This is a genomic window from Pseudodesulfovibrio tunisiensis (assembly GCF_022809775.1).
Classification (GTDB): domain Bacteria; phylum Desulfobacterota; class Desulfovibrionia; order Desulfovibrionales; family Desulfovibrionaceae; genus Pseudodesulfovibrio; species Pseudodesulfovibrio tunisiensis.
The window spans coordinates 1,791,187-1,903,018 of the sequence record NZ_CP094380.1 but is presented as its reverse complement, the minus strand read 5'-3'; the positions used below and the strand labels follow the sequence as shown (position 1 = coordinate 1,903,018).

At 58.8% G+C, this 111,832-nt stretch carries 115 protein-coding genes, 4 tRNA genes and 1 pseudogene (2 of these 120 running past the window's edge); 53 read left to right on the top strand and 67 right to left on the bottom strand.

The window, feature by feature from the left end; translation table 11 throughout:
* From MPN23_RS09405 to MPN23_RS09350, 12 genes are all read right to left on the bottom strand, one after another.
* Positions 1 to 766, bottom strand: the 5' portion of a protein-coding gene (locus MPN23_RS09405; RefSeq protein WP_243543950.1) for a glycosyltransferase. 476 nt of this gene lie to the left of the window's left edge; 766 of the gene's 1,242 nt are visible here — the first part of the coding sequence; the start codon lies at positions 764 to 766; its stop codon lies beyond the left edge, outside the window.
* On the bottom strand, positions 763 to 1,512 hold the full coding sequence (locus tag MPN23_RS09400; RefSeq protein ID WP_243543949.1) for a DUF4214 domain-containing protein: 750 nt from the start codon (positions 1,510 to 1,512) through the stop codon (positions 763 to 765). The genes MPN23_RS09405 and MPN23_RS09400 overlap by 4 nt, the downstream gene beginning before the upstream one ends.
* Before the next feature lie 32 nt (positions 1,513 to 1,544).
* Positions 1,545 to 3,458: a hypothetical protein gene (locus MPN23_RS09395; RefSeq protein ID WP_243543948.1), complete on the bottom strand. Its 1,914-nt coding sequence runs from the start codon at positions 3,456 to 3,458 to the stop codon at positions 1,545 to 1,547.
* Positions 3,459 to 3,503: 45 nt separating this feature from the next.
* The gene (locus tag MPN23_RS09390) at positions 3,504 to 4,670 is read right to left on the bottom strand and encodes a class I SAM-dependent methyltransferase (RefSeq protein WP_243543947.1); all 1,167 of its coding nucleotides are present in this window, start codon (positions 4,668 to 4,670) and stop codon (positions 3,504 to 3,506) included.
* A 15-nt stretch (positions 4,671 to 4,685) separates the two neighbouring features.
* A complete protein-coding gene (locus MPN23_RS09385; protein WP_243543946.1) occupies positions 4,686 to 5,870 on the bottom strand; it encodes a radical SAM protein in 1,185 nt (394 codons plus the stop codon).
* Positions 5,867 to 6,259, bottom strand: a complete 393-nt coding sequence (locus MPN23_RS09380; protein WP_243543945.1) for a GtrA family protein — start codon at positions 6,257 to 6,259, stop codon at positions 5,867 to 5,869. Before MPN23_RS09380 ends, MPN23_RS09385 begins: the two co-directional genes overlap by 4 nt.
* Complete coding sequence (locus MPN23_RS09375) at positions 6,231 to 7,175, bottom strand: glycosyltransferase family 2 protein (protein WP_243543944.1); 945 nt, start codon at positions 7,173 to 7,175, stop codon at positions 6,231 to 6,233. Before MPN23_RS09375 ends, MPN23_RS09380 begins: the two co-directional genes overlap by 29 nt.
* Positions 7,154 to 8,035 carry a class I SAM-dependent methyltransferase gene (locus tag MPN23_RS09370; protein ID WP_243543943.1) on the bottom strand — a complete coding sequence of 294 codons (882 nt, stop codon included), beginning with the start codon at positions 8,033 to 8,035 and terminating at the stop codon, positions 7,154 to 7,156. The genes MPN23_RS09375 and MPN23_RS09370 overlap by 22 nt, the downstream gene beginning before the upstream one ends.
* Positions 8,032 to 9,762, bottom strand: a complete 1,731-nt coding sequence (locus MPN23_RS09365; RefSeq protein WP_243543942.1) for an SDR family NAD(P)-dependent oxidoreductase — start codon at positions 9,760 to 9,762, stop codon at positions 8,032 to 8,034. Before MPN23_RS09365 ends, MPN23_RS09370 begins: the two co-directional genes overlap by 4 nt.
* A 134-nt stretch (positions 9,763 to 9,896) precedes the next feature.
* Positions 9,897 to 10,814, bottom strand: coding sequence for a radical SAM/SPASM domain-containing protein (locus tag MPN23_RS09360; protein ID WP_279388663.1), 918 nt, complete (start codon positions 10,812 to 10,814; stop codon positions 9,897 to 9,899).
* A gap of 443 nt (positions 10,815 to 11,257) precedes the next feature.
* Complete coding sequence (locus tag MPN23_RS09355; protein ID WP_243543940.1) at positions 11,258 to 13,249, bottom strand: STT3 domain-containing protein; 1,992 nt, start codon at positions 13,247 to 13,249, stop codon at positions 11,258 to 11,260.
* Between the two features lie 66 nt (positions 13,250 to 13,315).
* A complete protein-coding gene (locus MPN23_RS09350) occupies positions 13,316 to 15,475 on the bottom strand; it encodes a hypothetical protein (protein ID WP_243543939.1) in 2,160 nt (719 codons plus the stop codon).
* 678 nt (positions 15,476 to 16,153) lie between these two features.
* Between MPN23_RS09350 and MPN23_RS09345 the strand changes: the two genes are divergently transcribed.
* Positions 16,154 to 17,395, top strand: coding sequence for a molybdopterin molybdotransferase MoeA (locus MPN23_RS09345; RefSeq protein ID WP_243543938.1), 1,242 nt, complete (start codon positions 16,154 to 16,156; stop codon positions 17,393 to 17,395).
* A gap of 10 nt (positions 17,396 to 17,405) precedes the next feature.
* Here the strand turns inward: MPN23_RS09345 and MPN23_RS09340 are convergent, their stop codons facing one another.
* The 4 genes and pseudogenes from MPN23_RS09340 to MPN23_RS17105 all read right to left on the bottom strand — a co-directional run.
* Positions 17,406 to 18,410 carry an NADase-type glycan-binding domain-containing protein gene (locus MPN23_RS09340; RefSeq protein ID WP_243543937.1) on the bottom strand — a complete coding sequence of 335 codons (1,005 nt, stop codon included), beginning with the start codon at positions 18,408 to 18,410 and terminating at the stop codon, positions 17,406 to 17,408.
* Between the two features lie 435 nt (positions 18,411 to 18,845).
* Complete coding sequence (gene ahcY / locus MPN23_RS09335; protein ID WP_243543936.1) at positions 18,846 to 20,276, bottom strand: adenosylhomocysteinase; 1,431 nt, start codon at positions 20,274 to 20,276, stop codon at positions 18,846 to 18,848.
* 123 nt (positions 20,277 to 20,399) lie between these two features.
* Entirely contained in the window at positions 20,400 to 20,552 is a 153-nt protein-coding gene (locus MPN23_RS17210) for a hypothetical protein (RefSeq protein WP_243547424.1), read from the bottom strand.
* Positions 20,548 to 21,312, bottom strand: a pseudogene (locus tag MPN23_RS17105) (ArsR/SmtB family transcription factor); the annotation flags it as partial. The gene MPN23_RS17210 and the pseudogene MPN23_RS17105, both read right to left, overlap by 5 nt.
* Positions 21,313 to 21,656: 344 nt before the next feature.
* Between MPN23_RS17105 and MPN23_RS09315 the strand changes: the two are divergent.
* From MPN23_RS09315 to MPN23_RS09285, 7 genes are all read left to right on the top strand, one after another.
* Positions 21,657 to 22,817, top strand: coding sequence for a hypothetical protein (locus MPN23_RS09315; protein ID WP_243543935.1), 1,161 nt, complete (start codon positions 21,657 to 21,659; stop codon positions 22,815 to 22,817).
* 60 nt (positions 22,818 to 22,877) lie between these two features.
* The gene (locus tag MPN23_RS09310; protein ID WP_279388662.1) at positions 22,878 to 23,366 is read left to right on the top strand and encodes a DciA family protein; all 489 of its coding nucleotides are present in this window, start codon (positions 22,878 to 22,880) and stop codon (positions 23,364 to 23,366) included.
* Positions 23,367 to 23,401: 35 nt separating this feature from the next.
* Positions 23,402 to 23,752: a hypothetical protein gene (locus tag MPN23_RS09305; protein WP_243543933.1), complete on the top strand. Its 351-nt coding sequence runs from the start codon at positions 23,402 to 23,404 to the stop codon at positions 23,750 to 23,752.
* 61 nt (positions 23,753 to 23,813) lie between these two features.
* Positions 23,814 to 23,888: transfer RNA gene (locus MPN23_RS09300), tRNA-Gln, on the top strand.
* A 7-nt stretch (positions 23,889 to 23,895) separates the two neighbouring features.
* Positions 23,896 to 23,973, top strand: a tRNA-Glu gene (locus MPN23_RS09295).
* A 54-nt stretch (positions 23,974 to 24,027) separates the two neighbouring features.
* Positions 24,028 to 24,103 (top strand) — tRNA-Glu (locus MPN23_RS09290).
* A gap of 335 nt (positions 24,104 to 24,438) precedes the next feature.
* A complete protein-coding gene (locus MPN23_RS09285; protein WP_341540067.1) occupies positions 24,439 to 25,563 on the top strand; it encodes a linear amide C-N hydrolase in 1,125 nt (374 codons plus the stop codon).
* Between the two features lie 81 nt (positions 25,564 to 25,644).
* Here MPN23_RS09285 and MPN23_RS09280 read toward each other — a convergent pair whose 3' ends face one another.
* Complete coding sequence (locus tag MPN23_RS09280) at positions 25,645 to 26,094, bottom strand: VOC family protein (protein ID WP_243543932.1); 450 nt, start codon at positions 26,092 to 26,094, stop codon at positions 25,645 to 25,647.
* A gap of 228 nt (positions 26,095 to 26,322) precedes the next feature.
* Here MPN23_RS09280 and MPN23_RS09275 point away from each other — a divergent pair, with 228 nt between their 5' ends.
* Together MPN23_RS09275 and MPN23_RS09270 are read left to right on the top strand one after the other, a co-directional pair.
* A complete protein-coding gene (locus tag MPN23_RS09275) occupies positions 26,323 to 27,495 on the top strand; it encodes an RHS repeat domain-containing protein (RefSeq protein WP_243543931.1) in 1,173 nt (390 codons plus the stop codon).
* A gap of 765 nt (positions 27,496 to 28,260) precedes the next feature.
* Complete coding sequence (locus MPN23_RS09270) at positions 28,261 to 28,569, top strand: hypothetical protein (protein WP_243543930.1); 309 nt, start codon at positions 28,261 to 28,263, stop codon at positions 28,567 to 28,569.
* A 180-nt stretch (positions 28,570 to 28,749) separates the two neighbouring features.
* Here the strand turns inward: MPN23_RS09270 and MPN23_RS09265 are convergent, their stop codons facing one another.
* From MPN23_RS09265 to MPN23_RS09225, 9 genes are read right to left on the bottom strand one after another with little or no spacing between them, the layout of a single operon-like run.
* Complete coding sequence (locus MPN23_RS09265) at positions 28,750 to 29,712, bottom strand: NAD-dependent epimerase/dehydratase family protein (RefSeq protein WP_243543929.1); 963 nt, start codon at positions 29,710 to 29,712, stop codon at positions 28,750 to 28,752.
* Positions 29,713 to 29,731: 19 nt separating this feature from the next.
* Positions 29,732 to 31,102: an exopolysaccharide Pel transporter PelG gene (gene pelG / locus MPN23_RS09260; protein ID WP_243543928.1), complete on the bottom strand. Its 1,371-nt coding sequence runs from the start codon at positions 31,100 to 31,102 to the stop codon at positions 29,732 to 29,734.
* Positions 31,103 to 31,106: 4 nt separating this feature from the next.
* Positions 31,107 to 32,606 (bottom strand): GT4 family glycosyltransferase PelF, encoded by a 1,500-nt coding sequence (pelF, locus tag MPN23_RS09255; RefSeq protein ID WP_243543927.1) that lies wholly within the window; start codon positions 32,604 to 32,606, stop codon positions 31,107 to 31,109.
* Positions 32,603 to 33,664, bottom strand: coding sequence for a tetratricopeptide repeat protein (locus tag MPN23_RS09250; protein ID WP_243543926.1), 1,062 nt, complete (start codon positions 33,662 to 33,664; stop codon positions 32,603 to 32,605). Before MPN23_RS09250 ends, pelF begins: the two co-directional genes overlap by 4 nt.
* Positions 33,645 to 35,051, bottom strand: coding sequence for a GAF domain-containing protein (locus MPN23_RS09245; protein WP_243543925.1), 1,407 nt, complete (start codon positions 35,049 to 35,051; stop codon positions 33,645 to 33,647). The genes MPN23_RS09250 and MPN23_RS09245 overlap by 20 nt, the downstream gene beginning before the upstream one ends.
* Before the next feature lie 13 nt (positions 35,052 to 35,064).
* Positions 35,065 to 36,546 (bottom strand): tetratricopeptide repeat protein, encoded by a 1,482-nt coding sequence (locus MPN23_RS09240; RefSeq protein WP_243543924.1) that lies wholly within the window; start codon positions 36,544 to 36,546, stop codon positions 35,065 to 35,067.
* A gap of 13 nt (positions 36,547 to 36,559) precedes the next feature.
* Positions 36,560 to 39,370 (bottom strand): tetratricopeptide repeat protein, encoded by a 2,811-nt coding sequence (locus MPN23_RS09235; RefSeq protein ID WP_243543923.1) that lies wholly within the window; start codon positions 39,368 to 39,370, stop codon positions 36,560 to 36,562.
* Positions 39,367 to 41,457 (bottom strand): polysaccharide deacetylase family protein, encoded by a 2,091-nt coding sequence (locus MPN23_RS09230; RefSeq protein ID WP_243543922.1) that lies wholly within the window; start codon positions 41,455 to 41,457, stop codon positions 39,367 to 39,369. The genes MPN23_RS09235 and MPN23_RS09230 overlap by 4 nt, the downstream gene beginning before the upstream one ends.
* 26 nt (positions 41,458 to 41,483) lie before the next feature.
* Positions 41,484 to 41,915 (bottom strand): CsgG/HfaB family protein, encoded by a 432-nt coding sequence (locus MPN23_RS09225; protein ID WP_243543921.1) that lies wholly within the window; start codon positions 41,913 to 41,915, stop codon positions 41,484 to 41,486.
* A gap of 280 nt (positions 41,916 to 42,195) precedes the next feature.
* On the opposite strand from MPN23_RS09225, the gene MPN23_RS09220 reads away from it, so the two are divergent.
* A complete protein-coding gene (locus tag MPN23_RS09220) occupies positions 42,196 to 43,116 on the top strand; it encodes an MJ1477/TM1410 family putative glycoside hydrolase (RefSeq protein WP_341540113.1) in 921 nt (306 codons plus the stop codon).
* A gap of 46 nt (positions 43,117 to 43,162) precedes the next feature.
* Here the strand turns inward: MPN23_RS09220 and MPN23_RS09215 are convergent, their stop codons facing one another.
* Complete coding sequence (locus tag MPN23_RS09215) at positions 43,163 to 44,011, bottom strand: amino acid kinase family protein (protein WP_243543920.1); 849 nt, start codon at positions 44,009 to 44,011, stop codon at positions 43,163 to 43,165.
* Positions 44,012 to 44,096: 85 nt separating this feature from the next.
* The gene (locus MPN23_RS09210; protein WP_243543919.1) at positions 44,097 to 45,290 is read right to left on the bottom strand and encodes a putative sulfate/molybdate transporter; all 1,194 of its coding nucleotides are present in this window, start codon (positions 45,288 to 45,290) and stop codon (positions 44,097 to 44,099) included.
* Positions 45,291 to 45,433: 143 nt separating this feature from the next.
* Here MPN23_RS09210 and MPN23_RS09205 point away from each other — a divergent pair, with 143 nt between their 5' ends.
* Complete coding sequence (locus MPN23_RS09205; RefSeq protein WP_243543918.1) at positions 45,434 to 46,525, top strand: TOBE domain-containing protein; 1,092 nt, start codon at positions 45,434 to 45,436, stop codon at positions 46,523 to 46,525.
* 119 nt (positions 46,526 to 46,644) lie between these two features.
* Positions 46,645 to 47,553: an acetylglutamate kinase gene (gene argB / locus MPN23_RS09200; RefSeq protein WP_243543917.1), complete on the top strand. Its 909-nt coding sequence runs from the start codon at positions 46,645 to 46,647 to the stop codon at positions 47,551 to 47,553.
* 466 nt (positions 47,554 to 48,019) lie between these two features.
* On the opposite strand, the gene MPN23_RS09195 is transcribed toward argB, so the two are convergent.
* Complete coding sequence (locus MPN23_RS09195; RefSeq protein WP_243543916.1) at positions 48,020 to 48,232, bottom strand: hypothetical protein; 213 nt, start codon at positions 48,230 to 48,232, stop codon at positions 48,020 to 48,022.
* 94 nt (positions 48,233 to 48,326) lie between these two features.
* Between MPN23_RS09195 and MPN23_RS09190 the strand changes: the two genes are divergently transcribed.
* A complete protein-coding gene (locus tag MPN23_RS09190) occupies positions 48,327 to 48,680 on the top strand; it encodes a helix-turn-helix transcriptional regulator (protein ID WP_243543915.1) in 354 nt (117 codons plus the stop codon).
* A gap of 317 nt (positions 48,681 to 48,997) precedes the next feature.
* Here MPN23_RS09190 and MPN23_RS09185 read toward each other — a convergent pair whose 3' ends face one another.
* The 7 genes from MPN23_RS09185 to MPN23_RS09155 all read right to left on the bottom strand — a co-directional run bounded on the left by MPN23_RS09185 (position 48,998) and on the right by MPN23_RS09155 (position 54,174).
* Positions 48,998 to 49,711 carry a hypothetical protein gene (locus MPN23_RS09185; protein WP_243543914.1) on the bottom strand — a complete coding sequence of 238 codons (714 nt, stop codon included), beginning with the start codon at positions 49,709 to 49,711 and terminating at the stop codon, positions 48,998 to 49,000.
* A gap of 165 nt (positions 49,712 to 49,876) precedes the next feature.
* On the bottom strand, positions 49,877 to 50,023 hold the full coding sequence (locus MPN23_RS09180) for a hypothetical protein (protein WP_243543913.1): 147 nt from the start codon (positions 50,021 to 50,023) through the stop codon (positions 49,877 to 49,879).
* A gap of 275 nt (positions 50,024 to 50,298) precedes the next feature.
* A complete protein-coding gene (locus MPN23_RS09175; RefSeq protein ID WP_243543912.1) occupies positions 50,299 to 51,240 on the bottom strand; it encodes a helix-turn-helix domain-containing protein in 942 nt (313 codons plus the stop codon).
* 19 nt (positions 51,241 to 51,259) lie between these two features.
* Complete coding sequence (locus MPN23_RS09170) at positions 51,260 to 52,216, bottom strand: tetratricopeptide repeat protein (protein ID WP_243543911.1); 957 nt, start codon at positions 52,214 to 52,216, stop codon at positions 51,260 to 51,262.
* 93 nt (positions 52,217 to 52,309) lie between these two features.
* On the bottom strand, positions 52,310 to 53,062 hold the full coding sequence (locus tag MPN23_RS09165; protein ID WP_243543910.1) for a hypothetical protein: 753 nt from the start codon (positions 53,060 to 53,062) through the stop codon (positions 52,310 to 52,312).
* Positions 53,046 to 53,627, bottom strand: a complete 582-nt coding sequence (locus MPN23_RS09160) for a glycogen-binding domain-containing protein (RefSeq protein ID WP_243543909.1) — start codon at positions 53,625 to 53,627, stop codon at positions 53,046 to 53,048. The genes MPN23_RS09165 and MPN23_RS09160 overlap by 17 nt, the downstream gene beginning before the upstream one ends.
* Positions 53,620 to 54,174, bottom strand: coding sequence for an RNA polymerase sigma factor (locus tag MPN23_RS09155; protein ID WP_243543908.1), 555 nt, complete (start codon positions 54,172 to 54,174; stop codon positions 53,620 to 53,622). The genes MPN23_RS09160 and MPN23_RS09155 overlap by 8 nt, the downstream gene beginning before the upstream one ends.
* 155 nt (positions 54,175 to 54,329) lie before the next feature.
* Between MPN23_RS09155 and MPN23_RS09150 the strand changes: the two genes are divergently transcribed.
* The 5 genes from MPN23_RS09150 to MPN23_RS09135 all read left to right on the top strand — a co-directional run bounded on the left by MPN23_RS09150 (position 54,330) and on the right by MPN23_RS09135 (position 57,079).
* Positions 54,330 to 54,848, top strand: a complete 519-nt coding sequence (locus MPN23_RS09150; protein WP_243543907.1) for a nitroreductase family protein — start codon at positions 54,330 to 54,332, stop codon at positions 54,846 to 54,848.
* Positions 54,848 to 55,468, top strand: coding sequence for an MBL fold metallo-hydrolase (locus MPN23_RS09145; protein WP_243543906.1), 621 nt, complete (start codon positions 54,848 to 54,850; stop codon positions 55,466 to 55,468). The genes MPN23_RS09150 and MPN23_RS09145 overlap by 1 nt, the downstream gene beginning before the upstream one ends.
* A 130-nt stretch (positions 55,469 to 55,598) precedes the next feature.
* Complete coding sequence (locus MPN23_RS17035; RefSeq protein WP_279388661.1) at positions 55,599 to 55,730, top strand: hypothetical protein; 132 nt, start codon at positions 55,599 to 55,601, stop codon at positions 55,728 to 55,730.
* Positions 55,723 to 56,328, top strand: coding sequence for a flavodoxin family protein (locus MPN23_RS09140; RefSeq protein WP_243543905.1), 606 nt, complete (start codon positions 55,723 to 55,725; stop codon positions 56,326 to 56,328). Before MPN23_RS17035 ends, MPN23_RS09140 begins: the two co-directional genes overlap by 8 nt.
* A 1-nt stretch (position 56,329) precedes the next feature.
* Positions 56,330 to 57,079 carry a ComF family protein gene (locus MPN23_RS09135; RefSeq protein ID WP_243543904.1) on the top strand — a complete coding sequence of 250 codons (750 nt, stop codon included), beginning with the start codon at positions 56,330 to 56,332 and terminating at the stop codon, positions 57,077 to 57,079.
* On the opposite strand, the gene MPN23_RS09130 is transcribed toward MPN23_RS09135, so the two are convergent.
* A complete protein-coding gene (locus MPN23_RS09130; RefSeq protein ID WP_243543903.1) occupies positions 57,045 to 57,476 on the bottom strand; it encodes a hypothetical protein in 432 nt (143 codons plus the stop codon). The genes MPN23_RS09135 and MPN23_RS09130 overlap by 35 nt on opposite strands.
* A gap of 245 nt (positions 57,477 to 57,721) precedes the next feature.
* Between MPN23_RS09130 and rplU the strand changes: the two genes are divergently transcribed.
* From rplU to MPN23_RS09095, 7 genes are all read left to right on the top strand, one after another.
* Positions 57,722 to 58,033, top strand: a complete 312-nt coding sequence (rplU, locus tag MPN23_RS09125; protein WP_243543902.1) for a 50S ribosomal protein L21 — start codon at positions 57,722 to 57,724, stop codon at positions 58,031 to 58,033.
* Positions 58,034 to 58,053: 20 nt separating this feature from the next.
* Positions 58,054 to 58,323 (top strand): 50S ribosomal protein L27, encoded by a 270-nt coding sequence (gene rpmA, locus MPN23_RS09120; RefSeq protein ID WP_243543901.1) that lies wholly within the window; start codon positions 58,054 to 58,056, stop codon positions 58,321 to 58,323.
* 118 nt (positions 58,324 to 58,441) lie between these two features.
* Complete coding sequence (gene obgE / locus MPN23_RS09115; RefSeq protein ID WP_243543900.1) at positions 58,442 to 59,551, top strand: GTPase ObgE; 1,110 nt, start codon at positions 58,442 to 58,444, stop codon at positions 59,549 to 59,551.
* Positions 59,552 to 59,600: 49 nt separating this feature from the next.
* On the top strand, positions 59,601 to 60,761 hold the full coding sequence (proB, locus tag MPN23_RS09110) for a glutamate 5-kinase (RefSeq protein WP_243543899.1): 1,161 nt from the start codon (positions 59,601 to 59,603) through the stop codon (positions 60,759 to 60,761).
* Positions 60,762 to 60,885: 124 nt separating this feature from the next.
* Positions 60,886 to 61,467 (top strand): phosphodiesterase, encoded by a 582-nt coding sequence (yfcE, locus tag MPN23_RS09105; RefSeq protein WP_243543898.1) that lies wholly within the window; start codon positions 60,886 to 60,888, stop codon positions 61,465 to 61,467.
* 46 nt (positions 61,468 to 61,513) lie between these two features.
* The gene (locus tag MPN23_RS09100) at positions 61,514 to 62,674 is read left to right on the top strand and encodes an MFS transporter (RefSeq protein ID WP_243543897.1); all 1,161 of its coding nucleotides are present in this window, start codon (positions 61,514 to 61,516) and stop codon (positions 62,672 to 62,674) included.
* Between the two features lie 81 nt (positions 62,675 to 62,755).
* Positions 62,756 to 63,772 (top strand): HD-GYP domain-containing protein, encoded by a 1,017-nt coding sequence (locus MPN23_RS09095; protein ID WP_243543896.1) that lies wholly within the window; start codon positions 62,756 to 62,758, stop codon positions 63,770 to 63,772.
* Between the two features lie 10 nt (positions 63,773 to 63,782).
* On the opposite strand, the gene MPN23_RS09090 is transcribed toward MPN23_RS09095, so the two are convergent.
* The 6 genes from MPN23_RS09090 to MPN23_RS09065 all read right to left on the bottom strand — a co-directional run bounded on the left by MPN23_RS09090 (position 63,783) and on the right by MPN23_RS09065 (position 68,884).
* Positions 63,783 to 64,625 (bottom strand): transporter substrate-binding domain-containing protein, encoded by an 843-nt coding sequence (locus MPN23_RS09090; protein ID WP_243543895.1) that lies wholly within the window; start codon positions 64,623 to 64,625, stop codon positions 63,783 to 63,785.
* 61 nt (positions 64,626 to 64,686) lie between these two features.
* Positions 64,687 to 65,124 carry a GNAT family N-acetyltransferase gene (locus tag MPN23_RS09085; protein WP_243543894.1) on the bottom strand — a complete coding sequence of 146 codons (438 nt, stop codon included), beginning with the start codon at positions 65,122 to 65,124 and terminating at the stop codon, positions 64,687 to 64,689.
* Positions 65,106 to 65,876: an acyl-[acyl-carrier-protein] thioesterase gene (locus MPN23_RS09080; protein WP_243543893.1), complete on the bottom strand. Its 771-nt coding sequence runs from the start codon at positions 65,874 to 65,876 to the stop codon at positions 65,106 to 65,108. Before MPN23_RS09080 ends, MPN23_RS09085 begins: the two co-directional genes overlap by 19 nt.
* A gap of 43 nt (positions 65,877 to 65,919) precedes the next feature.
* Entirely contained in the window at positions 65,920 to 66,702 is a 783-nt protein-coding gene (locus tag MPN23_RS09075; protein WP_243543892.1) for a substrate-binding periplasmic protein, read from the bottom strand.
* Positions 66,703 to 66,794: 92 nt separating this feature from the next.
* Positions 66,795 to 67,388, bottom strand: a complete 594-nt coding sequence (locus tag MPN23_RS09070) for a MarC family protein (protein ID WP_243543891.1) — start codon at positions 67,386 to 67,388, stop codon at positions 66,795 to 66,797.
* A gap of 350 nt (positions 67,389 to 67,738) precedes the next feature.
* A complete protein-coding gene (locus MPN23_RS09065) occupies positions 67,739 to 68,884 on the bottom strand; it encodes an amino acid permease (protein WP_243543890.1) in 1,146 nt (381 codons plus the stop codon).
* A 331-nt stretch (positions 68,885 to 69,215) separates the two neighbouring features.
* Here MPN23_RS09065 and MPN23_RS09060 point away from each other — a divergent pair, with 331 nt between their 5' ends.
* Positions 69,216 to 69,617 carry a VOC family protein gene (locus tag MPN23_RS09060; protein ID WP_243543889.1) on the top strand — a complete coding sequence of 134 codons (402 nt, stop codon included), beginning with the start codon at positions 69,216 to 69,218 and terminating at the stop codon, positions 69,615 to 69,617.
* A 99-nt stretch (positions 69,618 to 69,716) separates the two neighbouring features.
* On the opposite strand, the gene caiE is transcribed toward MPN23_RS09060, so the two are convergent.
* Both caiE and purT read right to left on the bottom strand, forming a co-directional pair.
* Positions 69,717 to 70,313, bottom strand: a complete 597-nt coding sequence (caiE, locus tag MPN23_RS09055) for a carnitine operon protein CaiE (RefSeq protein WP_243543888.1) — start codon at positions 70,311 to 70,313, stop codon at positions 69,717 to 69,719.
* A gap of 200 nt (positions 70,314 to 70,513) precedes the next feature.
* Entirely contained in the window at positions 70,514 to 71,695 is a 1,182-nt protein-coding gene (gene purT / locus MPN23_RS09050) for a formate-dependent phosphoribosylglycinamide formyltransferase (protein ID WP_243543887.1), read from the bottom strand.
* On the opposite strand from purT, the gene MPN23_RS09045 reads away from it, so the two are divergent.
* From MPN23_RS09045 to MPN23_RS09030, 4 genes are all read left to right on the top strand, one after another.
* Complete coding sequence (locus MPN23_RS09045) at positions 71,673 to 71,903, top strand: hypothetical protein (RefSeq protein WP_243547423.1); 231 nt, start codon at positions 71,673 to 71,675, stop codon at positions 71,901 to 71,903. The genes purT and MPN23_RS09045 overlap by 23 nt on opposite strands.
* A gap of 545 nt (positions 71,904 to 72,448) precedes the next feature.
* Entirely contained in the window at positions 72,449 to 72,805 is a 357-nt protein-coding gene (locus tag MPN23_RS09040; protein ID WP_243543886.1) for a hypothetical protein, read from the top strand.
* 376 nt (positions 72,806 to 73,181) lie between these two features.
* Positions 73,182 to 73,424 carry a CopG family ribbon-helix-helix protein gene (locus MPN23_RS09035; RefSeq protein ID WP_243543885.1) on the top strand — a complete coding sequence of 81 codons (243 nt, stop codon included), beginning with the start codon at positions 73,182 to 73,184 and terminating at the stop codon, positions 73,422 to 73,424.
* A complete protein-coding gene (locus MPN23_RS09030; protein ID WP_243543884.1) occupies positions 73,411 to 73,716 on the top strand; it encodes a type II toxin-antitoxin system RelE/ParE family toxin in 306 nt (101 codons plus the stop codon). Before MPN23_RS09035 ends, MPN23_RS09030 begins: the two co-directional genes overlap by 14 nt.
* Positions 73,717 to 74,109: 393 nt before the next feature.
* Here MPN23_RS09030 and MPN23_RS09025 read toward each other — a convergent pair.
* Positions 74,110 to 74,185 (bottom strand) — tRNA-Ala (locus tag MPN23_RS09025).
* A gap of 161 nt (positions 74,186 to 74,346) precedes the next feature.
* On the opposite strand from MPN23_RS09025, the gene MPN23_RS09020 reads away from it, so the two are divergent.
* The 9 genes from MPN23_RS09020 (at position 74,347) to lplA (ending at position 82,469) form a co-directional block, all read left to right on the top strand.
* Complete coding sequence (locus MPN23_RS09020; protein ID WP_243543883.1) at positions 74,347 to 75,345, top strand: ABC transporter permease; 999 nt, start codon at positions 74,347 to 74,349, stop codon at positions 75,343 to 75,345.
* Positions 75,342 to 76,184 (top strand): ABC transporter permease, encoded by an 843-nt coding sequence (locus tag MPN23_RS09015; RefSeq protein ID WP_243543882.1) that lies wholly within the window; start codon positions 75,342 to 75,344, stop codon positions 76,182 to 76,184. The genes MPN23_RS09020 and MPN23_RS09015 overlap by 4 nt, the downstream gene beginning before the upstream one ends.
* Positions 76,181 to 76,663 (top strand): GNAT family N-acetyltransferase, encoded by a 483-nt coding sequence (locus MPN23_RS09010; protein WP_243543881.1) that lies wholly within the window; start codon positions 76,181 to 76,183, stop codon positions 76,661 to 76,663. The genes MPN23_RS09015 and MPN23_RS09010 overlap by 4 nt, the downstream gene beginning before the upstream one ends.
* A 5-nt stretch (positions 76,664 to 76,668) precedes the next feature.
* Positions 76,669 to 77,718, top strand: coding sequence for an alginate lyase family protein (locus MPN23_RS09005; RefSeq protein WP_243543880.1), 1,050 nt, complete (start codon positions 76,669 to 76,671; stop codon positions 77,716 to 77,718).
* A 24-nt stretch (positions 77,719 to 77,742) separates the two neighbouring features.
* The gene (locus MPN23_RS09000; RefSeq protein ID WP_243543879.1) at positions 77,743 to 79,359 is read left to right on the top strand and encodes a DNA repair protein RecN; all 1,617 of its coding nucleotides are present in this window, start codon (positions 77,743 to 77,745) and stop codon (positions 79,357 to 79,359) included.
* Between the two features lie 40 nt (positions 79,360 to 79,399).
* Complete coding sequence (locus MPN23_RS08995; RefSeq protein ID WP_243543878.1) at positions 79,400 to 80,293, top strand: helix-turn-helix domain-containing protein; 894 nt, start codon at positions 79,400 to 79,402, stop codon at positions 80,291 to 80,293.
* A 63-nt stretch (positions 80,294 to 80,356) separates the two neighbouring features.
* Entirely contained in the window at positions 80,357 to 81,034 is a 678-nt protein-coding gene (locus MPN23_RS08990) for a 4Fe-4S binding protein (protein WP_243543877.1), read from the top strand.
* Between the two features lie 151 nt (positions 81,035 to 81,185).
* Complete coding sequence (locus tag MPN23_RS08985; RefSeq protein WP_243543876.1) at positions 81,186 to 81,344, top strand: hypothetical protein; 159 nt, start codon at positions 81,186 to 81,188, stop codon at positions 81,342 to 81,344.
* A 147-nt stretch (positions 81,345 to 81,491) separates the two neighbouring features.
* Complete coding sequence (gene lplA, locus MPN23_RS08980; protein ID WP_243543875.1) at positions 81,492 to 82,469, top strand: lipoate--protein ligase; 978 nt, start codon at positions 81,492 to 81,494, stop codon at positions 82,467 to 82,469.
* Positions 82,470 to 82,558: 89 nt separating this feature from the next.
* On the opposite strand, the gene MPN23_RS08975 is transcribed toward lplA, so the two are convergent.
* From MPN23_RS08975 to modA (MPN23_RS08950), 6 genes are read right to left on the bottom strand one after another with little or no spacing between them, the layout of a single operon-like run.
* Entirely contained in the window at positions 82,559 to 83,305 is a 747-nt protein-coding gene (locus MPN23_RS08975) for a Rossmann-like domain-containing protein (protein ID WP_243543874.1), read from the bottom strand.
* A gap of 19 nt (positions 83,306 to 83,324) precedes the next feature.
* Complete coding sequence (locus MPN23_RS08970; protein ID WP_243543873.1) at positions 83,325 to 83,993, bottom strand: molybdate ABC transporter permease subunit; 669 nt, start codon at positions 83,991 to 83,993, stop codon at positions 83,325 to 83,327.
* Between the two features lie 4 nt (positions 83,994 to 83,997).
* Entirely contained in the window at positions 83,998 to 84,726 is a 729-nt protein-coding gene (modA, locus tag MPN23_RS08965; protein ID WP_243543872.1) for a molybdate ABC transporter substrate-binding protein, read from the bottom strand.
* A complete protein-coding gene (locus MPN23_RS08960) occupies positions 84,723 to 85,418 on the bottom strand; it encodes an ATP-binding cassette domain-containing protein (RefSeq protein WP_243543871.1) in 696 nt (231 codons plus the stop codon). Before MPN23_RS08960 ends, modA (MPN23_RS08965) begins: the two co-directional genes overlap by 4 nt.
* Complete coding sequence (modB, locus tag MPN23_RS08955) at positions 85,415 to 86,071, bottom strand: molybdate ABC transporter permease subunit (protein ID WP_243543870.1); 657 nt, start codon at positions 86,069 to 86,071, stop codon at positions 85,415 to 85,417. The genes MPN23_RS08960 and modB overlap by 4 nt, the downstream gene beginning before the upstream one ends.
* A 3-nt stretch (positions 86,072 to 86,074) precedes the next feature.
* Complete coding sequence (gene modA / locus MPN23_RS08950) at positions 86,075 to 86,809, bottom strand: molybdate ABC transporter substrate-binding protein (protein WP_243543869.1); 735 nt, start codon at positions 86,807 to 86,809, stop codon at positions 86,075 to 86,077.
* Between the two features lie 136 nt (positions 86,810 to 86,945).
* On the opposite strand from modA (MPN23_RS08950), the gene MPN23_RS08945 reads away from it, so the two are divergent.
* Entirely contained in the window at positions 86,946 to 87,998 is a 1,053-nt protein-coding gene (locus MPN23_RS08945; protein WP_243543868.1) for a TOBE domain-containing protein, read from the top strand.
* A 1,017-nt stretch (positions 87,999 to 89,015) separates the two neighbouring features.
* Here the strand turns inward: MPN23_RS08945 and MPN23_RS08940 are convergent.
* Positions 89,016 to 90,341, bottom strand: coding sequence for a Na+/H+ antiporter NhaC family protein (locus MPN23_RS08940; RefSeq protein WP_243543867.1), 1,326 nt, complete (start codon positions 90,339 to 90,341; stop codon positions 89,016 to 89,018).
* A gap of 285 nt (positions 90,342 to 90,626) precedes the next feature.
* Between MPN23_RS08940 and MPN23_RS08935 the strand changes: the two genes are divergently transcribed.
* The 4 genes from MPN23_RS08935 (at position 90,627) to MPN23_RS08920 (ending at position 93,744) form a co-directional block, all read left to right on the top strand.
* Positions 90,627 to 91,073, top strand: coding sequence for a hypothetical protein (locus MPN23_RS08935; RefSeq protein ID WP_243543866.1), 447 nt, complete (start codon positions 90,627 to 90,629; stop codon positions 91,071 to 91,073).
* Between the two features lie 48 nt (positions 91,074 to 91,121).
* Entirely contained in the window at positions 91,122 to 91,832 is a 711-nt protein-coding gene (locus MPN23_RS08930; protein WP_243543865.1) for a peptide arginase family protein, read from the top strand.
* Between the two features lie 113 nt (positions 91,833 to 91,945).
* Positions 91,946 to 92,725 (top strand): substrate-binding periplasmic protein, encoded by a 780-nt coding sequence (locus tag MPN23_RS08925; RefSeq protein ID WP_243543864.1) that lies wholly within the window; start codon positions 91,946 to 91,948, stop codon positions 92,723 to 92,725.
* A gap of 101 nt (positions 92,726 to 92,826) precedes the next feature.
* Positions 92,827 to 93,744, top strand: a complete 918-nt coding sequence (locus MPN23_RS08920; protein ID WP_243543863.1) for a YceI family protein — start codon at positions 92,827 to 92,829, stop codon at positions 93,742 to 93,744.
* Positions 93,745 to 93,814: 70 nt separating this feature from the next.
* Here the strand turns inward: MPN23_RS08920 and pgm are convergent, their stop codons facing one another.
* The 5 genes from pgm to MPN23_RS08895 all read right to left on the bottom strand — a co-directional run bounded on the left by pgm (position 93,815) and on the right by MPN23_RS08895 (position 98,443).
* On the bottom strand, positions 93,815 to 95,467 hold the full coding sequence (gene pgm / locus MPN23_RS08915) for a phosphoglucomutase (alpha-D-glucose-1,6-bisphosphate-dependent) (protein WP_243543862.1): 1,653 nt from the start codon (positions 95,465 to 95,467) through the stop codon (positions 93,815 to 93,817).
* 44 nt (positions 95,468 to 95,511) lie between these two features.
* Complete coding sequence (locus MPN23_RS08910) at positions 95,512 to 96,015, bottom strand: Crp/Fnr family transcriptional regulator (protein ID WP_243543861.1); 504 nt, start codon at positions 96,013 to 96,015, stop codon at positions 95,512 to 95,514.
* 19 nt (positions 96,016 to 96,034) lie between these two features.
* Positions 96,035 to 96,538, bottom strand: coding sequence for a cyclic nucleotide-binding domain-containing protein (locus tag MPN23_RS08905; RefSeq protein ID WP_243543860.1), 504 nt, complete (start codon positions 96,536 to 96,538; stop codon positions 96,035 to 96,037).
* A 93-nt stretch (positions 96,539 to 96,631) separates the two neighbouring features.
* Entirely contained in the window at positions 96,632 to 97,162 is a 531-nt protein-coding gene (locus tag MPN23_RS08900; protein ID WP_243543859.1) for a Crp/Fnr family transcriptional regulator, read from the bottom strand.
* 30 nt (positions 97,163 to 97,192) lie between these two features.
* Complete coding sequence (locus MPN23_RS08895; RefSeq protein WP_243547341.1) at positions 97,193 to 98,443, bottom strand: M48 family metallopeptidase; 1,251 nt, start codon at positions 98,441 to 98,443, stop codon at positions 97,193 to 97,195.
* A gap of 32 nt (positions 98,444 to 98,475) precedes the next feature.
* On the opposite strand from MPN23_RS08895, the gene MPN23_RS08890 reads away from it, so the two are divergent.
* Together MPN23_RS08890 and MPN23_RS08885 are read left to right on the top strand one after the other, a co-directional pair.
* Positions 98,476 to 99,240: a Mut7-C ubiquitin/RNAse domain-containing protein gene (locus tag MPN23_RS08890; protein WP_243547340.1), complete on the top strand. Its 765-nt coding sequence runs from the start codon at positions 98,476 to 98,478 to the stop codon at positions 99,238 to 99,240.
* 95 nt (positions 99,241 to 99,335) lie between these two features.
* On the top strand, positions 99,336 to 100,196 hold the full coding sequence (locus MPN23_RS08885) for a tetratricopeptide repeat protein (RefSeq protein WP_243547339.1): 861 nt from the start codon (positions 99,336 to 99,338) through the stop codon (positions 100,194 to 100,196).
* An 8-nt stretch (positions 100,197 to 100,204) separates the two neighbouring features.
* Here MPN23_RS08885 and MPN23_RS08880 read toward each other — a convergent pair whose 3' ends face one another.
* Complete coding sequence (locus MPN23_RS08880) at positions 100,205 to 100,390, bottom strand: hypothetical protein (protein ID WP_243547338.1); 186 nt, start codon at positions 100,388 to 100,390, stop codon at positions 100,205 to 100,207.
* 128 nt (positions 100,391 to 100,518) lie between these two features.
* On the opposite strand from MPN23_RS08880, the gene MPN23_RS08875 reads away from it, so the two are divergent.
* Positions 100,519 to 101,442 carry a LysR family transcriptional regulator gene (locus tag MPN23_RS08875; protein ID WP_243547337.1) on the top strand — a complete coding sequence of 308 codons (924 nt, stop codon included), beginning with the start codon at positions 100,519 to 100,521 and terminating at the stop codon, positions 101,440 to 101,442.
* 613 nt (positions 101,443 to 102,055) lie between these two features.
* Here the strand turns inward: MPN23_RS08875 and MPN23_RS08870 are convergent.
* Entirely contained in the window at positions 102,056 to 102,385 is a 330-nt protein-coding gene (locus MPN23_RS08870) for a hypothetical protein (RefSeq protein ID WP_243547336.1), read from the bottom strand.
* A gap of 126 nt (positions 102,386 to 102,511) precedes the next feature.
* Between MPN23_RS08870 and MPN23_RS08865 the strand changes: the two genes are divergently transcribed.
* Entirely contained in the window at positions 102,512 to 102,964 is a 453-nt protein-coding gene (locus tag MPN23_RS08865; protein WP_243547335.1) for an ATP-binding protein, read from the top strand.
* Here the strand turns inward: MPN23_RS08865 and MPN23_RS08860 are convergent.
* The 3 genes from MPN23_RS08860 to MPN23_RS17030 are packed head-to-tail and all read right to left on the bottom strand — an operon-like array spanning position 102,961 to position 105,396.
* Positions 102,961 to 103,695, bottom strand: a complete 735-nt coding sequence (locus MPN23_RS08860) for a dienelactone hydrolase family protein (RefSeq protein ID WP_243547334.1) — start codon at positions 103,693 to 103,695, stop codon at positions 102,961 to 102,963. The two genes, MPN23_RS08865 and MPN23_RS08860, sit on opposite strands and share 4 nt — an antisense overlap.
* Complete coding sequence (locus MPN23_RS08855; protein WP_243547333.1) at positions 103,692 to 105,224, bottom strand: sialidase family protein; 1,533 nt, start codon at positions 105,222 to 105,224, stop codon at positions 103,692 to 103,694. Before MPN23_RS08855 ends, MPN23_RS08860 begins: the two co-directional genes overlap by 4 nt.
* 49 nt (positions 105,225 to 105,273) lie before the next feature.
* Positions 105,274 to 105,396: a hypothetical protein gene (locus MPN23_RS17030; protein ID WP_279388708.1), complete on the bottom strand. Its 123-nt coding sequence runs from the start codon at positions 105,394 to 105,396 to the stop codon at positions 105,274 to 105,276.
* Positions 105,397 to 105,665: 269 nt separating this feature from the next.
* Here MPN23_RS17030 and MPN23_RS08850 point away from each other — a divergent pair, with 269 nt between their 5' ends.
* The 3 genes from MPN23_RS08850 to groL all read left to right on the top strand — a co-directional run bounded on the left by MPN23_RS08850 (position 105,666) and on the right by groL (position 108,296).
* On the top strand, positions 105,666 to 106,100 hold the full coding sequence (locus tag MPN23_RS08850) for a bacteriohemerythrin (RefSeq protein ID WP_243547332.1): 435 nt from the start codon (positions 105,666 to 105,668) through the stop codon (positions 106,098 to 106,100).
* 209 nt (positions 106,101 to 106,309) lie between these two features.
* Entirely contained in the window at positions 106,310 to 106,597 is a 288-nt protein-coding gene (gene groES, locus MPN23_RS08845; protein ID WP_243547331.1) for a co-chaperone GroES, read from the top strand.
* A gap of 49 nt (positions 106,598 to 106,646) precedes the next feature.
* On the top strand, positions 106,647 to 108,296 hold the full coding sequence (gene groL / locus MPN23_RS08840; RefSeq protein WP_243547371.1) for a chaperonin GroEL: 1,650 nt from the start codon (positions 106,647 to 106,649) through the stop codon (positions 108,294 to 108,296).
* Between the two features lie 91 nt (positions 108,297 to 108,387).
* Here the strand turns inward: groL and MPN23_RS08835 are convergent, their stop codons facing one another.
* The 4 genes from MPN23_RS08835 to MPN23_RS08820 form a co-directional block, all read right to left on the bottom strand.
* A complete protein-coding gene (locus MPN23_RS08835; protein WP_243547330.1) occupies positions 108,388 to 108,765 on the bottom strand; it encodes a PH domain-containing protein in 378 nt (125 codons plus the stop codon).
* Between the two features lie 36 nt (positions 108,766 to 108,801).
* A complete protein-coding gene (nhaA, locus tag MPN23_RS08830; RefSeq protein ID WP_243547329.1) occupies positions 108,802 to 110,148 on the bottom strand; it encodes a Na+/H+ antiporter NhaA in 1,347 nt (448 codons plus the stop codon).
* A 68-nt stretch (positions 110,149 to 110,216) separates the two neighbouring features.
* On the bottom strand, positions 110,217 to 110,882 hold the full coding sequence (locus MPN23_RS08825) for a TIGR04282 family arsenosugar biosynthesis glycosyltransferase (protein WP_243547328.1): 666 nt from the start codon (positions 110,880 to 110,882) through the stop codon (positions 110,217 to 110,219).
* Complete coding sequence (locus tag MPN23_RS08820; RefSeq protein WP_243547327.1) at positions 110,879 to 111,622, bottom strand: TIGR04283 family arsenosugar biosynthesis glycosyltransferase; 744 nt, start codon at positions 111,620 to 111,622, stop codon at positions 110,879 to 110,881. The genes MPN23_RS08825 and MPN23_RS08820 overlap by 4 nt, the downstream gene beginning before the upstream one ends.
* A gap of 49 nt (positions 111,623 to 111,671) precedes the next feature.
* Between MPN23_RS08820 and MPN23_RS08815 the strand changes: the two genes are divergently transcribed.
* Positions 111,672 to 111,832, top strand: the beginning of a protein-coding gene (locus MPN23_RS08815) for a pyridoxamine 5'-phosphate oxidase family protein (RefSeq protein WP_243547326.1). It continues 286 nt past the right edge of the window; only the first 161 of its 447 coding nucleotides appear in the window; its start codon is at positions 111,672 to 111,674; its stop codon lies off the right edge, out of view.

Here is a 111,832-nt window from a genome sequence, read left to right as displayed (position 1 = left end):
AATCGATTTCGACTCCGCCGACGATGTGCAGCTTGAAATTGTCGAATTGCGGTGCAAGGCCTTTGACTGCCTGCAGGACAACATCAACAAGCTTGTTTCTGGTTATGAAGCCGAACACGCCGACATTGATGTCCTGCGTTGGATGCGTGGAGGAGGCGTTTTCCGTACAGGCGGAGACACTTTTTTCCGTCTGGTTGATGAGTGATACCTTTTTTATGGGGATATCGGGAAATGTGCGGGATATGCGGCGTTCAACAAACGAGGAGGTAATCAGGCAGCCAAGACTGTGCTGCAGGTATGGCTCGAACATGGGGCAATCTATGACGATGTCGGTATCCCATACCCCGATTCCCTTTGTGAGCAGTGCGCGGACCATTTGTCCCGGCTCATCGCCATACCATTTTGAAAATTCGTCGATGTATCGATTGATCTGCCCGGAGCCGTGCGTTTCTCCTGCATAGAGGTGGTGCAGAACCATGTCATGAATGTGGACGACACAGTCTATTTCCTTGAGTATGTCGATGTATCCGTCATGGTATGGGTTGTTGCCGAGATGCATGAGTACGAGGTCATATGTCTGGTGTTCATCCCGAATGAGATCGATGGGCTTGATGACAACGCCCGGCAGCGACTTCGGGGTTTCATTTGCCGTATAGACGGCAATTCTGCATGGAGTGTTGCGTATCAGTGCGTCCGCCGTAGCGTATGCACAGTCGGCAATTCCGGATTTGTCTCCGGGCCACGGGGTTATCATTGCGATATTCATATTTTCTTGGTCCCGTATTGCGCATCGAAAAGGGTGAGGAAGGAATTCAGCTCAATGGAAAGCTTCTGCTTTTGCTGTTCCAGAGCCTGGAGGCGGGACCCGAGAAAGTCGATGTCACTGCTCAGGGTTTCCCGCAGGGCTTGCGTTTCCCTTTTGCTGGACTGGCGAATGATTGCATCCTCGTTTGCGGCAAATTCTCCGAATTCCTTGAAGCACCGTTGCACGGATTCCTCGATTCGTTCAACTCGGTTTTCGAATGAGGCGGCAAGCATTGAAGCTCTTCGTTCAAGAGTCCGAAAAAAGAGAAGACGAACAACGAGCTCGGCAAACCAGCCAATGACGGGAATCCTGAAAAGACAGGCAAGGGCAAACTGAATGGACAGAAAGGGACAATAGACTTTGGTTCGGCGACCTTCCGGAGAGTAGCGCAACCTTCCAAGTATTTCGATGCGGCTGAGGCGTCCTTCAGTGAGAGCCGCCAGATAGTGATGTTCACCTTGTGGGTCGACAGCCCTTTTGAGCAGGTATCTGTAAGCCGAATGTATGAATTCCCGGTTGGAAAGTTTGTAGAAGTCGGGCACGCGACAGACCTTCGGCATCTCCTCCTGTGCAGGGGGCACCATGAAGCATGGCGGTTCGTTCGCGGGTCTGGTCTGCGTCCCTTGGGATCGTGTCTGCCGAGCTGCGAGCGATTGGTGAAGAAGCTGCAATATTTCTTCTTCATGGAGATCCAGATATTTTTGCATCGCTTTCCTCCCCTTGGTTGGCTCATGCCGCATTAGTCAAGCTTTGATTGGGTCCATCTTGCGAAATCCAGTTCCATGTCGGCATTGGCGTGGAAACTGTACCATCGGGGAGAAGACGTCGGCTTGATCGACACGACGGGCTTCCCGAAGTCCTTCCGTGGCGAATGCGGTTTCATCTCCAGATAGTGGACCGGACGCAAGGGAATATTACCGTAAATCATACCTTTTCGACCTACGGGAATCCACTCCTGACCGGATTTTATAAACTTGCTAACGCGTGAAATCATGAGCATGCCGCCTTCCGCTGCATTCGAACCGAAGTGCTGGATCAGCAGCAGCGGTTTTTTGAGATTCAGTTTTTTCCCATTCCAATCCAGCGACTTTTCTTGAATCAATTCATCAATGCTCATGTAGAAAGGAAGATTCGAGTCGGTCATGGCCTTGAACATCAGATACGTTCTGTCCCGCCTGCGTTGGGTGATGAACCCGCGTTGCATGATGCCTGTTGCGTTGTTGAAAATATTTTGCGGGCTGCTCTTGAACGCATCACGAAGAAGAATCCATGGAGCATTTGATGTGACGTTCATTTTGTGAACGCCGATCGCCAACAGGTTGACCGAAAATATGGAAATGAATGCAATTGGAAAAATGATCAGAAATGAAAATGCAATGAAAGTCCTTTTTTTGAACAAGCGTGAAATCCTGCTTCTGGTTTCTGCAACTGCATAGGTGATGAACGCAAGGAGAAAAAGCGACAGGTAAAATGTCGGAAGGTAGTAGCTCGATCTCGACAACCAGTTCTGATACCGCTCCGTGATGGCCAATGGGGCAATGAAAGCGAGACTGACGATAAAGTACATCAGGAAGGCAACAATCAGATTGCGAATGCAGGGCCTGGGCAAGTCGTCTGTTCCCCCGGCATGAAATGGATGACTGCCGGGCGAAGCGAGCAGTTTGTGGGCTGACCAGAGGAATGTCATGGCAACACCGGAAACAATGATGGCACCTATGGTCTCCGTGCAGAATATTCCGTTGGGAAATATGTAGTTGATGCCGCCGTACAAAGGGGGATTGACCGGCAATGAGCCGGAGAAAAATCTGCCAATGGTGGCCGCCAGAGCGTCTGGAGCGAGGGAAAGCTTGGTGACCTTGGCCATTCGTCCCCATCCGACGCTGATTCCATAACCGACATACAGGGCAAGGTAGATCAGCAGTGGGGGAAGTTTGAACGCAAGAGCCTGTGCAAGGCGTTTCGTTGTGAATCGAATGTTCAGGCTTTTGAACAACAGGGTGGTCAGGAAGAAGGAGATGGCAGCATAGCCGACGAGATAGACCTCATAGGACAGGCTGCCCAGAAACAGGCATGCTGCTCCGGATGTCAGGCAGGCAACCTGTTTTGATCGCGAGATGGATTTTCCCTGGAAGAATGCCGTGTAGAATCTGTAGTACAGAATTTCACCAATGACGAAAAGCAGAAAGGAAATCTTGTAGTAGACAGCCCAGTGATAGTACATGTGCCACCCGCTGTATATCGGGGCTGCAAACAGGGCCATCGGGATGAACAGCAGCAGGAAATCCTTTTTTCGTGTGTACGTATGGAGAAGAAAACCAAGAGCAACCGGCATTGCAATGTGCAGCATTCCGAGAATGGCGGCTCTGAGCCATGGCGGGCTCATCAGTTTGTCGATGATATTGAGATAGGTGGTGTACTGGTAGTAGAATCGCCCGGTTCTTTCTGCGAAATTGCCTTGCGACAGGTACAGGGCCTTGGATGTCAGGGGAGTGGATTCCGCTGTCATCCAATAGGCAAAATCGTCGCCGCTGGCAAAGTATATGCCGTAGTTCAGATAGGCGTGGTACAGGAAAGCCGCGATCAGGCATGCGATCCAGATGGCGAAGGCTTGCGTCTTGTGAATTGGTACGTGGGCTTCCTCTTTTGCTTTCATATCGAGGCTTTCCTGTTCCCGTATTCGAATTTCATGCAGAGTTGATCATTTTTCAGCGACAATGACGACATTCCAGCAGAGCAGTCGCAACGGTGGAAGTATGGTCAGTAGTATTCTGTCGAAAAATTCGAGCGGTTTGTACATGGGGGCCCATTTGTCACTTTCGTCGATGACGGATTTCCAATACCGCTCCTTGTTCGGGTCGCGACGTTGCAGGAGAGCCATGGCAACAAAAATGGCCAGCGTGGTCAGCCAGAAGTAACGGGTTTCGACATTGCGGAAATGTTCCCTGAACAGTCGAATGTCGTTCCATGTCAGGGGGTGCTCGTCCACCGTGCGTACTTCCATGGCTTTTTTCCGATACACATTGATCGCCGGATTGTACGCAAGCGGGTCCCAGGTCACGACTTTTCCGCCGGGTTTCAAATGGGGAAGGAAGCGTTTTATTGTTGCTTCGATGTCGACATGGTGAAGCAGGTTGCCAGCGTAGATGACGTCGAACAGGGCATCCGCAGGCAAGCGCAAATCCTCTGCCGCGGAAACATGCGGCGTTACCGAAACGCCATTTGCCTGCGCCAGTCGGCAGGTCGCATCAAGCATTCCGGGGGAGAGATCCGAAGAGGTTACCTGTGCCCCTCGGATGGCAAAGTAGACACTGGCTTCGCCAAGGCCGCATCCGACATCAAGGAGTTTTTTCCCCTTGAGATTGCCGAGACGTTTCGTGATGTAGCGCATTTCGGGGGCGGTGCAGGCTTCGTTCGTCCGAAAGACATCAATTTCCTCGACGTTCGTGCTTCCTGCCCATTCGTCATGGAATTCCCGTTCCCTGGCAAATTTGTCGGAATCTTCACACATGCCGCCCGTCTTGAAGCCCGCAGCTTCCGCAACCTCGGAAACAAGTTTGCCGAAAAGTTCGGCATTCCCCTTCCTGATGGGGTCTTCGCCGGATTGCATGCCCGACTTCCTTTGCTTTTCGGCTTGCCGGTCCGTGTCTCCGCGCAGATAGAATACGGCATCCTCGATTCCTGATTGAATCTTGCCGCCGTTTCCAACTGTCCACGCTATGGACACCTGCCCCTCTTCGCAGGTGAAATCAAGGGAACGCAGGAAGTCGTCCCATTCAATCCCTGCATCGTTGGTCGGGGGGTGAATCCTTTGGGCGGAGATCAGAAAACGGTACTTGTAACTCTTGAGTTTCTTGTCTTGAATCATTGGCGACCTCGATTGTTACCCGTCATTTCTTCGACTTTGGGGACGTTCCCGCCTTTCACTGCGAATGCTTTCAGCCAGTTCCAGGAGTTCCTCGTAGCTCAGGGGCCAGTTCTTGTCCGGAGGGGAGGTGATGAAGGTCTTTACCCTTTGAATCTTCGCAGCGAGAAAGCGCATGGAAACAGTCATTTCCGGATAGCTTCCATACATGCAGCCACTACAGGCCGAGGTGATGCGCGCCACTTCCTCGCGGAATTGCCGTTGTTTGTACTGCGAAGGGAATTCGGGAGCATATGCGGGGTAGCTCTTCTCCATACGGTGGTCGCAGCAGGGAGCGAATTCTCCATTGGGCAGCAATGCAAAATACAGATTTGGGGAGTCGCAGACGTCGTGATTGTGGCTGCGCCAGGTCGTCTTTTCGTTTCTGACGAATCGTTTGATGTCATCAAGATACTGGTCGCTGTCGTAGAGAAGGTATCCCTCTGTACGCATGCGGCGAACGCGCTCGATGATTGCGTCTACGGTTGCATATTCGGTTTCGCGAAATTGCAGCGTTTGATCGAAGGACCGGAAACCGCGGGGAGCTGCATTGTCCGAGACATGGACGGGAACCAGAGAAGTGAACCAGGAGGCTGCGGTACCGAAACGAATGACATCCTCGATGTCCGCCATGTTTTGAGGTTGCAGTACGCATCCGAGCGATGCGAAACTTCCCTCCCTGGGGAGATGGCGCATGAAAATGGCCATGGCGCGCAACGCGCGATTCCAGGAATTCTCCACCTTGCCATTGATGATTGCCTGTCGGTCTGGATGGAGTGAGTCGAGAGAGATGGAAATGTCCTTGCCGCCGGCTTCGATCGCTCTGACGATCTGTTCCTCGCTGGCAAAGCCGTTTGTTTGCATTCGGACGTGGATGCCTCGGGATTCGAAGGCGTGAATTATCTGTGGCAGGTCTTTTCGTACAAAGGGTTCACCACCTGTCAGCAGAACTATGGCAACTTTCATTTCGGCAAAGTTGTCTGCAATGCGTTCAATTTCATCTATGGTGCACTCTCTGACATCGGAGTTGGCAAAAATGATGTTGCATTGTTCGCATTCGAGATTGCAGCGCGAAGTGACATAGAATTGTATGTACACCGGGGCATTCTTGAATATTGCAGCTTTGGCCAGTGTTATTCGAGACAAGCTTGAAAACATACTCATTTGCTCCTGAAGAGAGTGGCCCGAGTCAGGTAGTTCAATACGAACGTGGTTCCATTTGCCAGTATCTTGGCCAGATACGCATCGATCCCCATCAGCTCGGCAAAAAGATAGAGCAGCAGCAATCCCACAAGAAGCATGAATCCGTTGCTGATCAGGGTCAGGCCGATATCCTGCATCAACTTGAACCGGACATCAGGGAAGACGAAACGCCTGATCAACCAGACATTTATCATTGCTCCGGCAGTAAAACCAATGACATTCGCCACATAGATGGAGAGTCCACCCCATACGAGGCCCGAGTAGATGCTGAAGTCGACACAGAATCCTATGATGACGACTATGGTATATCTGATTGGTGCGTTAAAAATTGACCTTTTCCGCAACAACATAGAGGGGACGTCCTTTCACCTCTTCAAAGATTCTGGCAATGTATTCGCCGACCACCCCGATCAGGATGATCTGCATTCCGCTGAACATGATGATGGTCAACAGGATCACGGTCAGACCTGCAACGGGAATGTCCGTGAACAGTTTGAGGCCAAGCATGTACAGGCCGAGCAGCAGTCCTGAGAAGAGCACGAGAAAACCGAGTCTGGAAGCCACGGCAAGTGGCTTGCGGGAAAAGGACAGGATGCCGTTTGTTGCGAATGCCAGCATTTTCCTGAGCGGATACTTGCTCGTTCCGGCAAAGCGTTCCTCGCGGTCGTATTCCAGCGGAGCTGTGGGGAATCCCACCCAGGGAACCATGCCGCGCACGAAACGGTGGCGTTCGCGCAATTCGCTCAATGCGTTGACCGCGCGCCGCGACATCAGTCTGAAATCTCCGGTATCCGTGGGGATGGGGATTTCGCACATGTAACTCAGGATACGGTAGAAGGCCGTTGCCGTGAGCTTCTTGAACATGGTTTCCCCTGCCCGGGTACGTCGTTTGCCGTAAACAACATCATACCCGGCAAGAGCCAGGGAATACATGTCCCGAATCAGTTCGGGCGGGTCCTGAAGGTCCGCGTCTATGACCGCGACATAATCCCCCTGCGCCGCGTCTATGCCTGCGGTGATGGCGATCTGATGGCCGAAGTTGCGGCTGAAGGAAATGATCTTGATGCATTGTTCCCGGGTTGCTGCGTCCCGCAGCAGGCGAAGGGAACTGTCATTGGACCCATCGTCTATGAAAATGAGTTCGATGTTGGCCTCGTTGTCGAATGAGCCGCGCAACGCAAGCAGACGTTTGATGGTTTCCTGAATCGATTCTTCCTCGTTGAAAACAGGAACAACAATGCTGATCAGGTGGTGTGTTGGTAGCATGCCGTTATGACTCCTTGCTTTTGTGGTTTGAGTAAATCAAATGCCGTAAGGAGGGTTCCTATGCACAATGCAACGGGGAGGAAGAGGAGGTTGGCAGCGTCCAGAAAGAGGTTTCGACTTCCTTGCTTGCGTTTGAGTTGATAGTAGAGGTAGTTGTGTGAATTCGTTAAAACATTGAGGATGCTCTGTATGTGCCCGAAATGGTTGTATTGAGAGGATGATATGTTGCCGGTGCGCTGAAATCCGGCATTTCCCATGATCAGATCAAGAGAGGTGTTGGTGAATTGATGCAGGTGGTTTGGCATGTCGTAATACGCATACGATGTCCCATACCACTGGTACTGATTTGAATCCGCATTGGGAACGGAGATGATGAAGTGCCCATCCTGTTTCAATTTGGATGCCACATTCTCAATGACGGAAAGCAGTTCCCTTTCCGGGATGTGTTCCAGAGAATGCCACGCGGTTACCACGGAAAGATTGGGTGGAAGCTCTTTTGCATTTTCCACGACATTCAGGCCCAGCGTTTTTCGTGAAAATTCGAGCGCTTCCGGGGTGACTTCGACTCCCCAACCTTCTTCGATGATGTCCTTGTTCTGGAAGAGAAAGCGTCCCGTGGCTGACCCGATGTCCGCAAGCGTGATCTCATGTCCTTTTGCCACCTGCTTGAGAACGGATCTTTTGAACCGATCCAGACCGGTGCGTTTGTTCGTGTCCTCATAGGTAACTGGATCGTTCACGATGAAGCCCTGTTGCTGGCCGTCCGACAGGACTTCATGTCCGCAGGATGAACAGCGCAGATAGTGAGGGGTGCGCCCGGTTGCCATGGCTGCCCCGCAAATGAAACAGCTTTGGTTCATCGCATTTTCCCCATCAGACGCATCCAGAGTCGCACTGAAATTTCACGCGGCAACAGGCGCGCCAGCAATGCCATTGCCTTTGATCTGACAGATACGATGGCGGTCAGGCCTTGTCCTTTCAATGCGTTCATGGTCTGTCGGACAACTTCTTCCGGCAGCATCAGTTTTTCGCCTTCCAATTCCTTGACCCCGGCGGATTTCTGAAAATTGGTTTTCATGCCGCCCGGGCAGATGGTGAGCATGTGAACCCCGGAACGGCGCAATTCTGCCCCCCAGGCTTCGCCCAGAGAGAGCAGGGCGCTATTGGAGGAGGCATAGGCTGCCATGTACGGGAGCGGTTGAAATGCCGAAGACGAACTGACAAAGACGATTCTGCCGAAGTGCCGTCTTGTCATCCGTTTTGCGCAGGCCTTGCCCATGGCAACTCTGCTCAGCAGGTTTATTTCAAATATCTTTTTCTGAATTCCGAGGTCCAGTTGCTGCACGGTGCCTCTCGCCCCTATCCCGGCGCAGGCATAGAGTTCGGTTATGGCATCATGCTGCAAGGTGTCATCGAGGAAATGCTCCAGTTCCTTTTCGTTCGTGAGATCCAGCGTGCAAGTCCGGCAGTGGGGAAAGGCCGCAGTCACTTCCGCAAGTCCGGCAGGGTCTCTGTCGACCAGCAGTATCGATTGTCTGAGCGGAGCGAGTTTCTCGGCAAAGGCTCTGCCGAGGCCGGAGGCCGCGCCGGTCACGACGGTCAGCCCGCCGGGGTCGAGAAATGGGTCTTTCCGCAGCCTTTCCCGTTCAACCACGCCCTGAAGGGCTTCCCAGGCGGTTTTTTGCGGAGCCCAGCCCGTTGCGCGAAGTCGGTCGTCCGACGCAGTCAAGGCCGGAAGGAACAGGGCCTTGAGTTGAAAGGGAAGGCGTTTGACAAGGGGACCGAACACGGTCGTGGCCCATTGCAGCCCGATGGATGCGCTTTTGGGATTCACCCGCTTCAGGTACTCGCCTATTTTCATGTCCTCCCCGGCACAGAAGCAGGTCTGGCCGAGAGTGTCTTCTTCAATGGCAGAGTGGATGATGGCATCCACCAGATCGTCGACATGGATGACCGACATGGCGCCGGGCCAGCAGAAACGGGCGAAGAATGACTTGCGTAGAGCCATGCCCGCAAACACGGAAAAATGACTGTCGGCGCGCATGTCGCTGCCGACAACCATGGTTGGGCGGATGATCGTGTACGGGATGCCGGATTCCTTGACCATGGATTCGCAGCGGAGCTTTGACCGTCCGTAGTCGGAGGTGGGGCAGGCAGGCGATTCCTCCTGGAGAGGGGCTGAACAGTCGTCGGTCGCGCAACGGTCGATTGCGCCAATGGTGGAGAGGAAGACAAGGTGTCGTGTCTTCCGGGAAAGCGCCTTGAGAAGCGTTCGCGTTGTTTCAACGTTGTCCCGTTCGTACTGGGGACCATTGCCGAACATGGCGTTTGCCGCACAATGGATCACGTGGCTGGCATCGCCCAGCGCTTTCGACAAATCCTTCGGATCCTGAAAGTCGACAACGCAGATGTCGGCGCCTGAGCTGCGCAGATCTTCATCGTCACGCCGGACGATCGCCTTGGGTTTCACGCCAAGTTCGATCAGTCGGTTGCAGAGATGGCGGCCGACAAATCCCGAGGCTCCGGTAACGGCAATTTCTCCCGTGCCGATGATGTTGGGCAGATCAACTGCAAATTCCATTTTCATGAGCCTCTCTTTCAGGATGACGACGTTTCAGTTGTTCAGTCTCGAATGTGCAGGCTTCCTGCGTACGGGCAAAATTCTTTCAGTGGTGGAAGACAACGTCATTGTGCTGGTATCAATGCGGCCCCCTTTTCTCCCTATGACGCCTCGGGGCGAAAAAGACATTTTCGACACAAGGGATTGGTTATTTCCCTTTGAAGAAATTCCTGCCGCAATGCCTGCATGGCCTTGCCGTTCCAAACACCCATCACGCCTTCTTCAAGTATGTTTCCCAGGGGATATTTTCCGTCGTAATCAAAACAGCAGGGAACCGCTTCGCCATCCACAAGTATGGAAAGCTGAGCCCAAGGCTCCACACAGCCGCCCTTGTTGTTCGCCAACCTGGTCGCACTCGTGGACGCCTCCTCGTCAATCAGGGCATTCACCCCATCGTCAAGCCCCGCCCAATTGACGAAAATCTTTTTTCTGAATCGATCTATCAGGGGATGATTCGACCAATACCTTTCAATGGATCGGATGCTGTCCCGATTCCTTTCAAAATCGATCATGGACAGTTCCAGTCGTTCGATGGCCCCGGATGAAGCGCGTTTTTCCAGAAAGCGTTCAAGCCGTCGCACGGAACGATCATAGGCATTGTTCACGCCACGGATTCGGGCGAACGAGGCATCGTCATGCCCGTCCAGAGAGAAGAAAAGGGTGTGCAACCCGCTGTCGAGAAGTCTGTCGGCGACCGTGTCGGTCAGGAGCAGGGGGTTGCAGGATATGGCGACCTTGAATCCTCTGTCTGCCGCGTAGCGAATCATTTCATCGAAAAGAGGATGGACCAGTGATTCTCCCATTCCATGCAGGCGCAGCAGTTTCTTCCCCATCAGTTTCGCACCGTCATGCAGAGAATGGAATTCATCAATGAGTTTCGTGTATACATCCCATTTCATGTCTTCCGCAGGTCTTGTCATGGACTTTTCGCGCGGGCACATGATGCATGAGAATGGACACTTGTTCGTCAATTCGATGTTGTAAGGCCATGGCGGCTTTTTCACAGTCTCTTTACGCATGAAGTCGATTCCATTTGCACATAATCATGATTTGGAGGCTGAACGCGAGTTGAACGTTTCTATGTGGAGCATGATCACCATGTCATGGGAGCTGTATCATGATAAATGATAATCTTGTCTTGTAGCCTCTTTTTTGCTGTTGCACCGGTTCATATCCGTTTCATGCAGACAACCTCATTCTCCGGACTGCGTGAGTGCGAAGCATGCGGGATGACGTGTATATTTAATGACAAAACTTTGTTATCATTGATCTTTTCAACAAAAAGTACGGCAAAAGGTTCAATACCTATTCATATTAAGCACACTATCATTTTTTTTACAACTCGAAAGAAAAGAGAAACGGCTCCTGTTCTGTTTCATGTGCATGCGTTTCCTGTGAATGATCCGGAAGAAGGTGCCCGCTGCAAGGGATGGTGACATGGAGGCTGCTTCACGGCGAAAAGCTATTCCACCCGCCATACTCCCCCCACATAGGGATGATAGGCGATGGGCGTGAATCCGGGGACGCTGTCCGGCGAGATGAAAAGCAGCCGGAAAGCCAGCACGTTGAAATATTTTTGCGGAATCATGAACACGAAGGGAACGCCTTGCATGAGTATGGCGGCGGGTCCCTGCTGATGGCTCGGGTCGTGACTCAACGTTGTGGGCGTGATGAAGTAGAGCCGCGAATACCGGACGGTTTTTTCCGGCAATTGGATGGTGCCCGTGTCCCTGTTGATCAACGCCCTCTGGTAGGCGAACGTGGTGGTTTCGTAGCTGGTCGGATTTTTCGGCGTCCATTTGCCCATGGGCAGCCATGTGCCGTGGTAGAGCATGCTGTTCAGCGCCACCAGATAGGCTGTGCTTTCAGGAAAAAGGTAGGATTTCCAGTCCACGTTCCGAGGTGCGTTGAATTCGTGGATGAAGTCGTCCAGCCGGTAGGGTTGCCGGAGTGCACTGATCAGGAATTCCACGGCCCGGTTTCTGTCCTTGAGCAGGTGAGTGACATTGGAGATTCCGTTCGGGTGGCGAGTGAAGAACTTTATCCAGTTTCTGGCCAATTCCGGACTGCTTGCCGCATACGGGACCGCAGCGATGAAGGCGCGTTCATTGGTTTGCGATCCTCCATCGATGAAGGTCTTTCTGTTGGCAAAATGCTGAAGGAAATATCCCGGCCCCCACCAGTTCCATGTTTGCGCCTCTTCCGGGCTCCTTCGCTTGTAGGCCTCTGCCAGTCCGGCGGTCCATGCATCATTTGTGTTGTTGATTTCATATTGGACAAGGGGAATTGCAATCTGGATCAGAAGCAGTCCACCCAGAATCGTCGTGAGGATTTTTGCATCTTCCTTTTCCACGTACGCTTGCGGAAGAGTTCGAATCAGAAGCCAAGCCCCACCCAACCCGACTGCCGGAGCGCAGAACATGAGAAATCGACTTCCTCCAGCAAACGAGACCAGAAAAAAGAACAGTCCGGGGAGGAGGTAGTATCGACTTGCCCGGGAATGTCGCCATGCATGAATGCCGCCACCGATTGCCGCGACAAAAAGAAGCATGCTTCCGGAAGTCTCCTTGATTGCATCGAAAAAAGACAATGTGCCGAGTTCGCTGACGCTTTTCCCTGCGGCCAGAAAGGTGTGCTGGCTTGAGCCGAGGATCAGTTTGATGTGTTGGATGAAGTGGATGAGCCCGGTGTCGATGGGATTTGGAAGGACATGGGGGAAGCTGAGGGCTGTAGCGCCAAGACCTGTACCGATAGCTGCAGCCAGCCAGAAGGCGCGATGCCGCAGCCAGCCCTTTTCCAGAGCAAGACCGGTGAAGACGAAGCATGCATTCAGCAGGGCAAAGGGCAATCCGGCCTGTGGCCACCATGCAATGAGAAGTACGTTCGTGACAATCCAGAGTGCGAGGCATGCGCCGCGTTGCGCTTTGCTGCCCCGAAGCATGAGATAGCCCCACACAAGGCCACTCCAGAACAACACCTGATTCAGACCGTCCGTGTCGAAATTGCCGGGGTATGTTCGGTAGAACCACATGGGCGAGGCTGCGGCAAAGCAGAATGTCAGCAGGCCGAGTCTCCACGAGCCCAAGATTATGCCCATGCCGAGGCAGACGAACACCATGAGGGCTGCCAGTATTGGTGGGAGGTAGAAGGCCGTGGATTCCAAAGGGATGTTAGACCATTGGGACAAATGCCCGGCCAAGGACGAGATCAAGGGAAGCTGGGCGCTAGCCGCATAGGGGCGTAGAAAATCGTCCGGGGAAAATATGCCGGAAACATAGGCTTGGGCATGGCGAAGGAAGAGATAGCCATCCGGCGTGGTGAGCAGGGGCTGCCCCTGCCAATGCGCTTCCGGGGTGGCAAGGTAGGCCGAAGTCGAGGGCCAGTACAGGAAGCATTGATAGCAGAGGGCGAGGGCGAGGACGAGACAGAAGAATCGGATTTCCTTGCGTGCCATGGCAACCCTTTCAAGACAGAGGGGGCACCGGCGGTGCCCCCTCCTGGTTGGATGTTGGTTGCGAGGTTACGGAGCCGTCGAAGTCAGGGTCACACCACCGCTGGATTCAACGCTGAAGCCGTTGGTGGAATCGCTGTACTTGAGGGTGATGGTATCCTGGTTGCTCTTGCCCGTACCATAGTTCGGGGTGAAGTACTTGCTGGCCATGTCCACGGTAATGGTGGGCTGCGAGTACGTGGCAACCGAGTTGGTCGACGCATCGTAGTTGGCATACATGGTGCCGCCCGTGCTGTTGCCGAAACCATAATCTCCGCTGGAAGGCATCGGGCCGGCGATCAGGTACCAGGTGCCCGACAGGGACGTGGGGCCGGTCGTGGTCTCATTGGCAACGTCGGACCAGGTCAGCACGCGACCGGTGAAATCGGCCTGGGACGCGAAGGCAATCTCGTCGCTGCCGTTCACGGCCAGGGACACGCTGGAAGTCGCGCCGCCGCCGTTGTTGAAGCGGACGGTGTCGATCTTTGCAGGCCAACCCGTGGTGCCGGAGCGCACGAAGTAGACCGCGTCGCCGGTTGTACGTTCAATGGAATCGTCGTCCTTGTCGATCAGCCGCGCTGTGAAGTTGTACGCACCGAACGGTTTGGCCGCCGTGGTGACCAGGGTAACGGTTGTCGGCACGGTCGCAGTGAAGGTACCGCTGCCCGCGTCGACCAGAGTCGCCTGATCATAGTTGTCCCAGTTGGTGCTACCGACCACGAACTTGAAGCCGTCCGGGGCCAGGAAGCTCATCTTGTACTTGCCGTTGGCCTGGGTGGCGGTCTTGCTGCCCAGAATGGCGACGGTCGCCTGATAGTCGTTGGTGGCGATGCTGCCGGTGGAGCCGGAGGACAGGCTTGTCCCGGTTCCGGATGCATCGGTCAGCTGCTTGATTACGGCGGAGCCCGACCAGGTCAGCGAGGAGGCGGCCACGGTGGTGGAGGCGTCCACGATGTTGATGGTCAGGGTGCGCGCCACGGTTGCACCGGTGGATACGCCGGAAGCCGTCACCTTGATGGTCACGGTTTGGGCTGTAGTGCTGGCATCGACTACATATTTGAACACCATGGCGTTCGAAATACCGTCGTCGAGGGCTGCATTGGCCGCATTGAACGTGGAACCTGCACTGACGGAAGTCCCGTCCTGCAGAGTCAACGTGCCCACGGAAGGCGCGGTCGTCAGGGTAAACTGCGAGTGTGCAGTGGTGTCCCATCCGGTCGGGGAGGTCGAGGTCAGACCGACCTTGATGTAGGTTGTGGAGCCGGCGTTGCCGTCAACCGTGAACGAGCTGGACGTATCCGCGCCCAGAGTCGCGGCGGAACGGGTCGCGCCCGGGTCCGATGTCGTTGTGTTTACCACGAATTTGTCCGGGAACACCGTGGTGGTATCCACGGTCGGAATCGTCATGCTGGCGGTTGTGGTTCCCAGGGCATCTGCTGCAATCTGATTGATGACGGCGCTGTTGTTGGAAATATAGGTGGCGAGGGAGGTGGTGCCGTCATAGCCGGATTCGGCCTGGGCGATGGTGGAGAAGGAGGATCCCGTTGCCAGTTGGGTTGCCGTGGATTGCAATTTGGTCAGCAGATTGTCCATGGTGCCGGAGTTGGTTTCCGCGTCGGAGATACCCAGAACGAAGAGCAGCGCCTGCTGGGCCACTTCATTCTGCTGGGTCGCTGCCGTGCTGGCAAGGAAGTTGCCGAGCGGATCAACGGAAGTGTATCCGAGCAGGTTCTGCACGATGGCGCGAACCTGGGTCTGAGCATCTGCCAGGGTGATGCCCTGATCATACAGGGCGGCGACCATGGTGCTTGCGGGAGTGAGATATACCTGACTTGTGGAGGATTCGAGAATGCCGCGAAGTTCGCCGGTGAAGGCTGCACCATTGCCGCTGTTCAGGGTACCGCCGGTGGCTTTGAGAACCGCCGGGTAATCGGATGCGGAAAGGGAGCTCAGGCCGGTGAAGGTGATGGCTCCGGTGGTTCCTGTGGTTCCGATTGCCGAGGTCCACGAGCCGTCAGCAAGACGGGCATAGACGCTGGCTCCGGAAACCGGGGACTTGCCCACACCTCCTCCAGCTGTGGAAGAAGAAGAGCCGCCGCCACCGCCGCCGCAACCTGCAATGATCAGGCTGAGCCCAAGGAGTGCGGCGAGCACGATCGGGATTAGTGTTGGATGCTTCAGTTTAGTCATGAATCCTCCTCAGTTTTGCATGACCTGCCAGTTGAGAATCAGCGGGGTGCTGATTTCCGGTTAAAAAAAAGCGGATCACCTAGTCCATAGTAGCCTGTATTGATTTTTAGGCGCCAGGTGTCAATAACGTTATGCGTTTTGAGGGTGTTTTTCGCATTATAATCTATTATATACTTTAATAACAAGCGATTACGATGTTCAATTTCAACAATGACTGTGGAAACAGGATGTTGAAAAAGTAGATAGGTCGTATGTTTCAATTTGTACGAATGATTGTGATAATCATTATTTCTTTTAAATCGGAAGGTTGTGGTATTCTGCTGACAAATGAAAGATAACACATATGATTCAGCGTAATAGGAACGCAGGTGTGCGTTTTTTAGTGAATGGAAAAATGGATCAAATGGAATAAACCGGCAGTATTTTAGACCTTGAAAAGGGGGGAATTGGGAAAAACGCTGAGCGCCATGAACGATCTTTTTGTATGAAGATATTATAATCACATCATACTAACGCGTTGTCTTGTGAATAAAGGTTGTTTTCTGTTGAAAACATGTTGAGTTCCTGCCGGAAGGGCGGGGGCCGTATTTGGGGGGGGGGCGGAGTCTCCAGCGGTGCCGTTTCGCACCTAGTTCCTTTCCCTTGCCCGGAGTTGCGGGGTCATGTAGCTTTCGCCCCATGTCGCATGGCTTTTTCACCATCATCAGTCGTCAGGAGTTCGAGCAGCGGCTTGCCGCGTTCCCTTTGCTTTCCGTGGAAACCGTTCCCTTGGCGCAGGCTGCCGGGCGAGTGCTCGGAGTGGACCTGATTGCCGCTCATGACTGGCCTCTCGAGGATCGCTCCTGCATGGACGGGATTGCCGTGAATGCGCGCGACGTGTTCGGGGCGACCGAAGGCAATCCGGGCTATCTGGAATGCGTGGGCGCGCTTTCCATCGATCAGCAGCCCGAAGTCCCCCTGAATCCGGGCGAATGCGTCAGGATCACCACGGGCGGGCTCCTGCCGCCGGGCGCGGATGGTGTGGTCATGGTGGAACATACCGGAGAGATGGACGGGACAACCATCGAGATTCGCAAGAGTGTGGCACCGGGGGAGAACGTGATGCGCCGAGGTGAAGACGCGGTTGACGGTGCTCCTGTCCTGAAGTCGGGAGCCATGCTTCGGCCTCAGGAAATCGGGCTTGCCGCTGCCTTGGGATTCGCTTTTCTGGACGTGGGAGCGCGGCCTCGGGTCGGCATTCTGTCCACGGGCGACGAGCTCATTCCTCTGGAACAGACCCCGCGGCCCGGACAGGTGCGGGATGTGAACTCCCATACCCTTGCCGCGCTTGCCGTCGGGGCTGGTGCGCTGCCGAAACCCTACGGCATCATTCGTGACGAGCTGGAAAGTCTGCGGTCCGCATTGGCGAAGGCGCTTTCGGAAAATGACGTGGTTCTGCTTTCGGGCGGCAGTTCCATTGGTGTGCGCGACCTGACGGTGCAGGCCATCGAGTCCCTGCCCGAGTCCGAAATTCTGGCGCACGGCGTGGCGCTTTCACCGGGCAAACCCACCATACTCGGGCGTGTAAAGGGCAAGCCCGTGATCGGACTGCCCGGGCAGGTTACGTCCGCGCTCGTGGTGATGCACGTGCTGGTTCTTCCTCTGCTGCGACATTTGCAGGGAGATGTGCGCGCCTTTGATTCGTCGCTGCGGCCAACCGTTTCCGCACGTCTGGCCCGGAACGTCGCCTCCAAGCCCGGGCGTGAGGATTACATTCGCATCCGTCTGGAAAAACAAACGGACGGTTCCCTGCTTGCGCACCCCGTGCTGGGCAAGTCCGGCCTGTTGCGGACCATGATTCAGGCGCACGGTCTGGCCGTGATTCCGGCAGAAGCCGAAGGACTGTATCGGGACGCGACGGTGTCTGTCTGGCTGCTTTGATCCGAACTGCCTACGGAAGCGAAGTTTCCTGTGCTTTTTCCGGGGCCTCGAATTTCAGGACCAGCCATCTGTCGTCCTGCCTTTTCACTTCGATGTCCCGTTCTTCCTGCACGGTCCATTCCTTGCCGTCGATGGTCAGGTAATACGGGCCGGATGCCCGGATTTTCAGGACTTCTCCCTGATCCTCGACCAGATCGAATCTGAGTTCGCCGGTGTCGACGTCGGCTGCCCGCAGTTTGTCGTACAGGCCGCGCTGTCTCTGTATTTCCTGAAAATAGAAGAAATTGAGCAGGTACTTGTCGTAGACTTGCGGGGCAAACAACTGGTCCAGATCATCGTTCAGCGTGGCCCGCAAGGCATAGAAGCGGTCGAGCAGGCCGATCACGTCCGCAGGCAGTGACGGCTCCGATGCGGTCTGTTGCGGTTCAACCGATTTCGTGGCGTCCGGCATTTCGGTTGGCGGCGCAATTACCGTTTTTATTGGCGCGGCATTGCTGTTGGCAGCCACATACAGCTTCAGTTCCGAAACCGCGACCTTGATTTTGCCCAGAATGACCTCGTCAGGGTAGACTTCCGTGATTTCGATGCGCAGCTTCTCCACTGGTTCGGCTCGGCACGTGATGCGTTGTTCCCCGGGTTTGTCCCACAGCACGAACGGGTGCGTGGTGCCGTCCGGGTACCTGATGCGTCCGGCCTTGATGCGCCGGAATTCCTCGAATCTGCCTGGCCCCTCATGGCCGTTGAAAATGCCGATTTCCGCCACGCGTACCGGGGCCGGAAAAATCAGCTCGATCCATTTGCCCGGGCCTACGCCAAGTCCGCCCCCGGCCCATGCCGTGGATGTGTCGTTGTCCATGAGTTTGTCCGCGGAATACGTGTTCAGCAGGTCCACCTTGTAGTCGGAGACCTTGATGGTCACGTCCAGTGCGGACGCGGGCAATGCCCACGACAGGATCAGGATGATTGCCAGAAATGCGGCCGGAATGTCGCGGACAGAGGCGTTGCATGTGTTCATGTGGTGTTCCATAGCAGACGCGTGATCGGTTGGCCCGTGTTTTGTGGGGCCTTTGGCGACCCCTCCGGGGAGGGCCGGGCGCTGCCCTGCACCCGCCAAGGAGCAAGGCCCCTTGGATTCCCATCTGTGACGAAACATGAACCCCGGGCCGGTGAATGCTCTGCCGAGGCATTCTCCGGCCCGGGGTTCATGTTTCGTCACGGGGTGTGCTTGTTTTCAAAAAGGCAAGTGGATGCGTTTGTGCGTCAACTGCGCCGCCATATGGTATCGGCAAGTTCCCTGCATCCTTTCAGGCGGCGCAGAACCAAAATGCTTTGAAGAGCCACGAGAAACTTTCACGAAAGTTTCTCGTGCCGCCGGAGGCATATGCATAATATAATGGAAAAGGCCCTGTCCCGGTTGGGGCAGGGCCTTTTGATGTGCGGTGAGTGCGGCCTAGTAGCGGTAGTGATCGGCCTTGAACGGGCCTTTCACGTCCACGCCGATGTAGTCGGCCTGTTCTTTGGTCAGGGTGTCGATTTTGACGCCGAGGCGTTCGAGGTGCAGTCGGGCGACCTCTTCGTCCAGCTTCTTGGGCAGGATCATGACCTTGGGCTCGTAGTCGTTCTTGGCGAGATCGAGCTGGGCGAGCACCTGATTGGTGAAGGAGTTGGACATCACGAAGCTGGGGTGGCCGGTGGCGCAGCCCAGATTCACGAGACGGCCTTCAGCCAGCACGATGATGGAACGGCCGGATTCCAGGGTCCACTTGTCCACCTGCGGCTTGACTTCCTTGCGGATGCACTTGGGATTGTTGTCCAGATAGGACATTTCGATTTCGGAATCGAAGTGGCCGATGTTGCAGACAATGGCCTCGTTCTTCATGACTTCCATGTGCTGACCGGTGATGACGTGATAGTTGCCGGTGCAGGTGACGAAGATGTCGCCGCGCGGGCAGGCGTCTTCCATGGTGGTGACCTCATAGCCTTCCATGGCGGCCTGAAGCGCGCAGATGGGGTCGATTTCGGTCACGATCACGCGGGCGCCGAGGCCGCGCATGGACTGGGCGCAGCCCTTGCCCACATCGCCGTAGCCGATGACCACCACGACCTTGCCCGCGACCATGACGTCGGTGGCGCGCTTGATGCCGTCGGCCAGGGACTCGCGGCAGCCGTAGAGGTTGTCGAACTTGGACTTGGTCACCGAGTCGTTGACGTTGATGGCCGCGAAGAGCAGTTCGCCGGAGCGCTGCATCTCGTAGAGGCGATGCACGCCGGTGGTGGTTTCCTCGGAAACGCCGCGGATGGACTTGGCGATCCCGGTCCACTTGGAGGGATTGGCCTTCACGCTGGCGGCAAGGCGGTGCATGATGATCTGGAACTCGGGCACGTCGAAGGTCTTGTCGGCAAGGGACGGGTCCTTTTCCACCTTCACGCCCTGATGCACGAGCAGGGTGGCGTCGCCGCCATCGTCAACGATCATGTGCGGGCCGGAGCCGTCGGGCCAGGTCAGGGCCTGTTCCGTGCACCACCAGTAGTCTTCCAGGGTCTCGCCCTTCCAGGCAAACACCTTGGCCATGCCGGATTCGGCAATGGCGGCCGCGGCGTGATCCTGAGTGGAAAAAATGTTGCAGGACGCCCAGCGGATGTCCGCGCCCAGTTCGTACAGGCACTTGATCAGCATGGCGGTCTGGATGGTCATGTGCAGGGAACCGGTGATGCGCATGCCCTTGAGCGGCTTTTCCTCGCCGTACTTCTCGATCAGGGCCATGAGGCCGGGCATTTCGCGTTCGGAAAGCTGCATCTCCATGTGGCCCCATTCGGCCAGAGAGATGTCCGCGACCTTGTATTCCAGGCCCGGATCAACGGGTTTGACTTCTTTGGACATGACTTCCTCCATTTTTTGGGAGTTTGATTTCGGTCGTTGTCAGACTGTCCCGAAACCGCAATCTGCTATGCTGCTTTCTGCCGTTCCTGAACCGTCCGTGTCTTTCATCCTTTCAACGGGCTGCTATTCCTTCTCGGCTTCATACAGGACGATGTTCATGTCCATGCTCACCGGAAATTCCGTGATTCTGCCGGGTTTGAACCCGGACTGTTCGAGCCAGTTGAGCATCTTGGCCTTGGAAATGCCAAGTCGCCTGTCTCCGTATTCGCTACGCATGATTTCGTTGTCGTGCCGATCGAACTCCGCGATGAGCAATTGGCCGTCGCTGCGCAGCACGCGGGCCACCTCGCGGATGGCCTCCATGGGCGTGGCCAGATGGTGCAGGACCAGAGACATGACCACGCAGTCCGCTTCCTCGTCGCGGAGCGGAGAGATGGCTGAGTTCGCCGATGCGCAGGCTGACGCCCGTGTCGCGGGAAAACCGTTCCTCGGCCAGTTCCAGCATTCTGGACGAGTTGTCCACGCCGATGACCGTGGTGGCGCTGCCGGACAGGGCTTCGAGCAGATCGCCGGGCCCGCAGCCCAGATCCACCGCACATTCGCAGTCCTTCATGCGCGCCCGGATTTCCCGGGTCAGGTCCAGCTCTCCCATGACCTCGCGGGAGAGTCGTTCCCATTCCGGCGCAATGGCATCGAAGAACTGGCGCGTCTCCACGGTCCGTTCCCGGATGATCTTCGCCGCCAGATTCAGGTCCTGCACGAAAATGTCCTCGTCCAGAAACAGTCCGGTCACGCCGTCCAGAAAGTCGCGGCCTGGTCCGCTTTCGCTGGCCCGGTAGAACGCCCATAATCCCTCGCGCCGGAACACCACGAGGCCGGAGTCGGACAGTATCTTGAGATGTCTGGATATTCTGGACTGACCCATATCCATTATCTGCACGATTTCCCCGACATTCAGTTCGTGGAGCAGCAGGAGATTGACGAGCCTGGCTCGGGTTTCATCTGCCAAGGCTTTGCAATATTTTATTATTTCCATGAATCCGCCTCTATATCAATTTATCTTGATATACTGGATGGCCCATGACTAGCCCAAACCGGCTTGTCTCGTCAAGTCCGGTTGAATGATAATCCGATATTCTCCGACTCGCGGGGTGGACAATGCGTCTTCCCCGCGTTGTCTCCGGTCTGGTCGGCTGCTGTCCGAAAGGCCTGTCGCCAATTGGTGAACTTCGTTTGCGGGATGATTTTCCGAATGGGTGATATGCATCATAACAACATGAAATGTAATGGGAAAAAAAATGCATTCCCCTTCATTTTTTTCTTGCCCACCTGTTTGGGCAGGCGTACTTTTCTTTTGCCGGGACCGTTCAGGGCGTACGCTTGAAGCCCTACCTGAGAGGTACGAGGCACGGCAGTCCCGGCTTTATTTTTTTCCCGCCCTTGTTGACTCCATTTTCCCTTGTCTGCGATTTTCCGAAACAGGTGAATGCGTCAGTCTGTATGTATTTGCTTGTCAAGGAGGTCGTCATGAGCAACGGGAAGTACGACTACATCACCACCCCGTTCCCCGAGCGGCTGAGTTTTGCCGGGGTTTCCTACATCGTTGTCTGGGGGGTACTTGGTCTTGTCCTGCTTGCGTTGCGGATGACCCTCTTCTGGACTTCGGGCGAAAGCACGTCCTCACTCCCATATAATGTTGTCCTGCCATTGCTGCCTTCCGTGCAGGCATTGCTGATTGTCTGGTATTCCAAGAAGCTTGAGCAGTACGTCCCGGTGTTTTGCGAGTTGATTCTGGATTCCGAGACCTGTGTCCTTGCCTGGTGTAAAAAGCGAATTCGCGGAATCTTTTCCGATTCGGGCATGGTGGCATGGGGGATGATGCTTTCTGCTGTCGTTGGGCTGCTGCTGTATTTTTCGGAAAGTCGGTTGATGCCCTCCGGCGCTTCGAGCCGGTTTCTTTATTATGCGCTGACCTTGGCGGCCTCGTTCATGGGAGGGGCTACGTTGCGCTGTCTGTTCATGACCTGTCGCATGGTTTGGGAGTTGGGTCGGTTCGGAAATCTGAGATTGGACCTGTTTCCTCACCCCTTTGTCGGGATCAAGGCTGTCGGGCGTTTGCTGGCGCAAATTTCGTTGGTGAACGGGGCTGTTTTCACCATGGTGGCGGCAAGCGTATGCATGGTGGACAGAAGCGCGTGCACTGTGGTCAGTCTGTCCGTGTTCCTGATCTTTTCCCTGACATTCTTTTTTCTTCCGCAATATACCTTGCACATAATGATGCAGAAGGCGAAATATGCTCAAGTTCAAGCTTGGGCGGAAAAGGTCGAGAATGCCATCAGCCGTTTTGAAGATGACAAATCCCAAAAGGTCGGCGAACTTCAGTCTCTTCTGGAAATTCACCGATCCCTTGCTTCCGTGGGGGAGTGGCCGTTCGACATGGCGCATATCAAGTATCTTGTGGGAGCCGTGGTTTTCCCTCTCGTGGGTCTTCTGCTGACCCTGTGGGAATTGGGCTGGGGCAAGAGGGAAGGTCCCTTCTAGGGCGGCCTTTCGTTCATGAATTTCTTGTCCCGCGGAATGATGTAATATACAGGGAGGCTCATGGCGCGATACAGACGTTCCTTTGATCGACCCGGAAGGGTGGGGCGGCCCGTCAGGGTTGGCCGAGCCGTGTCCGGTTTTCTTGCCCGAAAGGATACTTCCGGAGGCATGCGGCTTGTGCGGCTGTGGCGCGCCTGGGACGAGATCATGGGGGAAATGGCCGCCATGGCCCGACCTCTCGGGCATCGGGGCAGGAAGCTCATTCTTGCTGCGGAGGACCCCATGGTCATGCAGGAAGCACAGTTTCTTGGCCCCATGATCCTGCACCGGATCAATGAATTTTTGGGGCAGGAAGTCTTTGACAAAGTGGTATTCGAGCTGCTAAACGGCAGAATTCCTTTGGACGAGCAAAAATCGCCGAAGCCGGTGACTGGCTCTCCAAAACCACAAAAGCCTAAAAATTTGGGCAAGATAAGCGACAAGCTGGACCCCGACTCGCCAGTGGGAAAATGCTACAGGGCGTACCAGCGGGTCTTCAGTGATGAATAATTTTTTGCCTGAGAGTGCTGTAAGGAGAAAAAACCATGAGTGAAGAAGTTAAGGAAATTTCCTTTGACGAGCTCGGTCTGACCAAGCCCCTCGACAAGATGACCGCCAAAGAGCTTCGCGCCCTGTGCGTGGCCAAGCTGCCCATGATCACCGGCGCCTCTTCCAAGTCCAAGGAAGAGCTGGTCGCCGCCATCAAGGAACTGTTCGGCATCGAGGAAGAGGGTTCGGTTTCCATGTACAAGGATCAGATCTTCGCCATCAAGCGCCAGATTCGTGAGCTGCGCGCCAAGAAGGGCGAGGCTGAGGACCGTGCTTCCCGGGATCGCGTGCGCCGTCAGATCAACAAGCTGAAGAAGCGCACTCGCCGTCTCGCCAACGCCGTGTAAAAAAAGTTGAAAAAAGAGGTTGACTTTCGGACCGAGGTCCAATAAATCTTCCTCTCGCTGCTGGGCTGTCGTTCAATTGGCAGGACGACGGGTTCTGGCTCCGTTAATCAAGGTTCGAGTCCTTGCAGCCCAGCCAACCAAATGTCCCCATCGTCTAGCCTGGTCCAGGACGACGGCCTTTCACGCCGTTAACAGGGGTTCAAATCCCCTTGGGGACGCCAGGTTGATTTCTCAGAGGCAGCCAGCCAGACCGGCTGCCTTTTTTTTACATACGGGTCCCCATCGTCTAGTGGTCCAGGACTCCGGCCTCTCACGCCGGCAACAGGGGTTCAAACCCCCTTGGGGACGCCACGGAAATCAAAACGGGCTGCATCGCAGGATGCAGCCCGTTTTTTTTGTTTGCTACCCCCCCCCCTTTGAATTTTCCCATCGCCCGACAGGGCTCAACTCGCTCCTCCGATGTCTCTGTGACGATTCCGAGAAAATATTTTCAATGTCCTTTCGTCCGGCTTGGATCGCAAGCAGCTGAAGGTGGGATTGGGAATTCGAACAATCCTCCATGCCGTTTCCTTTTTGGCACACTCCTTGGGCAATCCGTCTTCCGGTTTGTGTTGTAACGAATTTTCATATCGTATATCGCTTATTTTGACTCCGAATATTCTGAGTCGAACGCAATAATATGGAGGATGTTCATGAACACTATGAAGCTTTGGGCGGCCGTTTGCCTTGTGCTGACATGGGCCGCTGTCCTGATGCCGGTCAACGCATCGGCATGCACGAGCATTGTGCTGAAGGCTGAAGACGGGGCGGAGGTGTATGGCAGAACCATGGAGTGGGGGACATTCGACCTGAAATCCCGTCTGGTCATTGTTCCGCGCGGATGCGAGTTCACCGGGCATACCCCGGATGGGAAGCCCGGACTGCGGTGGAAGGCAAAGTATGGTGTCGTCGGATTGGACGCGCTTGAAAAGGATTTCCTTTCCGACGGAATGAACGAGAAAGGTCTGGTGCTTGGCGAGTTGTACCTGCCGGGTTTTGCCGAGTTTCAAGCCTATGACCCGGCTCGGGCTGACGTTTCCATGGGGGCTCTGGATTTGCCCAATTATGTGCTGACCATGTTCGCCTCGGTCGATGAAGTGCGTGAAGGGCTTGAGAAAATTCGGGTTGTGCCCATTCCCGAGCCTGCACTCGGCGGACCGCCTCCGGTACATTTCACCATCGTCGACAAGAGCGGAAAGGCCATCGTCGTCCAGTATCTTGAAGGTGAGTTGACTGTTTTCGACAACCATTTGCGGGTGTTGACCAATTCACCATCCTTCGACTGGCATATGACCAATCTTCGCAATTACATCAATCTGTCCGCAGTGGCCTTGCCCACCAAAAAGATCGAGGACCTTGATTTCTCTCCTGTCGGCGGAGGAAGCGGTTTGCTGGGAATTCCGGGTGACTATACCCCCCCTTCCCGATTCGTTCGGGCTGTGGCCTATTCGCAGACCGCGAGAAAAACGAAGGATGGCGACGAGACCGTGTATGAGGTCTTCCGCGTTCTCGACAATTTCAACCTGCCGGTGGGGTCTGCCGAAGGTGCGAATGCCGACCCGAATCTGCTGAAGGGGATGCGGAGTGCGACCTTGTGGACAACGGCGGCGGACACGAGAAATCTCAAACTCTACTATCATACGCAGCATAACCGCAAAGTGCGCATGGTCGATCTGAAGAAGGTCGATTTTGCGCCAACCGGAAAGGGATTTCAGCGCTTTCCGTTGGATCGGGAAAAGGCTCAGGATATTGAGGACGTCACTCCCCGCTAGTATTCGGGAAGCTACGTAGACCGAGCGGGCTGCATCAAGAGATGCAGCCCGCTTTTTGTCTTTTAATCTGCGTGACAGCCTCTACTTGTCCTCCCAACTTTGCAGTTCCACGATGTTTCCTTCGGGGTCGGCGAGATATTGGACTGTGAGGACGCGACCGTCCGGGTATTTCTGCGAGATGAGCTCGCCCACGGGGGAGCCGCCGTGGGCCATGAAGGTTGCGGCGGTCTTGCTGACGTCTTCCACCAGAAAGGCGATGTGCCCGAAGCCGGGATTGTTCGTGGCGACGGGTGGTCGTTCCGGGCTTTGGTTGTACTGGAATATCTCCAGAGTCGGGCCGCTGTCGCCCCAGCCCGGCAGGCGCAGGTGCATGCCGACTATGTGCGTGCCCTTCAAGCCGGTTACGGCGTCGATCCATTCTCCTTGGAGATTGCGTTCCGGCGAGGCCGGGGTGCAGCCCAGAGCTTCCTGATAGAAATCTGCCAGCCGCTTCCAATCTCTGGCCACGATGTTTGTGTGAACGAATTTCATGGGGGCCTCCTGACGCGATCCCGTTGAACTTGTGGCAAATGGGGTGTCATCCTTTCGAATCCGACATCCTTGCAACTGGTTTCCGTTTTTCATTCCTTCCTTTTCCAGTCCGCGTCAATCCTCCTTGCTGTTTTCCTTTGATCCCTGTTTCGCCCGCTGGCCGTCCGGAGCGAAATCCCGGGGTATGGTGGTTCGAATTCATTTCCATGACCATTCAAGGAGGAAAGCATGAACCCCTACAGTTGCGAAACGTGTTCGGACCGGACGGGCAGAATTGTCGGGAAGCGGGAAACCGTTGCCGGAAATTCTGTCGAATGGGCATATGATTACGACAAGGCCGGGCGACTGACCAAGGCCCGTCTGGATGGCAAGGTCGTCTGCCAGTGCTGGTATGACCGCGAGGGGCGCCGGGCGCGCGATCATTTCCCTCTGACAGTGGGGCCGAACATGCGGGATTACGCCTACACGCCGGACAATCGGCTGACTCGGGCTGGCAACAACAGCTACACGCATGACCGTTCGGGATTCCGCGCCATCTGGAATTCCGGCGGGCGATTTGCGCTTTATATCTATGCCCCGGACTATCGGCTTCTCAAGGTGGAGTTGCCGAACGACAGGATTGTGCTGGAGTTTGATCATGACGCGCAGGGACGGCGGAGTTGCAAGCGTCGCAACGGCGTTGTGGTCGAGTCCTGTTCATGGCTTGATTTTCTGCGTCTGGCCGGATTCCATGACGGTGAATTCGGCTATCGTTTTCTTTATGATGAAGGCGAACGCACGCCGCATGCCATGCAGCGTGAGGACGGGGCCGAGTTTCATCTCCATTATGATCAGGTCGGCAGTCTGCGGGTTGTTGCCAATGTTGACGGCAGGGTGATACAGGAAATCCTGTACGACCCGTTTGGAGGAATAATCAAGGATACCAACACGTCATTGCGTATCCCCATCGGCTTCGCCGGTGGGCTCCACGATCGGGAGCTTGGCTTTGTCCGCTTCGGCTGGCGCGACTACGATACCTTCACGGGCCGCTGGACCGCGCCCGATCCCATTGGAAACGCGGGTGGCGACCCGGACTGGTACGGGTATTGTCTGGATGACCCGGTAAACGGCGTGGACCCGAGCGGGTTGTTTGATGCGGAGCATGACAATGAAGACCGCATTGGTTCGTTGAAAAATATCTTGAAGGGCGGAGCTGTGGGGGCGGCGAGCGGAGGACTGTTGGGGGCAGGCATTGGCAGTGTAGTACCCGGAGCCGGAACGCTTGTCGGCGGAACTGTTGGTACCGTTACGGGCTTTGGGAAAGGCTTGGTCGATGGTGTGCTGGCTGAAGGTATCGACAAATCAAGTCTGTCGCCTTCACAAAAGGATGTTTTACATATGCTGAATTCTCTGGTGCCATAGGAAAGAGTTGAAAATGATATTAGTGGAACAGAGAGGGTGTTGTGCTTAAGACAAACAGGCAAAGAGGAATTGCTTTGGGAATAGTTGCCATTTTTTCTCTATGTTATGATATATTGGAAAGGCATACAGTAGAGAGCTTTGTTTTTTCAACTGTTTCTTCGACTCTTCCTGCTGCAATAGGAGCTTTGTGGTTGTTCTTCAGGAAGAAGCCTGTGGAGAAAATGAGTGAGCAGTAATGTTCTTGAATTAATGTCTTTGGATTTGTTTGTGAACCGCGCGATATTTGTTGGGAAACATGAGCAGCGTTTGATAAGGGCCTGGCACCCATGACTCGGGCGGGAGTTGCTGGCGCCGCTGCCAGAAGTGGCTATGACTGCTACAAAGAAGATTTCGGGAAATAATGTGAGAGTAAAAGCGTGTGAAATTTTCATGGCCGTTATTATGTCGGCTCATGGAATAGGTATGATTGTGCCCCGAGATTTTAGTTACAGTGGGCAACCTTTGAATGGGTAGCTTACATATATGCAGCTATTGGTTTGTCAATTGTGCATTTTGCATGGTCTATTCGGCGTACAAAGAAGCATGATGAAAAAATAGACGAATGAAAAGGATCTGGATGAGCCGTTGGATTCAGCTCATCTCGCCAGTTTTTTCAAACATCCGTGTCGTCACGCACCAATAAAAGTAAAAATGCAAGCTTATAGCCATTTTTAATGGTAGCAATATTTTTTACTATAGTAATGGATTGGGAGCTGGGAAATATATATGGATAAAAAAATAACAAACGGGTACAATACTATCCTTTTTGGTGTGTTTTTTCTTTTTCAATCTGCTAAATCACTGCTGGAATACAAAGATGAGAGTGGCATTGTCATAGACAAAATGTTCGAGTCTGAATTTGCGATGAGTATGATGGCTATTATCATATTGTTTGTTGTGTCATCAGCAATAGGCGTATGGATAATAAAATCCTTTTGGGAGCGTCTTATTTCTCGAATTTTTCATGTTCGGAATTTGAACACCTGTGAAGCCATCAGCATTTTGCTTGTTATGCTGATACTTTCAGTGAATTAGATGAAAGTATGATGCTTTTTGCATGATGTTGGTGAAAGGGACTCTCAATGTTACAGATCGTCCGAAAATATGCTGTGCACATTTTTTTCGTATCCGTAGTCATGACGATTTCAAGGATCGTCTTTTGGAAATCTTTTTCCCGGTGTTGTGGCTGGCCCTTTCCCTGTTTTCTGCCGGATTCTATTTTTCCTCCGCTTCCCTTTGCAGTTCCGCCATGGTCTGCCTGAGGCCGTGGTTGATTTCCACCTGCGGGGCATAGCCGTGGGCGCGGAGGCGGGATATGTCCGCAAGGGAGCGGTGGATGTCGCCTGGGCGGGGCAGGGTGAAGTCGATGGGCGCGGTTGATCCGGCAATGGCGCGAGCCTGCATGGCAATGCCCACGATGGATGTCTCCTCGCCGCGCGCCACGTTGTAGATGCCGGAAAGCTGTCCCTCGCCCGTGATGCCTGCGGCGAGCAGATAGGCGTTCACCACATCGGACACATAGACGAAATCCCGGGTCTGGGTGCCGTCTCCGTAGATGAGAATCGGCTGGTGCGCGATGCTCCGGTTCATGAAGATGGAAACCACGCCCGAATAGGGACTGGACGGGTCCTGCCGCGGACCGAAGATGTTGAAGCAGCGCAGGGACGCGCCGAACCCGCCCTCGGCAATGTGGCGCGAGGACAGGAATTTTGCCCTGCCGTAGGGGCTGAGCTGGCGGGTTTCGTCCGTGGCGTGCTCCTCCTTCAGGGGCAGGGCCGTGGCATCGCCGTATTCCGCTGCCGAACCTGCAAAAACGAATTTCCCGAAATCGAGTTCCCGCGCCTGATCGTGCAGGGTGCGCGTGGCCTCCCAGTTCACGGTCATGGTTTCCTGCTCGTGCTCCATGGAATAGGGCACGCTCACGATGGCGGCCAGATGGTACACTTGGGAAAGGTTGGGATGCTCGTCCCTGAGCCGGGGCAGAAGATCGGGTTCGGTGATCGAGCATTCATGGAAATGAAAGTCGGGGTTGCCCGCGAAGCTTGCCATGTTGCGGCGGCGACCGGAAAAGAAGTTGTCCACGCCCACAACGACGTGCCCCAGCGCCAGCAGTCTTTCCGCAAGGTGACTACCCACGAATCCCGCGCATCCCGTAACAAGGCATGTTCTTTCGGGCATGTGCGCCCTCCCGATGCCGTCAGGCTATGGGTTGTTCCGCAAACGTGATGAATTCGAGATCGTCCACGGTTTTTTGGAGCATGTAGAAGGCGGTGATCAGGGCCATGAGGCAGGAGTAGCAGTAGCCGTATCCGTAGTACTGGAAGCCCCAGAGCGTGGAAATCCAGCTGAGAATGCCATTGCCGAGGAGAAAGACCGCAGTGACCACGAGCACCTTGCGCCGCTGGTCGAAGTAGAAGAGCACGATCACGGCCATGGACAGGAGCACCTGAAGAAATGCGCCGATCAGGCCGACGCGGAGCAGGGGAACCTGCATGGGCATGAGCTGGGCCAGGTCCACCAGCGCCGGGGCGAACACCAGGCAGAGCAGGGTGATGGCGCCCTGAATGATGAAGACCTCGCGCATGCTTTCCCGCAGCATTTCGATCATGCCTTTCTTTTCCATGAGTATCAGTTTCAGGGATTTGTGGGCCATGATTTTTGCGTAGTAGTCCCGGTAATGCTCGTAGAATTTGGTTTCGATCTTCATCAGGAATATGGCCATGGTGGGCACGATGCTCAGATAGGCGAAAAAGATCGGCCCCTCGTAGAAATCGTGGGTGCGGAACCATGGAAAGATCACGCGGGAGTCCGGAGCGAACCAGAACACCATCTTGTCGATCCAGATGGCGAGGTTGAATCCGAATCCGATGGCGGCAAGGTCCCAGTATTTGGCCATGTACCGGACCAGCTGCATGTCGATCACGTTTTCCGGCGGAAATTCCGAAAGGAGCCGGGCGAGTATCCAGAAGAAGATCACGCATTGGCCCAGCGTGTAGCCGATGAGGTAGCCGGTCAGGCCGAAGGGCGGATACAGGACCATGGCTCCGGCAATGCTGCATGCCGTGCCTGTGGCGAATGCATACACGATGTGCAGGTAATCCTTGACTGCGGACAGGGCGATCATGGCCAGCCAGATGGAGCAGATGACCAGAAACAGCAGCACGGCGCAGAGCTTGTAGAATGGCCCGACCTCGAATCGCCAGTAGATGGCGATGCCGATGGGAATCGCGGTCAGATAGACCATGAGCAGGGATGTGGAGAACGCGCTCAGGGTGGCGCGTTCCCTGCCCTCGTATATGCGGTCCGCCAGATAGCGCGTGAGCACGAGCTGAATCACGCCGACAAGGATCAGGGAAAAGCAGTAGTTGTAGATGATGGTGGATCGGAACACCTCGTGGCGCAGCACGGTGAAGCCCGGTCCTCGGAACAGGCCGAGAATGGACAGGCAGATCACGCTCATGAGCCACGGCCCGGACGAGACCATGGCCGCATACAGATAGGCGGTCAGTTCGCTCAGGTAGGAGTCCCTGTCCAGAATCTTTCGCAGCTCGAAACCTATGCCTGCCATGCCGTCACTCCATGTCCGGAAGGTCTTTGCAGGTGCGGTATATGTCCCGATAGCGGTCGTTCAGGTCGGATTCCCGGTAGAACTGCCTGACCCGTTTCATGCCCGCCTCGGACATGGCCCGCCATGTTTCCGGGGATTCCAGAATGGCGGAGATCGCCTCTGCCGTGGCAATGGGGTCCGCGACCTTGGTCACCAGACCGGACGGGCCCAGGGCTGCATCCTCTTCGATGCGTCCGGCCAGCAGTTCGCTGCACGCGCCCACGTCCGAGCACACGCACGGCACGCCAACGCAATTGGCCTCCAGCACCACGAGAGGCTGGGCTTCGGAAATGGACGTGAGCACGATCAGGTCCAGATTCGGCAGATAGTCGCGGATGTTGACCCTGCCCGTGTATTCCACGATGCGCTCCAGTCCCAGAGTCTGGGTCAGGTCGCGGCATTCCTCGTAATATTCCTCGTCCTCGTCCGTGGGACCCATGATGTACGCCTTGAGGTCCGGGCGTTTCAGGGAAACGATCTTCACGGCGCGGAGAAAGGTCTTCACGTCCTTGATGGGCACGACTCTGCCGATGAATCCGATGGCCCCGCCGCTGGGTTCGGGTGGAGTGCGGTCCGGGTTCATGGCGTTTCTGAAATAGTCGAGGTTGATGCCGTTGGGGATGATTTCGATCTTGGCCGGGTCCGCGCCTTCGGCGATTTCGAGCAGCCTGTTGCCCTCGTACAGGGTGATGATCCGCGAGGCATAGTCATAGGTGAGCTTGCCCAGACTTTCGAATATCTTGATCCAGAACTTCTGGAAGGTGCCGAGGTCGCGCTCCACCCGGATGCGCTGCTGGTCCCGGCTTTGTATCCATTCGGCCTGCGAGATCTCGATCTTGCGTTCCTTGACGTAGATGCCGTGCTCCGTGAGCAGCATGGGGCGTCTGCTGATGATGGAGGCTATGGAGCCGAGCAGCCCGGCATATCCCGTGGAAATGCAGTGGTAGACTCTGGCCTTGGGCAGGCCGCTCTGGAGCATGCGGAAAATGGGCAGATGCGTGAAGCGGTAGGTCCAGAAGTAGTCCAGAAACGAGTCCTGATTGTTGTTCGGGCCGTAGAGTTCCAGCAGAAAATCCCACGATCGGCGGCCGTGGAGCAGGTCTTCCAGCCGGATGGTGCCGCCCCGGAACAGCTTGATCATGTCGTGAATGATGGAAGGATCGCCGGATTTCATGCCGTAGTGGAATTTTCTGATGCGTTCGATTTCGCCTGGCTTCATGTCCCGGAACAGATGCGGTCTGCTTTGCACCGGGTCATGGACGTATACGACCTTGAAGTCGCGGAAGTTTTCCGGGAGTTCGTACTTGATTTCGCTTTTTTCCCTGGAACTGGCCAGAATGCATATTGCGGTGAAGTCGATGTCCGGCAGGCTGCGAATCAGATTGTGCACCCAGACCGAAACACCGCCGGACACGAAAGGATAGCTTCCCTCAAGAAGCAGACATACGTCGTGGACTCGGCTCATGATGCCTCCCCGGAAGAGGCCCAGAATGCATATGCCGTCCGAGCTGCCGGATTCTCCGATGGTTGCGGATCGGTTTCGCGCATGGATTGGACAAGGTGCCTGAGCTCCAGCATGTCGCCCTGCTCGAACTTGATGCGGCAGAGGCCGAGATAGGCTTCCATCATGCCTTTGCCCAGATTGAGCATGTTTGCGTAAAAGCCTTCGGCCACGAGAGGTTCTCCCCGTTCGTAGGCAAGGTCGGCCAGCATCAGGGTGAGTTCGATATCATCGGGTTTCGAGAACAGCACCCGTGTGCCTATTTCATAGGCCTGCGCCCAGTAGTGTTCGCGCATGGTCTGTTCGGGCAGGCCGGAATCGGCATAGTCGCGATAGGCCATGGCCAGAATGCGCAGGTCCTCGGGCTTTTCCGAGGCGGCCTTGCGTTCCGCCTCCTGAAGTGCGTCGATGCGCTTTTCCTCCAGCCGGGCAAGGGCCGTGTGGGCATAGAAGCGGACTTCCGGGGCGGGATCGGTCAGGCTGTTCTTGAGCATGCCCACGGCCTCGGCGGTTCCCATGCGTCGGAGCAGGTTGATGGCTCCGCGCTTCAGGTTCATGTCCTCCCCGGACATGATGTCGATGATGGGCTGGATGCTGATCTCCTCGCGCAGAATCTGCGCCGAGTCCTGTGTCTCGATGCGTTCCAGCAGGGTGTCGCCCCGGTATTCATGGCCTTCCATGTGCGTTGCCAATCCCTTGGATTCCAGCAGGATGTGTGCGCCCATGACCGAGAGCACCGAGCCGACGAGTCCGGCGAGAGGCAGGAAGAGCGTGAGTATCCCGCAGAGCTTCGGCAGGTAGTGGCCCAAACCGGCCAGCCCGCGCGGGCGTTTGCGGAAGATGAGAAAGGACGCCGCGGCGCAGATGTGCAGGAGCGCGGCTGCGGGCCATTTCACTGTCGGTACGAACAGGTCCGACCCCGCCACGTACAGGGCGAGGGATTCGAACAGCGCGGCCAATGCGGCCATGATCAGGAACCTGGCCGCTGCGCGTCTGCGGACTCTAGTTCTCAAATCGGACATAGCTGGTCTTGCGCGTTGCGTCTTCGTAGAGTTCCCCGGGCTTTTCCATGCCCGTGCGATAGGCGCTGAGTCCGGCGCGCAGGGAGCGGAGCGCCCCCATCCTGCCACTGGCCGGAAGCGCCTGAAATGCTCTGTTCAGGTTGCGCACCACCACTCGCGCGCCTTCCATGCTCGTGGTGGGCAGAAGCAGCACGAACGAACCGGGACGGTTGTTCAGGAACAGCAGATCGATGTTGCGTATGCTGCTCTTGAGCACCACGCTCATTTCCGCCAGCACGCTTTGCAGGTCGTCGGCTTCCAGCTCTTCGAGCCCCGGAAGGTCCAGAATGATCAGTGACAGGTCCAGATCGTACCGTCTGGCCCGGTTGAACTCCTCGTCCAGCCTTCGGTTCAGGTATTCGAAGCGGTAGGCGTCGATGACCTCGTCCGCGATGAGCTTGTCCCGGGTTTCATTGTAGAGCAGGGCGTTTTCCAGACTTGCGCCGCACCAGTCCGCGATCAGGGCGGTCATCTGGATGGCTGTGGGCGAAAATTTCACGAACGGCATCTTTTCCACCACCACCACGCCCATTACATGCTTGTCGTCCGCCGTGGTGATGGGGGCGGCGATCAGGGTGGAATCGGGGGCTCCCTGGTCCAGCAGTTCCATGTTCAGGGATTGGGGCTTGCCCGTGGTCACGGCCTTGACGATCATGCTTTCGGCCTGATCCAGCGGGATGGTCTCGGGTACGATCCGATCCGGGGCAACCTGTGCGCCCCGGAGCACGAGCGTGTTGTCCTCCCTGATGAAGATGGTGCTCTCGTCCGCATGCACGTAATCCTGAAGCAGATCCAGAATGGCGGAATAGATTCCCTCGGCATTGAGCGTGCGCAGGGACTGGGTGGCCTCGTACAGTGTGGCCAGCGTGTGCTCCTGCGACACGATGCGGGTGTCCACCTCTTCCTTGGCCTTGCTCAGGGCTTCGTATTGTTCGCGCTGGCGGTCGCAGGTGGAACGCAGTTCGTCCCGTTCCGTCCTGAGTTCGTTGAGTTCGGAAATCTGAAGCTGGCGGATTTCGCCGAGAATGGCCCCCACCGAGATCAGGAGCAGAGGCTTGCCCCATACGTCGAACGAGGTCGCCTCGACAATGGAGACGTCCGGAATGGAGATGATCTTGAAGCCGAAATACGCGAGACCGGAGATCAGTCCGGCCATGAGCCCGCCCGTGAAGCCGTAGCGCACGGCAATGGGGACGACCACGAGCCAGTAGGGATGCGGGGCCACGTCGATGAACCCGGGATTGGCCCGATAGAACAGCATGTTGACCACGGTGATGATGCCGAGGCCCAGAAGCGCTTCCACGAGAAAGATTCTTCTGGCGTCCGAACGCCCCCCCCTGTGCAGCATGGCGGCTCCCTTGTCAGAACACGATACTGATCGATGAATTCAGGGTTCGGGAAATGCCGCCTCCGGCATCTCCGCTGTCCGAGGTGTATTCGTACCCGGACCTCCATTCCACCCTATCATGGAGTTTGACAATTAATCCACCGGACCAGAAAAAAGTTACCTGAGGTTTGAACTGGTCCTTGCGCGCTCCGCCGGAGAGCGTGTAGCCGAGAAAGGGGGTGAGGGAGTGTTCGTGAAAGGCCGAGAGCGTATGAACTGCCTCGGATTTCAGGAAATCCACAGGCGTGTTCGCGTCGTTTTCATAGTCGAAATTGGTGCGCAGAAACGAGTATGTGAGGTAGAGGCCGGGCTGATCGGAAATCTTTTTGGTCAGGGCGAACTCCACGCCCTTTCGTCTTCCGTAGTCCGTGCCGTCATCTATGCCGTAGTCCTGGACATAGGCATCGAGGCCCATTCCCCAGGAGTCGTTGAAAAAGCCTTCGTACCGGAATCGGGCGCGATTGAAGGTCATGTGCCGGGCCGCGCCCTCCACGGAATCGTAATAGGGCTTGCTCCGTTCGTACATGATCACGGTCTGGCCGCCAAAGGACGGGCGGTAGCCCAGCCCGGCCTCCTGAGCAAAGCCGTGCGAGCCGTCGTCGTGAACCCCCAGCCCGAGAATCACGTCCCAGTCCTGATTCACGGTGCGGGTGACGCGTGCCCAGCGGTCCCAAACCGTGCGGTCAACGCGTTCGGCTCCGTCATCCGCCTTGCGGTGAATCTGGCCCATGGTGACGCCCAGTTCCAGACGCGTGGGCGCATCCGGGTGCATGGAAAATTTCACGGGCCAGAGCCGGTACCAGCCTGTTGTCTGGTCCACGTGGGACACGCCCATGTCAAGGCGTGGCCTGTGTTCCAGCAGCAGGGTGCGGAGCGCTTCGGATGCGTCCGCATTGTCCGGGTCCAGTTCCAGTGCGTGGGAAAAGTCGTTGATGGCCCGGGACCAGTCGCCCGCATCCTGTCGCGTGAATGCGGAATCCACCAGTGCCGCGCCGGATTCCGAGCGGATTTGCAACAGGGAGTCGTAGAATCGGACGCTTTCCTCGTACTGCCCGGCCCTGGCGCGCAACGTCCCCATGAGCCGCAGTCCGTCCGGCGAGGCTGGATCACCCCTGAGCCAGTGGCCGAGCGTGGTCAAGGCCTTTTCGTAATCCCCGCGGTCGATGAGCAGCTCCACATACAGGGAGAGGATGTCCGCGTCGCCGGGGCGGTCCTTGAGGATGTGTTCATACAGGGCAATGGCCTTGTCGAGGTCCCCGGTCTGCGTCAGGATTCTTGCCCGGGCCACGCGCGGATCATCGCCTTCCACTACAAAGGGATATGTCTGAGGCGGCTGATTATTTCCGATTGCAAGAGGATACGGATTCTCCTCGTCCGTGGCCGCCCGTGCCGGGCCGCTGAAGACGAGCATCTGTCCGAGCAGGAGAATGAGAAAAATCGGAAACAGTCTTCGCATAGATGGTTGTCGATTATGGTTTTCGAAACTGTGTAGCCCGCTTTTGCTCGGCAAGCAACCGTTCGGCTGTTTTTGACTGGCGCAGGGCAAGGGACGGTTTGCCTATCCTGCCGTAGAGTTCGGCCAGCCGAAGGTGGGCATCGGCATCCCCCGGGTATTTCTTCAGATAGCTGCGGAAGGCTCGTTCCGCTCGATGTTCCTGTCCGTAATCCGCGTAGGCAATGGCCATTCCCTTCATGGCCCGGATGTCGCCGGGAACCAGCCTGAGCGCGCGGTCGAACATGTCCGCCGCGATTTCCGCCATGCCCAGATACAGGGACTCCGATCCGGCCAGAATCAGGAATTCCGCGTTGTTTGCCTGTGCCCGCGCCAGTTGGCGGAACAGTCTGCGGGCCTTGCGCCCCTTGCCAGTCAGGGCCATGGCCCGTGCCAGTACCAGTGCGCCGCGCGGCTGCGAGTCGGTTGCGTCCGCATACTCGGCCAGCAGGTTCAGCGCGCGTTCGGGCTGGCCTGCATTCACATGGGCTTCGGCAAGGAAAATCCGTTCCTCTTCGGTGAGTTGGCGTTTTCGAGCCAGTGTTTCATAATATTCGATGGCCTTGGCAAAGTCGCCGCCTGCTGCCTGGGCTTCGAGCATGGCAAGGGCTGCGTCTTCGTCCGCAGGGCGAATGCCTGCGGCCCGGCGGAAATAGCGCAGGGCCTCGGGAGGTAGTCCCGCGCCCAGAAAGGCCCGGCCCGTGCGCATGGCCAGATCGAAATTTCGGGGGCTGGCGTCGGATTGGGGGGCAAGCAGGCTTGCGGCCACGTCCGGGCGGTCCGTGTATTCGGCCAGCCTGATTTTCGCGTCCCGATATTTCGAGGAGTCCGGATGGTCCTCGAAAAGCTGGCTGAACAGGTGGTACGCCTCTTCGTTCAGGCCTGCGCTCTCGGCGTACACGGCCCATTTTTCCAGGAGCGCGCGATTGTGGCGGATGTTTTTGGCAAACACGCGCATCAGGTCGGCCAGCTTGACCTTGTCTCCTTCGGACGCGTGAATTTCCGCGGCATAGAATGCCAGTTCCCGATCCTCGGGGCGCAGCTCGCGCGCCAGAAAGACCGCGTCGCGAAACAGGGAGGCCTTTCCGGAAAACGAGGCCACCTCGATCATGCGCATGATGCGGGCCTTGTCCCTGCCGGTCAGTTCCACGGCCCGACGGAACAGGGGGTATGCCTGTGCCGGAGGCCGGGTCCACAGGCTGACTTCACCGGCCAGTTCCGTGAGTTGCAGGCTGTCCGGGAACAGGCGGCGCACCGTGGCCACGGCCTGCGTGACAGGTTCGGCTTTGCCCGTGTAGCCTGCGTATTCGAGCATGCGTCGGGCATCGTCCGGCGCCTTGGTCTTGAGCACGATCTTTCGAATCAGGCCGTACGCCTTGTCCGGTCGGTCTGCCGCATTGTAGCTGTCTGCGGCCGCACGCACGATTGCCGGATCGTCGGGCCGATAGCGCAGGGCCAGCGTCAGGGCGTCCAGCACCAGAGCCGGATCGTCCGTTGCCCCGGCCGCGTCGATGAGCAGGGACAGATCGTCCGGGCGGCCGTCGCGTTTCACGGCCACTTCGCGCAACAGCGGATACGCGTCCCCGGCCTGCTCCAGCGCCAGATATATTTCCCCGCGCGTGCGCAGCATGGCCGGGTCGGTGATGTCGAACCGTTCGGATTGTTCGGCCGCGGCTTCCAGTGCTTCCCGGCTGCCCGAGAACAGGGCCGCGTTCAGAAAGGCGTGCAGATACTGCGCTGCATCGGCCATGGTGTTCATGAAGGTGCGGAGCACGGCCACGGCGCGTTCGAACATGCCGCCTTCCATGTACACGCTGATCAGGTCGCGCCGGATCTGGCTGTTCCCGGGATCGCGTTCGGAAAGGTCTTCAAGAGCGCCTGCCGCAACCTCGTAGTTGCCGGCGTCGCGTCCGACCTGAGCCAGAGTCTGTATGACCTCCAGATTGTCGGGCTGTTCCGCGCGGATTTCGGTCAGCAGGGGCAGGGCGTCGGCGTATCGTCCGTTCCAGCGCAGGACCGAGGCGAGGGCCAGCCGTGCGGTGGCTCCGCCCCGGGCCGTATCCAGACGGGTGGCAAATGCCCGGCCCATGTCCAGATTGTCCGTGGCCATGTACAGCTCTCCGGCCCAGATCGCGAACTGTTCCACGTCCGGCCCCGAAGGTTCTTGGGTTTCCAGCCTGTATCGTTCGTCGAGGATGAAGAGCCGCTGCATGAGAAAGTCCTGATAGGGAGTGGATTCGTCATCCAGCTCCAGAGCCGCGAGTCGATTCAGGTCCGGGGCAAGGGCCCTGATGAATCGGGGAGCGCCCTCTGTCTTTTCCTCGGCCGTCATCCCGATGAGCCGGGCAATGGCGCGGTATTCCTTTTCCCGTTCCCCGAAGTAGCGGTAGAACCCGACGAGCTTGCGGTAGATTTCGGCAGTGGGTCTTACCTCGGCAATGCGTTCGTACACGTTTGCCGCCTGCATGGGCTGGACGTTCCATTCCCGGTATTGCGCCAGTGTGCGGAGTGCGTTCAGGTTGTGCGGTTTCTGCCGCAGGGCCTTTTCCAGCGCGGTGATGGCCTGATCCGGCCTGCCGAGCATGAAATTGATTTTCGCGGCCTGAAGCAGCAGGGCGTAGTTGTCCGGATCATCGTGCAGCACCTCTTCCATGACCGAGGCTGCGGTGGTGATGTCTCCGCTGTCGAGATAGAGCTGGATCAGGTCGCGCCGGAACGGAAAGGCGAGCAGGGAGGCCGTGATCACGGCGGCCACGAAGCAGAGCACCTGCCAATGGCGGACGTTCATTGCCGCACCAGTTCAAGCGTGCGCGTGGTGACTTCGGGAATGCGCAGCTCGCCGTTTTCGTGCGGAACGAGCTTGAGCATCCGTTTGCCCGTGTCCACATGGAACATGGTTCCGGGCTTCAGACCGCCCAGCACGATTTCTCCTGTGCCCCAGCCCGAGTAGTCCACCTGAATCACGCTGCCCGTGCTGCGGATTTCCGAAATCCGGCCTGTGGCGCGCTTGAGGTGCGGCGTGTCGTTGATCGTGTCCGGTCCACCGAGCGCGATCACGGCCCTTTCGGTTCCGGGCTTGAGATGCACGAACAGACCTTCGGGCTGTCTGTCGAATCCCAGCACATTGCGGCAGTGCGATAGGTCAGGCACCTTGTCGGTCCGGTCGAAGCGCACGGTCAGGCAGTCGCCGTAGTCCGAGACGATCCACGCTCCGTTTCGGGCGCGTGCGCATTTCGCCTTGATGAATCCCTGAACCATGCGGATGTAGTCCGAGGTGAACATCCAGGCCACGGGCTGTTTCAGGGCCCAGTCGTACACGTCCTTCAGTGCCTGCAGGGAGGCGATCTTTTCCGCGCTGTAGAAATGGTAGTAGATGTCGATGGGCGAAATGCGGCGCGGAAAGCCGGTGCGGGCCATGGTCGTGGTTATGGAGCGGAATCCGAAGAACGGCCCGGTCCAGAGGTCGGTCAGGATGTTTTCGTTGGCCTGTCCCGTGAATATCTGATGGCGACCGTCCATGTTGCGATAGAGCGGGGCCACGTTGAAAAGGGAGTTTCGTTCCGCGTCCATGACCGTGTCTCCGCCGTTCATGTTCAGGAGCCCGGCCTTGTCGCTGATGGCGATCTGCTGTGCCGTGGGGCGGCAGTCCCCGGTCCAGAGAGTGATCCGGCAGGGCTTGCCCGGGGGGCAGAGTTCCCGGGTGATGTATGCGGCTGATTCCACGATCTCCCTTTCCGCGTTCAGGGAGTAGTCGTCGGTCGTGAATGCGTTGAGTTCGTATCCCTTGACTTTTTCCGTACGCAATTCCGGCCGCCAGTAGAACGGATGCGTCCATGAATGGGATGCGGGCTCGATGTTGGGCAGGGAAAAGATGTCCCTGGCCAGTGCTGCCAGTTCGTCGGTTCCCGCATTTTCCGGATTGACCTCGGCCACGATCACGGAGGCCGTGATGGGCACGTCGTATCGGGTCAGTATTTGGTCCCGGATGACTTCGGCGCAGTTCTTGTGCTTGTCCACCTCGGTCCAGCCTGCGAATCCGTCTGCGTCGATATGGGAAAAGGCCGCGCGCAGGCCGTTCAGCGTGGCGGGGGTCGGAGCGGGATGACCTTGCAGGCCGAGGCCCTTGCGCAGCAACGTGAACGGATCGAGATACCATTGCCGCTTGAACGTGACCGGGTCCTGCCAGTGGATGTATCCGCTCAGGGCGAATGCGCCGTGGTTCGTGACCGCGATTACGGAACTGGAGGAATCCGCCACCTTGTCGCGGCTGACCGAAACCCATGCCTCGGCCTCGCCTGCGGGGCGGATGTTGATGTGCATGGGCGGGAATTCCGGCAGCTTGCGTTCGAATTCCGCCAGTTCTTGGTTCACCTTGTCGTATCGCAGCGAAAACGAGGCCGTGGTCTGCCCCGGCGCGTAATCCAAGCCGAGAGCCGCGAACACCTGTTTCGGCAGCTTCGGGTCCACGTCCTGTCCGCCGGCCTCGATGGTCCCGAGGTAGCCCAGCACGATCAGGCGGACACCGTTTTTCATGTGTTTGAGCAGCCAGCGCAGATATTCGTCGGCATTGGTTATTTCGTCGGCCACGAAGACCGAGATCACGCCCCGGTATTGCTGCATGGCTTCATCCCCGGGCAGGGGCTGTCTGGCAAGGTCCAGATAATCCGTGGTGCAGCCGAGATGGTTGGCTGGCATTTGCAGGCCGAGGCGGAACAGGTTGGTTTCCGCGTCCACGCCCTGCGAGCTGTCATACACGGCAAGCACGGCGCGTTTGACCGGGACGAGTCCGTCCCCGGCATGGACGCAAGGAAGAAACGTCAGAAGCGTCGTGATGGCGATCACGCCCAATGCAGCGGCAATTCGGCCCTGTTGCATGCCTTTTCCCTCAAGCTGTTGCCGGGTCAGGGTACGCGCGTGGCAACAAGGTCTGCGACCATGTCACGGCACGCTTCCTGACATATCTGATTCAGGGAGATGCGGTACCAGCCCGAGGAACGCGACGAACTGGCCGCCCACAGGATTTCCCCGGTATCCACGTCCAGCATGCGCAGATTCATTCCGGCGGCCGGGTTCTGGTCGATGCCGCGCATGTAGCGGTATTCCGACACGGACCCGAATATGACCAGTCCCGCGCCGAGGTCCTTGCCGATGCGCCGGGCCACGGCCGAGGTCATGACGAAATCCAGATCGGTCTCGTCATCCAGAATTCGTTCGATGATGGCGGTGCGTTCCAGAATGGTGAATTTCCCCGTGGCGTACAATTCCGTGGTCAGAATGTCGCCTACGGCGCGGCCGGCCTGCGGGTGCGCGGTCAGGTTGACCAGCGGCAGCACGGCAAGCTTCTTCCCGAAATGACCTGTTGCCGAAGGGTTGTTGCATGCGACTGGCGGTACGAACCGCCGCAGGCCGCAAGCAGCCATGCAAGGCACAGACAGAGCAGGGCGAGTCGTTTCATCATGTCTCCCATGTCCCGAACCGGGATGTGTACTTGTGGCCTGCGGATGACTTTTTTCCCCGAAGGCCGTAGGTTGCAACAAGAGGATTCTCGGTATTCAATCACATATGAAGTGGAAAAATACAATACGCAAAGGGGGGCGGGCATGATTTTCGAGCATCGGGAGAGCCTGTTTCTGGCCTTTCTGCTGGGGGGGAGTCCTGCTTCTGGCCGCGAGTTCGGCGAGTGCTGCGGACAATGCCGGAAAAGCCTCGCCCCGTCAGAGGCTGGCTTCGGCGCGAACGTGGGGCTATTGGCTTCAGGCTCCGGATCTGAATGCGCTTGGGCGGGCCGGGCTTGATCTCGTGGTGGTGGACTATTCCCGGACCGGCAGGGACGAGGATCGGTTCACGCGTGAGGAGATCGCCGGGTTGCGGGATGCGGGCACGCTGGTGCTGGCCTACTTTTCCGTGGGCGAGGCCGAAACCTATCGTTTCTACTGGGAAGAGGAGTGGGCCGATGATCCGCCCGGGTTTATGGGACCGGAAAACCCGGACTGGCCCGGGAACTTCAAGGTCCGGTACTGGAAACGGTCGTGGTGGACCGTGCTCAAGGCGTATCTGGACCGCATTGCCGAGGCCGGGTTCGATGGCGTGTATCTGGATATCGTGGACGCGTACTGGTTCTGGGGCTCGCAGGACGACTCCCTGACCATGCGCGCGGACGACATGGTTCGGCTGATCGGGCGCGTGGCCAAATACGGGCGCAAGGCCGCGGGCCGGGATTTTCTGGTGGTCATGCAGAACGGACTGGGCATCGTGGAGCACGCCTCCGAATCCCGGCAGCGCGATCTGCTGGCGAGCATCGACGGGGTGGGCGTGGAAAGCCTGTTCTTCAACACCACGGCAGAGGATGCGGCCTATCGCATTCGGCTGCTTGCCCGTTATGCGGAGCATGGCAGCAAGCTCATGAACGTGGAATACGTGCCTGCCGCAGACATGGAGCGGTATTGCGTGGACGCGCGGGGAACCGGGCTGCCCATGCTGCTGTACCGGGCCGATCCGGATCGGATGCTGGACGAACTGGTTCCGCAGAAATGAAAAAGCGGCCCGGCGCATGGTGTGCCGGGCCGCATGACTCGTTGGACTATTTGTAGATGATGGTGCCCACATGCTCGCCGTTCAGGGCGGCGGAGATGTGTTCGGGATGGCGGAGGGCGTCGATTATCTGGAATTCCTTCAGGCATTTCGCGTTCTTCAGGAACGTGAGCACCGGGCGTTCCACGATCAGGTCATCCAGGTCCATGGCAATGAGTTCGTCCACGTGGATGCGGTCGAAATACTTCAGCGCATCGATGTCTTTCGCCTTTTTGGGGTCGTTTTCGTACAGCCCCTTTTCATCCTTCAGGTAGATCAGGGATTTCGCGCCGATGTTTTCGGCCAGCAGAAATGCGCCCGAGTCGGTGCGGTGCGGCGGGATGGACCCGAGTTCCGCGGGATGCTCGAAGAATCCGTAGGGCGGGATGCCGTAGGTGATGGGCAGGTAACCGAGCTGGCAGTACATGGTGAGCTGTTCCAGATGGTCGCCGTGGCCGATCTTCACGCCCCCGTGCTTGGCCAGCAGCACGGAGAGCATTTCCGCGTTCTGCCACGACACCTTGTCCCCGAGTTTGGACAGCACGCCCGTGGGCATGCCGAGGTCCACGCCGATGTTGTAGACGTGGCGGGCGCGGGTGCCACCGCCGGTCATCAGGATGAGCTTGTGCTCGTCCTTGGCCCTGATCAGCTCGTCCAGAATGGGCAGCAGGGCCTTGGCGCCCCGGTCCATGATGGACTGCCCGCCGATCTTGAGCACGTTCACGTCCGGCTGCATGCGGAAATACTCGTCCGCCTCGGTCTTGCGAAGCAGGTCCTTGCCCACCAGGGATTCGCCCATGAGCGGAGTATCGATGTGCAGCCTGCCTTTTTCTTCCTGTTCCTTGATGAGCTTGCCCATATTGTTTTCCTCTGAGAGTTGAAGTGACGTTTTCAGGGACCTTCATTCGACAATAGATCATTTGGTCGAGGAAGGTGCAACCACGTTATACGGTGAAACGGTCCGACCTGAGCAGGTAGTGCAGGCAGATGCCCACGGCGAATCCCCAGGCCAGATTGGCGGCCAGAGCAATGCCCAGCATGACTGCCACCACGAACATGTCCTGTCGCTCCTCCATGTCCCGGACGGTCATGGCGAGTTCGGCTCCGGCAAAGATGAGGAGCACGCCGAGCGCGCCCAGCGGGATCAGGTGCAGCACGGCCACGGCCCCGGTTCCGAGGAGCAGGGCCAGAACCACGAACATGGTTCCCACGATCAGGTTCGAGCCGTTGGTGCGCGCGCCGAAACGATAGTGCGCGGCCAGTCCCCCTGCGCCGTGGCACAGGGGCATGCCCCCGATCAGCGCGGCCAGCACGTTGGCCAGCCCCATGCTCACGCACAATGCGCGGTCCGTGACCCGCGATGCCTGCTCGCCGAAGTATTCATGGCTCAGGTCGCGGTTGGCGATGACCGCATTGCCCAGCGTCATGGGCACCTGCGGCAGGACAAGCACGAGCAGGGCCAGAGAAAAATCCGGACCTTCGGGCAGGCCAAAGGGCAGGATGTCGGGCAGATGCAGGCCCGGGGAAACCTTGGCCAGTTCCTGCCATGCTCCCAGTGCCCCGCCGACCAGTGCGCCTACGCCCACCACCACGATGCCTGCCGGAAATCGCCTGTTGTCCAGCAGAAACAGGGTGGCTACGCCGAAGATCGCGCCCATGATCAGGCTCATGGGAATCGGGCCGAGGTGCTGCATGGCCAGAAAGGGTTCAACGGCCTGTCGGCTCAGCTGGAACGCATGGGTGCCCATGACCAGCGACACGCCCTTGGCCAGCAGAAGTACACCCGTGGTGAGCTGCACGCCGCGGATCACGCTTTTGGGCGTGAGCCGGGAAACGCGGTCCACCAGTCCCGTCAGACCGAGAATCAGCAGGGTCGCGGCCAGAAGAATGCCCGAGGCCGTGATGCTCTGCGGACTCAGGGTCTGGGCAATGGCATAGGCCGAGACGACCTTCATGGGCTGTACGGCCACGGGAACGCGGAAATACATGCCCGCGGCAATGTAGTAGAGCCCCACGGAGAGAAACAGTCCGGTAGGGGACAGGCCGTTCATCATGATCATGGCAAAGGCGAGAGGCAACAGGGTTCCGAGGTCTCCCACGGCTCCGGCCCATTCCATGCGGTTGAATCGTGCTGTCATGTCGGCTTCCAGTGTTTTTTTGAGGACTGTTTGACAGAAGTTCATTTTACTGACACGCTTTTTCAGAAAAACATGTTAGTAAAACTATCCCAACTGGTGTGGAATTGTCAATCGGTTCCTCGGTTGGAAATACAGGATACCACATGAAAGGTTTGCTGCAAAAGCTTCTGGAGCAGGCGGAGCGTGATGCCGAGGTCCGGGGAGTCGCCCTGTCCCGGGCGTTTTCCGTACCGGATGACGTGCCGTATCTGAATACGCTGCAACTGGCCGCTCTGGAAAAGGAGTTCCGCGACTGGGCGGAAAAGGCGGGCCGCCGCGATTTTCGTGCGTCGAGGAGGCGCATGCTGCTGCTGTTTCTGCTGCTTCGGCATACCGGAATGCGGTTGGGCGAAGCCGTGGCTCTGAACGACCGTGGCGACGTGGACGCGGAAGAAAAGCTGGTGCGTGTTCAGTCGGAGAAAAAGGGCGTTCGGGAAATTCCGGTGCCGCGTTCCCTGATCCGTGAACTGGAGCAGGCCGGAGCCGATTCGGATCTGAAGCCGTTCGCCGGACATCTGTTTGCGCTGGAGCCCGCACATGTGCGCAAGACCTGCTATGCCATGGCCAAGGCCGCCGGATTCGACAGAACGCTGGGCGCGCCTGGAATCCTGCGGCGGTCACGGGCCATCGAGATGCTGCGCGAGGGCATGCCCCTGCCTGTGGCCCATCGCCTTCTCGGCATGGCCGACGCGGGATTGCCGTCCCGGGTCATGGAGCTTTCCCCTTCGGACGTGACCCGGTCCGCGCAGTATTACCTTGACCGCGAAAACCGCAAGAAGACCAGCGCGCGCAACCGGTTCTACGGACGCATTGCCCGCATCAACCGGGGCGACATCCAGTCCGAGGTCGTTCTGGAGGCCTTGGGCGGCCATGTGCTGTCCTCGGTCATCACCAATGTCAGTCTGGACGGGCTGGCCCTGTCCGAAGGCGGTTATGCCACTGCCGAGGTCAAGGCGCCGTGGGTCGTGGTCATGCGTGCGGACAGCCGCCCGGATTCGGGCGCGGCCAACACCTTTGCCGGGCGCGTGACATCCGTGAACCGGGGCGCGGTGTCCACGGAAGTGGAGGTTGCGCTGGACGACGAAAGTTCGGTCTGTTCCGTGATCACCGAGGAGAGTCGCAAGCGGCTGGACCTGTCGCCGGGCGACTCGGCATGGGTGCTGTTCAGCGCGTTTTCCGTGATCCTCACGCCCTAGATGCGATTGTTGCGGAATTGTCGCATCTCCTTTGCTCCGGCGCGATCCGCAGCGGTTGACACGCGGTTCCGCTTCGGCAACAATCCCGGCCAACAATCGGACATCCGCCGAGGAGAATCATGAAGAAAGAGCCCATCAACCAGCGCGACATGAAGCGGTATCAGCATCAGGCCAAGTCCATCATCGAGACCCTGCCTTACATCTCCGAATTCTACGGGGAGACCGTGGTGGTCAAGTACGGCGGCAACGCCATGATCGACGAGGAGCTCAAGCGCGCGTTTGCCTTGAATATCATCCTGCTGAAGTACATCGGCATCAATCCCGTGGTCGTGCACGGCGGCGGACCGCAGATCGGCCAGATGCTTGAAGCCCTGCACATTCCCACCGTGTTTCGTCAGGGCTATCGCGTTACGGACGAGGCTGCCATGGACGTTGTGGAAATGGTGCTCGCAGGCAAGGTCAACAAGCAGATCGTGAATCTCATCAATCTGCACGGCGGCAAGGCCGTGGGCCTGTCCGGCAAGGACGGCCTGCTCCTTCGCGCCGAGCCCAAGGAACTTGCCATTGAAAAGGAGGACGCCGCGCCCGAGATCATCGATCTGGGCAAGGTGGGCGAGGTTGCCGAGGTCAATGTCGGCGTGATCCGTTCCCTCGAACGCGAAGGATTCATTCCGGTCATTGCGCCCGTGGGTGTGGACGAGCACGGCAATACCTACAACATCAATGCGGATTCCGTTGCCGGAGCCGTGGCTGCCGCGCTCAAGGCCAAGCGCTTGCATCTGCTCACGGATGTGGCCGGACTGCTCGACCGGAACGGCGAGCTCATCACGTCCATGACCCGCACCGAGGCGTTTCAGGCCATTGAAAATGGCACTGCCACCGGCGGCATGATTCCCAAGCTCAAGTGCTGCCTCGAAGCCCTGCCGCACGTGGAAAAGGCGCACATCATCGATGGGCGCGTGGAGAACTGCGTGCTGCTGGAATTGTTCACCCAATCAGGGATAGGCACCGAAATCGTCGAAGACTAGCAGGCGGTCTCAGGACGGCAATCTGCTGCGTTGCTGCGAAAAGGACAGACTCTCGCGTATGGGAATACGCGTCGATCCTGCCCTTTTCTTGCGCCTTGCATCTCATCATCCTGAGCCCGCCTGCTTCGGGTTTCGGCGATCTGCGGCGTGGCCTCCGGCGGCCCCTCCGGGGAGGGCAGGGCCAGCCCTGCACCTGCGAGGAGCGAGGCCCCTCGACCCCATCTGTGAACGGGAATGGCAAACCGCCCGGTGAATGTTCTGTCGAGACATTCTCCGGGCGGTTTGCCATTCCCGTTCACGGGGTGATTGTTTATTCGAAAGGGCAGCTCAACGCGTTTCCGCGCTCAACTACGCCGCCATGCGATTTTTTCAAATTTCTGCGATCTTGCAGGCGGCGTAGAACCAGAAAGCTTTGGAGAGTCCAGAGAACCTTTCTCGAAAGGTTCTCTGGTCGCCGAAGGCATTCCTACTCTTCCTTGCCGCCGCCCTGGCCCTTGCCGTCGGCGGGCAGGTACACGATTTCCGCGCCGGTTGCCTCGGCAATGGCGATGAGCTCCACCCGGCGGGCGTGTTTGGTGTAAATCTTGAGATCGTCCCCGGAAACTCCAACGATGCGGAATCTCGGGCGCTTTTCTCCCTTTTCCACCTTGCGGCGTTCACGTACGAAAATCTTGGTCATGGCTCCCTCCTGTGGTCTTGTGACTTTTGGGATATTGATCTATAGTCAACATATATCCTCAAAGAACATATAGTCAAGAAGGATCGTGCTGGAAATGTCGAAAAAAACCGGAGGCGGCAAGCCTCAACGTTACATGCAGCCATCGCTGCTCATGGTGCTTCGGGATGGTCCGTCCTACGGATATGAATTGATTCAGCGCATTGCGGAGTTCGGATTTCTGCGCGGGGATGCGCCCCCGGGCATGGTGTATCGGCATCTGCGGCAGATGGACGAGGACGGGCTGGTGCGGTCCGAATGGGATGCCGAGGGCGACGGCCCGGCCAAGCGCGTGTATTCGGTTACGGCCGAAGGGCTGGAAGTGCTCGACGCGTGGATTCATCACATGGAACGCCAGCGCGACGCTCTGGACAATTTCATCCGGTTGTATCGCGAGAAAAAGGAGGAATGAGGCCTTCGGCGACCCCTCCGGGGAGGGCAGGGCCAGCCCTGCACCCGCGAGGAGCAAGGCCCCTCGACCCCATCTGTAAGTGGGAATGACAAACAGCCCGGTGAATGCTCTGGCGAGACATTCTCCGGGCTGTTTGTCATTCCCACTTACGGGGTAATTTCTTCATTCGACAGGACAAGTACCCGCGTTTCCGCATCGCCCTACGCCGCCATACGAGCCTTTCAAGTTTCTGCAACCTCACAGGCGGCGTAGAACCAGAAAGCTTTGGAGAGTCCAGAGAACCTTTCTCGAAAGGTTCTCTGGCCGCCGGAGGCTTCCTACTTCTTCCGTTTGCCGTGAGCGGTTTCCCATATGCCGGGTTCACGCAGTCGGACCTGAAGGGTGGGGGTTCCTGCCCAGAGTGACGGGCGAATCCAGTAGGCATCGGCAATGGCATCCTGCGGCAGGGGCACGAGCGGGTCGCGATCCACGCACACCACGCGAATGCCCGCGTTTTCCACATCGCCCACGGTCAGGGGGGCGCGCAGGGAGCGCAGGGCGCCGTATTCGATGAACCGGCCGCACCAGCCGAAATGTGTCAGGCCCACGGCTGCGGCCGCGCCGATGATGCCGTCGTTGGTGCCGCCGAGTCCGTGCAGTTCCATGCTGCGTGTCGCGTCCATGGCATCCTGCTGGGTCTGGCGGCGGCCCGTGGTCTGCTTGGCGAAATCCACGAGTTCCGGGGTGACCGCGTGTTCCGGCACAACGCACAGACCGGGATCGCTGCCCGGCGCGCATTCGCGCAGCAGATGCTCCGTGGCGAGCTGTACGAGCCGGGAAATGTCCATGCCGTCATCGGTTTCGACAAGAGCGCAGGCCGAGCTGTTGTTGGACGTGAACGGGATGTCGTCCATGCGCGGGAGCTGGTGCCGCACCACGCCGCGCACATGGCAGGTTTCGGGCAGGGACGCGGTGAATTCGCGCACCAGCCGTCCGGTGCCTTTGGGTGCGTCAAGGTCGTCGGTATCGTCGAACCCCAGATATATGAGCATGCTTGTGCCTCCGCATTGAAATGAGGCGGCATAATTTCATCCGAATTCGGTCTTGGCAACCGAAAAAGGCTTGCTGAGAAAACGGCACCCGCACGGGAATCGGCGGGCGGTTTCAGGTGTGCTGAAAAGGTGTGAAAACGCAGTTGGTTGAGAGTCGGGATGCGATCAGGCGAGAACGAGCCGGTAGACAAGGCGTTCGTAGCAGAAGGTCAGGGAGCGGGCTGTTTTGTGGGCAATGCCCATGCCGCGCAAACGGCAGTACACGTGCAACGGGTTGAAATGATGTTGCAGGCGTGAACGTATGGTTGTCATGGCGGCACCCTCCCTGGTTCTTGCCTGTCTTATCGGCGCGAACCGGGTCGGGCGTTAGGGGGCGTGGCTGATTTCGAGGAGCGTAAAATCGCAGCGGCCCCGGCCGGAATCCTCCAGCCACGGCCGCCTGCCCCGGGGGCGTCTGCGGGACGCCTTTTTGCCTTTCCTGTAATCAGAATAAGGCCGATTGCAGAGCCGGGCAAGGGGATGAAAAAGGCAGGCCCGGCATGTTGCCGGACCTGCTGGATATTTTTCGGAAGAAGAGGAGAGGGCGGTTACTTCTTGCCGCCGCCGTTGCCTCCGCCCTTGCCGTTTCCGCCACCCTTGCCCTTGCCGCCGGCAGAGTTGCCTCCGCCCTTGCCGCTGTTGCCGGAATTGCCCCGGCCGCCGCTGGCGGAACTGTCCTTGGAGGACTTGGAACCCTTGGCTCCGCCCTTGGCCTTGGAGGAGGCACGGCTCAGGCCCACGGCCTTGCTGCCCTTGCCTCCGGAGACTCCGGGAGTCTTGGCAATGCCGGTCTTCATGTCCCTGTTGGTCCGGCCCGGATTGGCCCTGGTGCCCACGGAAGCCTTTTCCCGGCCAACGCCTCTGGACTTGGTCGCGGCCTGTGCCCGGGTGCGGTGTCCCAGACCGATGGTGCTGGGATGCACGCCCAGTTCATGGGCGATTTCTCCCCACCCCATGCCTTCATCGCGCATGGAGGCGATGCCGGCCACGTCCACGGACGCCGCGTTGGCCACGGCCTGATCCGCAGCGGTCTGCGCCTCGGCAAGGGCTTCCTGCGCTGTTGCCAGATCCTGTTCCGCCGCTGTCAGATCCGTGTCGGTCTCGGCTGCGTCAACCGCTGCCTGCGCTGCATCCACGGCTGCCTGTGCCTCGGAAACCGCTGATTCGGCGGCATCCACGGCTTCGGCGTTTTCCGCAGCCGCGGCTTCGGCGGCAGCCTCGGCCAGCGCTTCGGCCTTGGCCGCCTGTGTCGGGTTGGAAAATTCCGGTCCGGTCTGCTCGCCGGTGTCGGCGGCATCTCCGGTTTCGCCCGTATCCGTTGTGTCACCGGTTGTTCCGTCGGTGGCAGTGTCTCCGGTCGTTGCCGTATCGCCTGCGGTGGTGTCCGTGGCGGTGTCGTCGGTCTGGGCAAAGGCTGCGGGACAGGTCAGTATCATGACCAGTCCGAGCAGGGCCAGCCAGCCGAATATCTTTCTGAGTCTCGTATTCATGTCAGTACCTCCAGCCGGGTCAGCGTGTTGCGGTGATGAATTGCACCGACTCGTTCAGTGGGAGGGCTCTGCCTCCGGTCCTGACGATTTCGGCGCTGTCGAACCAGCTCAAAGGCAGCCTTTCGGGATCGAATTCCGGATGTCCGGACAGCATGTAGCTTCTGACGCTGCGGGCGCGTTGCTCCGCCAGTGTCCGATTGCCCTGCACATAGGCCACGACATGTATCCGCAGTGACGGATTGTTTGTCATCATGGCAGCGAGCACGTGCAGCGATTCCTTGCTGTCCGGGAGCAGGCGGGCCGTCCCGGGTTTGAACGCCATTGCCCGCAGGGTGACGTTGCGTTTGCCGATGATGAAATTGCGGTAGGTGAAATCCCCGAGCAGATTGAGCCGTTCCGTTGCCGCGAGAGCAAGGCTCCCGTCCGGGTAGGCTTCCAGGAATGTCTTCCATGCCGCGCGTTCCATCTTGGTTTTTTCGAGCTGCCCCAGCGCTGCGGCGCGGTTGTACAGGGCCTCGGGATTGTGTTTGTCGAGCTTGATGACCGTGTCGTATTGCACAAGGGCCTTTGCCCACTGTCCCTGATCCAGATAGCCGTGTCCCAGATACAGGTTTGCGGGGATGTGGTCCGGGTCGATGCGCAGGGTCTCCAGATAGGCGGCCCGTTCCGCGTCGAAGTCCAGCAGCGCCCAGTGGGCCACTCCGGTCCAGAACCGATAGTCCGCATTGTCCGGGGCCAGCCGCTGGGCCTGTTCCAGATAGGGCAGCGCCTGTTTCGCCTCCTTGAGCGCAAGGTGGAATCGGCCGATGTAGTAGGCGGATTCCGCGTCGTCGGGGTGCTCGCGCAGGTTCTGCTCCAGCACCTCGATGCCTTTGGCGTATTTTTCCTGTTCCAGATAGTAGGGACCGACCATTTTGGCGCACGCGGACAGAGTCAGCGCCAGTGCCAACAGTGTCGGCAGCATGAACTTGTTCACTCGGGACTCCCGGGGTTTGCATCGCGATTCAAGATGTCCTTGCAAGGATATACTCTCCCACAAGGTGCAGGGTCACAAAAAAAGGCGAAGTTGTCAGTGAGAATCTTCCCGGCCGGAAAGGCTGCGATCGGTAAATCCGAGGCGGGCCATGGCCTCGCGTACAGGCTCGCGGTTGGCGAGTGCGGCTGTGGCGGCCTCGGCTATTTCCGGGTCGGAAATGCCTCTGGCGCGCGCGGCCAGAACCACGCGCACGAAAAAGCGCCAGTCCGGGGAAAGGGCGTCGGCCTTGAATCCGGCCCTGAGCATGGACAGGGTCAGGCCGAAGTCGAAATTCGCCTGCCCCAGCAGGGCGACCATTTCCGCGCCCGTGCGGAATGGTTCGACAGGGTTGCCGCCGAACGTGGCGGCATAGGTCTGAAAGTCCTGCGAGGGAACGCCGGAACTCACCCCCTCGCCCATGATTTCCAGACATTCCGAATCCACGCTCCCGGTGCCTTTGCGCAACAGGTCCGCGGCGGTGCGGTAGTTGGCCAGCCGTTGGCGAAGCGCCTCTGCCAGCACGTCGAGCGGCACGCGTTTGGCCAGCCCCTCGGCGAGCTTGCCGTCGAAATGGCGCATGGGCAGGGAAGCCTCGCATGCCTCGTCCAGCACGTTCAGGATGGTGCGTTTCATGAGCGCGTCATCCCCGGCAACCCTGTCCAGACGTTGCAGGGTTTCCGGGGAAATGGCGCACTGTCTGGCCCCGCTGTCGGCATGGGCCGGAAGCGGGGTGGTCAGAGGTGCCAGCGCAAAAGCCGCAATGAGCAGGGCGGCGAAAAATCGTGCGAAACTACAATGTCTGTCCATTGGTCGGATTGACGAAAAGTACGGAATTGCGGTTGCCGAACCCGTCGTTTCGGGTCAGGGCCGCTCCGGGGTCGGGCATGACCCGGTCCCCGTTCACCAGAAACACGTATTCATGGTCGCCGGGCGGAAGCTGGGCGCGGAGCACCCATGCCTTGCCCGAGGCATCGTACAGCATTTCATACCCGTCCGCATTCCAGTCGTTGAACGAGCCGATCACGGCCACGGAACGCACTTCGGGTGCGGATTGCCTGAGCACGAACGTGACCGGAAGCGTGGCCGCATGCATGCTCGGAGCGGTGTGCGGGGTGGAGCGCATGCCGAACCAGCCGCCCACGAGCAGGGCGGCCACGGTGCAGACCAGCACAGGCGCAAGCCGGGCCGGGGTCACGGTGATCCGGATGGGCCGTGAAAGCCACATGCGGAAGCGCGCCCATGCGGAAGCCGGCCTGGGTTCAAGTTCGGTCATGACCCGCGCCGTGAAATCCGGCGGCGGTTCCTTTTCCGGCAGGTGGCGGATCGCCTCCCGCAGTCTTCTGTCCAACAACGTCTGCATTTCGTCAGTCATCGGACGCCTCCGTGAATTGTTTTCTGAGCATGTCCAGCCCCCGGCTCACCCGCATTTTCGCGCCGCTGACGCTGATGTCCAGAGCCTGGGCGATTTCCCGCATGGAGAATTCCTCGCGGAATCGCATGACCAGCGCTTCGCGATAGGCCAGGGGCAGTTTGGTCATGGCGTCGAACATCCTGCGTCCGTCCAGACGACTTTGCAGGGTGTCCTGCTGGGACGCGGCTCCGGCCTCGGCAAGGCGGTTCGCATCCTCCACATAGACGTGGGGATCGCGGCCCTGTCGCCGGAGCCAGTCCCGGCATACGTTCAGGGAAATCGCATACAGCCACGGGAAGAACCGCTTTCCGTTGCGGAAGGTCCCGAGCTTTTCGTATGCGCGGAGGAAAGCCTCCTGGGCGAGGTCGGCTGCATGTCCCTCGTTGCCCACGGTGCGGAGCATGAGATTGTACACCGGGCGCTCGTATTTGCGCACCAGCATCTCGAATGCCCGGGGATTCCCCCGGAGCACGTCTCGTATGGCTTCCGCTTCCCGGCTTTCTTCCATAGGATTTCCCAAGTCCCGCACTTGGCGGGCACGGCTCATCTGCATGTACCATATACGCCCCGGACCGCAAAAGGGTCACGAATGAATCGGCAGACCTTGCCCCCGGGCCCGGGCTGGGCTAGAAACGGGATCATATTCCAACCCGGAGACACGACATGCAAGGCACTGATTCCGTTCTCCAGGCCATTCTGGAGCGCAGGAGCATTCGCAAGTATACGGACGCCCCGGTTTCCCGTGAGAATCTGCTCACGATTCTGGATGCCGGGCGCTGGGCCCCGAGCGGGCTGAACAACCAGCCGTGGCGCTTTCTGGTCATTCTGCCGGATGATCCCCGGCGCGAAAGGCTGGAGGCGTGCACCAGATACGCGCACATCGTGCGTACTGCGGGCGCGCTCATCGCCGTGCTGCTGGAACGTTCCGCCATGTACAGCCCCATGAAGGATCATCAGGGGGCCGGGGCCTGCGTGCAGAACATGCTGCTGGCCGCCCATGCCCTCGGGCTGGGCGCAGTCTGGCTCGGCCAGATCATCAATGATCAGGACGCGGCCCTGTCCGCGCTTTCCCTTTCCCCCGACGAATACGAGCTACAGGCCGTGATCGCGCTTGGTCACCCCGCAACTGCGGGCGCATCCTCGCGCAAGAATCTGGCCGAACTGCTTCTGGAGGAATTCTGATGGAGATATCCCTGTTCCCACTGGGACCGCTGGAGACCAACTGCTATGTGCTGGCCAACGGAACCGAGGCCGTTGTGGTGGACCCGGGCGGAGACCCGGCCCCGGTGCTGGCGCATGTGGAGAAACATGGCCTGACCGTGACGCACATTCTGAACACGCATCTGCACTTCGATCATACCTACGGCAACAAGGCTCTGGCCGAGGCCACGGGCGCGCCGATCCTTGCCTCGGGCGAGGATGCGTATCTGCTGGAGGACGGTCTGGGCCGAGGCGGCGTCATGGGGCTTCCCACGGTGCCGGAGTATGCGTTTCAGGCCATCGAGCCGGGCGAATTCACCTTTGCCGGTGCCGGATGCACGGTTTTTGCCACGCCGGGACATTCCGCAGGCAGCCTGACCTTTCATTTTCCCGAGGCCGGGGTTGCGTTCGTGGGCGATCTGATCTTCTACCGTTCCATCGGACGGACGGATTTTGCAGGCGGTGATCTGGACAGGCTCAAGGAGTCCGTGCGCAGGCATATCTTCACCCTGCCGCCCGAAACCGTGCTGTATTCCGGGCATGGCCCCGAGACCACGGCCGGCGACGAGATGAATCACAATCCCTTTTTTACCGGATTCTAGGAGTGCTGGCATGGCGGACCCCATTCTGGTCGACGTGCGCGACAAATGTTGAGGCATCAGTCTGGAGGTAGGTTGGTACCTCCGTCTTGGCCGGACCGACGAGGTTCAGGCTCTGGTGCAGCCTTCGGGCGTGGACCAGATACGTCACGCCCTGGACATGTACCCCGAGTGGGACATGGCATCCGAGGAACTGGACGGATATGTGCGCGTGCGTCTGACCCGGCGCGAGCCCGTGTATTCCCGGGAGGATTCCGATGCCTGAAGCCGTGATCTACGCGGGCAGCCACAGAAAGGGCGGCAACAGCGACATGGCTGCCGAACTGGTTGCCGAGGGCGTGCGCAGCGCAGGCGGCAGCGCGCGGATTCTGCATGTCCGCGCGTACGAGGTGCTTCCCTGCAAGGCCTGCGGATTCTGCGACAAAGCCGTGGGCCGGGAGCTGGATTCGCGATGCGTTCTGGCTGCCGAGGATCAGGCCGCGGAACTCTTCGAACCGCTGTTTCATGCGGCCACCGTGTTTTTTGTGTCGCCCATCTATTTCTATCATCTGCCTTCACGGTTCAAGACGTGGATCGACCGTTCCCAGCAGTTCTGGGGCGCGCGCATGAACAGGGAACCGTGGATTGCTGACCTGCCTGCGCGCAAGGCGCATACCGTGCTTGTGGCTGGGCGTCCCGTGGGGGAACGGCTGTTCGAGGGCTCGCAACTGACCCTCAAGTACTTTGCCCGGAATTTCAATCTCGTTCAGGGCGAGCATGTCGAGGTGCGGGGCATGGACGCGCCCGGCGACCTTTCCGCAGATGCGCAATGGAGTCGCATTGTTCGCGACATGGGTGCCTGCGCATGGCGCGAGGCCGTGTGACGTGCGTCGGACATGGCGCGCCGTGGCCCGCTGTCTGGGGCTGGATCAGACCCGGTGCCTTTCGTGCGGCGCACTCGTGCCTGCCGGAACCATGCTGTGCCCGCATTGCGCCCGGGAGCTGGCGCCCCGGATCGGGGGCTTCTGCCCGGTGTGCGGGACCATGTGGGGGGATGGAAATGCACCCGCTGCACCGTGTCTGGATTGCCGCTTGAATCCACCCCCGTGGGACGCGCTCGCCTTTTACGGCCGTCATGCCGGGCGGCTCCGGGAACTCATCCTCGGATACAAGTTTCGTCAGGGACTGAATCGGGAACATCTGCTTGTGAAGCTGGCGACCCGGGCGGCGCGGACACTGCCCGTGCCGGACGCGCTGGTGCCGGTCCCCCTGCACCGCAGGCGGCTGGTCTGGCGCGGGTACAACCAGAGTCTCGTACTGGCGCACGGCGTGGGCAGGGCCTTGGCGCGGCCCGTGGATTCGGGGTGTCTGGAGCGCGTGCGGCATACTCCGCCGCAGACATCATTGGACGCTGCCGGGCGGGCCGTGAACATCAAGGGCGCGTTTCGAGCCGATCCGGAACTGGTGCAGGACAGAAATCTGATGCTGGTGGACGACGTGTACACCACCGGAGCCACGCTGCGGGAGTGCGCACGGACCTTGAAGCGGGTCGGAGCCGCGTCCGTGACCGTGCTGGTCCTGTCCCGGGCCGGGGAAGGGGCTACTGCCGTTCCCGGAAATGGATGTCCCAGTTGAAGGAGAGACCGTCGAACCCGCCATCCGCCGTGAACACGTGATGAAAGCGGAGTGGTCCGGCTGCGGAAGTGCCCAGCAGGGGAATGGAAAAGCTCTGGGCCACTGTGGTGTCGCGGACTAGGTCCACGTCCAGCACCGCAATGTCGATTACCGCGTTCTGCGGCGGATTCCGCGGTTCGGCCGTGCCCTGAAGCACGAATTGCCCGGTTTCGGCATCCCTGACCAGCGAATATTGCAGCCGCATGTCCGGGTAGTACAGGGTGCGGGCGCAGGAAGGCGGCTCGCATCGGACAATGGCCGCTTCGTTTTTGTGGGCGTGCTTCGGCGCACAGCCGAAAAACGGTGCGCAGAAGAAAACAATTGTCGCGATGGCGAAAAAACGGGAAAGTCGATGCATGAAACCTCCAAAATTGCGAAAAGGTATCAGAACCCGATATTTTTGACAACAGACCTGTTTTGTTGGATATACCCGAAAACAAAATCGGGATTCCGGTTCGGTTTCCTGATTTTGCTTGCCACCGGACCGGGAATGCGGTAGTTCCATCCGGCTTGGAAAAATTTTTCACAAACACGTCCCGGGGGCTTGACTTGTCGGGGCGTCAACAGCTAATAAGCCCCCTCTTACGAATTGGAGGTTCTACTATGTTTGCAATCGTCGAGACCGGCGGAAAGCAGTACCGCGTTGAAGAAGGTCTTGAATTTAATGTTGAGTTGCTCAAGGCCGAAGCCGGCGAAAATCTGAGCATCGATAAGGTTCTTCTCGTGGACAACGACGGCGACACCAAGGTCGGCGCTCCCTACGTGGAAGGCGCTGCCGTGGAATGCGAAGTCCTCGGCCACATCCGCGGACCCAAGGTCATCGTTTTTCACAAGCTCCCCAAGAAGGATGCTCGCAAGACCCAGGGCCACCGCCACGATTACACTCAACTGAAAGTCAAATCCATCAAGGCCTAGTTGCCTGAAGGGAGGATATCATGGCTCATAAGAAAGCTGGTGGTAGTTCCAGGAACGGCCGCGACTCGCAAGGTCAGCGGCGTGGCGTAAAGCGTTTCGGCGGTCAGGAAGTGGCTGCTGGCAACATCCTCGTGCGTCAGCTCGGCACCAAGGTGCATCCGGGCGAGAACGTCGGCATGGGCAAGGATTACACCCTGTTCGCCCTGATCGACGGTCAGGTCAAGTACGAGAAGTACACCCGCAAGCGGACTGTCAAGACCCGCGTGCACGTGCTTCCGACCGAGGCCTAGTCCCGCGAAGACGAGATTTCGACCCGGGCAGGAGACGCTGCAAAGCGCCTCCTGCCCGTTTTTTGTATTGCATGATCACGACGGACCCGAGTGCGGTCCGCATGATTCGGAGGACAGGATGCGGTTTGTTGACGAGGCGACCATCACCGTTGCGTCCGGCAAGGGCGGGAACGGCTGTGCCAGTCTCCGGCGCGAGGCCAACCGTCCCAAGATGGGACCGGACGGCGGCGACGGCGGCAAGGGCGGCGACGTCATTTTCCGGGCTTCATCCCGGCTTCTCACCCTGTACGACTTTCGTCTGAAGCGCGTGTACAAGGCTCGCAGCGGCGAGCAGGGCATGGGACGGGACAAGTACGGCCGGGCTGCCGAGCCTCTGTATGTGGACCTGCCCGTGGGCACTCTGGTGTACGAAGTCTCGGAAGACGAGAACGGCAAGGTCACGGAACAGCTGATTGCCGATCTGACCGAGGACGGCAAGGACGTCGTGATCTGCGAGGGCGGAAGCGGCGGCCGGGGCAATATCCATTTCAAGTCCTCGATCAATCGGGCTCCCCGCTATGCCGAACCCGGCAAGCCCGGTCAGGAAAAGCGCATCCGTCTGGAACTCAAGATTCTGGCCGACGTGGGCCTGCTGGGTCTGCCCAATGCGGGCAAATCCACTTTTATTTCAACGGTTTCCGCTGCCCGGCCCAAAATCGCAGCCTATCCCTTCACCACGCTGGTCCCGAATCTGGGCGTGGTGGAAGGCGAGAATTTCAAGCGTATGGTCATTGCGGACATTCCCGGTCTCGTGGAAGGCGCGAGTCAGGGCATCGGCCTTGGCCACACCTTTCTCAAGCACGTGGAACGCACCCGGTTTCTGGTTCACATCCTGTCCTGCGAAGACCTGAACATGGATGACCCCATGGACGGGTATTCCATTCTGGATCAGGAGCTGGCCGAGTACAGCCCGGTGCTGGCCGAGCGCACCCAGATTCTCGTGATCAACAAGATCGATCTGCTCGACGCGGAACAGCTTGCGGCCCTGCGGGAACGCGTGGCCGAATCCGGCAGGCAGGTGTATCTCATGTCTGCACTCACGGGCGAGGGCGTGCAGCTTCTGCTGGACGAGATGTGGTACAGGCTCCGGGAAATGAACCGGGCCGAGGCTGCCGACGGCGAAGCCGATGCGGATCTTGACGCCGCGCCCGAGGCCGAGTCGGATTCCCAAGGGGAAATCGCGGAATAGCCGCATCCCCGACTTGCCAGTCTCGAACTTCGGGCTTACATTCGCGCCCATGACGAACGCCGCCACTCAGAGAAAGCATCTTTTGGACAATGCCCGGCGCATCGTGGTCAAGGTCGGCAGCGCGGTTCTCACGACCCGCGACGGCCTGAATCGCGAAGCCATGATCCGGCTTGCCGGACAGCTCGCCAAACTGCATGACCGGGGCCTGGAAATCGTGCTGGTCTCGTCCGGGGCTGTTGCCGCCGGGCGCAGACGAATTGCCGAATCCACGATGGCCAAGACCGATGTGGTTGCGGACCTGCCCGCGCGGCAGGCCACTTCCGCCATTGGGCAGAGCCGCCTGATGCACGACTATGACGAGGCCTTCGGCTGGTTCGGCAAGGTCACGGCGCAGGTGCTCCTGACCCGCGACGGCCTGAAGCGGCGGGAGCGTTTTCTCAATGCCCGCAACACGCTGGAACGCCTTCTGGACTGGGGCGTGATTCCCATCATCAACGAAAACGACACCATTGCCGTGCGCGAACTGGAGTTCGGAGACAACGACACTCTGGGCGCCATGTGCCTCGGTCTGGTGGGCGCGGACCTGTTCGTGAACCTGACGTCCGCGGACGGCGTGTTCGACAGGAATCCGGACGAACACCCGGATGCCCGGTGCATGCCCGTGGTCGAGGACATTGCGTCGCTGGACATCGAGTCCATGTGCGAGGGCAAGACCAACGTGGGCACCGGCGGCATGTACTCCAAGCTCAGGGCGGCGCGGCGTGCGGCCCAGCTCGGCGTGTCCACCCTGATCGTGTCCGGCAAGGGCGAATTCGATCTGATTTCCGTGTTGGACGGCGAGGAGCGCGGTACTCTGGTGCTGCCCGAGTCCCACACGGTTTCCAGCAAGAAGTTCTGGCTCGCGTATCACGACGACCCGTCCGGCTCCATCATCGTGGATCAGGGCGCGGCGAGGGCATTGCTCAAGAAGGGCAAGTCCCTGCTTCCGGCCGGCATTCTCGAGGCGAGCGGCTGCTTTCAGCGCGGCGCGCTCGTGTTCGTCAAGACCCGGGACGGCGAATCCCTCGGCGTGGGCCTGACCAATTTTTCCTCGGACGAACTGAATCGGATCAAGGGCATGCATTCGGACGACCTGCCCGGCGTGCTTGGTCCGGTTTCCTTCATCGAGGCCGTGCATCGCGACAACCTGCTGCTCGACGCAGCCATCTGACGGTTCGCCTGATCCCGCTTTTTCGCATTCCTCCTGCCCCGGCTTCCATGAATCGGGGCGGGTGGACTTTCCTGTTTCACCCCGGCGCGACAGTGTTCGTGTCAGCAACCCGGACAATCCCGACATGAAGATACTTTTTGCCAGCGATCTGCACGGCTCGGCCCTGCGTACGGAAATTGCGCTTGATGCTGCCGATCGGCACGGCGCGGAATGGATCGTGCTTCTCGGCGACATCCTGAACCACGGCCCGCGCAATCGGCTGCCCGAGGGATACGACACCCTTGCCACGGCCCGGATGCTCAACGAGCGTGCGGACCGGATCATGGCCGTGCGCGGCAACTGCGACGGCGAAGTGGACGGCATGGTCCTGAAGTTTCCGGTCAGTGCTGACTACTCGTGGCTGACCGTGGGAACCCGGCGCGTGTTCCTGACCCACGGGCACATGTGGAGTCCCGACAACCTGCCCCTGCTGCGGCCGGGTGATGCATTCGCCTACGGCCACACCCATGTGTGGAAGGCCGAGGTGCAGGACGGCATCCACATCTGGAATCCCGGGTCCGTATCCCTGCCCAAGCAGGGATTGCCTCCGACCTTCGGCCTGCTGGACAACAACGTGTTTCACGTGCTGGACATCGAGGGCCGGGAGATCGCCTCGGACGAGCCCGGAATTGGCGCGCCGCTTCACATCGCGGCCAAAACAGCGTAATCGGGTAGGGCCTTTTTCCAGACACCCCGCGAATACAGGAGTCCCGGTGCGCAAACTCTATCTCGACAAGAATCTCCAGTTCGTCTTCGGGGTCACGCTCATGACCGTGATGGGCGTCTCCTCCATCATCCCGGCTCTTCCCGACATCATCGAGGGACTGCATATCGGACCGGCCCACATCGGGTGGGTCATTTCCGCCTTTACCCTGCCCGGGGTGCTGCTCGCGCCGCTGGTGGGCATTCTGGCCGACCGGATCGGGCGCAAGGCCATTCTGGTGCCGTCCCTGTTCCTGTTCGGCATTTTCGGCACGGCCTGCTTTTTTGCGTCCGACATCAAGACCCTGCTCTGGCTGCGTTTCTTTCAGGGCGTGGGCGCGGCTCCGCTCGGTGTGCTCTACGGTACCATCATTGGCGACCTGTACGAGGGCAGGGAGCGCGCTGCGGCCATGGGCGTCAATGCCAGCGTTCTGGCCATGGGCACGGCCGCGTATCCGGGCGTTGGCGGTCTGCTTGCCATGCTCGGCTGGCAATGGCCCTTTCTGCTGCCCGCCACGGCCATCCCCCTCGGACTGGCCGTGATCCTGAAAATGGACGCGCCCGAACCAAGGAGCCACGAAGCGCTGAGCGACTACATCAGGAACGCAGCCAGACTCATGGCCACGCGTCAGGCCATGAGTCTGTTCGCCACCACGTTCCTGACCTTCGTCATCCTGTACGGCCCGCTCATCACCTACATGCCCATTCTGCTGGACGAGCGGTACGGCCTGTCCTCGGCCGCCATCGGGTTCGTGTTTCTGACCGCCTCCTTTCTGACCGGGCTGGCCTCGTTCCGTCTGGGCAGGCTGGCTCATGCGTTCGGTACGCGCAAACTGCTCATGACCGCAGCCGTGCTCTACGGCGCGAGCATGCTCGGCATTCCCAACGTGCCGTCCTTCATCTGGATATTCGTTCCTGTCATCTGCTTCGGTCTGGCCCAGGGACTGAACATCCCTCTGGTCATGACCCTGCTCACGTCCCTGGCTCCCATGCAGCAGCGCGGCGCATTCATGGCCGCGAACGGGCTGCTTCTGCGACTTGCCCAGACCGTGGCTCCGGTGCTCATGGGCGGTATCTACGTCCTGTTCGGCATGCAGGGGGTTTTTCTGGGTGGTCTGGTCTGTGCCCTGATCATCTTCTGGCTGGCCATGTTCCGCATCGTGGACGAGTAGCCGTTTTCGCGGATGACACGCCTTTTATTTTTCGGGGACCGGGGCTTCACGGAAAGTCGGGCCTTCGGGTAGGTTGTGCGTATGACCGATTTTTCTCCGGATACGTCCCTTTCCCAGGTGTACTTGCAGATAAGCGCCAACATACTGGAGAGCTTTCCCCGTTTTCGGCCGCCCGTGGACCTGTACGTGTTCAAGCCGGACCTGAACCGCGTGGATCGATTGCATCGGGCAGGAAAACGGCTGGGCATCGAAGCACAGGCCCGGGTGGCGGGATTCGCCCGCGAGGGCCTGCTGTTTCTGCTGCGGGACGACTATCAGGTCTATGCCGAACATCTCAGCAGAAAACTGGGACTGGTGCTGGTGGAGGATGGGCTGGACGCGCGCGAGGTTGCCGAAATATTCTTTCTGGCGTTTCGGGAGCGCATGGAAGCCTTTCTGGATCAGCCCCGGGAAGAGCCGCTTCGGCTGCTGGAACGCGATCTGTCCATTCTTGCCGAATATCTGTGGGTCAATCCCTGTCGCGTGGAATTCCTGACCCGTTCCCTGAACAAGGAATACGGTCTTGCCGTGCATTCCGTGAACACCATGTTCATCGGACTGGCCCTGTACGGCCTGATGTCTGCGGGCAATGCCGGGCGCATGGAACTGGTGCGCATCGGTCTGGGATTGATTCTGCACGATCTGGGCATGACTGCGGTGCCGCGTTTCATCACGGACAAGACCTCCTATCTGGTGCGGCGGGACAGGGAATCCATCGAGAAGCACATTGACGCGGGGCTGGGCAGACTGCAACGGCTCAATGTGTCGGACGAGGTCGTTCTGCAATGCGTGACCCAGCATCACGAGCGGCTGGACGGTTCGGGATACCCGGATCGGTTGCGCGGGACGGAGATTGGCGGAGCCGGACGGCTTTGCGCCGTGGCCGACTCCTTTTCCGCCATGATCGGGGACCGGCCGTATCGGGATGGGCGCGTGGTGCACGAGGCCGCTGCGAAGCTGGCTGCGGAGGGCGGACGCTACGATCAGGGCATGGTTGCGGCGCTGGTGCGTCTTCTGGAGCAGGGATATCCCGCCTGCGTTGTTTCCGAAGCGGATTAGACCGGATCGCTCATTGCCGCTGGCGAAGGATTCGGCGCAGCAGCAGGGCAAGGAGTATCAGCGCACTGCCCAGAAGCAGGATGTTTCGATCGAAGATCGGTTTCTTTTCATTGGCAAAGGAATACCATTTGCGTCTGAGTCGGCGTCGTTCCTCTTCGGGGACGCGGCTCCATCCCGCATTCAGGAATTCGAGAAGTTCGGTGTTTCTTTTGGCCACCGCGTACTTGAGGGGAAGCGTGTACAGAAGCATGTTGCCCTGAAACAGGTCCGTCACCTTGAGCACGTTCATGATATGCGACACGCTTGGTTCGTCCGCCACGAAACCGTCCAGAGAGCCTTTGGCTGCGGATTCGATCAAGGCCTTGTTGTTCAGAAGGGGAATCAGCTTTTGCGACGGGTAGGTCGTGCGCATGTATTCCTCTTCATAGCTCTGGGCGATCACGCCGATGCGCAGGGCTCTTGACGGGGAGTACCGACCCTTGATGCCTGCGGAAAGGTACAGGCGTGCGGGAATGCTTTCTATTTTTTCCCCGAATATCAGGGTTCGGCTTCTTTCCGGAGACTGGACAAGACCGCCGTGCACGTGGGCATGGCCGTTTCGCACCATGTCGATGGATGCACCCCAGGTTGCCAGCCGGAATTCCACCTCCACCTTGTTCGCCTTGCCGAAAGCGCGCCAGAGGTCGATCAGAAGTCCCGTGGGGTTGCCTCCGCCGTCCAGATAGGAGAACGGCGGGTAGTTCGTGTCATGGGCCACGACGATGCGTTCGAACCGGGCCTGTCCTGTTGCGGGAAACAGGAACAGCAGGATCAGCATGGCGGCCAGACCCGGGTGGGCGAATCGGGATTGCATTCTTCCTGAATATGCCGGATCCGGGTTGCAGGCAATTTTCCGCAGGAATTTATACACCGTTTCAGATGATGTATCCCTTGTTGCGCGCGGCTTCCGGGTCCGCGAACAGGCCCATGGCCGTGGTCATGACCCGGAATCCGAATTGTTCATAGAATTTTTCCTTGCCCGGCACAGCGTACAGAAGCACGTTGCGCGATTTCAGTCTGCCGAGCATGGCTTTCATCATGCGTTTCCCTAGTCCCTTTCCCTGATATTCCGGAAGAATGCACAGGTCGTAGATGATCGAACCTGCCACCCCGTCCGACAGGGCACGAGCCAGCCCCACAAGCCTGTCACCATCCCGGGCAAACAGGACCAGATCGCTGTTCTCGAAGGTGCGGCGCAATCTGTCCGGCTTTCTGGTCCCCAGAGGCGCGCGTTCGAATATCGTGCACGCCTCTTCCCAGTTCACGTTGTCGAGGGAGAATTGCAGGTCGATGCTCATTGTGCGGTCCACCATGTCTTCATGCGTACGAGCTCCCGGTCCGAAGTTCGGCTCTTCAGGCTGTGGAGGACGACGATGATTCCCTGTTCCGGCTTCTGAATTGCGTATTCGGAAAGCACTTCCTCGCCCAGAGGGCATTCGGCCCGGAACTGGACATCCAGCGCGGTGCAGTTCCGGGAATTGCGCAATTCTTCGGGGACCGCTTCCAGCGCCCATTCCACGAGCCGCACGTTGTTGACGTGGTTGTTGATGTCCAGATCGAACCCGTGCGCCGTGGTCGTGAAGCCGATGTCGCCCTGCTTGAGCCGGGGGATGGCTCTGGTAGGGAACTTCGCGGCCGGGGAAATATCCGGGATCGCATCGTCCGGAATGAGTTCGGCCGGGGAAACCGGGCGGCGCGTATCCATGTCGATCGTCACCCACGAAGAGGTGGCCCGGACCGGGATCGCGGACTTTGCATCATGGATCAGGAATTCCCGGGATGCGGTCAGCCTGTCGTGGCCCGAGGGCCATGTGCTGATGGTCATGGGCTCGTCAATGGCGGGCAGGCACTCTATCTGCATGTAGAGCCGGGCCAGAACCCATGCCCGGCGCAGCCGGATCAGGTCGTGATAGCCGAAGCCGTGACGGTCCGCATGGCAGGTCGCCACGTGCTGGAATCGGCGGCACAGCACTGCCGGGGAAATGGTTTCGTCTGGCCCGGCTTCATAGGATTTTACCTGATATGGATGCGTCAGCACCCGGGGATCGTTCACATTCGTTGTCATTGCAACTATCTCCGTGTCATGCATGAGTGTTCGGGAATCGTGGCTACAGGTACTTGTCTATGATGGCGCGGATGGTGTTGTCGAGCTGAGCTTCGTCAAGAGCCGCCTCGAAGTCGCGTACGACCTGTTCCGCCTCCGGAAACGTGCGGCGCAACCCGAAATTGAAGCAGGACGGTTCACCCACGGCCAGTTCCCTGGCCGCGAACCGGTCGCGAATGCCGAGTTCCTGCATGGCGTAGAGCGCGGCGAATCCGTTGCCCACGAAAATGTCGGCATCACCGTCCAGAATGGTTGTGAACACGGTATCCATGTCCGGCAGCCAGTTGACGCGCAGGGATGGCGGAAACGTGCGCCTGGCCCAGCCGTTGCCCTGATAGTCCACCATGGTGAAGCGGTTCAGGTCGTTCACGGAACTGATGGCCCTGATTTCCTCGCTCCGGGGATTGTCCCTGTTCCAGAAGACCGAGGCCAGACTTTCAATCACGGATTCCTCGGCAAAGAGCATGAACTGTTTGCGTCCGTCCGTGGGATTCGTGCACAGGGCATCTCCCTTGGCAGCGCGAATCAGGTCCTGTGCAACCGGCCAGTCGTAGGCGCGGTGTTCCACGGCGAATCCCATGCGTTTGCCGACGATGTCGTTCATGGCGTCCACCAGAATGCCGGAAATCCGTCCGTCTTTCATCATGGAATAGGGGGCGAACTGGCGGTTCCAGTTGAAGATCATGGTCTTGGGTTCGGCAAGGGCGAGGCCGGGGCACATGGCGCAGGCCGCGAAACCGCCGGATATCAGGGACAGGGCCTGTCTGCGGGAAAATGTGTGAGGCATGAGCGCACCTTGGCTGACGGGTTAGCGGAAACCGTCAGCCAATATAGATGGGGCTGCCGTGTTTGGCAACCCGTGTACGCCTGTCGGGAATGCTACCCGAGAAAGCCCTTGATGCCGGTGAACATGATTTGCGCGGCAAGGGCGGAGAGCACCAGCCCCGTGATCTTTGTCAGCACGGAAATGCCGAGATTGCCGATGACCCGTTTGATGGCCGAGGCCGAAAACAGGAGCATGCCCACCGTGATGCAGGCCGCCAGAAGCGAGGCCGAACCGATCAGGCGGTGCGTGGTGTCCCCGAGTTCCGCGCCAAGGATGAGCAGGGAACCGATGGTGGCCGGCCCCACGGTGATGGGGATGGCCAGAGGCACGATGGCGATGTCGTCCTCGTCCTCGGGCTGGGGCGCGGTGCGTTTGCCCGAGACCAGAGTCACGGCAGAAAGGAACAGGAGCGCTCCGGCACCGACGCGGAAGCCGTCCAGCGTGATGCCCAGCGTGGCGAAGATCGCATTGCCTGCAAAATACAGGATCAGCGAGATGACCGCCACGGCCATGACCACGCGCACGGCCAGCTTGTGCTGGTCCTTGAGCGGCATGTCCTTGGTCATGGAAAGAAACACGCTGAGTACGAAAAACGGGGTCAGCAGAAAAAACAGCTTTATGTACAGGCTGACAAACAGGTTGATCATCCGGAATGCTCCTTCAAGTGGTTCGGCCGTGGCGGGTAACGCGTTTGGTGTCGCTTGTCCACTACATTAGCATGGAGGACCCGGTTTTTTCCATGTGGCCGGTCCTGCTGTTTCATGCGGGTTTTGCGGACATGCGGAAGTCGAGCGGGCAAAAGGTGTTCTTTTCTGCTCCGTTTTCGAAAAAAAAAGAGATGGGACATGGGATTTCAGGGGGGAAGTCGGACAATCCGCAGAAAAATGTGCGTAACGATTTTTTCGATTGTGTGTCCCCCCGTTCATCCCGACCGCAATAAAAAAGCGTCCCGGTCAAAGGCCGGGACGCTTTTGCGTCTTGGGAAGGAGCAAGCCGTCTACAGATAGTTGGCGGTCACGATGGCTATGCCGCACATGAAGCAGGCCACAAGGGCCGGGCGGCCGCCAAAGGCGCGGAATTTCGTGTTTCTGCCTGCCGAGCGCATCTTCCAGACCATGATGCAGGGCAGGAGAATGGAAATGATGGTGAAGGCGGCTCCGGCATGGGACAGGGCCGCAATGAATCCGTCCGGAGCGAGCAGGGAGGCGGCAAGAGGCGGCACGAAAACCAGCAGGCTGGTGCCCACGCGGCTTTTGCTGTCGTTTTTGCGATGGAAGGTCTCGGCCACCAGATCGAACAGGCTCAGGGACACGCCCAGAAACGAGGTGATCAGGGCGAGCACCGCGAACAGGGAAACGGCGGTGCGGACCCAGAGGGAATCTCCGCTTACGGCCTTGACCAGCGCATCCACATTGGCCATGCCCGCAAGCTGGTCCGGGGTGGTGCTGCCGAGGGAGAGCAGGAGCCACACGATGTAGCAGATGCTCGGGAGCGCGCCGCCGATCATGAGGATACGGATCAGGGCCTTCCGATCCTCGCCGATGAAGGTCACGATGCTCGGGATGCAGACATGGTAGCCGAAGGACGTGATGAGCACGGGAAAGGTGACGATCAGAGCCTTGGCCGTGGGCGCGCCCAGCGTGAGGTTTGCCGGATTGACGTGTTCGCCGAGCGTCGCAAAGCAGATGGCCATGGCCGCGAACATGGAGAAGAACAGCCCCTTGTTGGCCATGACCACGACATTCATGCCGGAATACAGAATGATGCCGCTGACAAGGGCGAACACGGCGGTGCCGATGCGGGCATCGATGTCCAGTGCGCCGGAGATCAGGTCGCCCATGCCCGTGAGATACGCCACAAGCAGGCAATAGAGGAGAAAGAACACGCTGCCCGTGCCGACGATCTGGCCGGGGCGTCCCAGAATTTTCCGGGTCATGTGGTTGAGATTGACGCCCTTGCCGAATTCCAGATTGATTTCCAGCAGCATGAGCGCGGAGAAGGTGGCCACGCACCACATGAAGACCAGCACGGCCGCGCCCGTGAAGAACCCGAGGCTGCCGATGGTCATGGGCAGTCCGAGCATGCCCGCGCCGATTGCGGTTCCCGCGACCACGCTGATCGCGCCGATATGTTTGCCGTCCAAGATGACTCTCCTCTGTTTGGTGGGGAACAAGCGAAAAAAGCGTGCTTTTGCGAAAAAGCACGCGGATTCGCGCAGAAGAGAGCGTCCAAATTAGAATTGACGGTGTTAGGCACCCCTTGATTCGATACAACCAGATCAATCTCTTCCGGGGCACTACCTATTCAAGGGAATATGCTGAGTCAAGGGGAAAGCCGGACGTTTGGGCGGAGCTGGAAGGATTGGTTTCAGCTGGTCGATACGGTGTGGATCGATTATGGATATCATGACTGCAATCGGTTGCGTGAGGACGGCTTGGGTGGCCTGTTTGCCTTTTTTCAGAAGGAGGAATGAAGTGGAGGAGCGTTTCAAGACCCATGGGGTGTTCAGCATGAACGAGCTGATCACTACGGATTTGCCGGCTGCAAGGGAATTCTACGGCAAGTTGTTCGGCTGGAGTTTTGTCGAAACAAAGACGATTTACGGAAATCCCTATCTTGCCGTGTTCAAGGGAAAGAGCTGGGTTGCGGGCATGATGCTCAAGGAGGGGAACGTCCCCGGGGACGTCATGCCCTGCTGGGATTCGTACGTCACTGTTGATGATGTTGATGAGTCCGCCAGACAGGTTCGGGAATTCGGCGGAGAAGTCGTCCTGCCGCCCACGGACATTCCCAATGTCGGACGATTTTGCGTGATCAGGGATCCGCAGGGCGTGCCGCTGAATCTCATCACGTTTCAGGAAGAGGATGGAGAGTAGGTTTCAGATTGCAGGTGGAAATACCTTGAATCACGTCGGGCCCGGTCAACAGGATTTGACCGGGCCCGATTTTTGTTTCCGTGGGAGGAGTTCGGAAAATCATTTTTCCGGCTTGGGTTGCACGTCGGTGACGCCAGCCAGATGGGGACGGTCGGTTTCGGGCTCGGCAAGGGGCTGCACTTCCTTGATGGCGCGTGCGCAGCGGTCGGGCAGAGCCTGATATTCGCGGATGTTCAGGCCGTGCCAGTGCATGTCCTGATCCGTTACCTGTCGCAGTTCCCTGGCCGGGGAGCCGACCAGCAACTGCCGGGGGCTTCCCTTGAAGGCCGCCTTTACAAAGCTCATGGCCGCGACAATGCTTTCCTCGCCGATTTCGGCTCCGTCCATGACCACGGAATTCATGCCGATCAGGCAATTCCGCCTGATAACGCATCCGTGCAGAATGGCCCCGTGCCCCACGGACACGTTTTCCTCGACAATGGTATCCACGTCGCAATAGCCGTGCATGATGCAGCCGTCCTGCACATTGGACCCCTGTTTCACGATCAGGCGGCCATAGTCGCCGCGCAGAGAGGCGCAGGGGCCGATATACACGCCCTCGCCGACAATCACGTCGCCGATGAGTACGGCAGTGGGGTGAACATACGCGGTGGGATGAACCACCGGCACCAATCCTTCGAATTCATAACAAGGCATATGATCAGTCCTTTTGATGTTGCAAGTGAGGTTCGGAAAACGGAGGACAGATTTGCATGATCATGTTCAAAATTCAATCATGATTTTTATATCGGCGTGGAAGGGGGGAGTTGATTGAGAGCGAAAAAAGGCCCGGTCAGTTTTTCACTGACCGGGCCTCTTCGATACCAAAGAGGTGGAGTGGGAGGGGAATGTTTGTACTAATGCGAAACCGTTACAGCAGAAGAAACTCTTTTTGCTTTTTCCACGGCGCTTTCAACGTCGTCGGCAAGGGCCAGGGCAACACCAAGACGACGGACTCCGGCGCATTCGCCCTTTCCGAAAATCAGAACCTTTGTGTCTGCCTCGCGAAGCGCGTCGTCAACGCCAGCAAAGGAGGGCTTGTCCGATGTGCCGTTGGAGAGAATCACGCTCGAAGCGGCGGCTCCGTATTGACGGATATTCGGGATCGGCAAGCCCAGAATGGCCCTTGCATGCAGGGCAAATTCACTCAGGTCCTGCGAGATGACCGTCACCAGTCCCGTGTCGTGAGGGCGCGGGGAAACCTCACTGAAGATGATGTCGTCATCCTTGACAAAAAGTTCGACCCCGAAAATGCCGCGTCCACCCAGGGCGTCCGTGATCCTGCGTGCATAGTCCCGAGCTTTGGCAAGGGCTGCTTCACTCATGGGTTGCGGCTGCCATGATTCGCGGTAATCCCCGTTTTCCTGTCTGTGCCCGATCGGCTCGCAAAACGTCGTTCCATCAATGTGACGCACGGTCAACAGGGTGATCTCGTAGTCAAAGGGAATGAATTTCTCGATGATGATGCGCCCTTCACCCGTTCGGCCGCCGGACTGGGAATATTCCCATGCCTTGTGGATGTCAGCCTCGCTTTTGACAACGGACTGTCCCTTTCCGGAAGAGCTCATCACGGGCTTGATCACGCATGGGATGCCGATTTCAGCCACTGCCGCCCGGTATTCCTCTTCCGTGTCGGCGAAGCGGTAGGGGGATGTGGTCAGGCCGACCTTTTCGGCTGCAAGACGCCGAATGCCTTCACGATCCATTGTCAATCTGGTCGCATTGGCATTGGGGACGACATTGAATCCCTCCTTTTCAAGCTCGACCAGAGTGGACGTGGCAATGGCCTCGATTTCGGGCACAATGTAGTCCGGCTTTTCCTCCATGATGACCCGACGCAGCGCATCGCCATCCAGCATGGACATGGTGTAGGAGCGGTGCGCCACCTGCATGGCAGGGGTGTCTTCATAGCGGTCAACCACAATGACCTCAACGCCAAGCCGCTGCGCCTCGATCACGACTTCCTTGCCCAGTTCGCCACCACCAAGAAGCATCATTTTCCTTGCAGACGCCGTTTTGGCCGTTCCCAATATCGTCATGTTGAATCCCTCTGAATTGATTGAAATCAAGCTTGAAACAGGAAAGCTCTATGCCAAATTTCCTTCGGAAATGAAAGGATTGGGTGAGCGTTTTATTCAAAGGCTGCAAGTCGCCTCGCAAAATTTTTTATTTCGAACGGCCAATTTTCTCATTTCGAATGGCGACTTGCATCAGGTCGACCACCAAACGAAAAAGTGGTGGAGCTGAAGGGAATCGAACCCGCGACTTCTTGGGTGGCATGCACGCGGAACTGGCGATTATGTTTTGAAATATTTTGATATAAACAGAAAATTAGTGATGTTGGAGGTGTGTTGAATTCGTTTGGTTGACCGGATGGTTGACCAAAATCTGAATCTATTGAGGACTTATTGTCCACTCTGAAAAAATCGATGGCACGTCGTTGTCAGAGTTTTCGTGTATCCCATTTGGGCCGAACATCCACCCACAAGCTAACACTTACCGTAACAGCAAACACGCACCAAGGCGTTGACAATCCACAATGAGAGGCATATCCAAAGAGAAAATAAGTCAAAGACAAGTAAAAAATAAGGAGAAGATATGTCAAAAGTAGCTGAGGTAGAAGCGAAGATCTGGGAAAAAGGGGGGGGTCATGGTAACTATCCGAGCCCCTCGTAACGAGGAAATCGGCGACTACAACTACAAACGGGCGATGGACAAGGGGGCCTCCCTGCAAAAATTCAAGGAAGATCGTCTGGAGCCTGTTCTGAAAGGCCACGAGTACGAGATTATTGATGGCGACCATGAAACACCCCATGGGAGGACCAAACTGGAAAGAGTCCGAAATTCTTATCAAAAATAGAAGGCCCACCACACACCTAAATCATAAGGAGGAAAGTATGGGCGTATTAGGGACAGCTCGCGAGTGTCTTGAGAACTACGAGTACAACAAGCTCGTGGATAGGTATGACGAGCACACCGCTCAAACCCTTATAAAGGAGCAATTGACCAAAGCCGGAATCACGCTTTCAGATTTTGAGACTTACCGAAGGGTTAAGCATTCTATTCAAAATGGTGCGTTGAATGTCAGAAAAGCACAGAAGGAGGCGCAGGAAGAGGCTTACGCCGCAATTTCGAATGTATACGCATGATACGGGAGTGCCTCACAAGTGATAAGGGGGGGGGCAAGAAAACCCAAGCCCCCCCAACGGAATCTCGCAAATCCAGGTTAACCGGAAATGTTATTCGAACGGTTATCCATACGAAAAAAAGGCTTAGAAGGAAAACCTTCTAAGCCTTTAATATTCTGTGGTGGAGCTGGAGGACGATCTCTTGAATGCCATGCATGAGGAGGACTATCCAATCATTTGAATCTGTTGATTTTTTTCAAGAAGTTTACCCAAGGCCGGTGATTTGAGGGTGGTGTTAAAAAATTTGATGCTTCCCGTTGTTCAAACAAGATTCATTGGCTCACGCTGGACATTTTCACGCCAGCGACATACACTATGTCATACAGGAGGAATCAATATGCCCGCAATGGTAAGCACACGATTTGATACCGCCACCCTGGAACGGTTGGATGAGGCAGTCCATGCCTTAGGCCAAACCCGATCCGGTTTGATTAAGAATGCAGTGAATCACTATCTTGAATACCTGACTTGGTACTCAGCTGAGGTCCAAAAAGGACTGGATGACGTTGAAGCTGGTCGAGTCTTTTCCCATGAGGAAGTCGCCGACAAACTGAAAGGACTCGGCGTTGAACTCGATTAAGTGGACCGAGTCCGCTTATGCAGACCTGACAGACCTGATGGATTATTTCCGAAAACAGGGAGAACCGGGTGTCGGCAAAATGCTGGTTGCCAAAATCCACAAGGCGACTGGCACGCTCCGCACGTTCCCTCACGCAGGTCGGGCAGGACTGCTGAAAGACACCAGAGAACTGGTCATCCCTCATATTCCTTATTTTCTGGTTTATCAGGTGCAGCGGGATGTGGTTAATCTGTTGCGAGTCATGCATACGTCGAAGCTGTGGACGGGCAACATCCGGAACGAACATTTTTAAAAACAAAAATACGAGCTATTCCTTGATGCAACTGCCTGAAATTGAATGGAAAAATTGAAAATGTTTTCAAACAATGCATGGAATGATGCTATTTGCTGTTCTTGTTAGCGCCTATTCAACTCGAGCATACGCCCCTCTTGAGAACGCAGCGATATGCACCAGCATTGTCGTGGCGACACTACTCGCCAACGTCTGCCGTGTTCCTTCAAATTAAGGCACCAAGCTTATTCAACAAGCACAGACTAAAACCAATCTTTTCTCAAACACAGCTTATACACATCATTAATCAGTGATATCAAATGCTTTGGTCAACAGCAGGTTGGTCAAATGGTCGACCACCAAACGAAAAAGGCCCGGTCAGTTTTCACTGACCGGGCCTTTTCAATATCAAAGTGGTGGAGCTGGAGGGAATCGAACCCACGACCTCTTGAATGCCATTCAAGCGCTCTCCCAACTGAGCTACAGCCCCACGTCGTTGGGAAGTCAGTGTTTATACAAGCGGCTGGCGGATGTCAACAGGGAAGATGAAAAAAGTGAAAATTTCGGGAAGATTGATTCGGATGTTTTCTTGTCGTAAGAAATACGCACGGTTGGGAATGTCCCGATCGGAGCGAGAAACAGCGGGGTAACATGGGGCCGATTTTCAAACGCATAGCCGTCAAGATGCTCTGGATGATCGTGGTCTTTCTGGGCATCACGGTCATCAGTTTCTGGGTCATTCATCTGGCTCCGGGCTCTCCCACGGACTTGCAGACCACCCTGAATCCCGAGGCCGGGGCAGAGGCGCGGTTGCAGCTCGAAAAGCTGTACGGACTGGACAAGCCCCTGCACGTCCAATACTGGGACTGGCTCCAGCGGCTGGCAAAACTGGATTTCGGGCAGTCCATGTCCGGAGACCATCGGCCCGTGTGGGACAAGATTCGCGAACGGCTGCCCCTGACCTTCGGCATGAACGTGGCCTCCCTGATTCTGACCCTGCTCATTGCCGTGCCCGTGGGCGTGGCCTCGGCATGGTGGCGGGGCGGGGCGTTCGATCGAATATCCACGGTGGTGGTGTTCATCGGGTTCGCCATGCCCGGGTTCTGGCTCGCGCTCCTGCTCATGCTCTGGCTCGGCATCCACTGGCCCGTGCTGCCCATCTCCGGACTGACCTCGCTTGGCTACGAGCACATGTCTCCGGTGCAGAAATTCTGGGATCTGGCAAAACATCTGATTCTGCCCATATTCATCTATACATCCGGAAGCTGGGCCGGGATGTCCCGGTTCATGCGTTCCAGCATGCTGGAAGTGCTGCGGCAGGACTTCATCATGACTGCGCGGGCCAAGGGATTGCACAGCCGCACCGTGCTGTTCAAGCACGCGCTGCGCAATGCGCTCATGCCGGTCATCACTATTCTGGGCCTGTCCGTGCCGTCCCTGATCGGCGGGTCCGTGATCATCGAATCCATATTTGCCCTGCCCGGACTGGGCCAGCTCTTCTATCAGGCTGTCATGGCGCGCGATTATCCGCTCATCATGGGCAGTCTGGTGCTCGGGGCCGTGCTTACTCTGGCCGGGAACATGCTGGCCGACCTCGGCTACGGGCTGGCCGATCCGCGCATCCGCGTGGGCAGCGGGAGGCGGTCATGAAACGCCGTCCGTTGAAGCGACAATCGCCGTGGTCGCGTCACGCCCTGCTCATCATCGGGCTGGTCATCGTGGGCGTGATGAGTCTGGCCGCATTGCTGGCTCCGTATGTCGCGCCGTACGATCCCAATGTCATCGATGTGAATGCGCTGCTGGCCGCGCCCGGTCCGGATCATCTCATGGGCACGGACGCACTGGGCCGGGACGTGTTTTCCCGCATCCTGTTCGGTGGCCGCGTGTCCCTGTGGGTCGGGTTCGTTGCCGTGGGCATTGCCACGTCCATCGGGCTGTTTCTGGGCCTTGTGGCCGGATATTTCGGCAGGCTGGCGGACGAGGTGATCATGCGACTGGTGGACATCATGCTCTGCTTTCCATCCTTTTTTCTCATACTCGCGGTCATTGCCTTTCTGGAACCGAGTCTGACCAACATCATGGTTGTCATCGGCCTGACCGGATGGATGGGCGTGGCCCGGCTGGTGCGTGCGGAAACCCTGTCCATCCGCGAACGGGACTATGTGCTGGCGGCCCGAGCTGCCGGGGCCGGACCCGCGCGCATCATCCTGCGCCACATCCTGCCCAATGCCGTGGCCCCGGTGCTGGTGTCCGCCACGCTCGGCGTTGCCGGGGCCATTCTGGTGGAGTCGTCCCTGTCCTTTCTGGGGCTGGGCGTGCAGCCGCCGGACGCGTCGTGGGGCAACATGCTCATGGAGGGCAAGGAAGTGCTGGGCATTGCCTGGTGGCTGTCCGTGTTTCCGGGGCTGGCCATTCTCTTCACCGTGCTGGGATACAATCTGCTGGGCGAATCGCTCAGGGACCTGCTTGATCCGAGGTTGAAACAATGAGCGACATTCATGTGCGCGAAGCGTCCGAGTTCGATGTTTTCGCCATCGAGGAAATCATGCGCGCCTCGTTCGAGGCTTCCTATGCCCATTTCATGCCCGAACAGTATGTCCGGGAATTTTTCGATGAAAACCGGGCGGCCAAGGTGGCGCGGTCCGGCTGGAATTCCGTGGCCGTGGCCGAGATCATGGGCCGCATCTGCGGGTTCGTGATGTATCAGGACAATACGGTCAACGAACTCTGGGTGCATCCGGACGACATGGGCAGGGGCGTTGGCTCCGCACTGCTGGATCATGCCGAGGAGCGCATTCGGGAAAAGCGGTTTCCCACCGCGACCCTGTACTGCTACGAGCCCAATGAAAAGGCGTTGGCCTTCTACGGGAAACGTCGCTACCGCAAGACCTCGTCCTTTCCGTCCACCGATGTTGCCGGAGGTCCGGTCACGGTGCTCACGCTGGTCAAGATGCTCAAGAGGAAATAGACGCAATGACTGGGCGCGGGACAGAGCTGGTTCGCATTGCCGTCCTTGTCCTGTGCGCGGTGATCGCGATTCCGGGCCTGTGCCGGGCTGACGGGCCGGGTACGATCCGGGTGTCTCCTGTCGTGCTGGAATCCTCGCGACTTGCGGTGCGTGAAAATCCGTCTCTGTCTGCGTGGAAAGGGCTTCTGTCCGACCGCGTTCGCGCCATGCGCGCTCCGGCTCGGGCCGTGGTCTTGCAGGGGAGTGCGGCCGTGGAACCGCATGCCTATGAACATGATGCTGACAGGCCCGGGCTGCTGGCGCTGGCTGACAGCGTGGAGATACTGGCACTTGTCCATTGGCTTGCCCGGGACGAACAGGCCGCAGGCAAGGCGTCGGGGCTGCTCTGGGCGTGGTATCTGGACTCCCTGACCCGCATGATCCCGCGCATGGACGCGCTGCCCGACCCGGAGGAGGCGGACGCGATCATGCGCACGCTGGACGCGGCCCGGCTGATTCGATCCTCGCAGGCATGGACCGACGCGGACCAGCGCAGGCTGGGCTCGTGGTGCGGCGCGTTTCTGGACTGGCTGGAACCAAAGCTGGCAGAAGCCGTACCCGGGGAGCGGGCGTGGCTCGACGCGCTGGCCGGGATGCTGGCCGTGTGCGCCGGACGGAATTCCGAGGCGGAAGCTCTTGTTTCCCAAGGCGTGGTCGTGGCTCTGGAACGCATCAATCCCGATGGAAGTCTGGGCAGCGAATTCGAGGCCGATGATCTGCGGGAACTGGCGGGCATGGGCGCGCTGTTCTGCGTGGCCGAGTCCTGCGGCGTGAATGCATGGGACATGGCGCTGCCGGGCCGGGGCACGTTCCGGGCGGCTCTGGATCATGCCGAAAGCTCGTCAACCAAGGAGGGCCAAGGCCTGCCGGGGCTGGCCGGGAAATTTCCGTCCCGGGCTGTCGCCGGGCTTTTCCGCCGGGCCGCGCTGGTGTATGGTCATGAGCGGTACCTGAATTTCCCGGACGCGATTCTTCTGGAAGCGAGCGACCGGAACCTGACCCATCTGGCCTATTAGCAGCCTTTCAAGGACGGCAAGAACATGCTGGAACTGTTGCGCATTCGTGATCTTGCGCTCATCGAGGACGTGGAACTGGAATTTTCCACAGGCATGAACACCCTGACCGGCGAAACCGGAGCGGGCAAGTCGTTCATCATGCGCGCCGTGGATTTTCTGCTCGGCGAACGCATGGACAGGAAACTTGTGCGTCCGGGCAAGGATAAGGCCTCGGTCGAGGCGCTTTTCGTGTTGCCCGAGGGCGAAACCGTGGTGCGGCGCGAGCTGTCCGCGGACACGGGCCGTAGCCGTGTGTACATCAACGATACCCTGAGTTCCCAGACTGCCATCCGCAATCTGCGGTCCCGGCTGGTCATCCATACTTCCCAGCACGGCCAGCAGAAGCTGATGTCCCCGGCGTTTCAGGCCGAGATTCTTGATTCCTTTCTGCCGGATCAGTCCCTGCTGAAGCGGCGTGCCGAGGCTCTGGCTGCAGTCAATGAGGTGCTGGAGCGCAAGCGCAAGCTGCTGGAAAAGTGTGAGGACATCGAAAAGCAGCGCGAATTTCTGGAGTACCAGAAAAAGGAGATCGCCCGGGTCGATCCGCAGCTCGACGAGGAAGATGACCTTGAGGAGCGCAAGGGCGTGATCAAGGAGCGCGAACGCGCGGGCGAGTGCCTGCGCAGTGCCCTTGACTGCATTCACGGCGATGCGAACATGCTGGACAGCTTGTCCCTGCTTTCCCGGGAGCTGGGCATCATTGCGCGCATGTTCCCGGAGTACGAGGAGGATGGCGCGGCCGTGGAGGAATTCCGCATCCGGCTGCACGATCTTGAAAACCGGCTGCGCAAGGGACCGGACGATCTTGGCGAGCCGCGCGACGGCATGTCGCTGGACCGCATCGAATCCCGGCTGTTCGATCTGGCCCAGCTCAAGCGGAAGTTGCGTCGCGGTCTGAACGAAATCGTGCGGCTCAAGGACGAGATCGACGAATCCCTGTCCTTTCTGGATGCCTGTGCACTGGACATCAAGGCGCTGGGCAAGGAAGAGGAAGCGGCTGCCAGAAAACTGGGCGCGGTGCTGGTGGAACTGAACAAGGCACGGAAAAAGGCGGCCAGGGAGCTTTCCATTCACATCGTGGATGAGCTCGCCGATCTGGGCTTTTCCGAGCACGTCAAGGTGCTGTTCGAGTTCGACCCGCGTGAGATTTATCCCGGGCTGGAGGACATGCGCGGCAGGCTCATGTGGATTCCCAACCCGGGCCAGCCTGCCCAGCCTCTGGACAAGATCGCGTCCGGCGGTGAACTTTCCCGGTTCCTGCTCGCGCTGGTCACGCTTCGCGGCGCGTCCGGTCAGGACCCGGATGCCCTGCCCACCCTGATCTTCGACGAAGTGGACGCGGGCATTGGCGGCATGACTCTGGGAGCCGTGGCAAGGAAGTTGCGCACACTGGCCGATCGGCAGCAGATGCTGCTCATCACCCACTGGCCCCAGCTTGCCGGACAGGCCGACCGCCATTTTCGCATTCTCAAGGAAGTGGTGGACGCCGAGACCTACACCCGCTGCGAACGGCTGGAAGGAGAGCGCATCGGCGAGGAGCTGTCGCGCATGGCCGGAGGCGGGGAGCAGGGCCGCGCATTGGCCGAAAAACTGCTGAAATAGTCGGCTTGCCCGGAGTCGGGGGTGGCGCTATATCCGTCCCATGCAGCACCAGTACCCAACGCATTCGTCGGATTTTTTCGCGGACCAGTCCGTTCCGTTTGCCATCCATCCGTTTTCCAAAGGCACGGGCTGTCCGGTCACGGATGTGGATGAACTGCATCTGAACGATTTCCATGTGATCCACTACGTGGTCGGTGGCGGTGGACAGTATCTGGTGGATTTCGAGTCCCACGACATCCAGCCGAATTCCCTGTATTTCGTGTCTCCGGGGCAGCTGCATTTCTGGCGGCCCGACAATGAACTCGACGGATTCGTGCTGCTCTTTGCCGAGGAGTTTCTGCTTGCCCCGGACGCCCCGGTCGGTAGCCGGTTCGAGTTGCGTTTCTTCCATGGGCCGGCCCGGACTTCGCGCTTTCCGGTCCCTCGGGATCAGGCCGGAATCATCGAGGACCTGTTCCGCAGGATGCAGAACGAATTTCATGCCGGAAAAGCGGGATATGCCTCTGTGGTTCGCGCGTTTTTCCATGTGCTCATGGTGCATCTGCAACGCATGGCGTCCGAGAGCCGGGGGCTGAACGATCTGGGCCGCGAGCCCGTGCTCGTGCGTCGTTTCCGTCGGCTGGTGGGAGAGAATTTCGCTGCCCAGCGTACGGTGCAGGAGTATGCCCGGGACCTCGGGGTCAGCGTGAGCAGCCTGAACAACACGGTCCGGGAAAGCACGGGCCTGACCCCGGCACGCATGGTTCGGGACGAACTCGTGCTGGCGGCCAAGCGGCTGCTTGCCCATTCGGACAAGGGCGTGGCCGAGATATGTTTCGAGCTCAATTTCGAGGATCCGTCCTATTTCGGCCGGTTCTTTCGGCGCGAGACCGGACTCACCCCCTCTGCCTTTCGCGAGAATCTTCGCCAAAAGTACCATCATTTTGTTCGTTAGTGCCTGTGCCCGGCTCCGGTGAGCAACTACCTTCGGATGATCAATTTCTGACGGAGGTTTGTCATGACGCTCAGGGAAATCGGCGAGGCCGTCGAGAAGATCGGCTGCCTGACCATCACCACTTCGGACCAGGGAACCCTGCACAGCCGCATCATCCACTTGTGCGGCTGGGATGACGAGGGCATCTATTTTCTGACCATGAACGTGAAACCGTTTCATCGGCAGCTTGTCGCATCCGGGCAGGTGGCCCTGTGCGGCATGTATCCGTCCAGCCGGGCCACCGGGCGCAATGCCGTGGGGCAGCCTGCGTTTCCTCCGGGCTTCACCTTTCGCCTGACCGGGGAGGCCCGGGAAGTGCCGGAAGCGGAAATTCGGGAAAAGGCCGCAGCCGGAAACCGCATTTTTGCCTATGCCCTTGAGGACGCAGCTCGCTATCCTGCCATGCGGCTCTTCCGTATCCACAGGGGCAGGGGAGAGATTTTCGACTACGATTTCGAAATGGAGCATCGCGACCACAAGCTGCTGCGCACCCGGTTCGCGTTCGGCGGGGAGACATTTGCCGAGCCTGGCTGCGTGATCACGGACGAATGCGTTGGCTGCGGCGCATGCGCGGACGTCTGCTCGTTCAAGGCCATCGAGCCGGGCGAACCCTATCGCATCAACGGTGCACGCTGCGACGAATGCGGAAGCTGCATGATCGCCTGTCCGCAGGATGCGATCCGCATGCCGGACACCCTCTGATTGTCGCATCGTCACTTTTACAAGGGCATTGCGGAAAGGTGCCAGCCATTTGGCAACCTGTGCCTTCAGCGGTTGCGCCAGTTTTCCTGTCCTGCGTTCCGGCTACTGCGGTTGCCGATCCGTGGGGCAGGAAGCGACAGGGAGGAATGACATGAAGCGGTTTGTGGCGGTGTTTGCTTGTCTGCTGTTTTTTTCATTGATTGGCAGCGCCCTTGTTCAGGGCGAGTTCAGGGACGATCTGATCGGAGAGTCCCGTGATTGCGGCATGACCTTTTTCATGAATTTCATGCTGCCGGGCTTCTACAGGTAGTCGCGCCGGGCACGGAAGGACAGCGGGGGAACTCATGGGGGTTCCCCCTTTTTCGGGTTTGCATCCCTTGACGCGTTGGCTTATGTGCGTCTGGATCGTTCGAACGCGATCCGGTCATCATCTTTTTCCCGCAACAACGAGGATGCCATGCGGTTCATACATCACGCCTTCACTGATCCGGCCTTCAATCTGGCTGCCGAGGAATGGCTGCTGCGCAATGCCGAAACCGACGTGTTCATGCTCTGGCGCAATGCTCCGGCCGTGATCGTGGGCCGGAACCAGAATACGCTTTCCCAGATCAGCGAATCGTTCGTGCGGGAACGCGGCATCCCGGTGATCCGGCGGCTGACCGGGGGCGGGGCCGTGTTTCATGATCTCGGCAATCTGAATTTCACCTTCATCAGTCTGGGGCACGAGACCCCGGCGCTGGATTTCCGGCGGTTCACCGAACCCGTGATCGCGGCCATGCGGACCATGGGCGTGGACTGCGAGTTCGACGGCCGCAACGACCTGACCATTCAGGGAAGGAAATTTTCCGGCAATGCCCAGCATGTCCTGCGGGACCGGGTGCTGCATCACGGCACTCTGCTGTTCGCCTCGGAAATCGCGGACCTGTCCGGCGCATTGCGCGTGGATCCGGAAAAATATCGGGACAAGGCGGTCAAGAGCGTGCAAAGGCGCGTGACCAACATTTCCAGCCATCTGGTCGAGCCCATGAGCGTGACCGAATTCGCTGGCAGGCTCATGACCCATGTGGCCGGAGGCGCACCTCTGGGCGATCTGGACCTGCGTGCGGACGAGATTCGGGACATCAATCGACTGGCCGATTCCCGGTATCGCACCTGGGACTGGAATTACGGGGCGTCGCCCAAGTACGGGTTCACCCGCTCCACGCGCACGCCCGGCGGTCTGCTGGAGGTGCACATGGAGGTGCGGGACGGCATCATTGCCGGGCTTCGCCTGTTCGGGGAATATTTCGGCGTTCTGGACATCGCCGGGCTGGAGGATCGGCTGATCGGCTGCCGTCACGACCGGGAGGCCATGGCGGAGTGTCTGGCTGATGTGGATTTGGATCAGTACATGCGCGGCGTTGATCTGCCTGCGTTCTTCGACTGTCTGTTCTGATTTTTCCTGAAGGCAGGAAAGGGAACAGGGCCGCTCCGGGAATGATTCCGGGGCGGCCCTGTGCTGTTTTCGAGGGGGATCGGGGCGTTCTATTCGCTTTGGGGACAGTAGCGGTCCCAGCCCATGAGTTGGGCGGCCCCGGCAATGGTGGTGCCGTAGAACAGGGCTCTGGCCCCGGTCAGTGCCTTGCCGGAAATGTCGATGAAATCGTCGATGGAGCCGTTGGCAAGGGTGGTGCCCGTGATCAGAAGCAGGTCGGCCCAGGCAAGGGCCTCGCCCGCGGTTTCCGGTCCTTCGATGAACACGCCGCGTTTGACCTGCCCCACGTTGTCCGGATCAAGGTCCAGAACGCGCAGTTCGAAGTCCTTGTGCAGGGCCTGAATCATGGCGGGCTGGAATCCCACCTGCGTGATCTTCGGCGTGCCGTAGTCGGCGCGGATATGCTCGGCGATCTTGTCCGAACATTCGCGCGGTCCGGTGTTGCGGCAGTGGATGGTGTGCCCGGTCCGGCCCAGACTGGCCATGGACGCATTCAGCGCGGCCACGAACACGGAACGATGGAAATTGGTGTCCAGAGGCAGTTTCGCGATTTCGCCGAGCGTGGCCGTATGTGCGCCGAAGTCGTCGGTGAACGCCTGACCGCGCGCGTCGCGGATTCCGGCTTCCATGAGCCGTTCCTTGCCCTTCTGGATCGGGAAGTCCTTGCCCTCGGGATTGCCGATGGCCTGTTCCACGGTCAGGGGGCCGGTGACCACCTGTACGCTCTGGTCGAGCATGTCCTCTGCCGTCCAAACAGATACGGCCCGCTCGCGGACCGCTTCGAGAATTGCGCTCATAGTCTTCTGCTTCCTTGAGTTACACTGCGGACATCCGCTTGAGCGCGACAAACACGCCGAGGGACATCACGCCTATCAGGCACGACAGGACAATGGCCCTGTCGAACTCGCCGCTGAACACGGCGTTGTAGATTTCCAGAGACAGGGTGTTGGTCTTGCCGATCACGTTGCCGCCGAGCATCAGGGTCATGCCCACTTCGCCGAGGCTGCGGCCCAGAGCCAGCAGCCAGCCCGCGATCACGCTGCGCCGGATGTTCGGGAGCAGTACCAGCACGAACGTCTGCCATTCGTTCTTGCCGAGAACATAGGCGGCCTCGGCAAGCTGTTTTCCACGGCCGCGCAGGGCGGCTTCCACCGGCTTGACCATCAGGGGCAGTCCGGCCACCACCGAGGCCAGAACAACCCCGTGAAAGCTGAACACCAGCTCCAGTCCCGTGGCCCGGGCAAAGGCGCTGTCCCTGCCCAGCAGCAGGAGCAGGGCGAAACCCGTGGCAATGGGCGGGAACACCAGAGGCAGGGTGACCAGAAAATCCACTGCCGACCGCATCCACGATTTGCCGTGCGCCAGATAATACGCCGCAAGCAGGCCGAGGACAAGGATGATCGATCCGGCCACTGCCAGCACCTTGAGGGTGAGCAGAACCGGACCGATGGTGCTCGGAGCCTGAATGATTCCCAGCCAGTCCACGTTGCTACAGTCCGTTGGCCCGGATGATCTTCTGCGCCTTGTCCGTCTTCAGAAAGCGGTAGAAATCCTGTGCCTGCTTCGGGTGGGATGCATTGGCAAGCTGTCCGGCCATGATGAAGATGGGCTTGTACGTTTCGTCGGGAATCACCACGTAGCCGCCGAGGGAATCGAGCACGTTCAGGGTGTGCGTCAGATTCATGAACCCGAGATCCACCTCGTTGAGGCTCAGATAGGAAAAGACCTGCGGGATGGCTGCGACTTCCACGAGACGGTCTCCGACTCGGGCGTCGAGTCCGGTATGCTTCAGGTACTGGGCGGCTGCGCGACCGTAGATGGCCTTGTGCGGATCGGGTGTGGCCACGCGTTTGGCGGCTGCGGATTCGAGCATTGCCGCGGGATCGATTCCGCCCTTGAAGGATTTGGACCAGGCCAGAACCAGCTTGCCGCGTCCGAGTTTCATTTCCTCGCTGAAATCGAGCTGGGCGCGGGTCAGGAAGAAGTCCGCGCCAATGACCAGATCGACGGCCCCGCTGTTCCTGGCCTGAGCCGTGACCCGGCCCATGTTGCCGTACACGAGTTGCAGGCTGTTCCCGGTCTCGGCCGTATAGGCCCTGGCAAGGGCATTGACCATTTTCTTGTAGCCGCCGCCCGCCGCGAGCACGGCCTGATCCGAGGCAAAGGCGGAACCGGCCGCGAGCAGGAAGACGAAGGTCAGGCAGAGTATCTTTTTCACAGGGAATTCTCCATTGCGGGTTGGGAGTACATGGCGTGCGCAATGCGCATCTGGCAGTCGAACCAGTTCGGGGAAACCTGACCATGGTCCACGGCAATGATGTCGTCGCCCAGATATTCGGCTTCCTCCAGATCGTGGGTCACATGCAGCACCGGGATGTCCAGTTCGCTCTTGAGGTCGCGCAGTTCCGCGCGCAGTTTGCGGCGCGTGGCCGCGTCCAGAGCAGAGAAGGGTTCGTCCAGAAGCAGGAGCACGGGTTCGCGGGCCAGCGCCTGACAAAATGCCGCGCGCTGACGTTCGCCGCCGGAAATCTGATCCGGCCGCTTGTCCGCGAGGTGGCGGATGCCGAACAGGTTCATGAGGCTGTCCACGCGTTCCATGTTCGTGGCGGCAAAGGCCACGTTTCTGCGCACGGTGAGGTGCGGGAACAGGGTATATTCCTGAAACACCAGCCCCAGCCCGCGTTTGCGTGCCGGAAGGAAGGCATTGGTAGCCGTGTCCACCCAGCAGGTGTTGCCAAGGCAGATGCGTCCGGCGTCCGGCCGCTCCAGCCCCGCGATCATGCGGATGAGCGTGGTCTTGCCCGCGCCGGACGGGCCCACGATGGCCGTGAGATTGCCGGCCCGGCACTGGAAGTTCACGTTCAGATCGAAATGGGAAAGCTGTTTGCGAACTGCCACGGACAGGGTCATGACCGCCTCCGATTCAGTTTGTTGATGACCAGAAGAACCGCAAAGCTGATGGGTACCAGTGCTGCGGACATGCGGAACGCGTCGTCGAAGCGCAGGGCTTCCACGGCCTCGAAGATGGCGATGGACGCGACCTTGGTCTGGCCCGGGATGGACCCGCCCACCATGAGGATCACGCCGAATTCGCCCAGACTGTGGGCGAACACCAGAATGGACGCCGCAGCCAGACCGCCGATGCAGTTCGGCAGGACCACGCGCAGAAACGTCTGGGCCGGGGTGAGGCCGAGAATGGCCGCATTTTCCAGCAGTCTGGGGTCGAGCTTTTCAAAGGATGCTCTCAGGGGCTGGACCGCAAAGGGCAGGTTGAACACGAGGGAGGCCAGCAGGATACCGGCAAAGCTGAATACCAGCCTGCCGCCCGTGGCAGCTTCCCACGAGGAACCGATGACGCCCTGGGGTCCCAGAACCACAAGGAGTCCGAAGCCCAGCACAGTGGGCGGCAGAACCATGGGCAGGGACACCAGAGCGTCCACCGCGCTCTTGCCCGGAAACCGGGCGTAGGCCAGCAAGGCGGCCACGGGCGCGGCGACTATCGGAATGATCAACATTGTCCACAGGGCCAGTTTGGCCGAGAGAAGAAACGGTTCCCAGATCATGCGCTATTTGTATCCGTACTTGCTCTTGATGGCCTTGACTTCATCCGTGTTCAGGAAATCGACGAATTTGGCGACAGCCTCGGCATGAGGCGCGTTCTTGAGCACGCAGGCGGCCTGAATGACTTCCGGGGCCTTGTCCACCACAACATACGCGCCCTTGCGGCCCTGATCCGTGAAAACCGAGGAGAATGCGCACAGGCCCGCGTCGGCCGCACCCGTGGAGGCGAACTGGAACACCTGCGCAATGGACTGGCCGTAGACGAGCCTGGACTGGAGGGAATCCCAGAGTCCTTCGGTCTGGAGGGCCTTCATGGCCGAGGTGCCGTAGGGCGCGGTCTCGGTGTTGGCAATGGCGACCTTGCGCACGGAATCGTCCTTGAGGATTTCGGTCCAGGGCTTGGCGCACAGTTCCTTTTTCATGGTCCAGAGCACGACCTGACCCTTGGCGTACACAAAGGGCTCGGCGGCAAGGCCGTCCTTGAAGAGCTTGGCCGGGCGGCGCTGGTCCGCAGCCAGAAACAGGTCGAAGGGCGCACCGTTCACGATCTGGCCGTAGAGCTTGCCCGTGGAGGCATAGGTGGCCTGCACCGTGAGTCCGGTCTGTTTTTCGAAGGCGGGAATGATTTCCTTCATGGCGGGCATGAAGTTGGCGGCCTGCGCCACGAGCAGGTCGGCTGCGGAAGCGGCCTGTGGCAGGAGCAGCATCACTGCCAGAATCAGGGAAGCCAAGCGTTTCATCGGGATAACTCCATAATGTATGATGTGAACAGTTTTACAAGCGAACAGGCGATTGCTATGCTGATGTACGCCGGACGCCGGGGCGCAACAACCTGGTCACGCCGAACCGAAAATTCGTGACATTCGAAGTGTGGATATGAACAAACCGAACTCCCGTCTTTTGCCGAACAACGTGTTCACGGTTCCGAAGAACGTGCTCTTGCTCGCTCCGGAACAGATTGGCGCGTTGGCTCAGGCGTTTACGGCATGGCGCGATGCGGCTGTGCGTGCCGACCATTTGCGGTCCCGGGAACGGCTGCGACTTGTTTTCCAGTTGTTGCGTCATACCGGAGCCCGATTGGGCGAGGTCCTTGGTCTGGATGATCGCACGGACATGGATCTGGATCGGGGCATGATTCTGATCGGCAAGGGCAGCAACAGGCGCGAGGTGCCCATTCCCCAGCGTTTGGCGCGGGAATTGCGTCGGGTGCTGGAAAGCCCGCTTGCCGCCGGATATTCCGGGGATTTTCTGCATGCGGATCAGGGACTGGTCCGGCGGACCTTTTATGCCCGTGCCGACGAGTGCGGCGTGCCGCGCGAATTGGCGACCGCGCGTGTGCTGCGCAATACCCGCGCCGTGGAAATGCTGCGCAGCGGAGTGCCCCTTGCCGTTGTTCAGACCGTGCTCGGCAGGTCGCCTGCGGAACTCAAGGGCATGCTGCAACAGTATTCCGGTCAGGATGCGGCGTTCATCGTGCGCCGTCTGGCGCTCGGTGACATGTCCGGCCGCACCAGTGCGCGCAATTCCTTCTACTGCCGGGTTACCGGGATCGCCCGGGATGCGGTCATGGCCGAGGTGCGCATGGAGAGCAAGCAGGGCGATGCGCTCTGTGCCGTGATCACCACGGAAAGCCTGCATTCCCTCGGGCTTGAACAGGGCGTTCCGGTCGTGGCCACGGTCAAGGCTCCGCTCATTTCCGTGCAGAAACCGTTCTCCGAAAAGCATTCCAGCCGCCGAAACACCCTGGTTGCCTGCGTGACCAAGGTCCGTGCCAGCAAGGCCATTACCGAGATTTCCGCGCTCACCAATCAGGGGCAGGACCTGTGCGCGCTGGTTTCGGCCAGCACGGCCCATGAATTCGAGCTTGCCCCCGGGGATCAGGCCGTATTCACCTTCAAGGCGCTTTCCGTAGTCCTCAACACACTCTAGCGCGCAGGCTGTCCCGGAACGGGAATCTGCTGCGTTGCTTCAAAAAGGACAACTCCTCGCGTATTGGATATACGCGTCGGCCTTGTCCTTTTTTCGCGCCTTGCATCTCCCCATTCCGGAACAGCCTGCGTGAGGAACGGGAATCTGCTGCGTTGCTTCAAAAAGGGCAACTCCTCGCGTATTGGATATACGCGTCGGCCTTGTCCTTTTTTCGCGCCTTGCATCTCCCCATTCCGGAACAGCCTGCGTGAGGAACGGGAATCTGCTGCGTTGCTGCAAAAAGGGCAAATCCTCGCGTATTGTGCATACGCGTCGGCCTTGTCATTGCTCTATCGTGACATTGTATTTGTCGAGCACCATCAATTTATTCAATGTGTTGTACATATTCTTGACAATGCATAATCTGTTGTATTTGGTGTCGACATAAAAATTTTCTGCAATTTTTTTGAATTTTCCATTTCTGTTGTTGATTTGATTATCTGTGTTGTTCACAAATGCTTTTGATGAACGATCTGTTGGGACGAGTGGAAGATCGTTTTCTGTCAAATCATTGTTGGCTATCAGTTGCCGTATGAGGATTTGTGCAGCCTCGCACCAATAGTTAATTTGTTGTTTATAACCGTTGATCGTTATTGATCGGGGTGATGAAGCAAAATCTGCGTGCTGATATTTAATTAGATATTCCAATCTTAACGTTTTTCCTTCTAGGCTATGTGTTTTCATTTTTTGTCTGTCCATTCGTATTTTTATATTTGTTTCCTTTTGGGGTATGATGTTTTGCAACTGAGAGCAATAATGGAGGATTTTTTTGGGGAAAAGGGGAGCTTCTCAGATGTCTTTTGTCTTCCGCGCCGCCACCATTCCTTTTCGATTTCCTGTTTTCCAACAGGCGGCGCAAGCCAAAAAGTTTTGGATTCTCAAACCTTTTACAAAAGGTTTGAGCCGTCGGAGACAAACAGGAAAGGCCCGGAAGCGAACGCTTCCGGGCCTTTCTTTCAATCTTGTCTTTTGGAACGGCTATTTTGCGGTCTTGACCTTGGGCCAGCCGGTGAAGATGGCGATGAGGGAGATGACGGCCAGAATCAGGCAATACCAGTTGTTGGCAGCCACGGTGACCGGTGAGATTCCGCCGATGGACCCGGCGAGGAGCACCTGCGCTGCGTAGGGCACGAGGCCCTGCACGATGCAGGAGAAGATGTCGAGCAGACTGGCGCTGCGGCGCGGGTCCACGCCCGTGTCCTTGGCGATTTCCTTGGCAAGGCCGCCTGACAGGATGATGGCAACCGTGTTGTTCGCGGTACATGCGTCCGCAAAGGTGACCAGAGAGGAAATGCCCAGTTCGCCGGAGCGTCGGGTATTGCCGTTTCCGGCCCGGTTGGCCATGGACGTGATCTTTTCCAGCATCCACTGGAGGCCGCCGTTGAAGCGGATGAGTTCGCCCAGACCGCCCACGAGCATGGACAGGACCAGGATTTCATGCATGCCGGTAAAGCCGTTGTAGATGTCCTGCGACATCTTGAGCAGGGAATAGTCCGGCAGCACGAACAGGCCCACGGCTCCGGCCAGCACAATGCCCGTGGAGAGCACCACGAACACGTTCACACCGGCCACGGCCAGTCCGAGGATGACCAGATAGGGGACCACGCGGATGAATTCCCAGTCGCCGGTGTGCGTCACGCCGCCGGACGCACCAAGGATGATGAGCATGATGATCGCGGCGATGGCAGCGGGTGTGACAATGCGCACGTTCATCTTGAACTTGTCGCTCATGTCGCAGCCCTGCGTGCGGGTGGCGGCGATGGTGGTGTCGGAAATCATGGAAAGGTTGTCGCCGAACATGGCGCCGCCGAGGATCGTGCCCATGAGCATGGCGCTGGAAATGTCGGTCTGTTGGGCGACTCCGGCGGCAATGGGGGCGATGGCCGCGATGGTGCCCATGGAGGTGCCCATGGCCGTGGACACGAAGGCCGCGATCACGAACAGGCCGGGCAGCACGAACTGGGCCGGGATGAAGGCCAGACCGAGGTTGACCGTGGCATCCACTCCGCCGATGGATTTGGCCACGGCTGCGAACCCGCCCGCCAGAAGGTAGATCACGCACATGGTCACGATGTTGATGTCGCCGACGCCCTTGAGAAAGATGTTGATCTTCTGGTTCAGCTTGCCTTTGCCCATGATCAGGGCAAGGGCGATGGCCGGGAGAATGGCCACGGCTGCCGAGAGTTGGTAGAACGCCATTTTGACGCCTTGGGCGGTGAGCACCGCTCCCGTGCCGATGAACAGGGCGAGGAACAGCAGCAGGGGGAGCAGGGCGCTGCCTCGCGGGGTAGTAGGCTGGTTCATGGTTTTCCTTCACCTGTTTGTTGGGCGGCTGTGCCGCGCGAATGGGGCCGACAAATGATCCGCAGCATGATGCGGCGTGATCCCGAATGATTAGATTTGGATATCCTTATATTAGGATATGCCCCGTGTCCACCCATTTTCCTTTGTTTTTTTCCGTTTCCGTTATCAGGTCGCAAGCATTCCTTTTCATGATCGTTTTCTCCATTTTTTTATTAAAAAAGTGTTTTGTGATATTGATTTTACTTTTGTCAGTTTGTAAGATCGTTCCAAAAAAAGGGAGGGGGCATGGTCAGGGGACCGGGTGATGTGACCGAAGGACGTGTCGTTCACTTCGACGTAGCCGATCTGTCGCCGAACGGATGTTGCACTGCGCGACCGGGTACGGCGGTGAACGGATTGCATTATTTCCTGTGTCTGGCCGTTGAAGGGGACGTGAGTTACTGGCTGCCGACCTTTTCCAAGGACGGGGGCAAGCTGGTGGTCATCAACGGGGATGAAAAGATCGGGATTCAGGATTGGCTGACCAATGACAGGGACCCTCAGGGAAGGAACAACAGCTACGCCTTTTCCAATCAGATATGGGCGCTCAAGGTGGACACCGTGCTGGGTGTGTCCGGGGTTGACGCGGCGCCTCTGGAGAATCCCAATTGCGTGACGCCGGATTGTCTCGATCGCGTGCGCGGCGACTGCTCGAAATTTCTGGCAAAAGCCAGAAGGCTTGCGCCCGGTTGATTTTCCGTCCGCCAAGCGGTAGCTTGCCGCCTCAGTAAGGAGGCGCGTATGGCCGGGCAATGGCTTGTTCCGTTCAAGGGCAGAAATCATTCCCATGTGGTGAATCTGAATTTCCTCTGGCGTGAGGGCAATGTCTGCATCATGGACAACCATCGTGCGGCCATGTGGTGCTGGCTGGAATATCTGCACGGCGGCACCTCCCTTTCCCTGCTTCATGTGGATCGCCACTACGACGCGCTCTTTTCCGAAATCGATTATGCCCACTATCGGAAGCTCGACCTGCCCGGCATGTCCGTGGACGAGTATCTGAACGCCGGATACGATTCGGATTTCTTCACGATCATTCCCCTGTTTCGCTGGGACAACTACCTCGGCCTGTTCATGAAGGCGTTCGGCGATCGCATCGACCAATGGGCCTTTGCCACGCACGGCAGGGGCCAGCGGCCCGAACTGGCCCCCATCACGGAGTATCTGCCCTGGGATTTCCCGGACCGGTCCGTGTGCCGGGACGGGGAGTGGCTGCTCAATGTCGATCTGGACTATTTCTTTTGCAAAACCGCGGATGGTTCCCGGGAATATCTCTTTTCCGAGGCTTGCATGCGTGATTTCTTCCTGTGGATTCGGGAAATGCTGGATTCGGGGCGCGCCCGGTGCCTGACCATGAGTCTTTCCCCGGAATGCTGCGGCGGCTGGGAACCTGCTGAACAGGCCTGTGCTCTTGCGTGTTCCTGTCTTGGTCTCGATTTTCGTCTTGCCTGATTTTTTCACCGCATTGTTGGAAAAGCAGGATTCCATGCTGTTATAACAGCATTGACGTGGGGTGGTGTTCAGGTCACCTTGCGAATGCGATCAACTGTGTTCTGTGGAGGTCTATGCGCCTTTTCTCTTGTCTGACATGGGTTGTCGCGGCAGCCTTTCTTTCTCTTGCCCCTTGTCCGGCCCGGGCAGGGGAGCCTGTCGTGCTGGCCGCGGATGTCTGGTGCCCCTATACCTGTGAAAAGGGATTGGGGCAGGACGGCTTTGCCGTGGACATGGCACGCGAGATATTCGAAGCAGCCGGATTCGAGGTGGAGTATCGGGTCATGTCCTGGCGAAGAGCCTTGACCGAAGCCACCAACGGCTACATCGACGGCGTGATCGGCGCGGACAGGTCCGAGGCACACTGGCTGATCTATCCGGAAGAGGAACTCGGTTCCACTGCCGGGGATTTCTTCGTGCTCAAGTCCAATCCGTGGCGGTATGCGGGCACCTCGTCTCTTGTGGGCGTGCGTCTGGCTCTGGTGGCCGGGTACGGCATCCATCCCGATATTGTCGAGTTTCTTCAACGGCGCGGCCGGGAAGCGCTGGTGCAGTATACGGTGAGTCAGAATCCGCTTGAGGAAAACCTCCGCAAGCTGGTTGCCGGGCGCGTGGATGCCATTCTGGATGACCGAACCGCCATACTGTACGAGGCCGATAGATTGGGAGTCCGCGATCTCATCGAATATGCCGGGTCCGATGACGTGTCTGAAAATTTGTACGTGGCTTTCAGCGACAAGTCGCCACGTTCCCGGGAACTGGCCCGCATCTGGGACAGGGGCGTGCGCAAGCTGCGCGCTTCCGGTCGTCTCAAGGCCATTCTTGTCCGCTACGGCCTGCGCGACTGGAAATAAAATACTTCCGAATTCTTGACAGGGTGACCTGTTCCTGCCCAGTGTGATACACACTGGGGTCCTGCCTTGCGCGCAGGATGTTTTCGACCAAAGGAGCTGGCATGGACATCAATGATCTGGAACGGCTGACTCTGGAACAGGTCCGGGAATTCGCGGCTCGCAGGGATGGGCTGCTGGTGGATACCCTTGTCCCGGAACATCATGCGGCGCGGCATATTCCCGGGGCCGTGAACGCCTGCGTATACGAAATGGTGTTTCTGGACACCATGGACGGGCTGGGCGCGGAACGGGACACGCCCATTGTGCTGTACGGGGCGGGCGAGGATTCCCTCGACTGTTTCACGGCTGCGGAAAAGCTGATGCGTGCCGGGTTCACGAATCTGGCCGTGTTCCCGGGCGGGCTCGAAGCGTGGCAACAGGCCGGGCTGCCTCTGGAGGGAACCGACCCGGACGGCGTGGAGCCGCCGCATCCTCCGCTGGTCACGGAGCATCGGCCCTATCGGCTCGTGCCCGGGGAGAGCGTGATCCGCTGGACCGGACGCAATCACAACGGAGGCCATCGGGGAACGCTGATGTTTGCCGAAGGCGTGCTGGAATTCGGGGACGAGCCGTCCGGTTCGTTCATCATGGACATGACCTCCATTGCAAACGAGGATCTGGAAGGCGATGAACTCCAGCCCGTGCTGCTGGATCATCTGGCTTCGGACGATTTCTTCTTTTCCCGGCTGTTTCCCCGGGCCACGTTTACCGTGACCCGGCTCAAGCTGGCGCTGGACGCGCCGACCCGGCCCAACGCCATGATGCAGGGCAACCTTGAATTGCGCGGCATTTCGAACGAAATCGCGTTTCCCGCTCATGTCCGCAATGTGGAGAACGGCAGGATCGCGGTGCTGGGCAATCTGGATTTCGACCGCACCCAATGGGGCGTGATCTACGGATCGGGCCGGTTCTTCCAGCATCTGGGGTATCACGTGGTCTATGATTTCATTTCGCTGGATTTTCGGATGGTGCTGGAATAGCGGATTGCTTGTGCGGCAGAAAAGGAAACGGGAAGCCTCGGCTTCCCGTTTCCTTTCTTCTCTGTGCGAATCAGACTCCGGCGCTGGCAAAGGCTGCGCCGACAATGGCCTGTGCCTCTTCCTGAATTCGGGTCAGATGTTCCCTGCCCTTGAAGGATTCCGCGTATATCTTGTAAATGGCCTCGGTGCCGGATGGCCGGGCTGCGAACCAGCCGTGTTCGGTCGTGACCTTGAGTCCGCCGATGGGCGCGTCATTGCCCGGGGCGCGGGTCAGACGGGCCAGTATCTGGTCTCCGGCCAGCGTGTTCGCGCTGACCATGTCCGGGGTCAGGGCCCTGAATGCGGCCTTCTGCTCCGGACTGGCGGGCGCGTCCATGCGTTCGTAGATCGGCGAGCCGTACTCGGCCTCCAGCCGGGCGTAAAGTTCACCGGGATCGCGGCTTGTGCGCGCCGTGATTTCCGCTGAGAGCAGGTCCAGAATGATGCCGTCCTTGTCCGTGGTCCAGACCGTGCCATCCTTGCGCAGGAAACTGGCTCCGGCGGATTCCTCGCCGCCGAATCCGTACGAGCCGTCCAGCAGGCCGTCCACGAACCATTTGAAGCCCACGGGCACCTCGCGCAGGTCGCGGCCAAGGCCGTCGGCAACGCGGTCGATCATGGAGCTGGAAACCAGGGTTTTGCCCACGGCCACGTTCCGGCCCCAGCCCGGGCGGTTGCGGAACAGGTAGTCCACGGCCACGGCAAGATAGTGGTTGGGATTGAGCAGGCCGGAGCTGCGGGTCACGATGCCGTGCCTGTCGTAATCCGGGTCGTTGCCGAATGCGATGTCGAATTCGTCCTTGTGTCGGATCAGGGACTGCATGGCATGGGGCGAGGAGCAGTCCATGCGGATTTTTCCGTCCCTGTCCACGGTCATGAATGCAAAGGCCGGGTCGATGCGGCGGTTCACCACGGTGATGTCCAGCCCGTACCGTTCCGCGATGGGGTCCCAGAAATCCACACCCGATCCGCCCAGCGGGTCCACGCCCAGACGCAGGCCGTGGGCGCGGATTGCCTCCATGTCCACCACGTTTTCCAGATCATCCACATAGGGCCGGACATAGTCGTGCGCTCTGACGCAATCGGTCCTGAACGCCCGGTCCGCCGGAATGCGGCATACGCCGGACAGACCATTTGCGAGCAGATCGTTGGCCCGGTCCTGAATGGGCGTGGTGGCTTCCGGGCCTGCCGGACCGCCGTGGGGCGGATTGTACTTGATGCCGCCGTCCCGGGGCGGGTTGTGGGACGGGGTGATGATCACGCCGTCGGCCAGTCCCGCGGTCCTGCCACGGTTCCATGTCAGGATGGCGTGGGAGATCACGGGCGTGGGGGTGTAGCCCCGGTCCGTCTGATAGCGCACTTCCACGCTGTTGGCCGCGAAGACTTCAAGGGCCGTGATCAGCGCCGGTTCGGACAGGGCGTGGGTGTCCATGCCCAGAAACAGGGGGCCGTCCGTGCCCTGCGCCTTGCGGTATTCGCAGATGGCCTGACACACGGCCAGAATGTGCTCTTCGTTGAAGGAGCGGTCCAGAGACGAGCCCCGGTGCCCGGATGTGCCGAAGGAGACGCGCTGGCTCGGGATTTCCGGGTCCGGCGTCTCCGTGTAGTAGGCGGAAACGAGCCGGGGAATGTTTTCCAGAATGGACAGGGGCGCGGGTTTTCCCGCGAGCTTGTGCAGGGCCATGATCAACTCCTTGGGCAAAAAAAACGGGGAAGGACGAACCTTCCCTAATCGAATTTGCAGTTTTCCAATACTGCGGCCTGCATTTCCAGGTCCGCGACCTTTTCATTGGCCTCGCGCAGCCGTCCGGCCAGTATCTCATAGAAAATCTTGAAGAACAACGCTTGGACAGCCTCTCGAACCGGACTTTTCAGCGAGTCGAGAAAACCGAGGTCGAGGCTCAGGCATGCGGTCTCGTCCGCAGCGCGAATGGTGGCGGAGCGCGGGGCCGGGTCCACCACGCCCATCTCCCCGAACACTTCGCCCGGGGTTTCCACGCGCGCCACTTCGACGCCGTCCACCAGCACCTTGAGATCGCCGTGCAGCAGAAAGAAGATGCGTTTGTCGCTTTGTCCCTGCGTGATCACATCCTCGCCTCGGGCATAGTCGCACAGTTCACCGAGGACCATGATCTGGGCGAGCTGGCTGTCGGAGAGTCGGGAAAAGGCGCGGATGGTTCGCGCTGCATCCGCATGCGCGGGATCGGACGGGTCGAACGGCGTGGCGGGCATGGCGGTCTCCTGTGCCGGTTCATTCCGGCGGCATCATGGCGAGGTCTTCCAGCCTTTTTTCCAGTTCCGTGATCCGGGCGTTGGTTCGGCGCAGGCGTTCGGCGAGGATTTCGGAAAATGCCTTGTAGAGCAGTCCCCGGGCATTGATCTGGTCGAGGCCCGAGAGTCTGCCTGCAAACGAACCGTCCACGCCGAGGCACAGGGTGGGGCGGAGCGCGCGCACCGTGGCCGAACGGGGCATGGGGTCCACCATGCCCATTTCCCCGAAGATTTCCCCGAGGCGGCTGATGGTCGCCACGTCCACGTCATTCACGCTGACCTGACATTCGCCGCGGATGAGCACATGGACCATCTGGTCCATTTCGCCCTGCCGCATCACGGTCTCGCCTTCCTCGTACTGACGCAGTCGGGCCAGTTTCAGGACTTCGGCAAGCTGGGTTTCGTTCATGCCGTTGAAGACCGGCAGCTTCCTGAGCCGGGTCAGGGTGTCGATATCGTTCGGGTCGAATCCGCGTTCCTTCACGACTGTGTCCTTGCGCCTGCATGACTGGAGAATTCGGGTCGTACTATGGCTGAAAAACATGTTTCGGACAAGGAGAACCCGTGAATCATGCGCCTACTTGTTCAGCCGTTGCAGTTCGGCTTCCAGTTCCGCGATGCGCGAGTTCGCGTCCCGGAGACGAACCGCCATGACCTCGGCGAATACCCGGTACATGACCGCCTGCGTGAAAATCTTGCTTGGCGAGCCCAGTTCGCCCATGGCCGTGTCGTCCAGAGTCACGCACAGGGTCGGCTTGACCGCGACTATGCTGGCGGAACGAGGGCTGCCGTCAATGATGCCCATCTCGCCGAATACGTCGCCGAGGCGGCGCAGGGTGCCGACCTCGTTGTTCTGCACGGTGACGGACAAATGACCGAAGATGAGGAAGAAGACCCGATTGTCGAAATCCCCTTCGCTGATCACGGTTTCCCCGGCCTCGTATCGGCGCAGGGACGCGGCCTGAAGCGCCATGCGAAGCTGGCCCTCGGGCAGGCTGTCGAAAGCGGGCACGGTTTTGAGTCGGTCAAGAATTTCCCGGTTGGTCGGGTCGAATGGTGTTTCCTTCATGGCATCCTCGTCGCGGTTGGCGTGGAATCGGATGCCCATGATGGCACAACTCGGGAGCTGGGCGGATTATTATGTCCGTGCGTTTTCACCAGACGTGCGCAACGCTCGGACGCGGTCCAGAACCGGGGGATGGCTGTATTCCAGCCATATGGCGAGCCAATGCGGCGTGAGGTTGGACAGGCCGGACACGGACAGGGACTTGAGCGCCCGGACCAGGGCTTCGGGCCTGCCCGTGGTCTGTCGGGCAAAGGCGTCCGCCTGATATTCGTGACGGCGCGAGAGCGCGTTTTCCGCCACGGACAGGAGCATGGCCGCCGGAGTGTAGAGCAGGAAGAAGAACACCAGCCCGGCATGGATGCTCATGTGCTCCATGCCGAAGGCCCGGAACAGGGCCGGGCTGTTCATGACCAGACTCATGAGGAAGAAGATGAGTCCGGTCTTGAGGATGCTGGCGACAAGGCGTTTTCTGATGTGTCCCAGCTTGGCGTGTCCCACCTCATGGGCCAGCACCGCAAGGATTTCCTCGGGGCCGTGACTGTTCACCAGCGTGTCGAACAGGGCGATGCGTCGTTTGGATCCGAACCCCGTGAAGAACGCATTGGCCTTGGTGGTGCGCTTGGACCCGTCCATGACAAAGATGCCCGAGAGCTGGAAGCCGGTTTTTGCGGCATAGTCCGTGATGGTCCGGCGCAGCTCCTCATTCTCCAGCGGAGAGAACTTGTTGAACAGCGGCAGTATCCATGTCGGGGCCACATAGGTCAGGGCCAGGGAGAATGCCGTGGCGAATCCCCAGCACCAGACCCAGGCCCACTGCCCCGTGTATTGGAAGAAGAACAGGATTGCGGCCAGAAGCGCACCGCCGAGGAATGCGGTCAGGATCACGCCCTTGATGCGGTCCGCGGCAAAGGTGCGCAGGGTCGTGGTATTGAAACCGAACCTGTTTTCCAGCACAAAGGTATGGTAGACCTCGAAGGGAAGGCTTGCCAGCCACGATCCGAGGGCCAGCGCGCCGATGTAGAGCAGCCCGGTGGGCGTGGGCCCGAATCCCGCGGCCCGGATCAGGGTGTCCAGCCAGTTGAATCCGCCCGCAAGGAGAAAGATCAGGACCAGAGCCGTGTCCGTCGTGGAGGAGATCAGGGTGTGGCGCATGGTGGCGCGTGCGTAGTTCCGGGCCTTGGCATAGGTGGCCGCGTCAATGGCGTCCGCGAATTCCTCGGGCGGTTCCGGGCGCATGGCCCGGGCGTTGAGATAGCTGGCCGCGCAGGAAAGCAGCCAGGACAGGAGCAGAAAGCAGAGGACCGCGATGAGATACATGTTCATTGCAACGACATCCTTGGGGCAGGAGAGGTATCATGGTTGACGCGACCCTGCTGTTTGCCGGGGAATTGGCCGGGCTCTTGACCAGAAAACACCATTCGGGATTGGTACGCTATCCCGCTGCAAGACGTGCGTCAATCAAGGACGTGGTCGAAAGTCTGGGCGTTCCCCATACCGAGATTCACGGCATCCGCGCGAACGGTCGCGATCATGATTTTTCCCTGCTTTTGGAACCCGGGCAGGAAGTGGCGCTTCTGCCTGCCGATCTTTGTCCGGCATATCCCGTGGACGTGACCATCCCGACGCTCTTGCGGCCCCGGCCGCTTTCGGCGCTCCGTTTTCTGGTGGACGAGAACGTGGCCGGGCTGGTTCCGCTGCTGCGTGCGCTCGGGTTCGATGCCGCGTATGACCGGGCATGGGATGATGCACGTATTGCCGAGGTCGCTGCCCGGGAGGGGCGGGTGGTTCTGTCCCGGGACCGCGCCCTGCTCAAGCGGTCCGTGGTGACCTGCGGTCGTCTGGTACGTGCTGCCTTGCCTGACGAACAGCTTGTCGAGGTGCTCGGCCTGTTCGGCGTGACCCGTGCTCCGGCCCTGTTCAGCCGTTGTCTGCGCTGCAACGTGAAGACCGTTGCGGTGAACAAGGCCGATGTGATGCATCGATTGGAACCGAAAACAAAAAAGTATTTCAGCACGTTCAAGGAGTGCCCCATGTGCGGCAGACTGTATTGGCGCGGTTCGCATCATGCGCGGCTCGTGGAACGGTTCGCTGCTCTGGGTATTGCCACGGCTGCGGAATAGCGCGGAAGAACCCAGGTAACTCCACCACATGCTTGAAAAATGATCTGGGCTGTATTAGCGTTCAGAAATCAGGCTGCAAACGGAGAAAACCACGCATGAGCAACATGCAACTCAATGCCAAGAGCATCCGCGAGGACATTGCGCGGGCCCGGGCCTATGCCCAGAAAAGCGATTACCTGCGGACGCTCGGCTGCCTTGCCAACGCCATCAAGGGACTGGTCACCAGTCAGGTGTTCGGCCGGGAAAAGTTCGAGATTCAGGCGCTTCTGGACGAGGCGCTTCGCGACCTGAACAAGATGAAGATGATCCGGAAGCTTTTTCCGCAGGGGCTGGTCTATCAGCGCGGCAAGGAAAAGGCGTTCCACTCCACGCTGGTCCGGCTGCACGACAAGCTTGAGCAGGCCATGGAAAAGGCGCGGATCACCAAGCTTCGCAAGCGGCTGGCCGTGCTGGACGAGAATCTGATCAAGGCTGCCGGCCTCGTGAAGCAGGGCGAACAGCTTGAAGCCCGCAAGCTCTACCGCAAGATTTCCGAGTACTTCAAGGATATCGAGGGAATCGATTCGGACATCGGCAATCGGCTGACCATGTCGGGCATGTTTGCCGAGGCCGTGGAATATCTGAACAAGGCGCTTGAGATCAACCAGTCCGACGTGCGCGCACACAATGCTCTGATCCTCTGCTACGAAGGCATGCACGAGGTGGACAAGGCCATGAACGCGATCAAGGATGCCATGCGCCGTCTCGGTGCCAGCGAAAACCTGCATCTGCGCATGGCCAAGCTCTGTCTGGAAAAGCGCGACTGGGGCGAAGCGTTCAACAATGCCTCCGCAGCTCTGGAAAAGAATCCGCTCAATGCCGAGGCCCGCAAGATCATGAAGCGGACCGAATCCAAAATCTTCAGTTCCTCCAAGCCCAAGGCCGGCGCCGGGAAAAAACAGACCTTCAACCTCTAGTCCGTCTATCAGTTCCAGTTGGGCCACCCCAGACAGGTTCGGAGCATCAGGGGCAGCGTCAGCACCAGAACGGTTCCGACGAGCAGTCGGGCCCTGATTGCTGTTCCACGCAGAATGCGTTCGCGTTCCCTGCCTCGTGTTCGCAGTTCTTCCTCGTATACCCTTTGTTCCAGTGAAAAACGGTTGCAGTGCATGCGTGCCTCCCTGGGGCTTGCGTTTCGATTTTCCGGCTAGTATGACCAGAAAAATTGATATGTCCAATATGAAATGAAAACGAAATTGATATGTTTTTCATATCATTCGTCGTTGGCCGGAGGGAGATATGGAATTACGGCAACTTCGCTATTTCATAGCCGTGGCCGAGGAACTGCATTTCGGGAGGGCAGCCGAGCGGCTGCACATGGCGCAGCCTCCGCTATCCCAGCAGATCAAGAAGCTGGAGGAAGACCTTGGCGTCATGCTGTTCGATCGCACGAATCGACGCGTGCTGCTGACGCAGGAGGGGCGCAAGTTTCTCTGCGTTGCGCGTAACACGTTGGAGACGCTGGGAAACGGAATCGAGCAGGTGGGCATGATGTCCCGGGGCGAGATCGGGCGGTTGCGCATCGGGTTCATCAGTTCGGCCACGCAGACGGATTTTACCGAGGCCCTGGCCGAATTTCGCACCCTGTATCCGGGCATTGTGCTGGACATCCACGAGATGCATTCCGTGGAACAGCGCGAAGGGCTGCTGAACAACAGCCTTGATGTAGGCATATTGTGCGGCGCGTTCTGCGGTGATGAGCGGTTCGAACATACGCTGCTTTTGCGGGAACCGTATCTGCTGGCCGTGCACAAATGTCATCCTCTGGCCAAACAGGGCAAGGCCCGGATCACGGATTTGCATCAGGAAAACTTCATCACGTTTCCGCGCTACATCCATCCTGCCCAGTCCGCGGCAACCTTTCTCGAAAAGGGGGTTGTGCCGCGCACGGTGCAGGAAGCCGTGACGCATCACACCAAGCTGGCTCTGGTTTCCACCGGATTGGGCGTGGCCCTTGTCCCGGCCCGCATGGCCCGCACCTGCCCCAAATGCGTACGACTGCTGCCCTTTGACTGGGAAGGCAAGGGACATATCAGCGAAATACACGTGCTGTGGCGGCGGGGCGAAAAGTCGCCGGCTCTGGAGTGCTTTCTTGAAGTCATGGAGAAATATTGCAACAGGGACTCGTTGCCTTGTGCAGATGATATGACCTGCGTGGGGTAGAGAGAGGCTCACCATGTTGGTATAGCCGTAGCTCTTCAGGGCGCGTAGCCGCGCCGTTTTCGCCGTGCCATCCTGCAAGGTGAGGATTTCGCCCTTCCCGGGCGAGTTCATTTTTTTGTTGGGGCAAAAAAATAAACGAAAAAAAAGCCTCTACGCACTGTGCTCCCGACTCCCTCGGGCAGGAACCAGTAGCGCCCTTTCGCCGGGCGATTGCGACGTTTCCTTCGGAAACCGCATCGCCCCGGCTTCGGTCGCCTCGACTGGTTCCAAGCCCTCGCGAGCCGAAATTCGATCTGGGTAAGAGACAGTGTTCCGGGTGTGAGAAGTCGCCCCGGCTCTACCAAGCTCCCCCGGCCCAACCAACTTTCCACCGTTTCCCTTTGATCAAGGCATCCGGTCCTGTGGCAAATGCACGGCAGATCAGCCTTGATCAAGTAGGAAACGCGCACGGCTGTGGCGGCCCCAAAAGGCGGCTTTTGATTACTTTTATCCGCCTTGGAATAAAAGTAATTCGCCCGGGAAGGGCGAAATCCCCACCAAACAAGCTGGTAAGGCGCATACGGCGAATTGCTTCGCCCGGCACGGACCGCCAAGCTGGCACAGCCCCACCTCTTCAGGGCGCGTAGCCACGCCGTCTTCCTCTCAGATCACGAATTCCATTTCTGAAAAAAATCCTGTCCTGATCATACAATCCGGGATGCTCGGCCGCGACCTTTTCCATGGCCGGGAAAAAGTTTTCCCACCCCATGACCTCGGCGACCTTGCGCTTGTTCACGAAGATTTTGAAGGTGGTACCTCTGGGGCACTTGGTCAGATTGAGTTCGAGCACGCCGTCAGGCGTGGTCTCGTTCCAGAAGGCGGACCAGGCGGTACGATCGCCCTCGGTCTTCTTGTATTTTTCGAAATATGCCTCGAAAATCCGCTGCACGTCTGCCTTGTCCATGACAATACCTCGCTGGTTTGCATCAGTATGCCTCAATGCGCGGCATGAGCCAAGCCGGTTCCGGTTTGCCACAGGGCGTGAATTGGTCTAGTTTTCAGGCATCCAACCAATCTACATGGAGTTTCCATGCTGCCGCACGCTGTCTGGATCATGCCCCCGAACCGCGCCTCCGTCCGAATGGTCAATGCCGGATTGGATGCCTTCTGCATCCTGAACGGCTTTGACGAGAACCATTCCCGGCGGATTCAGGTCTGTCTGGAAGGGGTGTTCATGTACTGCGCTCGGAACATCATGACGCAGGCCGATCCGCATGACATCGAGGTTCGGCTCTACTGGCGGACGAATCGGCTGGAAATGTTCGTGGAGCACCACGGACCGCGCGGCGAATGGGACGACTGTCTGCGCCGGAACAGCCATGTGCCCTTGCGGCGTACCAGCTTCGAGGCCATGGGCCTGTTCATTGCCCGGGAAATTCTCGACGAACTGACCTTCGAGGCCCGGTACGACATTGCTGCCGGGGGTGAGGTGTTGACCTATGGTCTGGTCCATTCTCTGGGAGACGAAATGCCGTCTTCCTAAATGGTTGGCCGAGCCTCAAGCAACTCCCTGAAGAAATCGAGTACGGCCTTTCGGGCCTTGGCATGAGTGTCCGGACAATAGGCGCAGCCGAATTCCGTGTCCGTGGGCACGTCGGGATTGCAGAATCCGTGGCCCGCACCCGTGTAGATGGTCATCCGGCAGTCTGCTTCCGCCGCATCCATTTCCTCAAGGAACGGGGGCACGTCGCACATGGGCACCACCTTGTCCCGCATGCCGTGCAGCACCAGCAGGCTGGCCAGCACGTCCTTCCGCGAACAGGGCAGGTCCGTGCGCAGATAGCCGTATACGCTGGCCGCGCCCAGCAGGTCCGCGCCGGACCGGGCCAGTTCCAGCATTGCGCATCCTCCGAAGGAGAAACCAAGGGCGAACAGGGCGGTTTCGTCGGCTTCCGGGCAGGTGCGCAGGGCTTCCAGCCCGGCTGCGGCCCGTTCCCGCATCAGGGTGCGATCATCGCGATACACATGGGCATGAAGACTGGCTTCTTCCCGCGATTCCGGGCGGATGGCGCTACCGTACATGTCGTGGGCCAGCACGGTGAAGCCTGCCTCGGCCAGTTCGTGCGCGTGGCGCAGGATGTTGCTGTCCAGCCCCGTGAATTCGTGAATGAGCAGCACACCGGGTCTTGGCGCGGTTTCGTCCGCGTCCGTGAACAGAATGCCTTCCAGCTCGGTTTCATCATGTTCATAGGCAAGGGGAGCGCTCTCGATCATGCGAAATCCTCCTCGGAAAAGCGGGTGACAAGGATGTGTGCGGTCCGGCCCGGCTCATATCCGGGTTCCGCGCTGCCGCCGTGGTGGTACGCGCACAGGAACGTGCCGTCCTCCAGTTCGGTCCAGCCGGAATAGCCGAAGTCGCCGGGATTGGCCATGCTGTCGTTCTTCAGTTCCAGCACGTGATCCTGTCGCCACTGGTCGGGCAGGCCCTGATCCGGAGTCCATTGCCATTGGTAGTCGCGCAGATAGCGAGGATCGCGCACATGCAGGGAAATCCGTTTCCAGACGCAATCCACGGCGTTGTCCTGAAACGGAAGGGGAGCGCCGAACAGGATGCCCCGGGTTTCGGCCCGGTCCGGCTCCACGTGAATCACGCCGCGTTTGCGTCCGTTCACGCGCAGGGTCACGGTTCCGGCCTCGTAGTCGAGACGGATCGTGTTGAAGGTGCCCGGTTCCAGCTTGAATCCGCGCGCGCCGGGAATGTCCGGGACAATGCGGTTCGTGGTGATTTTCCACCATGTGCCGAGACGCAGGCCGCAGCCGTTTTTCCCGCTGCTGTCCACGCGAACCTCGGCTTCGAGCCGGGCCGTGGCCGAGCGCGGATCGGTCATGGGGCGCAGGGCGTAGCGCACCGGAGCATTCGGCTCCTCGCCATTGCGGATGCGCAGGCCGCGTTTCGCGAGTCGGGCGTTGTTTCGGGCGTTGCCGTGCACCCGGAAGTTGCTGCGCAGTTCCGCTTCCGTGCCGAGCCATGCGCAGGTGCCCATGTCCGGTCCCACGTCGCGGTAGGTGCAGAGCAACTTGCCGGATCGGGTCAGGCCGAGAGTGGGGCGGTGCCCGATCAGCGGGGTGGGCACGGGGTCGGACCATGTGTGGCCCTGATCCCGGCTTTCGCACAGGTACATGGGTTCGTACACAAAACTGTTTTCCCGCATGATGCACAGGATGCGACCATCGGGCAGGGCGCACAGGGACCCTTCGCAGAGCATGAGGTTGCGGTCGTGGGCAATTACGGACAGGGCGGACCATGAGCGGCCCTGATTGGTCGAGGCATAGGCCATCTGCTCTGTGGGCGGCTGGCGCACTGCGGGATGCGCAGCCGTGCCCCGGTGAATGTGCCCGGTGCACAGGAGCCGGTCCGCGCCGAGTTCCATGCAGCGGTCGGGCAGGCCGTGGCGGAATCCGTCTCCGGGATGCGAGGCCCAGTGCTCGCCGTTGTCCGCGCTGCGATGAATGGTGGGGCGGTTGTCATCGATCAGCATGAGCTGGCCGTCCCGGAGCAGGGTGAATCTGGGGCAGTGGCTGTTCGTCACGTCCAGATAGCGAGGGGCGCTCCAGGCATGTCCATTGTTTCGGCTGGTCTTGAGAATCAGTCTGCGTCGTGCTCCCACATGCTTGTCGAATTCGTTGTAGGCCACGATGAGCCGCCCGTCTGCTGCGCGTACGATGTCCGGGAAGCAGAGATACTGCCCGGGGCGGCGATCCACGATCTCATGGCGTTCGGTGTTGTCGCTTATGCTCGGCATGGAGAATCCTCTTGAATCGTTTCGGCGAAAATTGTCGGATTCAAGAGGATTAGCACATGCCGTGCCCCAGGGCAAAAGATCGGAGCAGGCCGACCTTGCAGTCGGGTTCGGATAGCTTGCCCCGTTTGTGACGGAGCATGGCGTGGAACTGTTCGGCCTGTTTGCGGTCCATGAATCGGGCCGGAATCTTCGGATCGGTTTTGCGCAGGTTTCATCTGCACAAGGCCGTCCATGCAATTGCCGAACTTCGGGTCCATGTTGAATCCGGGAATGTGGCTGTCCAGCCTGAGGGGGAGAAAGTGGTGTGACGCAGTGTGGCGGTTTCGTGAAAACGTTGCGGGGCTGTGGTGTTTTTTATGGAAAAAAGCCGTCTTGCGTGACAGGATTCGCTTTTCCCGGTATTGGTCCCAAAACCGCCTATATACAATAAGGAGCTTTATTATGGCACCGAAGCTGAACCTGGCCGGCTTCAAGGCAGAGTATCGGATCGACGTTCCGGAGCTGGACGAACAGCACAAGACCTTCTTCGACATGCTGCGTTCCCTCGAGGATGCGGTATCCGACATGTACCGGCCGCTGGCCGAGGACGAGATCGATCCTGTTCTGGATGTCATGGACGAACTCAGGGACTATGCCCTGACGCATTTCCGTACCGAGGAATCCATGATGAAGGATGCCGGGTACCCGGGATTGGACAAGCAGAAGCGCGAGCACAACCGATTCATTTCCGACCTGCTGCGCATGCAGGCCGAGGTGCTGAACGGCGCACTTGTTCCCGCCATGAAGATCAGGAATTTCATGCACGACTGGTACAGGGACCACATCCTGAAACTGGACAAGCCGTTCGGCGAGTATTTGTCCAGTCGGAGTTCCTGAGGCCGATCGGGTGTTTTCTTCGATCCTGGCCCGGAAAAATGCGAAAAAAGTTTCCGGGCCGCGCTTGACACTTTTTCGCCGGTGTTTATGTAGAGTTGAGCTTTCCGGGACGCTGTGGCGGCGGCTCGGAAAAACTTGCGCCGAGGGCGGTGTGTCCGCCGAGAACGGCGCGGCGAAGAAGCTCAAAATCAGATCGGAGGAATAAAGGAATGAATCTGAAACCGCTGAATGACCGTGTACTGGTGAAACGTCTGGAAATGGAAGAGAAGACCGCCGGGGGCATCATCATCCCGGATTCCGCCAAGGAAAAGCCCATGAAGGGGCAGGTCGTGGCTGCCGGACCCGGCAAGCTGGACGAAAGCGGCAAGCGCGTCGACATGAGCGTCAAGGCCGGGGACACCGTCCTGTTCGCCAAGTACGCCGGCACCGAGATCAAGATCGACGGTGAAGAACACCTGGTCATGCGCGAAGACGACATCCTTGCCGTCGTCGAGTAGTCCCCACTTCACATTCCGAATCAATATTCCCAATTTTTAAGGAGAAATAATCATGGCCAAAGAAATTCTCTTCGAAGCCAAAGGACGCGAGAAACTGAAAGCCGGCGTGGACAAGCTGGCCAATGCCGTCAAGGTCACCCTCGGACCCAAGGGCCGCAACGTGGTGATCGAGAAGTCCTTCGGCGCTCCGGTCATCACCAAGGACGGCGTGACCGTTGCCAAGGAAATCGAGCTGGAAGACAAGTTCGAGAACATGGGCGCCCAGATGGTCAAGGAAGTCGCTTCCAAGACCTCCGACGTTGCCGGTGACGGCACCACCACTGCCACCATTCTGGCCCAGGCCATTTTCACCGAGGGCGTGAAGCTGGTTGCCGCCGGTCGTTCCCCCATGGCCATCAAGCGCGGCATCGACAAGGCCGTCGAAGCCATCGTGGCCGAGCTGGGCGACGTTGCCAAGCCCACCCGCGACCAGAAGGAAATCGCTCAGGTCGGTACCATTTCCGCCAACAACGATTCCACCATCGGCAACATCATTGCCGAGGCCATGAACAAGGTCGGCAAGGAAGGCGTCATCACCGTCGAGGAAGCCAAGGGTCTGGAGACCACTCTGGATGTCGTCGAAGGCATGCAGTTCGACCGTGGCTACCTCTCCCCGTATTTCGTGACCAATGCCGAGCGCATGACCTGCGAAATGGAAGAGCCCCTGATTCTCATCAACGAGAAGAAGGTTTCCTCCATGAAGGAACTGCTGCCCGTGCTGGAGCAGGTTGCCAAGATGTCCAAGCCGCTGCTCATCATCGCCGAGGACATTGAGGGCGAAGCCCTGGCCACCCTCGTGGTCAACAAGCTGCGCGGCACCCTGAACGTGTCCGCTGTCAAGGCCCCGGGCTTTGGCGAGCGCCGCAAGGCCATGCTCAAGGACATCGCTGTCCTGACCGGTGGCCAGGTTGTTTCCGAAGATCTCGGCATCAAGCTGGAGAGCCTGACCGTCAACGATCTGGGCACTGCCAAGCGCGTTGTCATCGACAAGGAAAACACCACCATCGTTGATGGCGCCGGCAATGCCGAGGACATCAAGGCCCGCATCAAGCAGATTCGCGCCGAGATCGGCGAGTCCTCTTCCGACTACGATCGCGAGAAGCTCCAGGAGCGTCTGGCCAAGATCGTGGGCGGCGTGGCCGTGATCAACGTGGGTGCTGCCACCGAGACCGAGATGAAGGAAAAGAAGGCTCGCGTCGAGGACGCCCTGAACGCCACCCGCGCGGCTGTCGAGGAAGGCATCGTGCCTGGCGGCGGCGTGGTTCTCGCCCGTTCCGGCAAGACCCTGGCCAAGGTCAAGGCTGCCGATGACGACGAGCAGGCCGGCATCAACATCATTGCCCGCGCCGTGGAAGAGCCCCTGCGCCAGATTTCCGGCAACGCCGGTCTGGAAGGCTCCATCGTTGTCGAGCGCATCAAGGAAGGCAAGGACGGCTTCGGTTTCAACGCCGCTACCGGCGAGTACGAAGACCTGATCAAGGCCGGTGTCATCGATCCCAAGAAGGTGACCCGCACCGCCCTGCAGAACGCCGCTTCCGTGGCCGGTCTGCTGCTGACCACCGAGTGCGCCATTGCTGACAAGCCCGAGTCCAAGGACGCTGCTGCCCCGGCCATGCCCGGCGGCATGGGCGGCATGGGTGGCATGGGCGGCATGTACTAAGCCGACCCGGCATACCAGGCTGATAATGCAAAGGCCCCCGTCCTTGAGACGGGGGCCTTTTTTCGTCTGCCGCAGTCTGTGCGCGTTGCGACTATTTCAGGACGCTGTTGGCCAGCATCTTCTGTACGCCGACCACGTCGGTTCCTGCCTTGAGTTCCCTGACCACGGGGTCGCCGTGTCCGGAAATCCATATCTTGAGTTCGGAATCCATGTCGAAGTGCCCGGCGGATTCCACGGCAAAGCGGGTGATGGATTTGTAGGGGATGGAATTGTATTCCACCTTTTTTCCGGTCAGGCCCTGCTTGTCCACCAGAATGAGTCTGCCGGTGGTGAACACGAACAGGTCGCGGATGATCTTGTATGCAGCGAGCACGCGTTCACTGTCGCCGAGGATCGGGCCGAATTCCTCCTGAATCTCGTTCACGTCGATTTCCGAGGCGTTGCCCATCAGGCCGTCAAGCAATCCCATGCAGGACTCCTTTGCTGTTTGAGGTTTGTGTTGTTGCTAATGCTGCCCTTCGGACGTGTCCGGGGCGAAAAAACGGAGAATCAGGTATCCGGCGGTTCCGGCCACGAGCGAGGCGAACAGGATGCTGATCTTGGCCAGTTCCACATATCGCGTGCCTTCGTCATAGGCGAGGTTGGCAATGAAGATGGACATGGTGAAGCCCACGCCCGCAAGCCAGCTTGCGCCGTACAGGTGCATGAGTGTGGCGCGCTCCGGAAATTCGGCGATCCCGAATTTGTCCAGCAGCCAGCATGCGCCTGTTATGCCGATCTGCTTGCCCATGATCAGCCCGAGAAATATGCCGAGGGACACCGGAGTCATGAGTTCCTGAAACACGTCCGCTTCGAGCGCCACGCCAGCATTTGCCAGCGCGAATATCGGCATGACGAGGAACGAAACCCAGGGGTGCAGGCCGTGTTCGATGACCTGAAGCGGGGCTGTGGACTGCTTGAATACGTCCACCATGCTCCAGAGCGCGGACTGCTGTTCCTTGTTTGTCAGCACGGTCTTGCCCGGAGTGACCGCCATTTCGAATTCCTCCACATCCTGCCGCATTTCCTCCACGAACGCGCTGCAATCCATCTGCCGGGAGGCCGGGATGGTGAAGGCAGCCAGAACGCCCGCAATGGTGGCGTGGATGCCGGACTTGAGAAAGGCCAGCCACATCAGTGCGCCCAGCAGCAGGTAGGGCACGGAGTGGCGCACGCCCATGCGGTTCAGTCCGGCCATGAGCACCAGCACGACCAGCCCGGCAACGAGCATGGAAATGTTCAGCGACGAGGTATAGAAGATGGCGATGACCAGAATTGCGCCGATGTCGTCCACGATGGCCACGGCAGTGAGGAATATCTTCACCCCCACGGGCACGCGCCTGCCCAGCAGGGACAGAATGCCCAGAGCAAAGGCGATGTCCGTTGCCATGGGAATTCCCCAGCCGGACACGGAATCAAGGCCGTTGTTGAAGGCGAGGAATATGGCGGCGGGCACCACCATGCCGCCCACGGCAGCGGCAACGGGCATGATGGTCTGTTTGGGGGAGCACAGGCCACCCACCAGAATCTCCCTCTTGATTTCCAGACCGACCAGAAAGAAGAACACGGCCATGAGGCCGTCGTTGATCCAGAGGATGGCCGCCTTGGACAGGCTCCATGAGCCTATGCCCACGGTCAGCGGAGTCTGCCACAGGGCGTGGTAGGTGTCTGCCCATGGCGAATTGGCCCAGACCAGCGCCGCAATGGTGCAGAACATGAGGACAAGGCCGCCTGCGGCCTCCATCTTGAAGAATGTGTCGAACGGCTCCATGAGCCGGTCAATGGGCAGCGTGCTTCGGGATTCCGGGTGCATGGTTCGTCCTTTTTCGTTTTCCCTTTTTTATGGCGAGGTTGAATGAAAAGGCAACCGTTATCGACAAATCATCGTTGTATCAGTCTGCGGGCCGCTTGCAGGACGTTTCCCCTGAGCGGGCCGTTTGCGCCGAGCGTGACCAGCGCTTCCAGATCCTCCAGAGTGTCCACGTCGTCCAGCATGTCCAGTTGTTCGGCATCCACGCCCAGAGCCGCAAGGCGATGCATGGTGCGCTCCAGCACGTCGTTTCGGCTCCATTCCATGTCGCGGAATACTTCCGGCGTGAACGAGCCGCGTTGAAATCCGATGAGATAGTAACCGCCGTCCTCGGTCGGGCCGATGCAGGCATCGTGATTCTTCAGACCTTGCAGCGCACGTGTCAGAATCGGGCCGTCGAGCATCGGGATGTCGCTGCCCACGAGCACGGCGTGCTCATAGCCCATGAAAAAGACTTCACGAAACGCGTTTTCCATGCGTTTCCCCAGTTCCGCACCCTTTTGCGACAGGTAGAGGTAGTCGTGTCCCAGCCAGTCGGTCATGGCGTCGCACATGTCTTCCGGCGAGTAGCAGACGAACAGTTCCGCATCCGTGGCGCGGGCGAGTTCCGGCAGTTTTTCCTCCACCAGAGCCTGATAGAATTCCGCAGCTGCCTCGGGCGTGGTATTTGCGGCAAGTCGTGTCTTGACGGTTCCGGGCTCCGGGTATCTGACGAAAAAAAGGATGCAGCTGTTCATGCGGACTCCTTTTCGGAAGCGGTTTCCGGGGGCGAAGCAGGCGGGGCATAGCCGTGCGCCAGAGCCTGCGGAGAAGTTCCCAGCGCATATCTGATGCGGATGATCCAGTTCTTCAGGGTGCGGGCGAACACGCCGTCCTGTTCCCAGCGCCGGGCCGAGGTGCGGACCCTCGCTTTGAGGATGGCGATGGGCAGGCGTCGTTTTTTCAGACGGGTGAACAGTTCCACGTCTTCCATGAGCGGTATTTCCGCGAAACCGCCCAATTCGCGAAAAATGTCGGTCCGGATGAACTGCGCCTGATCTCCGTAGGGAACGCGTTCCAGACGGGATCGGATGTTGGCGAACCATGCCACCATGTGCAGCAATGGACTGTCCGAGTCCATGGACAGGGAAAAGGCACCGGCAACGGCCCGGCCGGACAGGGCAAGGCGCGCCGTGCGCAGGGCGTGTTCGGGCAGGGCGGTGTCCGCGTGGAGAAACAGGAGCATGTCGCCGTTGGCCACTTCCGCACCCCGGTTCATCTGGATGCCGCGCCCGGGGCCGGAATGCACGCGGATCACGTCGGGATCGGTGATCGCGTTCAGGGAGGACCCCGTGGGGTCGCCGTCCGCGACAATGATTTCCACGGGAGCATCCCCCGCAATCATGCGGACATGCCGAATGCATTCTCCCATGGCGGCGGCTTCGTTCAGTACGGGGATCACCACGGACCAGAGCCCGGCGGTTGTGTTCTGCCTCATGGAGGATTAATAAACCGTTTGTTGTTTTTTTTCAAAGCCCGGAGGAAAAATGCGCAAAGGCGTGACCAATGACCCGGACGCGATCCGGGATGTATGCGGCCGGGCCGACGTGCTGTGGCTGGCCCTGTGCGATGACGAAGGCCCGTATTGCGTGCCCGTGAATTTCGTTCTGGTGGGGCAGACCCTGTATCTGCATTCCGGCAGAAAGGG

Coding starts and splice junctions, on each gene's coding strand:
- MPN23_RS09400 (WP_243543949.1), bottom strand. CDS start 1,512: ATGCAAAAATATCTGGATCTCCATGAAGAAGAAATATTGCAGCTTCTT.
- MPN23_RS09395 (WP_243543948.1), bottom strand. CDS start 3,458: ATGAAAGCAAAAGAGGAAGCCCACGTACCAATTCACAAGACGCAAGCC.
- MPN23_RS09390 (WP_243543947.1), bottom strand. CDS start 4,670: ATGATTCAAGACAAGAAACTCAAGAGTTACAAGTACCGTTTTCTGATC.
- MPN23_RS09385 (WP_243543946.1), bottom strand. CDS start 5,870: ATGAGTATGTTTTCAAGCTTGTCTCGAATAACACTGGCCAAAGCTGCA.
- MPN23_RS09380 (WP_243543945.1), bottom strand. CDS start 6,259: ATGTTGTTGCGGAAAAGGTCAATTTTTAACGCACCAATCAGATATACC.
- MPN23_RS09375 (WP_243543944.1), bottom strand. CDS start 7,175: ATGCTACCAACACACCACCTGATCAGCATTGTTGTTCCTGTTTTCAAC.
- MPN23_RS09370 (WP_243543943.1), bottom strand. CDS start 8,035: ATGAACCAAAGCTGTTTCATTTGCGGGGCAGCCATGGCAACCGGGCGC.
- MPN23_RS09365 (WP_243543942.1), bottom strand. CDS start 9,762: ATGAAAATGGAATTTGCAGTTGATCTGCCCAACATCATCGGCACGGGA.
- MPN23_RS09360 (WP_279388663.1), bottom strand. CDS start 10,814: ATGCGTAAAGAGACTGTGAAAAAGCCGCCATGGCCTTACAACATCGAA.
- MPN23_RS09355 (WP_243543940.1), bottom strand. CDS start 13,249: ATGGCACGCAAGGAAATCCGATTCTTCTGTCTCGTCCTCGCCCTCGCC.
- MPN23_RS09350 (WP_243543939.1), bottom strand. CDS start 15,475: ATGACTAAACTGAAGCATCCAACACTAATCCCGATCGTGCTCGCCGCA.
- MPN23_RS09345 (WP_243543938.1), top strand. CDS start 16,154: ATGTCGCATGGCTTTTTCACCATCATCAGTCGTCAGGAGTTCGAGCAG.
- MPN23_RS09340 (WP_243543937.1), bottom strand. CDS start 18,410: ATGAACACATGCAACGCCTCTGTCCGCGACATTCCGGCCGCATTTCTG.
- ahcY (WP_243543936.1), bottom strand. CDS start 20,276: ATGTCCAAAGAAGTCAAACCCGTTGATCCGGGCCTGGAATACAAGGTC.
- MPN23_RS17210 (WP_243547424.1), bottom strand. CDS start 20,552: ATGCGTAGCGAATACGGAGACAGGCGACTTGGCATTTCCAAGGCCAAG.
- MPN23_RS09310 (WP_279388662.1), top strand. CDS start 22,878: ATGGCGCGATACAGACGTTCCTTTGATCGACCCGGAAGGGTGGGGCGG.
- MPN23_RS09305 (WP_243543933.1), top strand. CDS start 23,402: ATGAGTGAAGAAGTTAAGGAAATTTCCTTTGACGAGCTCGGTCTGACC.
- MPN23_RS09285 (WP_341540067.1), top strand. CDS start 24,439: ATGTTCATGAACACTATGAAGCTTTGGGCGGCCGTTTGCCTTGTGCTG.
- MPN23_RS09280 (WP_243543932.1), bottom strand. CDS start 26,094: ATGAAATTCGTTCACACAAACATCGTGGCCAGAGATTGGAAGCGGCTG.
- MPN23_RS09275 (WP_243543931.1), top strand. CDS start 26,323: ATGAACCCCTACAGTTGCGAAACGTGTTCGGACCGGACGGGCAGAATT.
- MPN23_RS09270 (WP_243543930.1), top strand. CDS start 28,261: ATGGATAAAAAAATAACAAACGGGTACAATACTATCCTTTTTGGTGTG.
- MPN23_RS09265 (WP_243543929.1), bottom strand. CDS start 29,712: ATGCCCGAAAGAACATGCCTTGTTACGGGATGCGCGGGATTCGTGGGT.
- pelG (WP_243543928.1), bottom strand. CDS start 31,102: ATGGCAGGCATAGGTTTCGAGCTGCGAAAGATTCTGGACAGGGACTCC.
- pelF (WP_243543927.1), bottom strand. CDS start 32,606: ATGAGCCGAGTCCACGACGTATGTCTGCTTCTTGAGGGAAGCTATCCT.
- MPN23_RS09250 (WP_243543926.1), bottom strand. CDS start 33,664: ATGTCCGATTTGAGAACTAGAGTCCGCAGACGCGCAGCGGCCAGGTTC.
- MPN23_RS09245 (WP_243543925.1), bottom strand. CDS start 35,051: ATGCTGCACAGGGGGGGGCGTTCGGACGCCAGAAGAATCTTTCTCGTG.
- MPN23_RS09240 (WP_243543924.1), bottom strand. CDS start 36,546: ATGCGAAGACTGTTTCCGATTTTTCTCATTCTCCTGCTCGGACAGATG.
- MPN23_RS09235 (WP_243543923.1), bottom strand. CDS start 39,370: ATGAACGTCCGCCATTGGCAGGTGCTCTGCTTCGTGGCCGCCGTGATC.
- MPN23_RS09230 (WP_243543922.1), bottom strand. CDS start 41,457: ATGCAACAGGGCCGAATTGCCGCTGCATTGGGCGTGATCGCCATCACG.
- MPN23_RS09215 (WP_243543920.1), bottom strand. CDS start 44,011: ATGGGCAAGCTCATCAAGGAACAGGAAGAAAAAGGCAGGCTGCACATC.
- MPN23_RS09210 (WP_243543919.1), bottom strand. CDS start 45,290: ATGACAGCACGATTCAACCGCATGGAATGGGCCGGAGCCGTGGGAGAC.
- MPN23_RS09205 (WP_243543918.1), top strand. CDS start 45,434: ATGAAAGGTTTGCTGCAAAAGCTTCTGGAGCAGGCGGAGCGTGATGCC.
- argB (WP_243543917.1), top strand. CDS start 46,645: ATGAAGAAAGAGCCCATCAACCAGCGCGACATGAAGCGGTATCAGCAT.
- MPN23_RS09195 (WP_243543916.1), bottom strand. CDS start 48,232: ATGACCAAGATTTTCGTACGTGAACGCCGCAAGGTGGAAAAGGGAGAA.
- MPN23_RS09190 (WP_243543915.1), top strand. CDS start 48,327: ATGTCGAAAAAAACCGGAGGCGGCAAGCCTCAACGTTACATGCAGCCA.
- MPN23_RS09185 (WP_243543914.1), bottom strand. CDS start 49,711: ATGCTCATATATCTGGGGTTCGACGATACCGACGACCTTGACGCACCC.
- MPN23_RS09180 (WP_243543913.1), bottom strand. CDS start 50,023: ATGACAACCATACGTTCACGCCTGCAACATCATTTCAACCCGTTGCAC.
- MPN23_RS09175 (WP_243543912.1), bottom strand. CDS start 51,240: ATGAATACGAGACTCAGAAAGATATTCGGCTGGCTGGCCCTGCTCGGA.
- MPN23_RS09165 (WP_243543910.1), bottom strand. CDS start 53,062: ATGGACAGACATTGTAGTTTCGCACGATTTTTCGCCGCCCTGCTCATT.
- MPN23_RS09160 (WP_243543909.1), bottom strand. CDS start 53,627: ATGACTGACGAAATGCAGACGTTGTTGGACAGAAGACTGCGGGAGGCG.
- MPN23_RS09155 (WP_243543908.1), bottom strand. CDS start 54,174: ATGGAAGAAAGCCGGGAAGCGGAAGCCATACGAGACGTGCTCCGGGGG.
- MPN23_RS09150 (WP_243543907.1), top strand. CDS start 54,330: ATGCAAGGCACTGATTCCGTTCTCCAGGCCATTCTGGAGCGCAGGAGC.
- MPN23_RS09145 (WP_243543906.1), top strand. CDS start 54,848: ATGGAGATATCCCTGTTCCCACTGGGACCGCTGGAGACCAACTGCTAT.
- MPN23_RS09140 (WP_243543905.1), top strand. CDS start 55,723: ATGCCTGAAGCCGTGATCTACGCGGGCAGCCACAGAAAGGGCGGCAAC.
- MPN23_RS09130 (WP_243543903.1), bottom strand. CDS start 57,476: ATGCATCGACTTTCCCGTTTTTTCGCCATCGCGACAATTGTTTTCTTC.
- rplU (WP_243543902.1), top strand. CDS start 57,722: ATGTTTGCAATCGTCGAGACCGGCGGAAAGCAGTACCGCGTTGAAGAA.
- rpmA (WP_243543901.1), top strand. CDS start 58,054: ATGGCTCATAAGAAAGCTGGTGGTAGTTCCAGGAACGGCCGCGACTCG.
- obgE (WP_243543900.1), top strand. CDS start 58,442: ATGCGGTTTGTTGACGAGGCGACCATCACCGTTGCGTCCGGCAAGGGC.
- proB (WP_243543899.1), top strand. CDS start 59,601: ATGACGAACGCCGCCACTCAGAGAAAGCATCTTTTGGACAATGCCCGG.
- yfcE (WP_243543898.1), top strand. CDS start 60,886: ATGAAGATACTTTTTGCCAGCGATCTGCACGGCTCGGCCCTGCGTACG.
- MPN23_RS09095 (WP_243543896.1), top strand. CDS start 62,756: ATGACCGATTTTTCTCCGGATACGTCCCTTTCCCAGGTGTACTTGCAG.
- MPN23_RS09090 (WP_243543895.1), bottom strand. CDS start 64,625: ATGCAATCCCGATTCGCCCACCCGGGTCTGGCCGCCATGCTGATCCTG.
- MPN23_RS09085 (WP_243543894.1), bottom strand. CDS start 65,124: ATGGTGGACCGCACAATGAGCATCGACCTGCAATTCTCCCTCGACAAC.
- MPN23_RS09080 (WP_243543893.1), bottom strand. CDS start 65,876: ATGACAACGAATGTGAACGATCCCCGGGTGCTGACGCATCCATATCAG.
- MPN23_RS09075 (WP_243543892.1), bottom strand. CDS start 66,702: ATGCCTCACACATTTTCCCGCAGACAGGCCCTGTCCCTGATATCCGGC.
- MPN23_RS09070 (WP_243543891.1), bottom strand. CDS start 67,388: ATGATCAACCTGTTTGTCAGCCTGTACATAAAGCTGTTTTTTCTGCTG.
- caiE (WP_243543888.1), bottom strand. CDS start 70,313: ATGCCTTGTTATGAATTCGAAGGATTGGTGCCGGTGGTTCATCCCACC.
- purT (WP_243543887.1), bottom strand. CDS start 71,695: ATGACGATATTGGGAACGGCCAAAACGGCGTCTGCAAGGAAAATGATG.
- MPN23_RS09040 (WP_243543886.1), top strand. CDS start 72,449: ATGGCGACCATGAAACACCCCATGGGAGGACCAAACTGGAAAGAGTCC.
- MPN23_RS09035 (WP_243543885.1), top strand. CDS start 73,182: ATGCCCGCAATGGTAAGCACACGATTTGATACCGCCACCCTGGAACGG.
- MPN23_RS09020 (WP_243543883.1), top strand. CDS start 74,347: ATGGGGCCGATTTTCAAACGCATAGCCGTCAAGATGCTCTGGATGATC.
- MPN23_RS09015 (WP_243543882.1), top strand. CDS start 75,342: ATGAAACGCCGTCCGTTGAAGCGACAATCGCCGTGGTCGCGTCACGCC.
- MPN23_RS09010 (WP_243543881.1), top strand. CDS start 76,181: ATGAGCGACATTCATGTGCGCGAAGCGTCCGAGTTCGATGTTTTCGCC.
- MPN23_RS09005 (WP_243543880.1), top strand. CDS start 76,669: ATGACTGGGCGCGGGACAGAGCTGGTTCGCATTGCCGTCCTTGTCCTG.
- MPN23_RS09000 (WP_243543879.1), top strand. CDS start 77,743: ATGCTGGAACTGTTGCGCATTCGTGATCTTGCGCTCATCGAGGACGTG.
- MPN23_RS08995 (WP_243543878.1), top strand. CDS start 79,400: ATGCAGCACCAGTACCCAACGCATTCGTCGGATTTTTTCGCGGACCAG.
- MPN23_RS08990 (WP_243543877.1), top strand. CDS start 80,357: ATGACGCTCAGGGAAATCGGCGAGGCCGTCGAGAAGATCGGCTGCCTG.
- MPN23_RS08985 (WP_243543876.1), top strand. CDS start 81,186: ATGAAGCGGTTTGTGGCGGTGTTTGCTTGTCTGCTGTTTTTTTCATTG.
- lplA (WP_243543875.1), top strand. CDS start 81,492: ATGCGGTTCATACATCACGCCTTCACTGATCCGGCCTTCAATCTGGCT.
- MPN23_RS08975 (WP_243543874.1), bottom strand. CDS start 83,305: ATGAGCGCAATTCTCGAAGCGGTCCGCGAGCGGGCCGTATCTGTTTGG.
- MPN23_RS08960 (WP_243543871.1), bottom strand. CDS start 85,418: ATGACCCTGTCCGTGGCAGTTCGCAAACAGCTTTCCCATTTCGATCTG.
- modB (WP_243543870.1), bottom strand. CDS start 86,071: ATGATCTGGGAACCGTTTCTTCTCTCGGCCAAACTGGCCCTGTGGACA.
- modA (WP_243543869.1), bottom strand. CDS start 86,809: ATGAAACGCTTGGCTTCCCTGATTCTGGCAGTGATGCTGCTCCTGCCA.
- MPN23_RS08945 (WP_243543868.1), top strand. CDS start 86,946: ATGAACAAACCGAACTCCCGTCTTTTGCCGAACAACGTGTTCACGGTT.
- MPN23_RS08940 (WP_243543867.1), bottom strand. CDS start 90,341: ATGAACCAGCCTACTACCCCGCGAGGCAGCGCCCTGCTCCCCCTGCTG.
- MPN23_RS08935 (WP_243543866.1), top strand. CDS start 90,627: ATGGTCAGGGGACCGGGTGATGTGACCGAAGGACGTGTCGTTCACTTC.
- MPN23_RS08930 (WP_243543865.1), top strand. CDS start 91,122: ATGGCCGGGCAATGGCTTGTTCCGTTCAAGGGCAGAAATCATTCCCAT.
- MPN23_RS08925 (WP_243543864.1), top strand. CDS start 91,946: ATGCGCCTTTTCTCTTGTCTGACATGGGTTGTCGCGGCAGCCTTTCTT.
- MPN23_RS08920 (WP_243543863.1), top strand. CDS start 92,827: ATGGACATCAATGATCTGGAACGGCTGACTCTGGAACAGGTCCGGGAA.
- pgm (WP_243543862.1), bottom strand. CDS start 95,467: ATGGCCCTGCACAAGCTCGCGGGAAAACCCGCGCCCCTGTCCATTCTG.
- MPN23_RS08910 (WP_243543861.1), bottom strand. CDS start 96,015: ATGCCCGCCACGCCGTTCGACCCGTCCGATCCCGCGCATGCGGATGCA.
- MPN23_RS08900 (WP_243543859.1), bottom strand. CDS start 97,162: ATGGGCATCCGATTCCACGCCAACCGCGACGAGGATGCCATGAAGGAA.
- MPN23_RS08895 (WP_243547341.1), bottom strand. CDS start 98,443: ATGAACATGTATCTCATCGCGGTCCTCTGCTTTCTGCTCCTGTCCTGG.
- MPN23_RS08890 (WP_243547340.1), top strand. CDS start 98,476: ATGGTTGACGCGACCCTGCTGTTTGCCGGGGAATTGGCCGGGCTCTTG.
- MPN23_RS08885 (WP_243547339.1), top strand. CDS start 99,336: ATGAGCAACATGCAACTCAATGCCAAGAGCATCCGCGAGGACATTGCG.
- MPN23_RS08880 (WP_243547338.1), bottom strand. CDS start 100,390: ATGCACTGCAACCGTTTTTCACTGGAACAAAGGGTATACGAGGAAGAA.
- MPN23_RS08875 (WP_243547337.1), top strand. CDS start 100,519: ATGGAATTACGGCAACTTCGCTATTTCATAGCCGTGGCCGAGGAACTG.
- MPN23_RS08870 (WP_243547336.1), bottom strand. CDS start 102,385: ATGGACAAGGCAGACGTGCAGCGGATTTTCGAGGCATATTTCGAAAAA.
- MPN23_RS08865 (WP_243547335.1), top strand. CDS start 102,512: ATGCTGCCGCACGCTGTCTGGATCATGCCCCCGAACCGCGCCTCCGTC.
- MPN23_RS08860 (WP_243547334.1), bottom strand. CDS start 103,695: ATGATCGAGAGCGCTCCCCTTGCCTATGAACATGATGAAACCGAGCTG.
- MPN23_RS08855 (WP_243547333.1), bottom strand. CDS start 105,224: ATGCCGAGCATAAGCGACAACACCGAACGCCATGAGATCGTGGATCGC.
- MPN23_RS17030 (WP_279388708.1), bottom strand. CDS start 105,396: ATGGACCGCAAACAGGCCGAACAGTTCCACGCCATGCTCCGTCACAAA.
- MPN23_RS08850 (WP_243547332.1), top strand. CDS start 105,666: ATGGCACCGAAGCTGAACCTGGCCGGCTTCAAGGCAGAGTATCGGATC.
- groES (WP_243547331.1), top strand. CDS start 106,310: ATGAATCTGAAACCGCTGAATGACCGTGTACTGGTGAAACGTCTGGAA.
- MPN23_RS08835 (WP_243547330.1), bottom strand. CDS start 108,765: ATGGGATTGCTTGACGGCCTGATGGGCAACGCCTCGGAAATCGACGTG.
- nhaA (WP_243547329.1), bottom strand. CDS start 110,148: ATGCACCCGGAATCCCGAAGCACGCTGCCCATTGACCGGCTCATGGAG.
- MPN23_RS08825 (WP_243547328.1), bottom strand. CDS start 110,882: ATGAACAGCTGCATCCTTTTTTTCGTCAGATACCCGGAGCCCGGAACC.
- MPN23_RS08820 (WP_243547327.1), bottom strand. CDS start 111,622: ATGAGGCAGAACACAACCGCCGGGCTCTGGTCCGTGGTGATCCCCGTA.